Origin of the sequence: Streptomyces sp. NPDC046915, assembly GCF_040644935.1 — a bacterium.
GTDB lineage: Bacteria > Actinomycetota > Actinomycetes > Streptomycetales > Streptomycetaceae > Streptomyces.
The window spans coordinates 1-101,142 of the sequence record NZ_JBEYXB010000027.1 but is presented as its reverse complement, the minus strand read 5'-3'; the positions used below and the strand labels follow the sequence as shown (position 1 = coordinate 101,142).

Genomic DNA, 101,142 nt, shown 5'->3' with positions numbered 1-101,142 from the left:
GATACGACAAGACCGCCACCTCCTACGAAGCAGCGGTCAGTCTCGCGTCATTCCTGCTCTGGGCAAGATCCGTTTGAAGACGGACCCTAGTGCCGGGGCACTGGCCCGCAGGGCACGGAAACGGGCACAGCGGAACGCCCCGCCGGTCGTCACCGGCGGGGCGTCCTCGTGGCCGGTCGAGGGGGGCTCGGACCGGCCGTTCGGCCGAGGGGGGCTCAGGCCGACACTTGTACTGACGCTGAAAACGAACACATGGTTGTTTCCGCGACAGGAACCCGTGGTGAGCGAGCCGCTAGGAGTCGCCCGCACTGCTGTCGTGCGCCGCGAAGTCGCCCTTCACCGCGTACCGGGCGGCGCCTGCGGCGCCCGTGATGCCGTAGGCGTCGTCCCTCGCGTCCCGGCCGCCGCGCTCGTGGTTGTACTGCCCGGCGAAGACCCACTCGCCCGCGGGGACCGTGCGGCCCTCCTTGAGCACCCAGGTGTAGACCAGGAAGCCGTTCTTCTCCTCGACGGTCTGGGTGAAGTCGGTCTCCGGCAGGGACCGCCAGGCGCCCGCCGTCGACACGCCGCCCGTCTGCGCCACCTTCAACTGCACGGTCAGCGCGGTCAGCTGCTTCGACGTCTTCAGGGTGATGTTGCTCTGCGCCCAGAAGTCGTTGCTGTGCGGGTCGACCGAGCCGTCCGACCACAGCGGGCCGTCCTGCGTACCCCCGGCGGCCGGTGCCTTCGGGGTGGCCGAGGCCTTCGGGGACGTCGAGGTGGGGGACGGACCGGCCTGGCGGGAGGGGTGCGTGGCGCCGCCGGAGCCGGTCGTCGGGGCCGCCGAGTGGACCGGCGGCCGCACCGTCGCGTCCGGCGACGGCGTGGGTGTCGGCGAGACCGCGACCGTCTGCCGGCCCGGGGTGTCGTCGTTCTTCACCGCGGAAGCCACCGCGTACCCGCCGACCGCGAGGACACCGGCCACCGCGGCCGTGGCACTCACCACCCGGAACCAGCCGAACGCCGGCGGGCGCGTCGCCCGGTGGTCGGAGCGGCCCTGGGCGGCCATGCCCCGCTCGATACGGGCCAGGATGCGGGCGCGGTCCGGTTCGTGCGCCTCGGCCGCCTCGTGCAGCCGGGCGCGCAGCTCGTCGTGCACGTCCTGCTGCCTCATCGGGTCCCACCTCCGGTCTCGCCGCCGCGCGCCATCGCCGCGTGCACCTTCTGCGGAGCGCGCTCGGTGCCGAGCAACCGCTGTAGTTCGGCCATTCCCTTCGACGTCTGGCTCTTAACCGTACCCACCGACACCCCCAGGGCCAGCGCGGTGTCCTTCTCCGACAGGTCGAACGCGTGCCGCAGCACCACGCACGCCCGCTTGCGGAACGGCAGCCTGCGCAGCGCCTCCTGCACGTCCACCACGCCGGCCACGTCGGGGTTCTCGGTCTTCTCCTCGCGCGACCAGAACAGCGAGATCCGGCGGCGCTCGCGCACCGCGCTGCGGATGCGGGTACGGGCCAGGTTGGCGACGACACCCCGGGCGTAGGCCACCGGGTGGTCGGCCGCGCGCACCCGGTCCCAGCGGTGCCACAGCGCGAGCAGCGCGTCCGCGGCCAGGTCGTCGGCGGCGTCCGCCTCGCCGGTCAGGAGGTGGGCGAGACGGGAGAGTTCGGCGTAGTGCCGTTCGAAGAAGGCATGGAACTCCACGGAGGCGGCGTCGTCGACGACTGTGCCCACGGGCGACCTCTCTGTGCGTGTCATGTGAATGACATGTGTTCGTCCGGGGTGGCCGGGACGAGATCCGGAAGCGTAGCAGCGGTCAACCGCTCGGTTTGTACAGGGTCTCGAACGCCGTGTGACGGGTCGACGCCTGATTCCGTAACACGGAGAAAACCTGAAACCGGTTCAACGCGGGAACAATCCAGCCAGCATCCGCAGACCGATCATGAGGCGACAAGGAGCAACACCATGTCCGAGACGCAGAAGGCGGCCGACCGGCCGACTGCCGCGCCACCCGCTGCCCACGGTGTCGACCGGTACTTCAGAATCTCCGAACGCGGATCGACGTTCGGCCGGGAGATACGCGGCGGCCTGGCCACCTTCTTCACGATGGCCTACATCCTTGTCCTGAATCCGATCATCCTGGGCAGTGCCAAGGACAAGTTCGGCCACACGCTCGACACCGGCCAACTGGTCACCGCCACCGCCCTGGTGGCCTGTGTGATGACGATCATCATGGGCGTCGGCGGCAACCTCCCGCTCGCCATCGCCGCCGGACTCGGCCTCAACGCCGTCGTCGCGTTCCAGCTCGCCCCGCTGATGAGCTGGGCCGACGCGATGGGACTCGTCGTCCTCGAGGGCATCCTGATCTGCGTCCTGGTGCTCACCGGGCTCCGCGAGGCGATCATGAACGCCATCCCGCAGCAGCTCAAGCAGGCCATCGGTGTGGGCATCGGCCTGTTCATCGCCTTCATCGGCTTCGTCGACGCCGGGTTCGTCAGCCGCATCCCCGACGCCGCGAACACCACGGTGCCGGTACAGCTGGGCGCCGTCGGCCGGCTCACCGGCTGGCCGGTCCTGGTGTTCTGTCTCGGCGTACTGCTCACCATCGCGCTGCTCGCCCGCAAGGTGAAGGGCGCCATCCTGATCAGCATCGTCAGCATGACGGTCGTCGCGATCGTCATCGACGCCGTCGCCGACATCAAGAGCTGGGGCCTGACCACCCCGAAGATCCCCGACAAGATCGTGGCCGCCCCCGACTTCGGACTCGTCGGTCACTTCAGCCTGTTCGGCGGCTTCGCCAAGGCCGGGGTGCTCACCGCCGTGCTGCTGGTCTTCACCCTGATCCTGTCCGACTTCTTCGACGCCATGGGCACCATCGTCGGCATCAGCGCGGAGGCCGGACTCCTCGACGAGAAGGGCCAGGTGCCCGGCATCGGCCGCGTCCTGTTCATCGACGGCGCCGCCGCCGTCGCCGGCGGAATCGGCTCCGCCTCCTCCAACACCGCCTACATCGAGTCCGCGGCCGGTGTCGGCGAGGGCGCCCGCACCGGCTTCGCCAACCTGGTCACCGGCGGCCTCTTCGGCCTCGCGCTCTTCCTCACCCCGCTGCTCACCATCGTCCCGCTCCAGGCCGCCGCACCGGCCCTGATCGCGGTCGGCTTCCTGATGATGACCCACGTCAAGCACATCGACTGGGACAGGTACGAGATCGCCGTCCCGGCCTTCCTCACCATCGCCGCGATGCCGTTCACCTACTCCATCACCGACGGCATCGGCGCCGGCTTCCTGGCCTATGTCGTCATCAAGTCGGTGCTGGGCAAGGCGAAGGAGGTCAACTGGCTGCTGTGGGGGGTGTCAGCGCTGTTCCTGGTGTACTTCGCGATCGACCCGGTGGAGCAGATCCTGGGCGTGAAGTAGCGCGCCAAGGAGTGGAGCAGCGCGTCAACTCCGCAACGCGGCCCGCATTACCGCCTTGGCCACCGGCGCCGCCAGTCCGTTGCCGCTCACCTCGGAGCGGGCCGCGTCCGACTGCTCCACCATCACCGCGACGGCGACCTCCTTGCCGCTCGAGTCGGACTTGCCGAACGAGGTGAACCAGGCGTACGGCGTCTTGCTGTTGTTCTCGCCGTGCTGGGCGGTGCCGGTCTTGCCGCCCACGGTCACGCCGGAGATCTTCGCGTTCGTACCGGTGCCGTCCTCGACCACCGTCCGCATCGCCGACTGGAGCTGCTCGGCGGTCGAGGAGCTGATGATCTCCTTGCTGCCCGCGTCGTCGTCGTAGTCCTTCAGTACGTCGCCGCCGCCGTCGGTGATCCGCGAGACCATGTGCGGCGAGACCAGCTTGCCGCCGTTGGCTATCGTCGCCGACACCATGGCCATCTGAAGGGGCGTGGCGGTGACGTCGAACTGGCCGATGCCGGACAGTCCCGTCTGTGCCTCGTCCATGTCCGAGGGAAACACGCTGGCGTACGCCCGCACCGGCACGTCGAGCTGCTCGTCGTCGAAGCCGAACTTCTCGGCCATCGCCCTCACCTTGTCCTGGCCGAGGTCGACGGCCATCTTCCCGAAGACGTTGTTGCAGGAGTACTGGAGGGCGACGCGTATCGGGGCGTTCTTGCAGGGCGCGGAAGGGTTCTCGTTGGAGAGGGGCCGGGTGGTGCCCGGCAGGGTGTACGGGTCCGGGCTGGCGGTGTGCTCGTCCACGTCCTTGTACAGCCCGTCCTCCAGCGCGGCCGCCGCGACGACCAGCTTGAACGTCGAGCCCGGCGGCAGCGGCTGGCGCAGCGCACGGTTGGTCAGCGGCTTGTCCGGATCGGCGTTGAGCTTCTTCCAGGCCGTCCCCGCGGTGTTGGCGTCGGTCAGAGTGGACGGGTCGTACGACGGTGTGGACACCACCGCGAGGATCTTGCCGGTCTTCGGGTCGATCGCGACGGCGGCGCCCTTGTTGTCGCCGAGCGCGTCGTACGCCGCCTTCTGCACGTCCGGGTCGATCGTGGTGATCACGTCGCCCGGCTCGGCGCGCTTGCCGGTGACGGTGTCCATGACGGTCTTGAGCTGGTTGTCCGTGCCGTTGAGCAGGTCCTGGTAGATGCCTTCGAGCTGGGTCGGTGCGTACGCCTGTGAGGCGTAGCCCGTCACCGCCGCGTACAGCCTGCCGTCCTTGTACGTGCGCTTGTACGCGAGGTCGCCGCCCTTCGTACGCGCCGAGCCGGTGATCGACTCGCCCGCCACGATGATGTTCCCGAGCGGGTCCGCGTACGTCCCGATGACGTTGCGCCGGTTGTTCTTGTCGTCCGCGAGGGCCTTGCCGTCGTAGAACTGCACCCATGTCGCCCTGAGCAGCAGGGTGAGCACGAGCAGCAGAGTGAAGACGGACGCCCGCCTGATCGTCTTGTTCATCCCGGTCATGAGGACGAGCGGGATGCGGCAGTCGTTCCGCTCCGCCGGGTTTCTCATCGGGCTTTCATGAGAGCGAAAGCCTTCATGAGAGCAGCAGCACGACCTCCTCGATCTCCGCACCGCGGGCGTTCGCGTATCCCCGGGCCCGTGCGCTCTCCCGGAACCCGCACTTGTGCAGCACCCTGAGCGACCCGGCGTTGTCCGCCGCCGCACGCGCGTACAGCGGGCGTTCCGGCACCTCGGCGAGCAGTCCCCGCAGGGCGGCCGTGGCCAGGCCGCGCCCCCAGTACGCGCGATCGATCCAGTACGTCACCTCGCGGGAGCCCGGCTGTCCGTACACCGCCGCGCTCCCCACCACGTCCCCGTCCGCCAGGACGGTGCGCGCGGTGACGCCGGCCGAGGAGCGGATCTTCCTCCAGTGCGCGTCGAAGGCGTCGCGGTCGGCCGGGTCCTCGGGGGTGAAGGCGGCCATCCACACCGCCTCGGGGTCGTTCGTGTGCCGGTAGAACACCGGCAGATCGCTGTCGTGGACCTCGCGGAGCACGACTTCCATGGTCACAGCCTCCGGGTGGCGAGGGCCAGCCGGTCACGGGCGTCGAACAGGGCGTCCTTGATCATCTGCTCGTGGGCGGGGGTCAGCCGGGCCACCGGCACCGAGCAGCTGATCGCGTCGCGGGCGGGGGTGCGGTAGGGGATCGCCACGCCGAAGCAGCGCAGGCCCAGCGTGTTCTCCTCGCGGTCGACGGCGAAGCCCTGCTCCCGGACCTGGCGCAGCTCCTCGATGAGCTTCTCCCGGTCGGTGATCGTGTGCTCGGTCAGCGCGGGCAGCGTCTCCGGCAGCAGCTTGCGCACCTGCTCGTCGGTGTGGGTGGCCAGCAGCGCCTTGCCCAGCGAGGTCGAGTGCGCGGGCAGCCGACGGCCGACCCGGGTGAAGGGCCGCAGGTAGTGCTGCGACTGGCGGGTGGCCAGGTACACCACGTTCGTGCCGTCCAGGCGGGCCAGGTGGATGGTCTCCGTGGTGTCGTCGGAGAGCCGGTCCAGCGTCGGCCGGGCCGCCGCGACCACCTCGTCGCCGTCGATGTACGAGGTGCCGACGAGCAGCGCCCGCACCCCGATGCCGTACCGCGTACCCGTCGCGTCCGTCTCCACCCAGCCCAGCTCCACCAGCGTGCGGAGCAGCATGTAGAGGCTGGACTTGGGGTACCCGACGGCCTCCTGGACCGCCGCGAGGGAGTGCATACCGGGCCGGCCGGCGAAGTACTCGAGCAATTCCACGGTCCGCACCGCGGACTTGACCTGCGCCCCGCCGCCTGTCTCGCCTGCCGACATCGCCGTTGACCCCTTCGTTCGACGAGGACCTGAAGATATAGTCTCCAACAGCATATTCATCATCAGAGACGGTGTTCAGTATATCGAACGTCCCTGGTCGATGGCGTACATACTGCGGCACTACATGGAGGGACCCGCGGTGGCAGCAGCACCAGTCTGGAGTGTCGACCCGCGCACCGGGAAGCAGCGTGAACAGGTTGCGGTGGAGGCCACAGCCGAAGAGGTCGACGCCGTGGTGAAGGCGGCGCAGGCCGCGCGCGGCGCCCTCGCCGACCGCACGGTCCGCTCCGCGTTCCTGCGCGCCGCCGCCGACGGCCTTCAGGCGGCCAAGGACTGGCTGGTCGAGACCGCCGACGCGGAGACCGCCCTCGGCCCGGTCCGGCTGACCGGCGAACTCGCCCGCACCTGCTACCAGCTGCGGGCCTTCGCGGACATCGTCGACGAGGGCGCCTTCCTCGACGTCATCGTCAACCACCCCGACGACACCGCCACCCCGCCGATCCCGGACCTGCGCCGCTACAAGGTGCCCCTGGGCGTCGTCGCCGTCTACTCGGCGTCCAACTTCCCCTTCGCCTTCTCGGTCGCCGGCGGCGACACCGCCAGCGCGCTGGCCGCCGGCTGCCCGGTCGTCGTCAAGTCGCACCCCGACCACCCGGCCCTGTCCGAACTGGTCGCCAAGGTGCTGCGCCGGGCCGCCGCCGAGCACGGCGTCCCCGAGGGCGTGGTCGGCCTGGTCCACGGCTTCGAGGCGGGTGTCGAGCTGATCAAGCACCCGCTGGTCGCCGCCGCCGGGTTCACCGGTTCCGTCCGGGGCGGACGCGCCCTCTTCGACGCGGCGGCCGCCCGGCCGGTCCCGATCCCCTTCCACGGCGAGCTGGGCTCGCTCAACCCCGTCGTCGTCACCGAGGCCGCCGCCGCCGAGCGGGCGGATGCCATCGGCGCCGGTCTCGCCGGGTCGATGACCCTCGGCGTCGGCCAGTTCTGCGTCAAGCCGGGCCTGGTCCTGGTGCCGTCCGGCGCGGCGGGTGACGGCCTGGTCAAGTCGCTCACCGACGCCGTCAGCGACACCGACGCCGGCGTCCTCCTCGACCACCGCATGCGGGACAACTTCCTCGCCGGGGTCGCCGAGCGTGCCGAACTCCCCGACGTGGAGTCCCCGGTGACCCCCGGCGCGGGCGGCGAGCACACGGTCAGCGCGGGCTTCCTGACGGTACCGGCGAGCAAGCTGGCCGAGGAGGGCGCGTACGACCTGCTCCTGGAGGAGTGCTTCGGGCCGGTCACGGTGGTCGTCCGGTACGACGACGAGGGCGAGGCCACGGCGGTCCTGTCCCGGCTGCCCGGCAACCTCACCGCGACGGTCCACCTGTCGGAGGAGGAGGCGGCGGGCGAGGGCCGGGGCGCGGAACTCCTGGCCGAGCTGACGCCGCTGGCCGGACGCGTGCTGGTCAACGGCTGGCCGACGGGTGTGGCGGTCGCCCCCGCCCAGCACCACGGGGGCCCGTACCCGGCCACCACCTCCACCTCGACCTCCGTGGGCGGTACGGCGATCGAACGCTGGCTGCGGCCGGTCACCTACCAGAACGCCCCCGAGGCGCTGCTGCCGAAGGAACTGCGGGACGACAACCCGCTGGGGCTGCCCCGGCGGTTCAACGGCGCTCTGGAGCGGTAACAGCCGGCATGGACGTGGAACTTCCCGAACTTCCCTTCGCCCTGCGCACCTACGGCCCCGACGGCAACTGGTCCTACGAGGACGGCGTGCTCACCGGGTGGGCCGGGCCCCGGCAGGACCGGTTCGTGCCGCCCACCGGGGAGGCGTTGGAGCCCGCCTCCGACGCGCCCCGGCTGCTGGGCGCGCCCGAGGGCGACTTCCAGCTGATCGCGCGCGTCACCGTCGGGTTCGCCGCCGCCTTCGACGCGGGGGTGCTCTACGTCCACGTCGGTGAGCGGGCCTGGGCCAAGCTGTGCCTGGAGTACTCCCCGGACGTGCCCACCGTCTGCACGGTGGTCACCCGGGGACACTCCGACGACGCCAACTCCTTCACCGTGGACGGCAGTTCCGTCTGGCTGCGGATCAGCCGCACCGGCCGGGCCTTCGCCTTCCACGCCTCCCGGGACGGCGAGCGCTGGACCTTCGTCCGGCTCTTCACGCTGGGCGAGGAGAAGGAGACCGGCGCCGCGCTCATCGGCTTCATGACCCAGTCGCCGATGGGGGAGGGCTGCGTGGTGACGTACGACCACATCGAGTTCCGGGACGGCTGGCCGGACGACCTGCGGGACGGAAGCTGAGCGGTCCGGAACCGCTCTCGCCCCGGGCACGTCCTCCGCTGCATGATCGAAGCACACCGGAACACCGGCTCCCTGGTGATCAGGACCGTACTGCCCGCGGAGGCCGAGGCCGTCGCCGAGCTGCACGTCCGGGCCAGGTCGACGTACTACCCGGACGGCCTGCCGGAGGACGGCTTCGACTGGGCGGCCCGGTGGCGTGAGGCCATCGGGCGGCCCGACGGCCAGGTGCTGTGCGCGGTGCGGGACGGGCGCCTGGTGGGCATCGCCTCCTTCCGCACCCCGCAGGACACGCCCCGGACCGTCAAGCTGTTCCAGTTCCACGTCGACCCCGGCCACTGGCGTACGGGCGTCGGCGCGGCCCTGCACACCGCCTGCGTCGAGCAGTGGCAGGCCGACGGCAGGCGGAGCGCGGTCCTCGACGTGCACGTGGACAACGCCCGGGCCCAGGCCTTCTACGCCCGCCAGGGCTGGGTCCCGGACCCGGAGAACCCGCCCGCCGAGGGCGACCACCACCTGTTCCTGCGGTACGCGGTGCGGCCGGGGGAATGAAACACGCTGCTTGAACGTTCATGTACCGGGTGGAGAGAGCCTCCGCACCGGTACGAGCTGGAGAGCCGTGAACATGCGCGTCGAGATCTGGACGGACATCGCCTGTCCCTGGTGCTACGTGGGCAAGGCCCGCTTCGACAAGGCGCTCGCGGCCTTCCCGCACCGCGACCAGGTGGAGGTGGTGCACCGCTCCTTCGAGCTGGACCCGGGCCGTGCCAAGGGCGACGTCCAGTCCGTGATCACGATGCTCACCCGGAAGTACGGCATGAGCGAGGCGCAGGCCGAGGCCGGCGAGGACAACCTGGGCGCGCAGGCCGCCGCCGAGGGGCTGGACTACCGCACCCGGGGCCGGGACCACGGCAACACCTTCGACATGCACCGCCTGCTGCACTTCGCCAAGGAGCAGGGCAGGCAGGACGAGCTGATCCAGATCCTGTACCGGGCGAACTTCGCCGAGGAGCGGTCGCTGTTCACCGAGGGCGCCGAGCGGCTGGTCGCGCTGGCCGCCGAGGCCGGACTGGACGCCGACGCCGCCCGCGCGGTGCTCGCCGACCCGGGTGCGTACGCCGACGAGGTCCGCGCCGACGAGCGCGAGGCGGCACAGCTCGGCGCGAACGGCGTGCCCTTCTTCGTCCTCGACCGCAAGTACGGCGTCTCCGGCGCCCAGCCCGCCGAGGTCTTCACCCAGGCGCTCACCGAGGCGTGGGGCGAGCGGCAGCCGCTGCGGCTCATCGACTCGGGTGATGCCGAGGCATGCGGTCCGGACGGGTGCGCGGTGCCGGAGCAGGGCTGAAAGCCGCAGCTCAGGGGGTACGTATAAGCACCGCTTAGCGGAGCCACGTAAAAATCCGCAATGGACGGGGACTTCATCGGGCCGCACAGTGGACCCATGGAGACCTCCGAGACCTTCGAGAGCCTCGTCCGCGCCGAATTCGCCCCCAGGAGCACCTACCTCAACACCGCGAGCAACAGCCTGCTGCCCGCCCGCACCGTCGCCGCGCTGCACGAGGCGGCGATGATGCGGGCCGAGGGCCGGCCGCTGGGCCCGCTGTACGAGGACGTGGAGGCCTGCCGGGCCGGGTACGCCCGGCTCGCCGGCGTCCCGGCCGACCGGGTGGCGGTGGGCGCCTCCGTCGCCGCGCACTCCGGGGTGATCGCCGCCTCGCTGCCCGCGGGCGCCGAAGTCCTCACGGCCGAGGACGACTTCACCTCGGTGCTGAACCCGTTCCACGTCCGCGGCGACCTCAAGGTCCGCACGGTCCCGCTGGAGCGGATCGCCGAGTCGGTCCGCCCGGACACCGCGCTCGTCGCGGTCAGCGCCGCCCAGTCCGCCGACGGGCGGATCGCCGATCTGGCCGCCCTGCGGGAGGCGGCCCGCGCACACGGGGCGCGGACCTACGTCGACTTCTCCCAGGCGGCCGGCTGGCTGCCGATGGACGCCGACGCCTACGACTTCTCCGCCTCCGTGTCCTTCAAGTGGCTGCTCGGCCCGCACGGGGTGGCCTTCTTCGTGGTCCCGGAGGACTTCGGCGGGCTGACACCGGTGCTCGCGGGCTGGGTGGCGGGCGAGAAGCCGTGGGACAGCTGCTACGGCCCGGTCGCCGAACTCGCCCATTCCGCACGGCGGTTCGACCTCACCCACGCCCTGTTCACCTTCGCGGGACTGCGCCGCTCCCTCGACCTGATCGAGGAACTCGGCGTGGCCGCCGTCCACGAGCACGACCTGGCGCTCGCCGACCGGTTCCGGGCCGGGCTCGCGGCGCTCGGCCACGAGCCGGTGCCCGCCCCCGGCTCGGCGATCGTGTCGGTGCCCGGCCTCGGCGAACGCCAGCCGGAGCTGAGCCGCGCGGGCATCGAGGTCTCCGACCGCGCCGGCAACCTGCGCGCGGCCTTCCACCTCTTCAACACCCCGGCGGACGTGGACCGCCTGCTGAACGCCCTGTCCACCTGACACGACCGGGCCGGAGCCCCCCGTCCCACACGAGGAGGCTCCGGCCCGGTGTTCAGGGGGTCACTTCACCGGGGTGAAATCCCTCGCCCCGATGAAGTCCGGTCGCCGTACCGGTGCCGCGAACGGTTCCACCGCCGCGTTCTCCACGCTGTTGAACACGATGAAGACGTTGCTGCGCGGGAACGGCGTGATGTTGTCGCCGGAGCCGTGCATGCAGTTGCAGTCGAACCAGGTCGCCGATCCGGCCGGGCCGGTGAACAGCTTGATGCCGTACTCGCCGGCCAGCTTGGTCAGCGCCTCGTCGGACGGCGTGCCCGCGTCCTGCATCTGGAGCGACTTCTTGTAGTTGTCCTTGGGCGTGGCCCCGGCACAGCCCAGGAACGTCCGGTGCGAGCCCGGCATGATCATGAGCCCGCCGTTGGTGTCGTAGTTCTCGGTCAGCGCGATCGAGACGGACACCGTCCGCATGTTCGGCAGGCCGTCCTCGGCATGCCAGGTCTCGAAGTCCGAATGCCAATAGAAGCCGCTGGCGCCGAAGCCCGGCTTGACGTTGATCCGGGACTGGTGGACGTAGACGTCCGAGCCGAGGATCTGCCGGGCGCGGCCGACGACCCGCTCGTCCCGCACGAGGTTCGCGAACAGCTCGCTGATCCTGTGCACCTCGAAGACCGAGCGGATCTCCTGGGACTGCGGCTCCACGATCGACCGCTCGTCGGCACGGATCTCCGGGGAGTTGACCAGCCGGTCCAGCTCCCGCCGGTAGACGGTGGCCTCCTCCGCGGTGATCAGCTGGTCGACGGAGAGGAAGCCGTCACGCTCGAACGACTGGAGGTCGGTCGTCGAGACCGGACCGGGAGTACCGGGGGTGCCCCAGAGGACCGGGTCCTGACGCGGGGTCGACACCTCGGTGGCACCCCGGCTGGGGTAGAGGTCGGTGACGGTGGGCGTGGTGGTTGTGGTGGTCATGGTCTGTCACACCTCCTCGGGCTCGGTGAGCAGCGGGTAGACGCCGTTCTCGTCGTGGTCCTCCCGTCCGGTCACGGGCGGGTTGAACACGCAGAGGCAGCGGAAGTCCTCCTTGACGCGCAGCGTGTGCCGCTCGTGGCCGTCGAGGAGGTACATGGTGCCGGGAGTGATCTTGTACGTCTTCCCGGTCTCGTGGTCGGAGAGCTCGGCCTCGCCCTCGACGCAGACGACGGCCTCGATGTGGTTGGCGTACCACATCGACGTCTCCGTACCGGCGTACAGAATCGTTTCGTGCAGGGAGAAGCCGACCTTCTCCTTGGCCAGCACGATGCGCTTGCTCTCCCAGGTGCCGGACGCGGACTTCACGTGCCGGTCGGTGCCTTCGATGTCCTTGAACGAGCGGACGATCACGGTGGTGCACTTCCTCCTTGTGCTGGACCTTTGTCAGGTCGTGGTCAGGTCGTGGTCAGGCGGTCTCCCGGACGGCACGGGCGAGGACACGCAGGCCCTCGTCCAACTCGTCCGGAGTGATGGTGAGGGCCGGCAGCAGTTTGACGACCTCGCTCTCCGGGCCGGAGGTCTCGATGAGCAGCCCCAGCTCGAAGGCACGCTTCGCGACCCGCGAGGCACGGTCCTTGTCGTGGAACTCCAGGCCCCAGACCAGCCCCAGGCCGCGGTACTCCTTGACGTCGGCGAGGTTCTCCTCGGTGATGGAGATCAGCGCCTGCTCGACCTGCTCGCCGCGGGCCTGGGTCTGCTTCTCCATGGCGGACCCGTCGGTCCAGTACGCCTCCAGGGCGGCCGTGGCGGTGACGAACGCCGGGTTGTTGCCACGGAAGGTTCCGTTGTGCTCGCCGGGCTCCCAGATGTCCAGCTCGGGCCGGAACAGGCACAGCGACATCGGCAGCCCGTAGCCGCTGATGGACTTCGACACGGTGACGATGTCCGGCACGATCCCGGCCTCCTCGAAGGAGAAGAACGCACCGGTACGGCCGCAGCCCATCTGGATGTCGTCGACGATCAGCAGCATGTCCTGCCGCTCGCACAGCTCCTTGAGCGCCCGCAGCCACTCCGGCCGCGCGACATTGATGCCGCCCTCGCCCTGGACCGTCTCCACGATCACCGCGGCGGGTTTGTTGAGGCCCGAGCCCTGGTCCTCGAGCAGGCGCTCGAACCACAGGAAGTCCTGGACCTTGCCGTCGAAGTAGTTGTCGAAGGGCATCGGGGTGCCGTGCACCAGCGGGATGCCCGCGCCGGCCCGCTTGAAGGCGTTGCCGGTGACGGCGAGGGAGCCGAGAGACATGCCGTGGAAGGCGTTGGTGAAGGACACGATGGCCTCCCGGCCCTTCACCTTCCGCGCCAGCTTCAGCGCGGACTCCACGGCGTTGGTGCCGGTGGGGCCCGGGAACATCACCTTGTACGGCAGGTCACGCGGGCGCAGCACCAGGTTCTGGAAGGACTCCAGGAAGGCGCGCTTGGCGCTGGTCGACATGTCGAGACCGTGCGTGACGCCGTCCCGCTCCAGGTAGTCGATCAACGCCCGTTTCAGCACGGGGTTGTTGTGGCCGTAGTTCAGCGAGCCCGCGCCGGCGAAGAAGTCGAGGTACTGATGGCCGTCCTCGTCGAACATGCGGCTGCCCTGCGCGCGGTCGAAGACGGTGGGCCAGCCGCGGCAGTAGCTGCGCACCTCGGACTCCACGGTCTGGAAGACGCTGAGGTCGGGCTGGGTGATGGTCACGACGAATCGCTCCTCGTTGCGTGGGGGGAGGGGAGTGCGTGGGGTACTTCCGCGTTTCAGAAGGAGAGGGGGCCGATGCGGTACAGGACTTCCGGCTCGTGCGGCCCGTCGGGGAACAGTCCCGTGTCGAAGAGCACCTCGCGGGAGAGCGCGGCGCCGTGGCGGTCGGCGTACGAGGTGAACAGGCGGTCCGAGGCGGTGTTGCCCGGGGTGATCGTGGTCTCTACGCAGGTGATCCCGCGCTCGGCGCCGAGGCGTGCGGTCAGCCCGTCGAGCAGCGCGGCCGCGATCCCGCGACCCCGGTGGGCCGCGTCGACCGCCACCTGCCAGACGAGCAGGGTGTGCGGCTGCTCCGGCCGTACGTACCCGGTGAGGAAACCGACCGGTGCCCCGTCGGCGTCGCGCGCCACCGCCGAGGTGGCGGCGAAGTCGCGGCACCACAGCAGGTAGCTGTAGGAGGAGTTCAGGTCGAGGGTTTTGGAGTCCTTGGCGATACGCCAGAGCGCGGCTCCGTCCGCCACCGCCGGGTGGTCGATGAGCAGGTCTGCTTGTGCGGCAGTCATGCGGATTGAATTTACCCGTGGAAATTCAAAAATGCATGGCTGAATAGGGTTACTTGAGTGTGGGTCCTGTGTTATCGCGCAGGCGCGGGCAGGTGCGCGGCGAGAGGTAGATATGTCCGGGTTTATGCGCCCCAAAAGGTGCAAAACGGAAGGCCTGTGTAATGCGTCACAGCCATGTGGTCCGTTCGGGAAACCGCTGCGTTTACGCCACGGAAAAGCGGGCAGAAGTACCTGGGAAAGCTACCCTGAAATAAGAATTAGTAAATCGCCGTGAATTCACGCTCCGGTCACACTGCCAGTACACGCGCTACTGCCAGGTGGAGTCCACGGCCTCGCGTGCGCGCCGCGGATCCACGCTCAGTCCCCGCTCGGCCAGCGCGGCGCCCACCGCGTCCAAGGACGCCCGTACCGCGTCCGCCGTCGCGTCCGGCCCGTAGTGGTTGACCCGGATCATCTCCCCGGCCAGCGCGCCGCCGCCCGCGGCCAGCGGCAGCGCGGGGTCCCCCGCCAGCGCCCTGGCCACCAGCTCCGACGCCACCACACCGGTCGGCACCCGCAGCGTCGTCGCGACCGGTGCCGCGTCCCGCTCCTCGTACACATACGGCTCCAGGCCCCCGCCCAGAGCCGCCGCCCCGGCCCGTGTGGCCAGCGCGGCGCGCCGGTGCCGGGTCATCACGGTCTGCAGGCCGGCCGTCTCGATCCGCTCCAGACAGGCCTCCAGGGCGAGCATCTCCAGCTGGGCGGGAGCGTGCAGCAGCGTCTTCCGGCCGCCGTCGATCCAGCGCTCCTTCCAGTCGAGCAGCGACAGGTACGACCGGCGCGGCGCCCGCGGGTTCGCCGCCATCCGTGCCCAGGCCCGCTCGCTCACGGACACCGCCGACACACCCGCCGGACCGCCCATCGCCTTCTGTGCCCCGATCACGCACAGGTCCACGCCCCACGCGTCCGGCAGCACCGGCTCGGCGCCCACGGAGGCGACCGCGTCCAGATAGAAGAGGGCGCCCTGCTCCCGTACGGCCTCGCCGATCTCCGCGACCGGGTTGGTGTTGCCGGTAGCCGCCTCCGCGTGCACGAGCGAGACGAAGTCGATCTCCGGGTGCTCGGCGAAGGCCTCCCGGATCCGCTCGGCCGTGACCGCCGTGTGGAAGGGCACCGCCAGGTCGTGCACCGTGGCACCGCAGTCCCGCAGCCAGTTCCCGAAGGTCTGCCCGTACGGACCGGTGATCACGTTCAGTGCGGTCGTCCCCGGCCCCGCGGTCGCCCGGATCGCCCCCTCCAGCGGCAGCAGCGCCTCGCCCTGCGTGATCACGACGTCCTGCCGGGTGTCGAGCAGCCGGGCCACCCGGTCCTCGATCGAGGCGAACCGCGCGGCGCTCAGCGGGGGGAGATCGAGGAAGGCGTGGGTCACGGCGGTGCTCTCTTCGCTCACGGGGAACAGATGGAACAGATGAAGCAGATGAAGCAGACGGTGGAACAGATGAAGCAGGCGGTGGAACAGATGAAGCAGCTGGAATCGAGCGTAACCGGCCGCGGTCGGCTGTCTCCGACCGGTTACTTCTTAGGCCGGGCCGACCGGTGACCATCGGATTGGTTTGAGAGACCCAAACATCTCCTTATAATCGGAACCCACAGTTCCCCCACAGGAGGCTTCCCGTGACCACCCTCTCCGGGCGCCGGACCCGCGTTCTGGCCGCCATCACCGCGACCGCCGGGCTGGTGCTCGTGGCCGCCTGCACCTCCACCGGAAACGGCGGCGGCTCGAAGACCGCCGCCGGCGGAGTCAAGGTCGTCAAGGCTGGGCAGCTCACCACCTGCACCCACCTGCCGTACCCGCCCTTCCAGTCGGAGATCGGCGGCAAGGTCCAGGGCTTCGACGTCTCCCTCGTCGACCTGGTCGCCAAGGACCTCGGCGTGAAGCAGGCCATCGTCGACACGCCCTTCGAGAACTTCAAGACCGGTGCTTTCCTCAACTCCGGCCAGTGCGACCTTGCCGCGGCCGGCATGACCATCACCGCCGAGCGCAAGAAGCACGTCGACTTCTCCGACCCGTACTTCAACGCCACCCAGGCCGTCCTCGTCGACAAGAAGAGCGGCATCACCTCGCTCGCCGACGTCAAGGCCAAGGGCAAGAAGCTCGGCGCCCAGGCGCAGACCACCGGCGAGGACTACGCGAAGAAGCAGGGCTTCGACCCGGTCTCCTTCGAGTCCTCCGACGCGGTCCTCAACGGCCTGCGCACCGGCCAGGTCCAGGCCGTCGTCATCGACTACCCCGTCGTCCAGGGCTGGCTGAAGGACAAGGCCAACGCCGGCGCCTTCAAGGCGGTCGACAACATCAACACCGGTGAGCAGTACGGCTTCACGGTGAAGAAGGGCAACACCAAGCTCCTCGCCGCCATCAACAAGGCGATCGCCGGCGCCAAGGCCGACGGCACGTACAAGAAGCTGTACGAGAAGTGGATCGGCCCGTACGACGCCGCCGCGGCCTCCCCCTCCGCGTCATGAGCGATGCCACCGACGCGGCCCGCACCGGCATCCAGCCGAGGAAGAAGGGCCTGACCCGCCGCCAGAAGCGCAGAGTGTCCCGCGGCGTCCAGTACGCGGTCTTCGTCGCCGCCGTGATCGCCTTCGCGGTCACGGCCGACTGGGGACAGTTGCAGAACCAGTTCGCGCAACTCGACATCGCCCGGCAGATGTTCCCGGACATCATCACGCTGGCGCTGAAGAACACCGTCCTCTACACCGTGTCCGGCTTCGTCGTCGGCCTGATGCTCGGCATGGTCATCGCGCTGATGCGGCTGTCGTCCGTGGGCCCCTACCGCTGGCTCGCCGGCATCTACATCGAGATCTTCCGCGGCCTGCCCGCCCTGCTGATCTTCATCTTCATCGGCGTGGCCGTGCCGCTGGCCTTCCCGGGCACCGAGATCATCGGCGGCACGTACGGCAAGGTGGCCCTCGCCCTCGGCCTGGTGGCGGCCGCGTACATGGCCGAGACGATCCGCGCCGGCATCCAGGCGGTGCCCAAGGGGCAGATGGAGGCCGCCCGTTCGCTGGGCTTCTCGCCCACCCGGGCCATGGCCTCGATCATCGTCCCGCAGGCCTTCCGGATCATCCTCCCGCCGCTCACCAACGAACTCGTCCTGCTCTTCAAGGACTCCTCGCTGGTGCTGTTCCTCGGCGTCACCCTGGAGGAGCGCGAACTGTCCAAGTTCGGCCGCGACCTGGCCAGTACGACCGCCAACTCCACGCCGATCCTCGTTGCCGGCCTCTGCTACCTGCTGGTCACGATCCCGCTCGGCTTCGTCGTCCGCCGCATGGAGGCCAAGGCCCAGGAGGCCGTCAGGTGAGCACCCCCGAAGTCCTGATCCAGGACCTGCACAAGTCCTTCGGCGACAACGACGTGCTGCGCGGCATCGACCTGGAGATCCGCCAGGGCGAGGTGGTCTGTGTCATCGGCCCCTCCGGCTCCGGCAAGTCGACCCTGCTGCGCTGCGTCAACCTCCTGGAGGAACCCACCAAGGGCCGGGTCTTCGTCGGCGGCGTCGAGCTGACCGACCCCGACGTGGACATCGACGCCGCCCGCCGCGGCATCGGCATGGTCTTCCAGCAGTTCAACCTCTTCCCGCACCTCACGGTGACCGAGAACCTCACCCTCCCGCAGCGCCGGGTGCTCCGGCGGGACAAGGCGGCCGCGGCCGAGGTGGCCGCCGAGAACCTGCGGCGTGTGGGCCTCGCCGAGAAGGCGGACGCCTACCCCGCCTCGCTCTCCGGCGGCCAGCAGCAGCGCGTCGCCATCGCCCGCGCGCTGGCCATGGGCCCCGAGGTGATGCTCTTCGACGAGCCGACCTCCGCCCTCGACCCCGAGCTCGTCGGGGACGTCCTCGCGGTGATGCGCATGCTCGCCGACGAGGGCATGACCATGATCGTCGTCACCCACGAGATGACCTTCGCCCGCGAGGTCGCCGACCGGGTCGTCTTCATGGACGGCGGCGTGATCGTCGAGGACGGCACCCCGGACCAGGTCATCGGCGACCCCAGCCACGACCGCACCCGCCACTTCCTCTCCCGCCTCCTCGACCCGGCGATGGCCGAGGTGGAGGAGGAGACCTCGGACCAGGTGGGCAAGGGCGGCCAGTAGCTGACTAGGGTGCGGGGCATGAGCGAACGCGCGGTGCTGCACGTGAAGGGGCGGATCCTCGTCGGTGCGGACGAGGTCCGGGACGAGCTGTGGGTGGTCGGCGGCCGGGTCTCGTACGACCGTCCCGCCGGCGCCCGCGAGGTGACGACCGTAGCGGGCTGGGCGCTGCCCGGCCTGGTCGACGCCCACTGCCATGTCGGCCTCGGCCCGGACGGCCCGGTCGACAAGGACGTGGCCGAGAAGCAGGCGCTGACCGACCGCGAGGCCGGCACCCTGCTGATCCGCGACGCGGGCTCGCCCTCCGACACCCGCTGGACCGACGACCGCGAGGACCTCCCGAAGATCATCCGGGCCGGCCGGCACATCGCCCGCACCCGCCGCTACATACGGGGCTACGCCCACGAGATCGAACCGGACGACCTCGTCGCGTACGTCGCCCAGGAGGCCCGGCGCGGCGACGGCTGGGTCAAGCTGGTCGGCGACTGGATCGACCGCGACCTCGGCGACCTGTCCGCCTGCTGGCCGCGCGAGGCGGTCGAGGCGGCCATCGCCGAGGCCCATCGCCAGGGCGCCCGCGTGACCGCCCACTGCTTCGCCGAGTCCTCCCTGCGCGACCTGGTCGAGGCGGGCATCGACTGCGTCGAGCACGCGACCGGCCTGACGGACGACCTGATCCCCCTCTTCGCGTCCCGGGGCGTGGCGATCGTCCCCACCCTCGTCAACATCGCCACCTTCCCCCGGCTCGCCGACGGCGGCGAGTCCAAGTACCCGCGCTGGTCCGCCCATATGCGCCGCCTCCACGAGCGCCGCTACGACACCGTGCGCGGTGCCTACGACGCCGGGATCCCGGTGTACGTCGGCACGGACGCCGGTGGCTCGCTCGCCCATGGCCTGGTCGCGGGCGAGGTCGCGGAACTGGTCACCGCCGGCATCCCGCCGGTCGACGCCCTCTCCGCGACGAGCTGGGGCGCGCGCCAGTGGCTCGGCCGGCCCGGCCTGGAGGAGGGCGCACCGGCGGACCTGGTGGTGTACGAGACGGATCCGCGCGCGGACGTACGGGTACTGGCGTCACCGCGACGAGTGGTGTTGAACGGCCTGGTGGTCGAATAACCGCCGTGCAATTCGCACACACGCACGGAAAATCCACGATGGAGTGAAGTGACGCAGGATCGCTGACGGTTCACCCTCGGTGCGCGATTCTTGCCGGGTCCCGAGCAAGTCTCGTCTGGGGGTCCCCACCTTGAACGGCACCAACTTCCGCATGCCCGCACGCCGTTGGGCCACCGTCGCGACGGCCGCGGCACTCGCCGCCGGTCCTGTCACGCCGGCGGCCGCGGGCTCCGCCCGAGCGACCGCCGACCACGGCCACGCCGACGCCGTCGTGCTGCGCACCGGGCTCGACGTGTCCCTCGTGAACAAGGCCGCGAACGTCCCGCTCGCGCTCTCCCTCAACGAGGTCGGCGCACCGCACACGGCCGCGAAGACCGCCCTGACCGCCCGCCTGGACGACGTGGACGCCGGCAAGCCCTTCACCGTGCTCGGGGCGGACGTCGCCTCGGCGAAGGCCACGACGACCGCGACCCGCGCCGAAGCCACCGTCCACCTCGCCCACGCCAGGCTCCACGTCCCCGGCCTGCCCCTGCTGTCCCTGGTCGAGCTGGACACCGTCACGGCGAAGGCGACCTGCGAGTCCGGCAGGGTGCCGGTCGCCACCTCCGAGGTCCCGGGTGCGGTCACGGTCCTCGGCAAGCGGGTCACCCTCACCGCCGGCGGCCCCACGGACGTCCGCGTACCCGGGCTCGGCGAGGTCCGCCTGGACCTCTCCCGGCGCAGGACCACCTCCCGCACGGCAGCGGCCACCGCTCTCCGGCTCAAGGTCTCCGTCAACCCGCTGAAGCTGAACGTGGCCGGCGTGACCGGCACGGTGACCCTGGCCGGGGCGACCTGCGAGACCCCGGCCACCCCGGACAGGACCCCGGCCCCCGACATCAAGCCCCAGGGCACCCCGGCCGACCCCGACCTGGCGCAAACCGGCGCGAGCTCCCTGACCCCGTACCTCGCGGCAGGCTCAGCCGTGCTTCTGACAGCGGGCGGGGGAGCGGCGGCGCTGGTGCGGCGACGGAAGGGGTGAGGGCGCGGGTGCAGGCGCGGCCTTGGCGGGGTGCAGGGGCGAAGCCCCGCCGGGGGCTGGGGCGGAGCCTCAGGGGCGGTCACCTCCCAGTCGGGCGAGACGGGTGGGAGGGTGCCCCGGGGTCCAGGGGCGGAGCCCCTGGCCAGAGCCCCGGTTCACCCACAGCCCGGCTCAGGCCAGCGCAGCGTCCAGCGCCCGCAGGAACCCGTCCACCGTCCCCCGGTCCCGCACGGCGACCCGCACCCACTCCTCCCCGAGCCCGGGAAACGTGTCCCCACGCCGTACCGCGTACCCCCGCTCCCGCAACCGCCCGCGCACCACAGCCGCCCCCGGCATGCGCACCAGGACGAACGGCCCCTCCGCAGGGGACACCACCCGCACGCCCCGCCCGGCGAACGCCGACAGGCCCGCCACCAGATGGCCCCGGTCCGCCGCCACCCGATGGGCCGCGTGCGCCGCCTCCGCCAGGGCCCGGGGGGCGACGCACGCCTCCGCCGCGGCCAGCGCGGGCGTGGACACCGGCCACAGCGGCTGGGCCCGCTCCAGTTCCGCGATCGTCTCCGGCGCGGCCAGCACGTAGCCGATCCGCAGCCCGGCCAGCCCCCACGTCTTGGTCAGACTGCGCAGCACCACCAGCCCGGGTACGTCCGTCCGCCCGGCCAGCGCCTCCCGCTCACCCGGCACCGCGTCCATGAACGCCTCGTCGACCACCAGCACCCGCCCGGGACGGGCGAGGGAGGCGATCGTCGCGGCCGGGTGCAGCACGGACGTCGGATTCGTCGGGTTGCCGATCACCACCAGGTCGGCATCCTCCGGCACCGCCGCCGGATCCAGCCGGAAGCCGTCCGCCTCCCGCAGCAGCACCCGGTCCACGGTGTGCCCCGCGTCCCGCAGGGCCGCCTCCGGCTCGGTGAACTGCGGATGCACCACCACCGGCCGGCGCACCTTCAGCGCCCGCGCGAGCAGCACGAACGCCTCCGCCGCCCCCGCCGTCAGCAGCACCCGCTCCACCGGCACCCCGTGCCGCCCGGCCACCGCCGCCCGCGCGGCCCGCCCGTCCGGGTAGGCCGCGAGCGCACCGAGGGACCCGGCTATGTGCTCCCGCAGCCACGCGGGCGGGGTGTCCGCGCGGACGTTGACGGCGAGGTCGACCAGCGCGGCCCCGTCGTCCCGGACCTCGGCGTCCCCGTGGTGACGCAGATCGTGCCCGCCCGTGGCGGTGTCCTCAGTGCGCATGGCTGTGTGCGTGCCCCCCGTGATGGTGATGCCCGTGCTCGTCGTCGTCCGGGTGGAAGTGCGGCTGCTGCGGCAGCCCCACCTTGTCCTCGAAGCCGGGCAGCGCGATGCGGTACACGCACGAGTCGCAGTTCATCCGCAGGTCGCCCTTGACGGCCTCCTCGTACCGCTCCATCACCAGGTCGAGCAGCTCCGGCTCGGGCCCGATGACGTCCGCCGACAGCACCTCGGTCTCCGGGTGCGCGGCGGCCCAGCCCTCGGTCTGCCGCCGTACCCGGTCCGGCAGGATGCCGGTGAACAGGAAGTACGGGAGTACGACGATCCGCCGCGCCCCCAGCTTCGCGCACCGGTCGAGACCGCTCGGTACGTCAGGTGCCGCCAGCGACACGAACGCCGTCTCCACACCGGCGTACCCGCGGCCCTCCCACAGCAGCCGGGCGGCCTTGTGCACCTCGGCGTTGGCGTCCGGGTCGGTCGAGCCGCGCCCGACGAGCAGCACGGTCACGTCGGCCCGGTCCTCCGGCCTGCGCACCGAGGAGCCGAGCGCCTCGTCCAGCCGCCGCTCCAGCACGTTCAGCAGCGCCGGGTGCGGGCCGAGCGGACGGCCGTAGGTGTAGGAGATCCCGGGGTGGTGTTCCTTCTCGCGGGCCAGCGCCGCCGGGATGTCGCCCTTGGCGTGCCCGGCGGACACCAGCATCAGCGGAACGGCGGCGAAACGGCGTACGCCCCGCTCCACCAGCTCGGTCACCGCGTCACCCAGCGGCGGCGGGGACAGCTCGATGAAACCGCCCGCGACGGGCAGCTCGGGGTGGCGGCGGCCCAGCTCCCGGACGAAGTCGCGGAACGCCTCGGCTCCGGCGTCGTCCCGGGTGCCGTGGCCGGCGATGAGCAGGGCGGGCGGCGGGGTGGTCACGGCTTCTCCTCAGCGGGAACGGGGTGGTACAGCAGGGCGTTGAGCGCGGCGGCGGCGACCGCCGAACCGCCCTTCTCGGACACGTTGCTCACGGCGGGCAGCCCGCTCTCGCGCAACGCGGCCTTGGACTCGGCCGCGCCGACGAAACCGACGGGCAGACCGATGACGAGCACGGGATCGGCGTTCAGCGTCAGCAACTCCTCCAGGGCCGTCGGCGCGTTGCCGATCACCCAGAGGGCGCCCGGACCGACCTGCTCGTACGCGAGCCGTATCGCTCGCGCCGAGCGGGTCAGCCCCGGCCCGGCCTCGGCGTCCCTCAGGCGGCAGACGGTCTCGCGCCGGGTGATGCCGGCCCCGACCATCTCCACGTCCACGACGACCGGAGCCCCGCCGTGCAGAGCGGTGTGCGCCCTCTCCAGGTCGCCCTCGTCCATGACGAGGTCGGTGGCGTACTCCAGGTCGGCGGCGGAGTGGATGACCCGCTCCACGATGGCCCGGGTCAGCGGCGGGAAGTGCGAGGTGTCCAGGCGGGCACGCAGCCGCCGGTAGGACTCCTGCTCGATCGGATGAACCACACGGTTCACTGGGCGCCCTCCTGCTCCTGACCCGTGGCGGAGCCGCTCGTCGACGCAGTGTCCTGCCAGCGGTAGCCGCGCGGCGTCACCATGCGGCCCCCGATCTCACGGGTCGCCGTGTTGCCCACGGTGACGACCGTCATCATGTCGACCGTCGCCGGGTCCAGCGCGGCCAGCGTCGTCAGCCGGGCGGACTCGTCCGGGCGCGAGGCGTTGCGTACGACACCGACGGGCGTCGTCGGCTCCCGGTGCCCGGAGAGGATGGCGAGCGCCTTGGGCAGCTGCCAGTCGCGGCCCCGGGAACGCGGGTTGTAGAAGGTGACCACGAGGTCCGCCTCGGCCGCCGCCCGCACCCGCCGCTCGATGACCTCCCACGGCGTGTGCAGGTCGGACAGGCTGATCGACACGTGGTCGTGGCCGAGCGGCGCGCCCAGGATCGCCCCGGCCGCGAGCGCCGCCGTCACGCCGGGCACACCGACCACGTCGATGTCGTCGGAGGCCTCGGCGAGCGCCGGGGACGCCATCGCGTACACGCCCGCGTCCCCGCTGCCGATCAACGCGACCGCGTGGCCGGCGCGGGCCTCGGCGACCGCCGTGCGGGCCCGCTCCTCCTCCGCGCCGAGCCCCGACTCCAGGATCCGGGTGCCGGGCCGCAGCAGGTCGCGGATCTGGTCGACGTACTGGTCGAGCCCGACGAGCACCGACGCGCGCCGCAGCTCCGCCTCGGCGCGCGGGGTGAGCAGGTCCCGGGCGCCCGGCCCGAGCCCGACCACCGCGAGCCGCCCGCGCCCCGGCCGCCGTACGACGGCGCAGGTCGCCATCGCGGGGCTCGCCGCCGACTTGCGCTTGGGGACGAGGAGTTCGCCGCCCCGGACCAGCGCGGCGGCCTCCGCGACGGACGGCGTGCCGACGGCGGCCAGGGGCGCGTCCGACGGGTTGGGCACCTCGACGCCCGCCAGCTCCTCGGCGGAGTACGTCACCAGCGGCACGCCCAGCCGCTCGGAGGCGGCCACGATCCCCGGCTCCGCCGCCTTGGCGTCGACGGTGGCGAGCTCGGCGACGGACTTCGCGGTGAGCCCGGCGTCCCGCAGCGCGGCCTCGATCAGCCCGAGCACCTCGTCGGCCGGCGCGCCCCTGGAGGCCCCGACCCCGACGACCAGGGACGGCGGCCGCAGCAGCACCTCGCGCTCGCCCGCCTCGACGTCCCGGTCGGTCAGCCGGATGGTGTACGCCCCCTCCGGCACCGTCGGCAGCGGAGGCAGCGGCCACGCGAACTCGGCCTCCAGGGCGACGGGTTCGCCGTCCAGCAGGGCCCGCGAAACCGTCGCGACGGAGCCCTCCACCGGAAATCCGAGCGTGTCCAGGCCCGGCAGGCCGACGGAGTCCGTCGCGGTGGTCACCACCGGCTCGGCACCCAGCAACCCGCCCACCTCACGGGCGAGTTCGTTGGCCCCGCCGCCGTGCCCGCCCACCAGCGACACGGCGAACCGTCCGCCCTCGTCGACGCACACCACACCCGGGTCCGACACCTTGTCCGCCAGCAGCGGCGCCACGAGCCGCACCACGGCCCCCGTGGCCAGGAAGCACACGAGCTGCTCGCACTCCGCGAACGCGGCCCGCACGGCGTCCCCGACGGGACCCTCGTACACGCGCGTACGGTCCGGCCACGCGGCGGCGACCCGGTCGCGCGCGGATGCCCCCGCCGCGGTGGCGGAAATGAGGCCGATCACAAAGCAACTCCTCTACTACGAATGGGGGTTCTGACCCCCCACAGCAGAAAAACGGGATTGGTCGCGGCGAGCCGGGTCACATCTCCCGGCAGCGGCGCCAGCCGCGACGACTGAAGCAGCACGCCTTCGCACTCGAACCCGGCATCGGCGAGCGCGGCCCGGGCCGCCGGGACCCGGTCCAGCGCGGCCATCGCGACGACCACGGTCCGCCGGGCCCGCCGCGCGCACACACCGACGATGTCGGGCAGCTCGCGCCCCCCGCCGCCGACGAACACGGCGTCGGGATCGTCGAGCCCGGCCAGCGCCTGCGGTGCCGTGCCGTGCACCACGTGCACGTCCACGCCGTGCGCGGCGGCGTTGGCGTGGATCCGCTCCACCCCGTCCGGGGCCTTCTCCACCGCGCTGACGGCGGCACCGAGCCGCGCGCACTCCACGGCGACGGACCCGGACCCGGAGCCCACGTCCCACACCAGCTCGCCGGGGCGCGGCCCGAGCCGGGCCAGGGCCAGCGCCCGCACCTCGAACTTGGTGATCATCGAGTCGCGGTGGGCGAAGTCACCCTCGTCCAGTGCCCACCCGGGCGGAGCCACGGAGGCCGGCCCCGCGAGCGTCCGTAGGGGACCGAGCGTCCGCGACTCGTCCAGGCACAGCACGACGCTCACCGCCGTACCCCAGTCGCGTCCCGCGGCCTCGGCCGGCGTGACCCGCTCGACACGCTCGTTCGCCGAGCCCAGCGCCGACGCGACGACGAGGACCCGGCCGGGCGCGGTGCGGGTGAGCGCGGCACCCAGCTCGGCCGGTCCGGCGCCGGGCCCGGTCAGCACCGCGACCTTGGGATGCGCCCGGCACACGTGCACGGCCGTCCGCGCGGCCCGCCCGTGCGCGCTGACCACCACCGCGTCGTCCCAGGTCAGCCCCAGCCGCGCGAAAGCCGCCGCGACCGACGACACCCCCGGCCGGACATCCAGCAGCTCGGACCCGAACCGCTCGGCGAGCGCCCGCACGATCCCGAAGAACCCGGGATCGCCGGAGGCCAGCACGACCACGCGCCGGTCCTTGTCGACGTACTCCCGCATGGCGTCCAGGGCGGGTGCCAGCGGGCCGAGCACGATCCGCTCGGCGGTCTCCGGCAGCACCGCGGCGTCCAGGTGCCGCCGCCCGCCCACGACGAGCTCGGCCCCCGCCAGGGCGTCGGCGTCGACCGGCGCCCCGGTTCCCGTACCGACGACCGTGATCACGTACTCGCCCCCCGCTCGCGCAGGGCCCTGCGGGCCTCGGGGTCGGCCTTGCGGTAGCCGTGGAAGTGACCCGGGTGGTACAGGTGCGAGCGGGTGCCCTCGGCGGCCAGGGCCGGGCCGACCAGGAAGAGGGTGTGCTTCCAGAGCTTGTGCTCCTTGACGGTCTCCTCCAGCGTGCCGACCGTGCACCTGACGACCAGTTCCTCCGGCCAGGTCGCCTGGTACGCGACGACGACCGGGGTGGTGGTCGGGTAGCCGCCCTCCAGCAGCTCCCGCACCAGCTGCCCGCTGCGGGCCGCGGACAGGAAGACCGCCATGGTGGTGCCGTGCTTGGCGAACTCGCGCACCTCCTCGCCGGGCGGCATCGGCGTCTTGCCGCCGCCCAGCCGGGTGAGGACGACCGACTGCGCCACCTCGGGGATGGTCAGCTCCCGCTGCGCGAGGGCGGCCACGGCGGAGAAGGCGGAGACGCCGGGCACGACCTCCGTCCCGATCCCGAGCCGGGCACACCGGTCGAGCTGCTCCTGCGTGCCGCCCCACAGCGCCGGGTCGCCGGAGTGGATCCGGGCCACCTTCAGTCCCTCCCGGTGGGCCCGCTCGTACACGGCGACGACGTCCTCCAGCGACATGGTCGCCGAGTCCAGGATCTCCGCGCCCTCCCGCGCGTGCTCCAGGACCTCCGCCTGGACCAGGCTGGCCGCCCAGATCACCACGTCGGCCTCGGCGATCGCCCGCGCGGCACGGAACGTCAGCAGGTCGGCGGCGCCGGGGCCGGCACCGACGAAGGTCACCTTGCCGGTGGGGGCATCGGCCATGAGAATCTGTCCTCTCCTACAAGTCCTACGAGCAAAAGTCCTGTGAGTGCGGCGGCTACGGCCGTGTGTGCGTGAGCGCGGGTCGATCGGATAGCAAGAGCACATGGCGGTCTTCGTCGCGCTGGGCGCGTTCCTGATGACGCTGGCCGGGGGCTGGACGGCACAACGCGTGACCGACCGCCGCCACCTGGTCCTGGGCCTGGCCGGCGGCCTGATGCTGGGCGTGGTCGGCCTCGACCTGCTGCCGGAGGCGCTGCGCGCGGCCGGCCGCGAGGTGTTCGGCGTACCGGCGGCCCTGCTGCTGTTCGTGGCCGGCTTCCTCGTGGCCCACCTGGTGGAACGCACCCTGGCCGCACGGCAGGCCGCGCACGGCGGCGCCGAGGGACACAACCACCGCGCGCCCGAGGTGGGCCTGGCGGCCGCGTCCGCGATGGTCGGCCACAGCACCATGGACGGCGTCGCGATCGGCGCGGCCTTCCAGGTCGGCGGCGGCATGGGCACGGCGGTCGCGCTCGCCGTCATCGCCCACGACTTCGCGGACGGCTTCAACACCTTCACCATCACGAGCCTGTACGGCAACGCGCGCCGCAAGGCCGTCGCGATGCTCGTCGCCGACGCCTGCGCGCCCGTGCTGGGCGCCGCCTCGACCGCGTTCCTGAGCATCCCGGAGGCGTTCCTCGGCGGCTATCTCGGCCTGTTCGGCGGCGCGCTGCTCTACCTCGCCGCCGCCGAGATCCTCCCCGAGGCCCACCACGAGCACCCCGCCCGTTCCACCCTGCTGTGCACGGTGGCCGGAGCGGCGTTCATCTGGCTCGTGGTCGGCCTCTCCGGCTGACGAGTGCGGCGCTCTCACAGCTTCCCGCCCCGCCCGCCGTCGCGCCGCGCGGGCGCGATCAGCGTGGAGAGGTACGGCAGCGGACCGCCGTCCAGTTCGGCGGCCGGCCGTATCGACTCCTCCGCAAGACCGAGCGCCGACCCCCACACGGCGCCGTCGAGCCGCCCGGTCTCCCGCAGCGCCTCGGCCACCTCCGCGGCCTGCCTCCCGAACTTGTACGCCACGACCGTCCCGGGACCCGCGAGGGCCTCCTTGAGCACGGCCGAGCCGGCGGTGACCGGCACCAGCGTCAGCGGCTCGGTGCCCTCGGTGAGCACGGCACCCGAGCGTGCGGCGAGATCCTGCATGGCGGTGATCCCGGGCACGGTCTCCACGACGGTCCCCGGCACCAGCTCCGTGATCGTCTGCGCCAGATACGTGAATGTCGAATACACGTTCGGGTCCCCGATGGTCGCGAACGCCACGGCCCCCCGCTCCCTGAGCAACCCGGCGACCCGATCCCCGGCCGCGTCCCAGGCGCTCTCCCGCCGCGCCCGGTCGGTCCGCTCGTTGAGCGCGAACACGACCCGTACGACCTTCTCCTCCGGCACGTAGTGCAGCACGGTCGCCTCGGCCCGCCCGCGCTCGCCGCTGTCCATCACCGGTACGACGACGACGTCGGCGGCGCGAAGGGCGTTGACCCCCTTCACGGTCATCAGCTCCGGATCACCGGGCCCCACCCCGACCCCGACCAGCCTGCTGCTCATGACGTCCGGCACCTCTCCACGAACCGACGGGCCACACCGGGCTCGGACGCCCAGTGCGTGTGCAGGTAACTCGCGTGCACGCCCTGCTGTACAAAACCTTCGACGCGCCGCCGGGGGCCGCGTACACCCCAGGCGGGCGCCGCCCCCGCCTCCGGCTCGACGACCGTCCGGTGGAACTCGTGCCCCCGCATCCGCGTCCCCGCGTCGGCGAGCACACTGTCACTCACGGCGACGGCGTCCCGGTAGCCGAGCGTCAGCCGCTCGCTCATCCGGGCGGAGGCGTCGAGCACCCCGCACATGGGCTGCCCGTCGAGCTCCCGGCCCAGGTAGAGCAGCCCGGCACACTCGGCGGCGACCGGAGACCCGCCCAGTGCGAGTTCGGCGACGGCCTTGCGCAGGGGTTCGTTGGCGGACAGCTCGGTGGCGTACACCTCCGGGAATCCCCCACCGATGACCAACCCACGGGTACCGTCCGGCAGCCGCTCATCGCGAAGCGGATCGAAGGCCACAACGGCGGCCCCGGCAGCGGTGAGCAGCTCGGCATGCTCGGCATACGAGAACGTGAACGCCTCCCCACCGGCAACAGCCACCACCAGCCCGTCCGGCGTTTGAGGACGAGGCCGTTCAGGCCGATCGGGGGTCGAAGGGGCGGAGCCCCTGGAGGACGGGAAGGGCAGGGGCGGCGGGGGCGCTGTATCCATCAGCGGCTCCGCCGCGGGAGCCAAGGCCTCAGCCGCGTCCCAGGCCGCACACGACAATGCTCCCGCACTGCGCGCCAGCCCGGCCAACGCCTCCAGATCACACCCGTCGGAGACCTGCGCCGCCATCGCGGCGACGGCCTCCACCGCCGAAGCCCGCCGCTCGGCGACCGGCACCAGCCCCAGATGCCGCGACGGCGTGTCGACCTGAGCCACCCGCCGAAGCACCCCGAGCACCGGCACCCCGGCCGAGTCCAGCGCCTCCCGCAACAACTCCTCATGCCGGTCGGACGCCACCTTGTTCAGGATCACGCCCCCGACCCGCACCTCCGGATCCCACGACGCGAACCCGTGCACCAGCGCCGCCACCGACCGCGACTGCGACGACGCGTCCACGACGAGCACCACCGGCGCCCGCAGCAGCTTCGCCACATGGGCGGTGGACGCCAGTTCACCCTCCCCGGCGGCCCCGTCGTACAGCCCCATCACGCCCTCGACGACGGCGATGTCGCACCCGCGCGCCCCGTGCAGGAACAGCGGCCCGATCAGCTCGGGCCCGCACAGGTAGGCGTCGAGGTTGCGTCCCACCCGCCCGGTGGCGAGCGCGTGATACCCGGGGTCGATGTAGTCGGGCCCGACCTTGTGCGGGGACACGGCGAGCCCCCGCCCGGTCAGCGCCGCCATCAACCCCGTGGCAACGGTGGTCTTGCCGCTGCCGGAGGACGGCGCGGCGACGACCAGCCGGGGCACGGACGAGGACATCACCACTCGATGCCCCTCTGCCCCTTCTGCCCGGCGTCCATGGGGTGCTTGACCTTGGACATGTCGGTGACGAGGTCCGCGAACTCCACGAGCTTCTCGGGCGCGTTCCGCCCGGTGATCACGACATGCTGGGTCCCGGGCCGGTCGCGCAGCACCTCCACGACCTCGTCGGTGTCGACCCATCCCCAGTGCATCGGGTAGGCGAACTCGTCCAGCACGTAGAGCTTGTAGGTCTCGGCGGCCAGGTCACGCTTGACCTGCTCCCAGCCCTCGCGGGCCTTCTCCTCGTTGTCCATCTGGGCATCCCGCTGGACCCAGGACCACCCCTCGCCCATCTTGTGCCAGTCGACGGACCCGCCCTCCCCGGACGCCCCGAGCACCCGCAGCGCGTTCTCCTCGCCGACCTTCCACTTGGCCGACTTGACGAACTGGAACACCCCGATGGGCCACCCCTGGTTCCAGGCGCGCAGGGCGAGCCCGAAGGCGGCGGTCGACTTGCCCTTCCCGATGCCCGTGTGCACGACCACCAGCGGACGGTTGCGCCGCTGACGCGTGGTCAGCCCGTCGTCCGGCACCACACTCGGCTGTCCCTGAGGCATTACGCGGCCCTCCTCTGTACGTCCTTCACCAGTCCGGCGATGCTGTCCGCCCGCAGCTCGTCCAGCGTCACCGCCGTACCGCCGAGCTCACCCGCGAGCTGCCCGGCGAGCCCCAGCCGCACGGGCCCCGACTCGCAGTCGACGACCACGGAGGCGGTCCCCTCGGCCGCGAACAGCCGGGCCGCACGCCCGGCGAGCGCGACCGGCTCCGGGCCACCGGTGGCCCGCCCGTCCGTCACGACCACGACCAGCGCACGCCGCGCCGGATCCCGCAGCCGCTCCACGCGCAGCACGTCGTGTGCCTTCAGCAGCCCGGCGGCGAGCGGAGTCCGCCCGCCGGTGGGCAGCGACTCCAGCCGGGCCGCCGCCGCGTCCACGGACGACGTGGGCGGCAACGCCACCTCGGCGGCCGCCCCCCGGAACGTCACGAGCCCCACCTTGTCCCGCCGCTGGTAGGCGTCGAGCAGCAGCGACAGCACGGCGCCCTTCACGGCACTCATCCGCTGCCGGGCCGCCATCGACCCGGAGGCGTCGACGACGAACAGCACGAGGTTGCCCTCACGCCCTTCGCGTGTCGCCTGCCGCAGATCGTCCCGCCGCACGACGAGACCCGGCCCCGACCGCCCCCGGGCCCGCTGGTGCGGGGCGGCGGCCTGCACGGTCGCGGCGAGGTGCAGCTTGGTCAGCGTGCCCCGTGGGCGCCGGGCCCCGGTGGTCCGCCCGTGCTCGGTCCGCGCCCGCGAGCGCCGCCCGGCGGCACCCTCGCCGATGCCGGGGACGCTGAGGACCTTGGCGCGGAAGGGCTCGGAGGCCCGCGCCGGGGCCTGTTCGCCCGCTCCGGCGCCGGACGGCTGCGACTCCCCGCCCTCACCGGCCTCGGGGCGCGCGCCGGTGTCCCCGCCCTGCGGGTCGCCGTCGCCCTGCGGGGGCTGCCCGCCGCCACCGCCACCGGGGCCGTCGGGGTCCGGGTCCTCGTCGTCCACGTCGTCCTCGCCGGAGAACTCCTCCAGCGTCTGGTCCAGCTTGTCCTCGTCGAGGCCGGGCGCGTCGAAGGGATTGCGGCGCCGGCGGTGCGGCAGCGCCAGCAGCGCCGCCTGCCGCACGTCCTCCGCGAGCACGTCGGTCCGCCCGGCCCAGGCGGCCAGCGCGGTGGCGGTCCGCGCCATCACGATGTCGGCCCGCATGCCGTCCACCTCGAAGGCCGCGCAGGTCGCCGCGATCTGCCTGAGCGCTCCGTCGCCCAGCCGCACCGACGGCAACAGCTCCCGCGCCGCGACGATCCGCGCCCGGACGGCGGCCTCCTCGTCCGCCCAGCGGGCGGCGAAGCCGGCGGGATCGTCGTCGTACGCCAGCCGTCGCCGTACGACCTCCACCCGCTGCTCGGGTTCCCGCGAGGCCGCGACCTCCACGGTCAGCCCGAACCGGTCCAGCAACTGAGGCCGCAGCTCGCCCTCTTCGGGGTTCATGGTGCCGACCAGCAGGAACTTCGCGGCGTGCCGTACGGAGACACCCTCGCGTTCGACGTACGACGCGCCCATCGCCGCCGCGTCGAGCAGCAGGTCGACCAGGTGGTCGTGGAGGAGGTTGACCTCGTCGACGTAGAGGATCCCGCGGTGCGCGTCGGCGAGGAGCCCCGGCTCGAAGGCCTTCACGCCCTCCGCCAGCGCCCGCTCGATGTCGAGCGCCCCGACCAGCCGGTCCTCGGAGGCACCGACCGGCAGCTCGACCATCCGCGCCGGCCGGGACTCGAACGCCCCCGGCTCGTGCGGCCCGTCCGGGCAGGCGGGGTCGGGGGAGCCGGGGTCACAGGAGAAACGGCACCCGGAGACGACGTCGACCTGAGGCATCAGCGCCGAGAGCGCGCGCACCGCGGTCGACTTGGCCGTGCCCTTCTCACCGCGCACGAGCACACCGCCGACCGCCGAGGACACGGCGTTCAGCAGCAGCGCGAGCCGCAGGTCGTCCTGGCCGACGACGGCCGTGAACGGAAACGGGGTACTCACTTCTCGTCGCCCTCCAAGTCGCCTTCCAGCTCCAGGTAGGTGGCGCGCAGCCGTTCGAGGGTGTCCGCGTCCGGCTCGGCCCACAGCCCCCGGTCGGCGGCCTCCAGGAGCCGCTCGGTGATCCCGCGCAGTGCCCACGGGTTGGACTTCTTCATGAAGTCCCGGTTCTCGGCGTCGAAGACGTACTCCGCGCTGAGCTTCTCGTACATCCAGTCGTCGACCACGCCGGCGGTGGCGTCGTAGCCGAAGAGGTAGTCGACGGTCGCCGCCATCTCGAAGGCGCCCTTGTAGCCGTGCCGGCGCATGGCCGCCATCCAGCGCGGGTTGACCACGCGGGCGCGGAAGACGCGGTGGGTCTCCTCGCCGAGCGTGCGGGTCTTCACCTGGTCGGGCACGGCCGAGTCGCCGACGTACGCCTCGGGGGAGGCCCCTGTCAGGTGCCGCACCATGGCGACCATGCCGCCGTGGTACTGGAAGTAGTCGTCGGCGTCGACGAGGTCGTGCTCGCGGGTGTCGACGTTCTTCGCGGCGACGGCGATCCGCTTGAACGCCGTCTCCATGTCCCCGCGGGCCGCCCGCCCGTCGAGCCCGCGCCCGTACGCGTAGCCGCCCCACACCGCGTACACCTCGGCGAGGTCGGCGTCGGAGCGCCAGTTCCGCGCGTCGATCAGCGGCAGCAGACCCGCGCCGTAGGCCCCCGGCTTGGAGCCGAAGACACGGGCGGTCGCGCGCCGCCGGTCGCCGTGCCGGGCGGTGTCCTCGTCGGCGTGGGCGCGGACGAAGTTGCTCTCGGCGGGCTCAGCCAGCTCGGCCACCGCCCGCACCGCGTCGTCGATCAGGCCGACGACGTGCGGGAACGCGTCCCGGAAGAAGCCGGAGATGCGCACGGTGACATCGATGCGCGGCCGGCCCAGCTCCGTCAGGGGGACGACCTCGAAGCCCGTCACACGGCGCGAGGCGTCGTCCCAGACGGGCCGGCAGCCCAGCAGCGAGAGGATCTCGGCGATGTCGTCGCCCTGGGTGCGCATGGCGGACGTGCCCCAGACCGTCAGGCCGACGGACTTCGGGTACTCGCCCGTGTCCTGGAGATAGCGCGCGACCAGCGAGTCCGCCAGCGACTGGCCGACCTCCCAGCTCAGCCTGGAGGGGATGGCCTTGGGGTCGACGGAGTAGAAGTTACGGCCGGTCGGCAGGACGTTCACCAGGCCGCGGGTCGGCGAGCCGGACGGGCCCGCCGGGACGTAACCGCCGTCCAGCGCACGGAGGATGTGGCCGATCTCGTCGGTGGTCCTCGCGAGCCGCGGTACGACCTCCGTGCAGGCGAACTCCAACACGGCGACCGCGTCAGGGAGTTCCGCGCCGAGCACGTCACCCGCCAGACCGGCGGCGGCCGTCACGTCCCACGCCCGGGCTTCCATGCCCTCGGCGACCCGCCGGCACAGCTGCTCCAGCAGGTCGATCGTGTCGGCGGCCGTCCGCGCCGGACCCTCCACCAGGTCCGTCAGCTCCACCGGCACCTTCACCGGGGCGCCCGGCTCGGCCAGCAGTTCCTTCTCCACCAGCCCGAAGTGAGCCGCCAGCGAAGCCCTCAGCCCGGGCAGCGCGTTCGCCTGCCCGCCCCACACCTGCGAGGCCCGCAACACGGCGAGCACGAGGTTCACGCGCGGTTCGCCGACCGGGCCGCCGCCCAGGATGTGCAGACCGTCGCGGATCTGCACGTCCTTGATCTCGCAGAGGTAGCCGTCGATGTGCATGACGAACTCGTCGAACTCGGCGTCGTCCGGCTGCTCGGCCACGTGCAGGTCGTGGTGCAGCTCGGCCGCCTTGACCAGGGTCCAGATCTGCGCCCGCACCGCCGGTGCCTTCGCCGGGTCCAGGTCGGAGACCAGCGCGTACTCGTCGAGCAGCTGCTCCAGCTTGGCCAGGTCGCCGTAGGTGTCGGCGCGGGCCATCGGCGGCACCAGGTGGTCGACGACCGTGGCGTGCCCGCGCCGCTTGGCCTGGGTGCCCTCGCCGGGGTCGTTGACGATGAACGGGTAGATCAGCGGGAGGTCGCCGAGGACGGCGTCCGGGGCGCAGCCGCGCGACAGCCCGAGGCCCTTGCCGGGCAGCCATTCCATCGTGCCGTGCTTGCCCATGTGCACGATCGCGTCGGCGCCGAAGCCCCCCTCCGATGTCGCGGCTTCCAGCCACCGGTAGGCCGCCATGTAGTGGTGCGACGGCGGCATGTCGGGGTCGTGGTAGATCGCGATCGGGTTCTCGCCGAAGCCGCGCGGCGGCTGGATCATCACGACGACGTTCCCGAACCGGAGGGAGGCGAGGACGATGTCGTCGCCGTCGACGTAGAGGGAGCCCGGCGGCTCGCCCCACGCCTCCAGCATGGCGTCCCGCAGCTCCGGGTCGAGCTTGTCGAACCACGCCCGGTAGTCGGCCAGCGGCACGCGCGCGGGCGCGGCGGCCAGCTGCTCCTCCGTGAGCCACTCGACGTCGTGCCCGCCGGCCTCGATGAGGCGGTGGATCAGCTCGTCACCGTTGTCGGGGTATGCGCTGAGCCCGTACCCGGCGTCCCTGAGGGAGTCCATCACCCGTACCGCAGAGGCCGGGGTGTCCAGTCCCACCGCGTTGCCGACCCGGGAGTGCTTGGTCGGGTAGGCGGTGAAGACCAGCGCGATCCTCTTCTCCGCGTTGGCCTTGTGCCTCAACTGGGCGTGGCGTACGGCGATCCCGGCGACGCGCCCGGCCCGCTCGGGGTCGGCCACGTACACCGGTACATCGTCGGGGCCCTGCTCCTTGAAGGAGAACGGCACGGTGACGATCCGACCGTCGAACTCCGGGATCGCGACCTGCATCGCCGCGTCCATGGGGGAGAGGGCGGCGTCGGACTCGGCCCAGGCGGCGTGCGACGAGGTGAGGCACAGGCCCTGGAGCACGGGGATGTTCAGGTCGGCGAGCGCCCCGATGTCCCAGGACTCCTCGTCGCCGCCGGCCGACGCCTGCGAGGCGTGCGTGCCGCCCGCGGCGAGCACGGTGGCCACCAGGGCGTCCGCCCGGCCGAGGATCTCGTACAGCCCGGCGTCGGCACCGCGCAGCGAACCGCAGTAGACGGGCAGCGCGTTGGCGCCCCGCGCCTCGATCGCGTCGCACAGGGTGTCCACGAAGGCGGTGTTGCCGCTCAGTTCGTGGGCGCGGTAGAAGAGCACGCCGACGGTCGGGCGGCCGTCCTGGAACGTATGCGAGCCGTGCACGCCGTACTCCGGCATCTGCCGTGGCTCGACGAACCCCTCACCGGTCAGCAGCACGGTGTCGGACAGGAACCGGGCGAGCTCGGTCAGGTTCTCCGGGCCGCCCTCCACGAGGTACTTGAGCGCCTCGGCCACGACACCGGCGGGCACGGACGACTCGGCCATCAACTCGGCGTCGGGCACGGCCTCGCCGCCGAGCAGCACGGTCGGCACGCCCGAGGCCTTCAGGGCGGCGAGCCCGTCCTCCCAGGCGCGCTTGCCGCCGAGCAGCCGTACGACGGCGATGTCGGCGCCCGCGAGGAGCGACGGCAGCTCGGCCGCCACGTCCACCCGGGTCGGGTTGCCGATCCGGTAGGACCCGCCGGAGGCCCGCGCCGCCAGCAGATCGGTGTCGGCGGTCGACAACAACAACACTGTGCTCATGCGGGTGCTCCCGGTGGAATGAAGGGCAGTCCTTGCGGCGCGCCCGACTCGATGAGCCGCCAGAGCGCGTCCGTGTCCGCGTGCTGTTCGATCAGGTCGCCGAGCCGGTCGAGCTGCTCCTCGCGCAGCGCGGCGAAGGAGGTGTCGTCGGCGGGCACGAAGCGGCGGCCCGCGGCGGCGGCCACCTCGCGCAGGAAGGCCCGCCGGAAGCCGTCCGACTCCAGTGAGCCGTGCCAGTGCGTGCCCCAGGTCTGGCCGACCCGGCAGCCGTCCAGGAAGGGAACCCCTCCTGTCACGTCGGCGACCCCGTGATGGATCTCGTACCCCTCGACCCGCTCGCCGAGGGCCTCGCCCACCGGCCGGGTGAGGGTCTTCTCGCGGGCGAACCGCACCCGCACGGGGAGGACTCCGAGGCCTGGTACGTGGCCGCGCCGGCTCTCGACCTCGTCCTCGATGTGCTCGCCGAGGATCTGGAACCCGCCGCAGATGCCGAGCACGGGCCGCCGGTCGGCGGCCCTGCGGACGAGGGCCTCGGCCAGCCCCCGCTCCCGCAGCCACTGAAGTGCCCGGACCGTCCCCCGGGTCCCCGGGATCACCACGAGGTCGGCGTCGGCCAGTTCCTCGGGCCGGTCCACGAACCGCACGACGACGCCCGGTTCGGCCGCCAGCGCGTCCACGTCCGTGAAGTTGGACATCAGCGGGATCGCGCACACGGCGACCCGCAGCACGTCCTCGCCGACGGGCGGGGCGGTGTTCGACTCGCGGACCGTTCCGCGCAGCGAGACCCGCAGCCCGTCCTCCTCGTCGATGCCGAGCCCGTGCCGGAAGGGCAGCACGCCGTACGTCCGCCGCCCGGTGAGGCCGTGCAGCATGTCGAGGCCGGGTTCCAGCAGGGAGACGTCGCCGCGGAACTTGTTGACGAGGAACCCGGCGACGAGTTCCTGGTCCTCGGGGGAGAGCAGGGCGACGGTCCCGAAGAAGGAGGCGAAGACGCCCCCGCGGTCGATGTCGCCGACGACGAGCACGGGCAGCCGCGCGTTCCTCGCGATCCCCATGTTCACGATGTCGGTCCGCCGCAGATTGATCTCGGCGGGCGAGCCGGCCCCCTCACAGATCACCGCGTCATACGTGCCCCGCAACTCCTCCAGGCACTCCAGCACGGTCCCCAGCAATCGCTGTTGCCGCCCGCCGTGGTACCCGCGCGCGCTCAGCTCGCCCACGGGCTTGCCCAGCAGCACCACTTGACTGCTCTGTTCCCCGCCGGGCTTGAGCAGCACGGGATTCATCAGCGCGGTCGGCTCGACGCGGCACGCCTGCGCCTGCATGGCCTGCGCCCGCCCGATCTCCGCGCCCTGGCGCGTCACGAACGAGTTGAGGGACATGTTCTGCGCCTTGAAGGGCGCGACCTTGACCCCCTGCCGCACCAGCCAGCGGCAGATGCCGGCCGTGACGACGCTCTTGCCCGCGTCGGAGGTGGTGCCGGCGACGAGGAGACCCCCGCTCATTTCCCACGTCCCTTCACGACGATGCGCGCGGCGACGCCGACGCCGAGCGCGAGCAGGCCGACGCGCTTCGAGAGCCGTACGGCGCGTTCGATGTCGGGTACGGCGACGGCTCGTCCCTCCTGGTTCAGCACCGGTCGGTGTTCCACCCGCCCGCCGTACGACAGCGTCCCGCCCAGCCGCACGCCGAGCGCGCCCGCGAACGACGCCTCCACGGGACCGGCGTTGGGGCTCGGATGCCTGTCCGCGTCGGCGCGCCAGGCCCGTACGGCACCGCGGGGGTCGTCCCCGGCCGCGGCGGCCAGTACGGCGGTCAGCCGTGCCCCCGGCCAGCCCGCGAGGTCGTCGAGCCGGGCCGAGGCCCACCCGTACCGCCGGTACCTGGGCGACTTGTGCCCGACCATGGCGTCGAGGGTGTTGACGGCCCGGAAGCCCAGCAGCCCGGGAACCCCGCCCACGGCTCCCCACACCAGGGCGCCCACCACCGCGTCGGAGGTGTTCTCGGCGACGGACTCCACGACGGCACGGGCGATCCCGTCGGCGTCGAGCGTCTGCGGGTCCCTGCCGCACAGGTGCGGCAGCCGCGCCCGGGCAGCCTCGACGTCCCCGGCCTGAAGGGCACGCCCGATGCCACGGGCCTCGCGCGCGAGGGAGGTTCCGCCCACGACGGCCCAGGTGGCGGCGGCGGTCAGCGCGACGGAGGCGGCACGGGAGGGACGTACGGCCGCGGCGGCGACGGCTCCCAGCCCGACGGCACCGCCCACGCACACCGCGGTGTGCAGCGCGCCCCACCCCCGGTGGTCCCGCCACAGCACCCGCTCCACGGCACCGGCGGCCCGCCCGAACGTGGCCACCGGATGCCCGCGTCGCGGATCACCGAGCAGCTGGTCGCCGAGGAGGCCGGCGGCGGCGCCGTACGCGAAGACGCGATCGGCACGCATCGGCTCAGCCGGCCGTGGGGTCGGGCTGCGACCTGGTGCTGAACCTCGAACGGCAGGCGAGCATGGCGATATGTCCTCACTCAGGGTGTCCGCGCCCTGGTTCGACGAGACCGGCGGTGGGAGTTCCTGGCTCCCGGGGCTACCTACCCCGGTGACAGTGGCGGGACCGCGCCGGATTCACACCGGCTTCCTCCCTTGCCGCCGTACATGGCCCCGGAAGTCCACCACGGCCCCGGAAGGGCCGTCAACTTGCTGTTGACCTGCATCGGGAGAGTGTGCTGAGGCCCACATCGAGGTCCGGGCGACGGCGGGGCGGCATACGAAAAGGCTCCTCCCCGAAGCCTTCGAAATCTTCGAAGTCGTCGGGGAGGAGCCTGTGAGGCCTCGGTCAGGCCTTGTTCATGATCAGGTAGATCCCGTAGGCCACCGCTGCCGCGCATCCCGCGAAGCACACGTACGCGCCGGCGACGGCCAGCGCCGCCGAGTCGCCCTGCGCGACGGCGCGTTCGCGTCGCGACAGGCCCTGGACGCCCAGGGTGAAGAGGGCCACCAGGCCGACGGTGACCGCGAGACTGACGCCGAAGACGGAGCCGAGGGCTGCCCAGTCGATCTTCATAACAGAGCTGCTTTCTTGGTGCCCGGGTGCCCGGGATCAGACGGCGGCGGCCGGCGGGGTCGCCGGGTCGGCGGCGACGGGTGCCGCGGGGGACGGGATCGTGGCCGACAGGTCCTCGGCCACCACACCCACCGGGGGCGGGGTGACGACGGCGATCGCGGTGGTGACCACGCCGGCCGGCTCCTCGGTCTCGTTGACGTTGGTCGCGTCGACCACCTCGCGGCGGGAGAGCTTCCAGATCGCGGCGCTGGAGGCCACGAGGAAGACCGCCACCAGCGCGGTGCCCCAGTCGCCGAGGTCCGTGACCGTCTCGGCGAGCGCGCCGACCAGCGCGGCGGCCGGGAGGGTCAGCGCCCAGGCGACGAACATGCGGGTCGCCGTGGACCAGCGGACCACGCCGCCCTTGCGCCCCAGACCCGCGCCCATCACGGAGCCGGAGACGACGTGGGTGGTGGAGAGGGAGAAGCCGAGGTGGGAGGAGGCGAGGATGGCGGTCGCGGCGCTCGTCTGGGCCGCGAAGCCCTGCCGCGGCTCCAGTTCGGTCAGGCCCTTGCCCATGGTGCGGATGATGCGCCAGCCGCCGATGTAGGTGCCGAGTGCGATGGCCATGCCCGCGGAGAGGATCACCCAGGTGGGAGGGTTGGAGCCGGGGGCGATGGAACCGCCGGCGATCAGCGCGAGGGTGATGATGCCCATCGTCTTCTGCGCGTCGTTGGTGCCGTGGGCGAGGGAGACCAGACCGGCCGAGGCGATCTGGCCGGCGCGGTAGCCCCTGCGGGTGGCCTCGCCCTCGGCGTCCTTGCCGATGCCGTAGGAGAACCGGGTGGCGAGCATCGCCGCGATGCCGGCGACGACCGGTGCGGCGACCGCCGGGAGCAGCACCTTGGTGACGAGCACGTCACCGTGGACGGCACCGAAGCCCGCGGAGGCGACGGTGGCGCCGATCAGGCCGCCCATGAGGGCGTGCGAGGAACTGGAGGGCAGCCCCACCAGCCAGGTCAGCAGGTTCCAGAGGATCGCGCCGACCAGGGCGGCGAATATGACCTCGGGACGTATGCCGTTCTCGTCGACGAGACCCTTGGAGATCGTGTTGGCGACCTCCACGGACAGGAAGGCACCCACAAGGTTGAGCACGGCGGACATGGCCACCGCGACCTTGGGCTTGAGCGCGCCGGTCGAGATGGTGGTGGCCATCGCGTTGGCGGTGTCGTGGAAACCGTTCGTGAAATCGAACGCGAGTGCGGTTACGACCACAATCGCGAGGATCAGCGAGAAGCTTTCCATTTACCCAGGCATTCTTTCGAGCGTCATTGGCTGGTTGACCGTAGGCAACCTGAGTGAACGGAAGGTGAACTGAGACAGGCATCGTGATGTCGGAATCCCTGGCCGTCCTCAGTCGTCCTCAGTCGTCCTCAGTCGTCCTCGGTCACCCTCAGTCGTCCGTGGCGAACGACTTCAGCCCCGCCGGCGAGCCGTTGAAGAGGTTCTGGTCGCCCGGCAGGCTGCCGCTGTTGTCGTACTGCCAGAAGGTCCAGGAGGACCACCCGGCCGGCAGGGCGCCCGGGTCCCCGGAATGGCGGGCGAGCCACAGGGCGTGGTCGGCGAAGGCGCGGCTGCGGCCGGTGCAGTCGTTCCACCAGTGGGTGGTGGTGTAGATCACCGGGCGGCGGCCGGTCTCCCGTTTCATCTCGTCGCTGAAGTCCTGGATCCAGTCGACCATCCTCGCCTTGCTCAGGCCGTAGCACTTGTGCCCGTTGTCGTACGGGTCGTACTCGATGTCCAGTGCGGGCGGCAGGGTCCAGCCGTCGGCGGTCCAGGAGCCGCCGTGGTGCACGAAGTACGCGGCCTGGGCGGCACCCGGCGACTCGTCCGGCAGTGCGAAGTGGTACGCCCCCCGGATCAGGCCGGCCTCGCGCGAGCCGCTGTACTGCCGGCTGAAATAGGGGTTGCGGTAGTCGGTGGACTCGGTGGCCTTGATGTAGACGAACCGGGCGCCCTTGGCCTTCGCTTCCGCCCAGTCGATGTTCTTCTGGTGGGACGAGACGTCGTGGCCCCTGGGCAGGCCCGCCGCCGTGGCCCGGGTGCCGACGAGGGCCGCCGCCCCGACGGCGAGCGCCGCCGTGGTCGTCACGAGCAGGCGGGCGCGGAGACGGGACAGATCCATGATTCCCCCCGGAATGGCGACGTGCACGACAAAACGTGCAGAGAGTATTGGAAGATCATGTGATGAACGATGATCTCCGGCCAAGCATGGATAGAGGGGTATTTATGGTGCTATGCACCCTTTCGGAGGGCTCGATTCCGGCCTAGACTGCGCCGCCGTGACACCGCGTCAGCCGCCCCCTGGCAGGATCACGGCCATGGCTGAAGAGAGCAGGGGCGTGCGTGAGCAGGAGTCACGGGCCTGGGAGGCGCTGGTCGCGACGGCCCGCCGGACCGTGGCCGACGGACTCGTCGTCGGCACCTCCGGCAACGTGTCGGTGCGCGTCGGCGACACCGTGCTGGTCACGCCGTCGGGCATCCCGTACGACCGGCTGACGCGGCACGACGTGACCGGCGTCGACCTCACCGGACGGCAGGTGCTCGGCACCCTGGTGCCGACCAGCGAACTGCCCATGCACCTGGCCGTGTACCGCACCACCGACGCCGCCGTCGGCGCCGTCGTCCATACGCACGCCGTGCACGCCACGGCCGTCTCGACCCTCGTCACCGAACTCCCGACGGTCCACTACATGACCAGCGCGCTCGGCGGCCCCGTCCGCGTCGCCCCCTACGCGACCTACGGCACCGAGGAGTTGGCCGAGAACATGCTCCGCGCCCTCGCCGACCGCTCCGGCTGCCTCCTCCAGAACCACGGCACGATCACCTACGGCACCACCCTCGACCAGGCCTACGACCGCACCGCCCAGCTGGAATGGATGTGCCGCCTGTGGCTGACGGCGTCCTCGGTGCCCGGTCTGACACCGTCCCTGCTGACCCCGGAGCAGCTGGCCGAGGTGGGGGAGAAGCTGCGGGGGTACGGCCGGCGGAGGTGAGGGCGGCCGGGGATCGAAAGGGGATTGAAAAGGGCCTCCCGCTGGAACCCGCAAGGACATGTCACCCCGACACCCGCTCCCGCTGGCCGGTCGGTCGGCCCACCGGGACACTGGACCCGTGCGCACCGTCACAGCGGCGGCCTCGGCCGTCACCGCGGTCCTGGCGGCCGGCGCGGCCGGTGTGGCCGCCGGCCGGATGGCCAGCGACGCCGCGCTCAGGGCCGCCCCCGGCAGACCGCTGCCCACCGAGCCCCGGCTCACCGTGCACGCCATGGCCGAGGGCCGGCTCGCCCTCACCCGCGCCCTGGCCTCCCTGCGTCCCGGCACCTACGGCCTGGCCGGCGACGGCTCGCACGCCGTCGTCGGCCCCGTCCTCGAGGCCGCCGCGCCCTCCGCCGACACCATCGTACGCCGCCTGGAGCGCGTCACCCACGGCACGCTCGACCCCGGCGACCAGGTCTGGCTCACCCCCAACCTGTACGTCGGCAACCCGGGCGCCGCCCTCGGCCTCGACCACGCCGACATCGACGTGCCCGGCGAACTCGGCGCCCTGCCCGCCTGGTTCGTGCCCGGCGCCCGGGACACCTGGGTGATCGCGGTGCACGGCCTCGGCACCACCCGCGAACACTCCATGAACGTCATGGGGTTCCTGCACGAACTGCGGTTCTCCGTGCTCGCCCTCGCCTACCGCGGCGACCTCGGCGCGCCCCGCCCCCCGGACGGCCTGAACCACCTCGGCGAGACCGAGTGGCGCGACCTCGACGCGGCGATCCGCTACGCCGTCCGCTACGGCGCCCGGCGCGTCGTCCTCTACGGCTGGTCCACCGGCGCCGCCATGGCCCTGCGCGCCGCCGCCCGCTCCACCCTGCGCGACCATGTCTCCGGGCTCGTCCTGGACTCGCCGGTGCTCAACTGGGAGGCCACGCTGCGCGCCCTCGCCGCGGCCCGGGGCGCGCCCGACTTCCTGCTGCCGCTCGCCGTGCGAGCCGCGCAGGGCCGCGCGGGCCTGCGCGCCGACCGCCCCGCGGAGACCGCCGACCCGGCGCGGCTGAGCGTGCCCACGCTGCTGATCCACGGACCGGACGACGTGGTGGCCCCCTGGGAGTACTCCCGCCGCCTCGCGGCCGGGCGCGGCGACCGGGTCGCCCTGCACACCGTGCGGAACGCCCCGCACGGGGCGATGTGGAACGCCGACCCGAAGGAGTACGAGGAGACCGTACGGCGGTTCCTGACGCCACTGATGTGAGCGCCCGGCAGGGGTCGGATGCCCTGGTTCCAGCGGTTCCGTTCAAGGCCGTACCACTGGCCTGAACACCCCTCCCCGGCCTCCTCAGGAACATGTCCGTTGGCCCACCCTGTCGCCCGCCGTGACATTCCGTTTGGGTTTTCGGACCGTCAACCGGAAGACTGCACCCGTGACGTCCCGTATCCCGCGCGACTCCAGGCTTCGACTCGTCCGACCGCGACCCCTGGCCGCCGCCCCCCGAGCGATGAACCAGCGGCGCTCGCGCCGCCCCGCACCCCGCCCGCCGGAGGGCACTCCGGCCCCCGCCGAGCTGGCCAGAATGGCGCGATCCCGCCTGGCCGACGCGGCCCGCGTCGCCCACTGGGCCGACGCCGCACTCGGCCCCGGCAGCGACGGCGCGACCGACGACGGCAAGGCCACCCTCTCGGAGTCGACCGCCGAACGCGCCGCCGCCGATCTGGGCCTGACCGCGGCTCAGGTCCGCGCCGACTGGGACACCGCCCGCCTCGCCGGGCTCGTCGAGGTCCACGGCGACAGCGCGCGCCCCGGCTGGCGGCTGCGCGCCTGGGACCGGGACGACAGCGCCGTGCTGCGCGGCTGGGTCGCCCTCTTCGACGCCTGGTCGCTCGCCCACCCCGAGCCCGCGGACCACGAGCCCGCCGCCGTCGCCGAGGTCGTCTCGGCCATGCCCCAGGTGCTCTCCTTCCTGCAACTGTCCGCCGGGCCCGTCCCGGTCGAGCAACTCCTCGACCTGCTCCAGCAGCGCGTCACCGAACTGCGCACCGAGCGCTGCGAGATCTCCTACGCGCCCGACCCCGAGCTCGTCGCCGGCGCCGCTCCCGCCGCCCCCGCCCTCGGCACCCCGCAGGCGGAGCCCGTTCCCGACCTCGCGCCGCTGCTCGACTGGGCCCTGCACGCCCTCGCCTCCGTCGGCGCCCTCACCGACGGCGACGGCCAGGCCACGCTCACCCCGCTGGGCAGCTGGGCGGTGTGGGTCAAGCTGGAGCAGATCTGCGTGGCCGCGCAGAGCCCCGCCGGGAACATCGAGCAGGGCGCCGAGGACATGCTGCGCGGCTGCGCCCAGCTGCGCCCCAACGCGGCCCGCGCCGAATACCGCGCCTGGCTCGCCGCCCGGCCCGTCGGCAGCGCCGTCACCCAGCTCATCGACGCCGCCCGCGGCGAGGACGCCCTGCTGCGCGGCCTCGCCTTCGAGGCGCTGCGCGTCGTCGGCGCGCCCGCCGAGGCGGATGTGCACGGTGTCGTCGAGGAGTCGACACTCAGGCCGTACGCCCTGCTGTGGCTCGCCGAGCACGACGGGGCCGACCCGGAGGACGCCCACGAGGTCCTCACCCGGCAGGAGGCCACCTGGCTGTGGGTGGACACCGCCGCCGCCGTCGCCGACCACGGCGAGGCGCCGATGCTCGTACGCCACCTGGAGTCCGCGGTCCAGGCCACCGTCCCCCAGCTGCTCGACGAGGTCCGCGCGGTTGGTCATCCGCGCACCGTGCAGGTCCTGGTCGCCCTCGCCGCCGCCCACCCGGACCCGGCCCTCGCCAAAGCGGTGCGCCGGGCCGCCTTCCAGGTGCACACCGGGGGATAGGGCCGTCAGGCCCCGATCTCGGGGGCGTACGTCCCGAAACTCCAGACGTTGCCCTCGACGTCCCGGGCCATGTAGTCCCGCGAGCCGTACGGCTGGTCGGTCGGGGGCATCAGGATCTCCGCGTCATGGTCGACGGCGCGCTGGTGGTGGGCGTCGACGTCGTCCACCACGACGTACACCCCCGTCGGGCCCGCCTCCCCCATCGCCTCCGCGAAGACGCCGTCCCGGCCCTTGGAGCCGAGCATCACCCCGCCGTTGCCCTGCACCAGCTCGGCGTGCAGGACCGTGCCGTCCTCACCCTCGTACAGCGACAGTTCGGTGAAGCCGAAGGCCTCCGTGAGCTGCTTGACCGCCGCCTTCGCGTCCGCGTACAGCAGCGTCGGATAGACGCTCGGCCGCCCACCACCCGTACCGGCCATGCCCATCACTCCCTTCCCCCGCTCCGTCCTACCCGCCTTGCCGCCAGTGTGACACCCATCACCGACAACACCCCACGCCCACGGCACGCACGGCCGGTGGCGGCCCGCGTCGGCTCCTGCCCGCGCGCGGGGATGCGCGTTCCGCCCCCGACGTGCTGCACATCACGTCCCCGTCGGCGACCTGGGCCGTATCGCCCCGGGCCGGGGGTTCGAACACCCGCACGCAGAAAAAGCGCTTGCCCCGCCCCGTTAGACTTGGCCCATGGCCATTCTCCTCGCGCATTAGACGGCGGGAACGTCCTCAGCCGCCCACCCGCCACTACCTCCGCTCTGGAGTCTGTCCGTGATCTCCGCCTCCGGTATCGAGCTGCGCGCCGGTGCCCGCATCCTCCTCGAGAACGCCAACTTCCGCGTCGCCAAGGGCGACCGCATCGGCCTGGTCGGCCGCAACGGCGCCGGGAAGACCACTCTCACCAAGTGCCTCGCCGGAGAGGGCATGCCGGCCGCCGGCAACATCGCCCGCTCCGGTGAGGTCGGCTACCTGCCCCAGGACCCCCGCACCGGCGACCTCGACGTCCTCGCCCGCGACCGCATCCTCTCCGCGCGCGGCCTCGACGTACTGCTGCGCAAGATGCGCGACAACGAGCAGCGCATCGCCACCGGCCAGGGCTCCACCCGGGAGAAGGCCCTCAAGCAGTACGAGCGCCAGGAGACGGAGTTCCTCACCAAGGGCGGATACGCCGCCGAGGCCGAGGCCGCCACCATCGCCGCCGCGCTCAACCTGCCCGACCGTGTGCTCGGCCAGCCGCTGCACACCCTCTCCGGCGGTCAGCGCCGGCGTATCGAGCTGGCCCGGATCCTGTTCTCCGACGCCGACACGCTGCTGCTCGACGAGCCGACCAACCACCTCGACGCCGACTCGATCGTCTGGCTGCGGGACTACCTGAAGACCTACCGCGGCGGCTTCCTCGTGATCTCCCACGACGCCGACCTGGTCGAGACGGTCGTCAACAAGGTCTTCTACCTGGATGCGAACCGCTCCACGATCGACATCTACAACATGGGCTGGAAGCTCTACCAGCAGCAGCGCGAGGCCGACGAGAAGCGCCGCAAGCGCGAACGCGCCAACGCCGAGAAGAAGGCCGCCGCACTGCACTCGCAGGCCGACAAGATGCGCGCCAAGGCCACCAAGACCGTCGCCGCGCAGAACATGGCCCGCCGCGCGGACAAGCTGCTCTCCGGTCTGGACGCGGTCCGGCAGTCCGACAAGGTCGCCAAGCTCCGCTTCCCGGAGCCCGCGCCCTGCGGCAAGACCCCGCTGATGGCCGAGGGCCTGTCGAAGTCGTACGGCTCGCTGGAGATCTTCACCGACGTCGACCTGGCCATCGACAAGGGCTCCCGGGTCGTCATCCTCGGCCTCAACGGCGCCGGCAAGACCACCCTGCTGCGCCTTCTCGGGGGCGCCGAGCAGCCGGACACCGGCGCGGTCGTCCCCGGCCACGGCCTCAAGCTCGGCTACTACGCCCAGGAGCACGAGACCCTGGACGCCGACCGCACCGTCCTGGAGAACATGCGCTCGGCCGCCCCGGACATGGACCTCGTCGAGGTCCGCAAGGTGCTGGGCTCGTTCCTCTTCTCCGGTGACGACGTCGACAAGCCGGCCGGCGTCCTCTCCGGCGGTGAGAAGACCCGTCTCGCCCTGGCGACCCTGGTGGTGTCCTCGGCGAACGTGCTGCTCCTGGACGAGCCCACCAACAACCTCGACCCGGCCAGCCGCGAGGAGATCCTCGGCGCGCTGCGCACCTACAAGGGCGCCGTGGTCCTCGTCACCCACGACGAGGGCGCCGTCGAGGCGCTCCAGCCGGAGCGGATCATTCTGCTGCCGGACGGCGTCGAGGACCTGTGGGGCTCCGACTACGCGGATCTCGTCGCCCTTGCTTGATCGAATGAATGATCCACTGGGTATGGATCATTCGGCCGATCCGTGATCCATCATCTGTGTGAGATCTCCTCGTATCGAGGTGTGTCCTACATCGATTTCGCGGCCGATCCCTGCGTCACCGAGGGGTCGGCCGCTTCGCGTCTCTGACCTGCTGATTCACGAAAGAACCCGTTCGGCCGTACGGACGCGCACGTCTGGAATCGTCAGTTCCGCTTGTGGGGATGTGCTCCTGTCGTCAAAACCGTGTCTCACGGACCTTGCCGAATGGGTGGCCATCGAGCCCCGGAGGGGTGATCATGAGGAGACCAGAGCGCACTTCCCATGAGGAGGCACGGGTGGCCGAGACTCTGAAGAAGGGCAGCCGGGTGACCGGCGCCGCGCGCGACAAGCTCGCGGCAGACCTGAAGAAGAAGTACGACTCCGGTGCGAGCATCCGGGCGCTGGCCGAGGAGACCGGCCGCTCGTATGGCTTCGTACACCGGATGCTCAGTGAGTCGGGCGTCACGCTCCGTGGGCGTGGCGGAGCGACCAGGGGCAAAAAAGCCGCATCGTCCTGATCCGGGCGGCCCATCGGCTTCGATGGTGGCCACCCGGTCGGTCGGGTGATCGGCCGGGTGGTTACTGTGCAGTCACTTAGCTGACCGCACGCATCGGAGGCGCCCCATGGCTTCGCCCGAGAAGGACCCTGCTTCCCTGGTTCCCCTGTTCGACCAGGACGGCGTACGACTCACCGTGGACGACGCGCTCGCCATGGTGACGTTGACCAACCCGGCCAAGCGCAACGCCCAGAGCCCGGCTCTGTGGCGGGCGTTGGCCGAGGCCGGCCGGCTGCTGCCGGGCTCCGTCCGGGTGGTCGTGCTGCGCGGTGAGGGCAAGTCCTTCTCCGCCGGGCTCGACCGGCAGATGTTCACGCCCGAGGGGATCGAGGGCGAGCCGACCTTCGTCGACCTCGCGCGCCGTGACGACGCCGAGCTCGACGCGACCATCGCCGGCTACCAGGAGGCGTTCACCTGGTGGCGGCGGAACGACATCGTGTCCGTCGCCGCTGTCCAGGGGCACGCCATCGGTGCCGGCTTCCAACTGGCTCTCGCCTGCGATCTGCGCGTCGTCGCGCACGATGTGCAGTTCGCCATGCGCGAGACCAGCCTCGGGATCGTGCCCGACCTCACGGGGACGCACCCGCTGGTGGAACTGGTCGGGTACGCCAGGGCGTTGGAGATCTGCGTGACCGGACGGTCCGTGCAGGCCGAGGAGGCGGTGAGCTCGGGGCTGGCCAACCTCGCGGTGCCGGTGGAGGAACTCGACGGCACGGTCCGCGACTTCGCGGCGGCGCTGCTGGCGGCACCCCGCGACGCGGTCGTGGAGACCAAGGCCCTGCTGCGCGGGGCGGCGGCCCGTGGCTACGACGAACAGCGCGCCGCGGAACGCCAGGCCCAGGCCCGGCGGCTGCGGGACCTGGCCGGCATCGGCGAGTGAGTCGTACGGGGTCGGCCGACGGCGGTCGTCGGCATGGCCACGGTCGGGTGACTCCGCAGCGCGTCCCCGACGGCTCGGCCATGTCCGCCGTTCCTCGGTGCGCACGGCCGGTCCGGGCCGTCGAGCGTGTGCCGTGGAGCGTCAGGCTCAGGTGCGGTGGCTGAGGTGTCCGGCCGGCATCGGCGAGTGAGGCGTACGGGGTCGGCCGACGGCGGTCGTCGGCATGGCCACGGTCGGGTGACTCCGCAGCGCGTTCCCGACGGCTCGGCCATGTCCGCCGTTCCCCGGTGCGAGCGTGTGCCGTGGAGCGTCAGGCTCAGGTGCGGTGGCTGAGGTGTCCGGCCGGCATCGGCGAGTGAGCCGTAGCGGGTCAGTCGACGGCCGTCACCAGCACGGCCACCGTCGGGTGATCCCGTAGCGCGTCGCCGACGGCGGCGCGCACCCGCCGGGCCACGTCCAGGGCGCGGTACGCGGCGTCCACCGCCACTTCCACCCGGACGTGGCGGTGCGCGAGCGTGGCGTCGGCCTCGTCCTCGGCCCGCCGTTCCTCGATGCGCACCGCCCGGCCCAGGCCGCCCAGCGCGCCGGTGAGCCGGGTCACGCCGGGCACGGCGAGGGCGGCCTCGGCGGCCCGGGTCTCGTCGGCGTCCGCCGTCTCCCGGGCCGGCACCGACGGCACCGTCTCCGTGGCCGGGACGGACGGCTCCTCGTCGTCCAGCAGGCCGGTCACCCTGAGGTCCACCTCGGCGACCGCGAGCCCGAGCCCCTCCGTCGCGGCCGCCGCCAGGACCAGACGCAGACGGGACGCCGTGTCGGGCAGGGGCATGTCCGCCGCGGCCGCGAAATCGGCCGTGAGCCGGAGCGGACCCGGCGGCAGCGCACTCGGCGGCAGGGGTACGACGGGCTCCTCGGTGTCCTCCGGCCGGGCGAGCCCGAGCCGCAGCGCGCCCAGCCGCACATCCGTCACTTCCCGTGTCGCGCGCCGCAGCACCTCCGCGGCCGCCCCCTCCGCGATCCACGCGCCGTCACGCGCGCCGCCCAGCGGCAGCAGCCTGCCGAGGCCCAGTTGCTGTCGCACCGCACGCGCCCATCGCTCCGCCGTCATTGCTCCAGCCTGCCGCATCCCTGGGGCGAGACGGCGCAAGCACACTTACCGTGGTCGAAGGAGGACGACCGAAGAGGACGTACGGCCATGACCGACATGACGAATCAGGACCGGACGACGGATCCCACGGGCGCCACGGAGATGCCCGAGACACCGGGGACCCGCAGGGCACAGCCGACACGGCGCGGGGGCGGGGATCCCGCGACCAGGGGACGCACCACCATCGCCGACGGGGTCGTGGAGAAGATCGCGGCGCTGGCCGCGCGGGACGTGGTCGGGGTGCACGCGCTCGGCAGCGGACTCGCGCGGACCTTCGGCGCCGTACGCGACCGGGTGCCCGGCAGTACCAAGTCGGTGACCCGGGGAGTGAAGGCCGAGGTCGGCGAGGTACAGACCGCGCTCGACCTGGAGATCGTCGTGGACTACGGCGTGGCGATCGCCGACGTCGCCCATGCCGTGCGGGAGAACGTGATCACGGCGGTGGAGCGGATGACCGGGCTACAGGTCGTGGAGGTCAACATCGCGGTGAGCGATGTCAAGCTTCCGGAGGAAGAGGAAGAGGAGCCGGAGCCCCGGATCCAGTGACGCCCGGCGGCCCGGACAACGCACGGCTGAGGAGCTGAGGAGCACAGCATGAGCATGGCCGTGGTCGGCATGATCGCCGGGATGGCGCTGGGCTTCGCCGGGTACTTCGGCGGATTCGGTGCCTTCCTGCTGGTGGCCGCCCTGGGTGCCGTCGGGTTCGTCGCCGGCCGGTTCCTCGAGGGGGACCTGGAGCTGGGCGACTTCTTCCGCACCCGGGACGACCGGCGCGACCGGCGGCGGTGACGTCCGTGAGCGGCGGGGTCGGTGAGGTACGCGGTCCCGTGACCGTCGTCGCGCCCGGCGAGCGCGGCGCCCTGCGGATCGCCGACGGGGTCGTCGCGAAGATCGCGGCGCAGGCGGCACGCGAGGCGCTCGGCCCGCTGCCCGGACAGGCGGAACAGCCGCGCGCCACCGTCGTCGTCCACCACGACACCGTCCGCGTCCGTGTCCGCCTGGAACTCGGCTATCCGGCCGACGTGCCCGCCCACTGCCGTGCGGTGCGTCGCCGGGTCACCGAGCGGGTAACCGCATTGGCGGGAATGGAGGTGCCGGAGGTCGCCGTCCAGGTGGAACGGCTGCATCCGACGCATCCGCAGGGGACGGCACAGGGGAGGACGCGATGAGCGAACCCCGGGGAACCGAGAGCACCACCCAGCCACTGCCGGTCGTCATGGAGAAGGCGGAGCAGACGTCCCCACCGGTGGAGGCGTTCCCGCCGGTCGAGGCGCCCCCGCCGGTGGCGGACGGCGGAAGGGACGGCCGCTTCTGGTCGGCCCGACGCGTCCCGGCGGGCATCGTCGCCGTACTGCTCCTGCTCGGCGCGGGTGTCTTCCTCTACGACATCGCCGCCGTCCGCGCCCACCGGCCCGCCATGGGCTGGCGCCGCGACCTGGCCCGCCAACTCGCCGAACGACAGCTCGACGACACCTGGGTGCTGGCCGGCGCGGGCGTCGCGCTGGCCCTCGGCCTCTGGCTGCTCGTGCTCGCGGTCACGCCCGGCCTGCGGGGCCTCCTGCCGATGCGGCGCCCGCACCCCGACGTCCGCGCCGGACTCCAGCGCGCGGCGGCGGCCCTGGTGCTGCGCGACCGGGCCATGGAGATCTCGGGCGTGCGGTCGGTAAGGGCGCGGATGGGCCGCAGGAAGGCCGCCGTCCGCGCGGTCTCGCACTTCCGCGACCCGGACGACGTACGCGCCGACCTGGACACCGCCCTCACCGCGGCCGTCCAGGGCCTGGGCCTGACCCGGCCGCCCGCGCTGTCGGTGCACGTCAACCGCCCCGGACGGAAGGGGTGAACGCGGTGCTCAGAACCGTGAACCGCACGCTCGTCGGACTGATCGGGCTGCTGCTGGCCGCCCTCGGCGGCTCGGTGCTGGCCATCGGGCTGGGCGTCCGGCCGCCCTCCTGGTGGATCCACGACGGACGGCACGACGTCCTGCTCAGCGACGCCGAGCGGACCCGCTGGCGGGACGCCGGCTGGTGGTGGCCGACCGTCCTCGCCGCGCTCGCCCTCCTGGTCCTGCTGGCCCTGTGGTGGCTGGTGGCGGTACTGCGCCGCCGCCGGCTCGCCGAGGTGCTCGTCGACACCGGCGACGGCGAGGGCGCGCTGCTGCGCGGCCGGGCCCTGGAAGACGTCCTGGCCGCCGACACGGCCGGCCAGGAGGGCGTGGCCCACACCCGTCTGATGCTGACCGGCCGCCGTACGGCTCCCCGCGCGCGGGTGTGGCTGCGACTGGAGCCGGACGTGGACCCCGGCACGGTCCTGCACGACCTGACGGCCCAGGCTCTGACCCACGCCCGCGAGTCGGCGGGACTGGCGAAGCTCCCGGCGGAGGTACGCCTGCGGGAGGTCAAGCACAAGGCCGAGAGGGTGACCTGAGAGAGGGTGAGCCGAGGCCCTCAGAAACCGTGCCGCATTCCGCCGTCCACCGGCAGCATGATCCCCGTCAGATAGGACGCGGCCGGAGACAACAGGAACGCGGCCACCCGCCCGAACTCCTCGGGCGTCCCGTACCGCCGCAACGGGATCCGGGACTCGTTCGCCGCCCGAGTGGCCTCCGGGTCCGCCGACAACCCGTCCAGCTCGCGCACGCGGTCCGTGTCGATGCGCGACGGAAGCAGCCCCAGCACCCGGATCCCGCGCGGCCCCAGCTCGTCCGAGATGGACTTGGCGAACCCGGCGAGCCCCGGCCGCAGCCCGTTGGAGACGGTCAGGCCCGGAATCGGCTCGTGCACCGAGGCGGACAGCACGAACCCGATGACCCCGCCCGGCTCCAGCTCCGCGGCCGCCACGCGAGCCAGCCGTACCGCACCCAGGAACACCGACTCGAACGCGCCCCGCCACTGTTCGTCGGTGTTGTCGGTGACGAAGCCCGGTGGCGGCCCGCCGACGCTGATCAAGATGCCGTCGAAGCCGCCGAAGCGCTCGCGGGCGGTCGCGATCAGCCGCTCGGCGCCCTGCGGGTCGGCGTTGTCGACGGCGACACCGGCCGCGTTCGGGCCCAGCTCGGCCGCCGCGTCGGCGACCCGCTGCCCGTCCCGCCCGGTGATGACCACCTTCGCCCCGTCGGCGACGAGCTCGCGCGCGGCGGCGTTGCCCAGGCCGCGCGTGGCCCCGGTGACGACGTACACCCGGTCCTTCAGTCCAAGATCCATGGCCCCTATCCTGCCTCGCCGCTCCCGAACAGGGCGAGGGCGGTGTTCACCAGGCCGATGTGGCTGAACGCCTGCGGGAAGTTGCCCAGCTGGCGGTCGGCCACCGGGTCGTACTCCTCGGACAGCAGCCCCACGTCGTTGGTGACGCCCACCAGCCGTTCGAACAGCTCCCGGGCTTCCTTCGTCCGGCCCGTCAGGTGCAGGGCGTCCGCGAGCCAGAAGGAGCACGCCAGGAAGACGCCCTCCCCGCCGGGCATCCCGTCGACGGACGTCTCGTCGCTGTCGTCGGTGTCGTACCGGCGCACGAAGCCGCCCTGCCCGAGCCCGGCGCGGATGGCGTCGACCGTGCCGATCACCCGCGGGTCGTCCGGCGGCAGGAAGCCGAGGCGCGGGATGAGCAGCGCGGCAGCGTCGAGTTCACGCGAGCCGTAGTACTGCGTGAAGGTCCTCCGCTCGGGGTCGTAGCCCTTCTCGCACACCTCCCGGTGCACCTCGTCGCGCAACGCGCGCCAGCCGTCGAGGTCGCCGGCCAGCTGGGGGTTCTCCTCCAGCGTGCGCACGGCACGGTCGGCGGCCACCCACACCATCACCTTGGAGTGCACGAACTGCCGCCGTCCGCCGCGTACCTCCCACAGGCCCTCGTCCGGCTGCCGCCACGCCGAGCGCAGGAACTCCAGCAGCACGCCCTGGAGCGACCACATGTGCGGCTTGGGCGGCATGCCCGCGCGCCGGGCCAGCGACAGCGAGTCCATGACCTCGCCGTACACGTCGAGCTGTAGCTGCCGCACGGCGTCGTTGCCGATCCGCACGGGCGCCGAACCGGCGAATCCGGGCAGCCAGGGCAGCTCGAACTCGGGCAGCCGGCGCTCGCCCGCGAGGCCGTACATGATCTGGAGGTCCGCCGGGTCGCCCGCGACCGCGCGCACCAGCCAGTCGCGCCAGGCCTCCGCCTCCTTGCGGTAGCCGGCGGCCAGCAGGGCGCCCAGGGTGAGGGTGGAGTCGCGCAGCCAGCAGTAGCGGTAGTCCCAGTTGCGTACGCCGCCCAGTTCCTCGGGGAGCGAGGTGGTGGCCGCGGCGACGATGCCGCCGGTCGGCGCGTAGGTGAGGGCCTTGAGGGTGATCAGGGAGCGGACCACCGCGTCCCGGTACGGCCCCCGGTAGCGGCAGCGGGACGCCCAGCGCCGCCAGTCCGCGACGCTGTCCCGCAGGGAGACGAACGGATCGACGAGCGGGGGGCGCGGCTGGTGCGAGGGATGCCAGGTGAGTACGAACGCGACCCGCTCGCCCGCCGCCAGGGTGAACTCCGAGTACGTGCCGAAGTCCTCGCCCCAGGTGCGCACCGCCGGTTCGCTGCGCAGCCACACCGAGTCGGGCCCCGCGACGGCGACCCGGTGGCCGCCGGACCGGCGCATCCACGGCACGATCGAGCCGTAGTCGAAGCGCAGGCGCAGGGTGCTGCGGACGGTGACCTTGCCGGAGAGGCCCTCGACGACGCGTACGACGTCGGGTGCGCGGTCGCGCTGCGGCATCAGGTCCGTGACCCGGACCGATCCCTGCGGAGTGTCCCATTCGGTGTCGAGGACGAGCGTGTCGCGGCGGTAGGCGCGGCGGGTGCAGGGGCCGGCCCCCTTGGGGGCGATCCTCCAGTGACCGTGTTCCTCGTCGCCCAGGAGCCGGGTGAAGCAGGCGGCGGAGTCGAAGCGGGGCAGGCACAGCCAGTCGACGGAGCCGTCCTTGCCGACCAGTGCCGCGGTCTGCTCGTCGCCGATGAGGGCGTAGTCCTCGATGCGCGGTTGCACGGGTTTCCGGATTCCCGGTGTGCCGCGGCCACAATCAGCCGGCTGGTCCGGGAAGGTGACGTCACACCCCGGCGGTCGCGGGCTCCTCGCTCGGCTGCGCCGCCGCCTCCGCCCGGGACCGGTCCTCGCGGCGGACCAGCACGAACCAGCCGTACGGGACGCCCGCGGCGAACAGCCACCACTGGATCATGTACGCGTAGTTCAGCGGGGCGTCTTCCTTGCCGGGGTCGGAGAGCAGCTCGGGGGTGTCGCCCTTGGGCTCCGGAGCGGTCTGCTGGATGTAGCCGCCGAGCACCTGTGCGTTCAGCCGCCGGGCCTGCTCCGCGCTGTTGATCAGCATGATCTGCCGGTCCGGCAGCCCCTTGATCTCCTTGATGCCGCTGGCCGCCGTCGTCTCGTCGGCCATCAGCCGCCCGGTGACGGTGGTCCGGCCGGCGGGCGGTGCGGGGATCTTGGGGAAGGCGGTCTGCGCTCCGTTCGCCGGGATCCAGCCGCGGTTGACCAGCAGCACCTTGCCGTCCGTCAGCACGAACGGCGTCAGGACGTGGAATCCGACCTCGTCGTCGGCGTTGACACGACGCCGGACGACCACTTCCCGCGCGGTGTCGAAGGTGCCGGTCGCGGTGACCCTGCGGTACTTCTCGGTGCGGGTGACGGCGTGTCCCGGGGAGCTCAGCCGCTCCACGGGCACCGGCGCGGCCGCCAGCGCCTCGGCGACCAGATGGTTGCGGGTGCTGCGCATCTCGTACCGGTGCTTCTGCCAGATGCCCAGCCAGATCATGGTGGGGATCAGCAGCAGGGCCACCAGGGTGAGGATCACCCACTGGCGGGTCAGCAGAAAGCGGTAGCGGTGCACCCCACGACGGTACAACTCGGTCGTGGGGCGCAATCGGGCGGGTACCGGATCACACCTTGTCCACGACGCCCACCTTGCCCTCGGAGCGCGCGCAGTGGGCGCCGCAGTACCAGTGGCCCTCGACCTCGACGCCCTGGCCGATGACCTGCACCCGGCAGTGTTCGCAGATCGGCGCCATGCGGTGGATCGCGCAGGAGAAGCAGTCGAAGACGTGCACCGCCCCCTGGGCGTGCACCTCGAAGGTCATACCGTAGTCATTGCCGCATACTTCACATCTCGCCATGCGCCACAGAGTGAGCCGTCGCCGCCTCCCGGGCGAGCGGCCGCCGGGCGAGTCGCACGGCAATCACCCATCCGTACGGTCGTTCCTCCATACGGTCGTTCGTCCGTACGGTCGTTCGTCCGTACGGTCATTCCTCCGGCGCGGGCTCCACATCCGCGAGGAGCTGGCCGAACGCCGCCTCGTCCACCACCGGCGTCCCGTACTGTCGCGCCTTGGCCGCCTTCGAGGTGCCCGAGTCCGGATCGTTGGTCACCAGGAGGCTGGTCAGCCGGGACAGGCTGGTCGCGACATGCAGCCCCGCCTCGGTCGCCCGGTCCTCCAGCAGGTCACGCTCGACCGAGGTGTCCCCGGAGAACGCGACCCGCATGCCCTGCTTGAGACGTTTGCCCTCTTCGTACCGGCCCGGGTTGGGATACGGGCACGCGGGCCGCTTGCGGGCCGGACGCCAGGTACCGGGCCGGTATCCGCCGTACCCCCCGCCGCCGGCCTGGCGGCCGATCAGGGGCGCCGGCCGGTCCTGCCACTCCGTCAGTGCCCGGCACTCCAGCAGCGGCAGCCGTACCCCGCCCTCCGCGGCGGCCCGCAGACTGGGCCGGAACGCCTCCGCGAGCACGCGCGCGTCGTCCAGCGCGTGGTGCGCGCGCCGCTGCACGACGCCGAAGTGGGCCGCCAGCGACTCCAGCTTGTGGTTGGGCAGCGGCAGCCCCAGTTCCTTCGAGAGCGCGATCGTGCACAGCCGCTGCCGCACCGGGGCCTCGCGCTCCGCGCGCGCGTACTCCCGGGCGATCATCTGCCAGTCGAAGACGGCGTTGTGCGCGACCAGCACCCGGTCCGCGAGCCGGGCGGCGAACTCCTCCGCGATGTCCGCGAACAGCGGCGCGCCCTCGAGCACGTCGCTCGTCAGACCGTGGATCCACACCGGGCCCGGGTCCCGCTCCGGATTGACCAGCGTGTACCAGTGGTCCTCGACCTCACCGCGCGCGTCCAGCCGGTAGACGGCCGCGGAGATTATCCGGTCGTCCCGGGCCAGGCCCGTGGTCTCCACGTCAACGACCGCGTATCCCTGGGGATACGCGGCCGGCCACCGGGTGGGGGAGGACGCTGCGGTCGTTCGGTCATCGAGCATGGTCACTGAGGATACGGGCCACGACCGACAGTCCTCTCCCGGAGGTTCGGGTCCGTTGCCCCACATGTCCACGTGCGCGGCTATGGACACCTTCACCACACGGTGCGACCGTGCTGCCGCCCGGCGGTTGACGGCCCATGGAAGGGCGGTACGGCGTATGGCACGCGTACGGTACGGCGCACGGACCGAGGCGGAGGTCACGGCCGCGCGCACCGCGAGCGCGAAGCTCCCCGACATCTGGTCCACCGGCGTGGTGGCCCTCTGGGAGACCGATCCGGACGCGGTGGCGGCGGTGCTGCCGCCCCCGCTCAAACCGGCCGGGCGGCCCCTGGTCCGGGTCAGCATCAGCAAGGTCGACCTGCCCGGATACCCGCTCGGCGCGGGCTCGTTCGCCGTCGCCGCCGCCCACGGCGGAACCGAGGGCTGGTACCCGCTGGTGATGCCGATGACCCACGAGCGCGCCCTCACCGGCGGTCGCGAGGTCTTCGGCGAGCCCAAGAAGCTCGGCGAGGTGACCGTCGAGCGCGACGGCCCGGCGGTGCGCGCGTCGCTGGCCCGGCACGGCACCGCCTTCGTCGAGGTGCGCGGCGCCGTCAGCGGCGAGCTGCCCCTGCCCGAGCCGACCCGGAAGACCGACTTCTACTTCAAGTTCCTTCCAGCGGTGGACGGTTCCGGCTTCGACGGCGACCCGCTGCTGGTGCACTGCGTGCGCCACGAGAGGGTGAGCGAGCTGGAGGCGGTGACCGGGGACGTGGTGCTGCGCGAATCCGTCTACGACCCCGTCGCCGACCTGCCGGTCCTGCGCCTCGTCGAGATCACCCTCGGCCGGAAGACCAGCGACCAGCGTGGCCGGGTCGTCGAACGGGTCGATCCACAGGCGCTGTTGCCGTACATCCACCAGCGGTACGACGATCCGCGCCAGGTCCTGGACGCACCGCCGGAGACTCCCGAGGGGAGCCTGTGATGGAGCTGAGGGAGGGACAGGTCGCCGTCGTCACCGGCGCCGCGAGCGGCATCGGCCTCGCCATGGCCCGGCGGTTCGCGGCCGAAGGCCTGAAGGTGGTCCTCGCCGACGTCGAGGCGGCCGCCCTGGACAAGGCCGCCGACGACCTGCGCGCGGACGGCGCGGACGTGCACGCGCGCGTGGTCGACGTCGGCGTCCGCGAACAGGTCCTGGAACTGGCCGAGTCGGCGTACGAGACCTACGGCGCCGTGCACGTCCTGTGCAACAACGCCGGGGTCGGCTCGGGCGCCGAGGGCCGCATGTGGGAGCACGACCCGAACGACTGGAAGTGGGCGTTCTCCGTCAACGTGTGGGGCGTCTTCCACGGCGTCCAGGCGTTCGTGCCACGGATGATCAAGGCGGGTCAGCCCGGTCATGTCGTCAACACCTCCTCCGGCGACGGCGGCATCGCCCCCCTTCCCACCGCCTCCGTGTACGCCGTCACCAAGGCGGCCGTCGTCACGCTGACCGAGTCCCTGTACGCCCACCTGAGGGCGGAACACGCGCGCGTGGGCGCGTCGGTGCTCTTCCCCGGCCCGCACATGCTGCGCACCGGCCTGTGGGAGTCGCACCGCAACCGGCCCGAGCGGTACGCGAAGGAGAGGCCGCGCAGGACCCCCTACCGCAGCCTCGACCAGTGGGAGGCGGCGATGCGCGCGGCGGGCAAGGAGGTCGACTTCACGCCCGTCGAGGAGGTCGCCGGCCTCGTCGTCGACGGCATCCGCGCCGACCGCTTCTGGCTGCTGCCGCCGAGCGAGCACAGCGACGCGCAGATCCGGGCCAGGGCGGACTCGATGCTCCACCGGGCGAACCCGTCGTACCTCGAAAGCTTCATCCTGGATTAGGAGGCCGGCGTGACCGACCAGGACACGATGACCGATCACGAGCCCTACCTGATCATCTCCTCCGACTGCCACGCCGGGCTGCCCACCGAGGAGTACCGGCCCTACCTGGAGGCCCGGTTCCACCGGGACTTCGACGAGTTCCTCGCGGGCCAGGGCCGGCGCCGCGAGGAGATGACCCGGCTCGGCATCCGCAACGAGGCGTTCGCGGACAAGTGGTTCCAGGACAACGAGGAGGGCCTGCGTGGCGGCTGGGACACCGCTCAGCGGCTGAAGGAGCTCGACGGCGACGGGGTGGCCGCCGAGGTGGTCTTCCCGGACGCCGACGCCGTGGACAGCCGTACGGCCGCTCCCTTCGGCGTGGGCCTCGGCCTGTCCGGCGACCAGGACCCCGAACTGGGCATGGCGGGCGCGCGGGCGCACAACCGCTGGCTGGCCGACTTCGTCTCCGAGCACCCCGAACGGCACTGCGGAGTGGCCCTGCTGCCCGTCACGGCCCCGGCCGAGCGGGTGGTCGCCGAGGTGCGCCGCGCCAAGGAGTCCGGGCTCGGCGCCCTGATGATCCCGTCCATGTGGGTCGACAAGGAGCCGTACCACGACCGCCGTTACGACCCGGTGTGGGCGGCGGCCGCCGAGTGCGGGATGCCGCTGCTGACGCACTCCGGAGCGGCTCCGCGGCACGAGTACGGCGACCACCTCGGGATCTACGTCTCCGAGGTCACCTGGTGGCCCGCCCGGCCGCTGTGGTTCCTGCTGTGGTCCGGAGTCTTCGAACGCCATCCCGGCCTGCGGTTCGGGGTGGCGGAGTCGGGCTGCTGGTGGCTGCCGAACCTGCTGTGGTTCATGGACCGCCTCTACCTGGGCGCGCACGGCGGCAAGAAGCTCTCGCCCTTCCAGGAACTCAAGCGCCCGCCGCACGAGTACCTCGACCGGCAGGTGTTCGTCTGCGCCACCAACACCAAGCGCCGCGAGCTGGCCCAGCGCTACGAGATCGGCGTGGACAACATCCTGTGGGGCAGCGACTTCCCGCACCCCGAGGGCACCTGGCCCGACACGCGCGCGTGGCTGCGCCGCACCTTCCACGACATCCCGGTGACCGAGACCCGCCGCATGCTGGGGCTCGCGGCGGCCGAGGCCTTCGGCTTCGACGTGGCTCGGCTGGCCCCGCTCGCCCGGCGCATCGGCCCCACCCCCGCCGACCTCGGGCAGCCGGACGACCAGGCGGCCGTCGAGGCGTCCTGGGCGCGCTCGCGCGAGGTGGGCCGCCACTGGCTGACCGGCCACGACTTCCCGGCCCTGGGGGTGACCCCGTGAGCTCCCCGGACCCGGACCTCGGCGAGGACCGCTGCACCGTCATCTCCGCCGACTGCCACGCCGGCGCCGACCTCCTCGACTACCGGCCCTACCTGGAACGGCGGTACCACGAGGACTTCGACGCCTGGGCGGCCACGTACGTCAACCCGTACGAGGACCTGCTCGCCGACTCCGCCGACCGGAACTGGAACTCCGAGCTCCGGCTGGCCGAGCTGGAGGCGGACGGGATCGTCGCGGAGGTCGTCTTCCCGAACACCATCCCGCCGTTCTTCCCGTCCGGCTCCCTGAGCGCGCCCACGCCGACCGCCGAGGAGTTCGAGTGCCGGTGGGCGGGCCTGCGCGCCCACAACCGCTGGCTGGCGGACTTCTGCGCGGCCGCGCCGGGCCGTCGCGCGGGCGTCTGCCAGATCCTCCTGAACGACGTCGAGGAGGCCGTGCGGGAGATCCGGTGGGCGGCCGGCGCGGGCCTGAGGGGAGGGGTGCTGCTGCCGGGCACACCACCGGGCTCGGGGCTGCCCGAGCTGTACTCGTCGGCGTACGACCCGATCTGGGCCGTCTGCGCGGAACTCGGCGTGCCCGTCAACCACCACGCGGGCTCGGCCTCCCCGCCGCTCGGCGACGAACCGGCCGCCCGCGCGGTCTTCATGGTCGAGACGACCTGGTTCTCCCACCGCGCGCTGTGGCACCTCGTCTTCGGCGGCGCCTTCCGCCGTCACCCGGACCTGAGGCTGGTCCTGACCGAGCAGGGCTCGGGCTGGATCCCCGGAGTGCTCGACATGCTGGACTACTACCACGGCCGCCTGGTCGCCGCCGCGACGAAGGCGGCCACGGCGGAGGCCAAGTTCGGCGCGGGGCTGGCCGCCGGCATGGGCGGGGCCCCTTCGCGGGTCTGGCGCGACAACTGCTTCGTCGGCGCCAGCTTCATGCGCCCGCACGAGGTGCCGCTGCGCGACCGCATCGGCGTCGACAAGATCATGTGGGGCAGCGACTACCCCCACGACGAGGGCACCCATCCCTACTCCCGGGAAGCCCTGCGCTTCGCCTACGCGGGCGTCCCCCGGGACGAGCTCACGGCCATGCTCGGGGGCAACGCCGCCCGTGTGTACGGCTTCGACCTCGACTTCCTGGACCCGATCGCGGCGAAGGTCGGCCCGACGGTCGCGGAGCTCGCCGAGCCGCTCCTCGAACCGCCCGCGGACGCGACGAGCCCCGTGTTCGCGCGGGGAGCGTCGGTACGGGTGTGGTGACGGCCGGGGTGGAATCCTCCTGGTGTGACGGAACCGACCCATGACGAGGCGCACGCCGGCGCGCTGGGCTCGCGCCTGAACTGGCTGCGGGCCGCCGTCCTCGGCGCGAACGACGGCATCGTGTCCACCGCCGGCCTCGTCGTCGGTGTGGCCGGTGCCACGGACTCCCGTGCCGCCCTGCTCACCGCGGGCCTGGCCGGGCTGCTGGCCGGGTCGATGTCGATGGCGGCGGGCGAGTACGTGTCGGTGTCGACCCAGCGCGACTCGGAGATGGCCGCCCTGGCCCTGGAGAAGCAGGAGCTGAGGGAGCAGCCCGCCGCCGAACTGGAGGAGCTGACCGAGCTCCTGCAAGAGCGCGGGCTGTCCCGGGAGGTGGCGCGGGAGGCGGCGGAGCAGCTCACCGCGCGGGACGCGCTGAAGGCCCACGCGCGCGTGGAGCTGGGCATCGACCCGGACGAACTGACCAATCCGTGGCACGCGGCCTGGGCGAGCTTCCTGGCCTTCACCGTGGGCGCCCTGCTGCCGCTGCTGGCGATCGTCCTCCCGCCGGCCGGCCTGCGCCTGCCGGTGACCGTGGCGTCCGTGCTCGCCGCCCTCGTCCTCACCGGCTTCAGCAGCGCCCGCCTGGGCGCCGCGGCTCCGGGCCGGGCGGTGCTGCGGAACGTCGTGGGCGGGGCGCTGGCCATGGGGGTGACGTACGTGGCGGGGACCCTGCTGGGCGTGGCGGGGGTGTGAGGGCGCACGGGGGCGACGGCGTACCGTGAGCTGCATCCACCCCTCGTCTTCGCAGGAAGAAGGACCCTCGTCATGCGCGCCACCACCATCCACGCCCCGTACGACATGCGCGTGGAGGACGTGCCCGAGCCCGTGGTGCGGCTGCCCACCGACGCCGTCGTACGGGTGCTGCGCGCCTGCATCTGCGGCAGCGACCTGTGGGCGTACCGCGGCGAGGCGGCCCGGCAGCCGGGACAGCGCATCGGGCACGAGTTCCTCGGCCTCGTCGAGAAGACCGGCTCCGAGGTGAGCACCGTACGGCGCGGTGACCTGGTGGTCGCGCCCTTCATGTGGTCCGACGGCGTCTGCGACTTCTGCCGCGAGGGCCTGACCACCTCGTGCGAGCACGGCGGCTTCTGGGGCTCGGTCGGTTACGACGGCGGCCAGGGCGAGGCCGTCCGGGTGCCCTTCGCCGACGGCACCCTGGTCCAGCTGCCCAAGGAGGCGGCCTCCGACGACCACCTGCTGTCCGCCCTGCTGACCCTGTCCGACGTCATGGGCACCGGCCACCACGCGGCCCTCGGCGCGGGCGCCCGCCCGGGTGCCACGGTCGCCGTCGTCGGGGACGGCGCGGTCGGTCTGTGCGCCGTGCTGGCCGCCAAGCGGCTCGGCGCGGAGCGGATCATCGCCCTCGGGCGGCACCAGGTGCGTACGGACATCGCGCGCCGTTTCGGCGCCACCGACGTCGTCGCGGAGCGCGGGGACGCGGCCGTCGAGGCGGTCCGCGAGCTCACCCGGGGGCAGGGCGCGCACGCCGTCGTCGAGGCGGTCGGCACCGAGCAGTCCATGCGGACCGCCGTCGGCGTCGCCCGCGACGGCGGCGCCATCGGCTTCGTGGGCGTGCCCCACGGCAGCGGCACCGGCCTCGACCTCGGCGTCATGTTCGACCGGAACCTCGCGCTGCGCGGCGGTGTCGCACCGGTCCGCGCCTACATCCCCGACCTGCTGCCCGACGTCCTGGACGGCACGATCGACCCGTCGCCCGTCTTCGACATGACGGTCGGCATCGAGGGCGTCCCCGACGGCTACAAGGCGATGGACGAGCGCACCGCCCTCAAGGTGCTGGTCACGAACGGCTGACCCGCGGCGTCACGCCCAGCGGGCCGCGTCCGTCCCCCAGGGCACCGGCGGCCGCGCCCAGTCTGCCGGGCCGCCCGCGAAGGACACGGGCGGGCGCGCGTACCGCAGCCGCCCCAGCCGGCTGTCCGTCTCGGCGAGCCAGGCGTCCGGCCCGTCGTAGGGCAGGTCACCGCCCGCTTCCGGCGCCGCCTCGTCCGTCAGCCAGCGCGCGGTCCGGGCGAGCGCGAGGCGGACGACGCGGCCACCGCCGTCGTACGACTGCTCGGTCAGCGCCCGCAGTACGGCGGCGGCCAGCAGATAGCCGGTGCCGTGGTCCAGCGCCTGCGCGGGCAGCGCACCGGGCCGGCCGGCCGAGCCCTCGACGGCCGCGATGCCGGTGGCGACCTGCACCAGGCTGTCGAAGCCGCGCCGCCCGCTCCACGGCCCGTACCCGCCCCAGGCCGACACCTGCGCCACGACCAGCCCGGGTTGCCGCTCGGCCAGCGCCTCGGGGGAGAGGCCGAACCGGTCCAGCGCGCCCGGCCGGTACCCGGTGACCACCACGTCCGCGGCGGCCAGCAGTTCCTCGAAGGCCTGCCGGTCCGTGGCCAGGTCCAGCGTCGCCGACCGCTTGCCGAAGCCCGTGTCGGCGTGCTGGTCGGACAGCTCCGGCAGGTGCGGCGGGTCCACGCGCAGCACCTGAGCGCCCAGCAGGGCGAGCGTGCGGGTGGCGACCGGGCCCGCGAGGACCCGGGTCAGGTCCAGGACGCGCAGGCCGGCGGCGGGCAGCAGGGAAGAGGAGTCCCGTGCGGGCGGCAGTACGCGCGCGCGTGCCGGGCCGAGCCGTCCGCGCTCGACGAGCGGGCGTGCGGCCACGGCGGCGGCCTGCTCGTGCGCGGCCCACTCCTCGGGCGTACGGAGCGCGATCGCGAGGCCCCCCGCCCGGTACACCGTCTCCTCGACCTCGCGCGCGGGCCGCTCGGCGAGCCGCTCGGCCACGGCCTCCACGGACGCGTCCTCCGGCAGCCCCAGCGCATCCAGCAGCCGCGTCCGGTGGTGGGGATAGTTGGCGTGCGTGCGCACCCATCCGTCGGCCGTACGCCAGAACCGCGACAGCGGCGCGAAGGCGACCGGCGCCCGCCCGTCGACAGTCAGCAGCCGCTCACTGTGGAAGGCCGCCGCCACCGCCCCGTCGTCGACCCGCACCGCCGGCACCTCGGCGAGCCCGCCCCGCCGCGCCCCCAACTCGGCGGCGGCCAGCGCGCAGGCCCCCACGCAGGAGCGGGCCAGCTCCCGTACGGGAAGGCGCGCCCGGAGCGCGCCTTCCCTGACCACGGTGCCGACCCGCGCCACGAGGGCGGGGTCGCCGCCCAGGGCGGACCAGGCGAAATTGATTCCAGTCATGACTGCACTATGCAGTATTGACTCAATCAATGTATGGCCCGAGCCGCCTCACTTCGTCACGGCCGCCAGCGCGTCCGCCGTGCCCCAGCCGTAGAAGCCGTTGTGGTTCTTCGAGCCCTCGCACACCGCGTCGATCTTGCCGTCGCCGTTGATGTCGTACGGGTCGGTGCACGGTGTGGCGTCGGCCTCGGCGTACAGCAGGGCCCTCACCAGGGCCGCGGAGGCGTGCGGGTGGGTTGACTTGATCAATGCGGCCACACCGGCGACGTGCGGGGTCGCCATCGACGTGCCGGCCATGTAGCCCCACTTGCCGCCGGGCAGCGGGCCGAGGATGAGGCCGCTGGTGGCCGGGGGCTCCGGCTTCTGGTAGGCCGTCGAGTCGCCGCCGGGGGCGGCTATGTCGATCACGCCCAGGCCGTAGTTGGAGAAGGACGACTTGATGCCCTTGGCGCCGGTCGCCGCGACCGTCACGACCCCTGGCAGCTGGGTGGGGATGTCGTAGCACTTGTGCGGGTCGATCACCCGGTCCGACGCGGTGGAGTCGTTCGGTGAGACCGGGTCGGTGATCGAGTCGGACGCCAGGTCGTAGCTCTCGTTGCCCGCCGCCGCGACATTGACCGTGCCCTTGCGCTCCGCGTACCGGGTGGCCCGGGTGATGGCGTCCACCAGCGCCTTCTGGTCCGGATCGGTGGTGCAGTTGAAGTACCACGGGTCGGTGTAATAGCTGTTGTTGGTCACGTCGACGCCGTGCTCGGCCGCCCACACGAAGCCGCAGACCACGGCTTCGGTGTAGAAGTAGCCGCTCGGGTTCCCGACCTTGATGCCCGCGACCCGCACGCCCGGCGCCACGCCCGTGATGCCGACGCCGTTCTTCGCGCCCGCGATCTCACCGGCCACGTGCGTGCCGTGCGGGCTCTCGCTCGCGCTGGGCCGCCAGGCCCCGTCGGTGGTGTCCGGCTTGCCCGAGACGCAGTTGGCGGAGGCGGCACGGTCGAAGTTGGGCGCGATGTCGGGGTGGGTGTCGTCGACACCGGTGTCGACGACGGCGACGGTGACCTTCCGGCTGCCGAGGGTCTTCTCGTGCGCCTTGTCCGCCTTGATGGCCGGCAGGTCCCACTGGAGGGGCTCCAGCGGGTCCTGTCCGTCGGCCGCCCGCGCGTTCGCGACCTGCGCGTCGCTCAGCACCTTCGGTGTCCCGACGTCGGTGGTCGACTGGGCGGGCAGCGGCGCGGTGCGGGTGGCGCCGGCGGAGTCGACGCCGCGCACCTTGCGTATGGCCGCGGCGAAGCCGGGGTTCGAGGAGTGGACGACGATCACGCCTATCCGGTCGTAGGCGATCACGACCGAGCCGCCGGCCTCGTCGATGGCCTTCTCCACGCGCGCGGAAGCGGCGTGCCCGGGGCGGACGTTGACGACGTAGCTGAGCGAGGTCGCGTCCGCCGCGGCGGTGGCGGCCGGTGCTGCGGCCGGGGCCGCCGTCGCCGAGGCGTTCGGCAGGAAGGCGAGGGCCGTCGCCATCGCCGTCCCGAGCGGAAGGGCGAGGGCGCGACGGTGGCGCTGGTGGGACGCAGTCATGGGTGTTGTCTCTCCCGTTCGTCGATGCCGGGGCTACTTGACCGCGCGCAGCGCGTTGACGATGCCGAACCCGTAGAAGCCGTTGACGCGCTTGCCGCCCACGCAGGTCGCGTCCACGACACCGTCGCCGTCCCCGTCGTACGGGTCGCTCGGGCAGCCGGGGTTGTCCGCCTCGGCCTTGAGCAGCGCCTGGAGCTGCGCCGGGGTGGCGTGCGGGTGGGCGGACTTCAGCAGCGCGGCCACGGCGGCCACGTGCGGGGAGGCCATCGAGGTGCCCTGGAGGAAGCCGTACTGGCCGTTGGGCAGGGTCGACAGGATGCGGCCGTTCTTGGACGGCGTGTCCGGGATCTGGAACTTGTCGCCGCCGGGGGCCGCCACGTCGACGATGCCCTTGCCGTAGCTGGAGTAGTACGACTTGGCGCCCTTCACGCCGGTCGCGCTCACCGTGACCACGCCGGGCAGCTGGGTCGGCACGTCGAAGCACTCGTGCGGGTCGACCGTCCGGGTCGTGGGGGTCGAGTCGTCCGGGCTGGAAGCGTCGACCAGGGCGTCCGAGTCGAGGTCGTCGTTGGAGTTGCCCGCGGCGGCCACATTGAGCGTGCCCTTGCGCTGGGCGTACAGCTGGGCCCTGTTGACCGCGTCGACGATGGCACGTTGATCGGGGTCGTCCATGCAGTTGTACTCCCACGGATCGACGTAGTAGCTGTTGTTCGTGACCTCGATGCCGTGATCGGCGGCGAACACGAAGGCGCAGACCACGCTTTCGGGGAAGAACAGCGAGTTCGCGTCCGGCTGGGCCACGGTGATGCTCGCGACCTTCACACCCGGGGCCACCCCCGCCACGCCTGTGCCGTTGCGGGCCGCGGCTATCTCACCCGCGACATGCGTGCCGTGGTAGTGGTCGGCGTCCACCGGCCGCCAGGCGCCGTACGTCGTGTCCGCCTTGCCGCTCACACAGTTCGCGGACTGGGCGGCGGAGAAGTTCGGGGCGATGTCCGGATGGGTGTCGTCGACGCCGGTGTCGATGACACCGACGGTCACCCGCCTGCTGCCCGGGTCGATCCGCGCGGCCTTGTCGGCGCCGATCGCCCGCAGGTCCCACTGGTCGGCCTCCAGGGGCTCCTCGCCCGCCGCCGCGCTCTTCGCGAGCTTCGCCTCCTGGGCCTTCGACAGGACCTGCACCGCGCCCTCGTCCGTCGTCCCCGCCGCGCTGAGCGGCGCGGTCCGCGAGGCACCCGCCGACTGCACTCCGCGCACCGCGCGGATCCGCTTGCCGAAGTCCGGGTTCGCGGAGTGGACGACGATCACGCCGATCCTGTCGTACGTCACCACGACGGAACCGCCGGCCGCCTCGATGGCCTTCCGCACCGACGCGATGGTGTGGTGATCGGTCCTCGTGTTGACGAGGTACGCGAGGTTCGGGCCGTCCGCCGCGCGCGTCGCCTTCGCCGTCAGGTGGGCCGCCGACGCCGTCGACGGGAGGAAGCCGAGCGACGCGGTCAGCGACAGCACGACGGGCACGGCGAGGGCGAGCCGGCGTCTGGAGCGCAGATGAGACATGGGATCTCCACATCATCCGAGGTCATCCGAAAACGAAACCGGCCCGAGACACAGATGCTCCTCGGGCAGGTACATGACTAGTTGTGCAGGGCGAAGCTATCCCGGCCTCTCGCCGGCCAGCAATGACCACGGCAGACGACTTCCGAAAGAACTCATAGGACTTGAACCGGTCCTCGCGTGGCGCCGTGGACCTTCGACGGGGAGCCCGAGCAGGATCGAGCCCCCCGTCGCAGACCGCCCGCAACACGAGGAGACTCCGTGGCCACCGAGACACCGCCCCCCTCGAAGACCCAGCCCCGACTCCCCTCCACCGAGGAGTTCGCCGCGGTGCAGGAGAGCGCGGAGTTCGGGGAACTGCGCCGCTCCTACCGTTCCTTCGCCTTTCCGCTGACCGTCGCCTTCATCGCCTGGTACGTGCTGTACGTCCTGCTCTCCATCTACGCGGGCGACTTCATGGGCACCAAGGTGGCCGGCAACGTCAACGTCGCCCTCGTGCTGGGCCTCGCCCAGTTCCTCACCACGTTCCTGATCGCCTGGTGGTACGCGCGGCGCGCCGCCGCTCACCTCGACCCCAAGGCGGAGGCCATCAAGTCCCGGATGGAGGGCGGCGCATGAGCATCGCGCAGCAGAGCGTGCTGGCGGCCGGCGAGGCGAGTGAGCACCGGCCCCTGATCATCACCCTGTTCGCGGTGTTCGTCGCCGCGACCCTCGTCATCACCGTCTGGGCCGGCCGCCAGACCAAGGACGCCGCCGACTTCTACGCCGGCGGACGGCAGTTCACCGGCTTCCAGAACGGCCTCGCCGTCTCCGGCGACTACATGTCCGCCGCGTCCTTCCTCGGCATCGCGGGCGCCATCGCCCTCTTCGGCTACGACGGCTTCCTGTACTCCATCGGCTTCCTGGTCGCCTGGCTGGTCGCCCTGCTCCTGGTCGCCGAGCCGCTGCGCAACTCCGGCCGCTACACCATGGGCGACGTGCTGGCGTACCGCATGCGCCAGCGCCCCGTCCGCACGGCGGCCGGTACGTCCACGATCGTCGTGTCGATCTTCTACCTGCTGGCCCAGATGGCCGGCGCCGGCGTCCTCGTCTCGCTGCTGCTCGGCATCACCAGCGACGGCGGCAAGATCGGCATCGTGGCGCTGGTCGGTGTCCTGATGATCGTCTACGTGACCATCGGCGGCATGAAGGGCACGACGTGGGTCCAGATGGTCAAGGCCGTGCTGCTGATCGCGGGCGCCGTGCTGCTGACCTTCCTGGTCCTGCTGAAGTTCCACTTCAACATCTCCGATCTGCTGGGCAAGGCCGCCGACAACAGCGGCAAGGGCTCCGCCTTCCTCGAGCCCGGCCTCAAGTACGGCGCCACGGGCACCACCAAGCTGGACTTCATCTCCCTGGGCATCGCCCTCGTCCTCGGCACGGCGGGCCTGCCGCACATCCTGATCCGCTTCTACACGGTTCCCACCGCCAAGGCCGCCCGTAAGTCGGTCATCTGGGCGATCGGCCTGATCGGCGCCTTCTACCTGATGACCCTCGCCCTCGGCTTCGGCGCCGCCGCGCTGATCAAACCGGACGAGATCGTCGCCTCCAACAAGGCCGGCAACACGGCGGCACCCCTGCTGGCCCTCCACCTCGGCGGGGTGGACTCCAACTGGGGCGCCATCCTGCTCGCCACCATCTCCGCGGTCGCCTTCGCCACGATCCTCGCGGTCGTCGCGGGCCTGACCCTGGCCTCGTCCTCCTCCTTCGCCCACGACATCTACGCCAACGTCATCAAGAAGGGCCGGGCCACCGAGAAACAGGAGATCAACGCGGCCCGGTACGCCACCGTCGGTATCGGGGCCGTCTCGATCCTGCTGGGTGCCCTCGCCCGCGACCTGAACGTGGCCGGCCTGGTCGCCCTGGCCTTCGCGGTCGCCGCCTCCGCCAACCTGCCGACCATCCTCTACAGCCTGTTCTGGAAGCGGTTCACCACCTCCGGCGCCCTGTGGTCGATCTACGGCGGCCTGGTCACCGCGGTCGGCCTGGTGCTGTTCTCCCCGGTGGTCTCCGGCAAGGAGACGTCGGTGTTCCCCGACGTCGACTTCCACTGGTTCCCGCTGGAGAACCCGGGCATCATCTCGATCCCGGTCGGCTTCCTGCTGGGCGTCGTCGGCACCCTGCTGTCGAAGGAGACGCCCGACGCCGGCAAGTACGCGGAGCTGGAGGTGCGGGCCCTGACCGGGACCGGGGCGCACTGAGCTTGGTACGAGCGGCCGCGTCGTGGGGACCGTAGGACCCTATGACGCGGCCGTGTCCCATGTGGTGGGATCGGTTCTGTGTCGCTGTCAGTGGTGTCGCGTAGGCTCGCAAGTGACGGCAGACGAGTGATGATCGTCGTGATCCACGACTGGGGAGGGGGCACACGTGCTCATCGACACATTCGGCCGGGTGGCCACCGACCTGAGGGTCTCGCTGACCGACCGCTGCAATCTGCGCTGTACGTACTGCATGCCCGAGGAGGGCCTGAAGTGGCTGGGCAAGCCCGACCTGCTCACGGACGACGAGATCGTCCGCCTGATCGACATCGCGGTCACCTCCCTCGGCATCACCGAGGTCCGCTTCACCGGCGGTGAGCCCCTGCTGCGCCCCGGTCTCGTCGGCCTCGTCGAGCGCGTCGCGGCCCTGGAGCCCCGCCCTCAGACGTCCCTCACCACCAATGGCATCGGCCTGGGGCGCACCGCGACCGCCCTGAAGGCGGCCGGCCTGGACCGGGTCAACGTCTCCCTCGACACCCTCCGCCCGGACGTGTTCAAGAGGCTCACCCGCCGCGACCGCCACAAGGACGTCATCGAGGGTCTCCGGGCCGCCCGCGAGGCCGAACTGACGCCGGTGAAGGTCAACACGGTCCTGATGCCCGGCCTGAACGAGGACGAGGCCCCGGACCTCCTCGCCTGGGCCGTGGAGCACGACTACGAACTGCGCTTCATCGAGCAGATGCCCCTGGACGCCCAGCACGGCTGGAAGCGCGAGGGCATGGTCACCGCGGGAGACATCCTGACCTCGCTGCGCACCCGCTTCGAGCTGACCCCCGAGGGTGAGGGGGAACGCGGCTCGGCGCCGGCCGAACGCTGGCTCGTCGACGGCGGCCCGCACCGTGTCGGCGTCATCGCCTCCGTCACCCGCCCGTTCTGCGCGGCCTGCGACCGTACCCGCCTCACCGCCGACGGCCAGATACGCACCTGCCTCTTCGCCACCGAGGAGACGGACCTCCGCGCCGCCCTGCGCTCCGGCGCCCCCGACGAGGAGATCGCCCGCATCTGGCGCCAGGCCATGTGGGGCAAGAAGGCAGGCGCCGGCCTGGACGACCCGTCCTTCGTCCAGCCGGACCGGCCGATGTCGGCGATCGGCGGATGACCGGTCAGGTCTGATCCGTCAGGTCTGGTCCGTCAGGTCTGGTCCGTCAGGCCTGACCGGCCGACTCCCACTCGGTGAGCAGGACGACGTCCTTCAGGAAGCCGCGTACCCCGAGGAACTGCGACAGGTGCTCGCGGTGCTCCTCGCACGCCAGCCACGTCTTGCGCCGGTCCGGGGTGTGGATCTTCGGGTTGTTCCACGCCAGCACCCACACGGCGTCGGCGCGGCAGCCCTTGGCGGAGCAGATGGGAGTCTCGTCAGTCACTGTTTCGTTCTCACACACGGCAGACAAAAGGCGACGCCGAGCAGCCACGGGGGGAGCTGCCCGGCGTCGGTCCGTCGCTCCGACGGGGGATGCGGAGCGCGTACGAAGTATGTCACGGGTAACCGTTCGCCCGGCACTGGAACAGCATGATTGATCTGAGCTTTTCTTGAGCTTGGCGCGGAGCCTACGTCCGCCCGCCGGCCATCGATGATGGTCACACGGGGTCCGGCCGCTCCCCCTGCACTCCCGCCGCGGGCTCCGCCGGCGCGCCCTCCGGTGCGGGTTCCGTCTGCGTGTCGTCCGCCGGAGGAGCGATCATCGGCTTCACCGGTGTGGTCACGAAGGTCGACGGCAGCCCCGGCGCCCGCTCGCGGCCCGCGTTGGCGACCACCACGGCGATATAGGGCAGGGCGGCTCCGAGCACCAACGCCACGATCGCCACGTACCGTTCGACGTTCCAGAGGGTGGCGGCCAGGATCACCGCGATCGTGCGGATCGACATGGAGATGACGTACCGGCGCTGTCTGCCGCGCACGTCCTCCGCCAGGCCCGTCCGGGCTCCGGTGATCCGGAACACCTGGACGTCGCCGCCGCCATGCTGCTTCCGCATCACATTCCACCATCCGCCCGCATCGGCCTCTCCCCGCCTTCCACGGTACGCCGCGGCTGCGTCGCCTTCGAGACCGGGGCACCCCCCTGCCTGGGCGAACGCGGTCCGCCGGGACGCGTAGGACGGTACATCGCCCGGCCGTACCCGACATGCGTCGTACGGCGGACCCGCCGAGACTGGGCGTAGTGCTCACGTCGAGCCGTACGAGGAGGCAGTCATGGGCTGGTTGTGGGCGATCATCGTCGGATTCGTGCTGGGGCTGATCGCCAAGGCGGTCATCCCGGGCAAGCAGCACAGCCCGCTCTGGCTGACCACCATCTTCGGCATCCTCGGCGCCGTCGCGGGCAACGCGATCGCCCGCGCGTTCGGCGTCGCGGCGACCCCGGGCATCGACTGGACCCGGCACCTCTTCCAGCTGATCGCCGCGATCATCATCGTGGCCGTCGGCGACATGGCGTACATGGCGCTGTGGGGGACCCGGAAGAAGCAGCAGCACGTCTGACCGCGGGTACGCCGGAGGGCGGCTCCCCGCGGGGAGCCGCCCTCCGGTGAGGCTCACGCGCCGGTGACCTCGACCGCCGCCAGGTTCTTCTTCCCGCGCCGCAGCACCAGCCAGCGCCCGTGCAGCAGGTCCTCCTTCGCCGGAACGGCGTCCTCCGCGGTGACCTTGACGTTGTTCACGTAGGCCCCGCCCTCCTTCACCGTGCGCCGCGCGGCCGACTTGCTGGCCACCAGACCGACCTCGGCGAACAGGTCGACCACCGGGCCGAGCTCGGCGACCCGGACGTGCGGCACCTCGGACAGGGCCGCCGTCAGCGTCCGGTCGTCGAGCTCGGACAGCTCGCCCTGGCCGAAGAGCGCCTTGGACGCGGCGATCACGGCGGCCGTCTGGTCGGCGCCGTGCACCAGCGTCGTCAGCTCCTCGGCCAGCGCGCGCTGCGCGGCCCGGGCCTGCGGACGCTCCTCGGTCTGCTTCTCCAGCTCCTCCAGCTCCTCGCGGGACTGGAAGGACAGGATCCGCATGTACGTAGAAATGTCCCGGTCGTCCACGTTCAGCCAGAACTGGTAGAACGCGTACGGCGTCGTCATCTCCGGGTCGAGCCAGACCGCGCCGCCCTCGGTCTTGCCGAACTTGGTGCCGTCCGCCTTGGTCATCAGCGGCGTCGCCAGCGCGTGCACACTGGCGTGCGGCTCCAGCCGGTGGATCAGGTCCAGGCCGGCCGTGAGGTTGCCCCACTGGTCGCTGCCGCCCTGCTGGAGCGTGCAGCCGTACCGCCGGAACAGCTGGAGGAAGTCCATGCCCTGGAGGATCTGGTAGCTGAACTCCGTGTAGCTGATGCCCTGGTCGGACTCCAGACGGCGGGCCACGGAGTCCTTCGTCAGCATCTTGTTGACGCGGAAGTGCTTGCCGATGTCCCTCAGGAACTCGATCGCGGACAGGCCCGCGGTCCAGTCGAGGTTGTTGACCATGACGGCCGCGTTCTCCCCCTCGAAGGAGAGGAACGGCTCGATCTGGTGGCGCAGCTTGTCCACCCAGCCGGCGACCGTCTCCGGGTCGTTCAGCGTGCGCTCCGCCGTCGGGCGCGGGTCGCCGATCAGCCCCGTGGCGCCGCCGACCAGCGCCAGCGGCCGGTGACCGGCCTGCTGGAGCCGGCGCACGGTGAGCACCTGCACCAGGTGCCCCACGTGCAGGGACGGCGCGGTCGGGTCGAAACCGCAATAGAACGTGACGGGACCGTCCGCGAGCGCCTTGCGCAAAGCGTCCTCGTCAGTGGACAGGGCGAACAGCCCCCGCCACTTCAGCTCGTCGACGATGTCCGTCACGGTTCTCGTATCTCCTTGAGTGGGTGCGTAATCAGGTACGAGGTTATACGCCCTGGCTGACAGAGCTCATATTGAAGTCGGGCACCCGCAGCGCGGGCATCGCGGCCCTGGTGAACCAGTCGCTCCATTCCCTCGGCAGCGTCTTCTCCGTGCGCCCGGCCTCCGTGGCCCGCCCGAGCAGGTTCACCGGCGACTCGTTGAACCGGAAGTTGTTCACCTCGCCGGTCACCTCGCCGTTCTCCACGAGGTAGACGCCGTCCCGGGTCAGCCCGGTCAGCAGCAGCGTCGCCGGATCGACCTCGCGGATGTACCACAGGCAGGTCAGCAGCAGCCCGCGCTCGGTGGCGGCCACCATCTCCTCCAGGGAGCGGTCCTCGCCGCCGTCCAGGATGAGGTTGCCGAGCGCCGGGGCCACCGGCAGCCCGGTCAGGCCGGCGCTGTGCCGGGTGGTCGTCAGGTGCTTGAGCCGGCCGTCGCCGACCCACTCGGTGCCGCGGACCGGGAGCCCGTTGTCGAACACCGACTGGTCGTCCCCGGAGGAGTGCGCGATCACGAACGGCGGGCACTCCAGACCCGGCTCGTTCGGGTCGCTGCGCAGCGTCAGCGGCAGCTCGGTCAGCTGGTCGCCGACGCGCGTGCCGCCGCCCGGCCTGGAGAACACCGTCCGGCCCTCGGCCGCGTCCCGCCCGGACGCCGACCACAGCTGGTAGATCAGCAGGTCGGCCACCGCGGTCGGCGGCAGCAGCGTCTCGTAGCGGCCCGCGGGCAGCTCGATCCGCCGCTCGGCCCAGCCGAGCCGTACGGCCAGCTCGGCGTCCATCGCCCCCGGATCGACGTCCTTGAAGTCCCGCGTGGAGCGCCCCGCCCACGCCGAGCGCGTACGGTCCGGGGACTTGGCGTTGACCTCCAGCGTGCCGTTGGGCTGGTCGTGCCGCAGGCGCAGGCCCGTGGACGTCCCCAGGTAGGTCGACACCAGCTCGTGGTTGGCGAAGCCGTACAGCTCCCGGCCGCCCGCACGCGCGCGTGCGAACGCCTCGCCGAGCGCCGGGGCGAAGTCCGCGAACACGGCGGAGGAGGTCTCGGCGGGCGCGTCCGTGAAGTCCGGGGACTCCGGCACGCCCGTGACCAGCGGCTGCGCGTCCTCGGCGGGCCCGGCTCCGCGTGCGGCGGCCTCGGCGGCCCGGACTAGGGGCTCCAGCTCCTCGGCGGTCACCGCGGACCGCGACACCACACCGGAGGCCGTGCCCTCCTGGCCGTCCACGGTCGCGATCACCGTGAGCGCACGGCCGCGCGTGACACCGTTCGTGGTCAGCGCGTTGCCCGCCCAGCGCAGGTTGGCCGTCGAGTGCTCGTCGGCGATCACGACACAGCCGTCGGCCCGGGACAGCTCGAGAGCGCGCTCGACGACCTCGTGCGGCTTGTTGGTACGGGCGCTCATCGACCGGCCTCCTGCGTGGTGTTGAGACTGTGCTTGCCCGGGAGGTGACCCCCGGACCCCCAGCCGACCGTCATGCTGGCGCTCATCGACCGGCCTCCTGCGTGGTGTTGAGACTGTGCTTGCCCGGGAGGTGACGCCCGGACCCCCAGCCGACCGTCATGCTGGCGCTCATCGACCGGCCTCCTGCGTGGTGTTGAGGATGTTGACGCCCTTGAAGAGGGCGGAGGGGCAGCCGTGCGACACGGCGGCCACCTGTCCCGGCTGGGCCTTGCCGCAGTTGAAGGCGCCGCCGAGGACGTACGTCTGCGGGCCGCCGACGGCCGTCATGGAGCCCCAGAAGTCGGTGGTCGTCGCCTGGTAGGCGACGTCCCGCAGCTGACCGGTGATCCGTCCGTTCTCGATCTTGAAGAAGCGCTGCCCGGTGAACTGGAAGTTGTAGCGCTGCATGTCGATGGACCAGGACCGGTCGCCGACGACATAGACGCCTCGCTCGACGCCCCCGATCAGGTCCTCCGTGGACATCCCCGCCGGATCCGGCTGGAGCGACACATTGGCCATGCGCTGCACCGGCACGTGCCCGGGGGAGTCGGCGTACGCGCACCCGTTGGACCGCTCGAACCCGGTCAGCTTCGCGATCCGCCGGTCCAGCTGGTAGCCGACCAGCGTGCCGTCCTTCACCAGGTCCCAGGACTGCGCCTGGACACCCTCGTCGTCGTACCCGATGGTCGCCAGCCCGTGCTCGGCGGTGCGGTCGCCGGTGACGTTCATCAGCTCCGAGCCGTACTTCAGCTTGCCCAGCTGGTCGAAGGTGGCGAAGGAGGTGCCCGCGTAGGCGGCCTCGTAGCCGAGCGCCCGGTCCAGCTCGGTGGCGTGCCCGATCGACTCGTGGATGGTCAGCCACAGATTGGACGGGTCCACGACCAGGTCGTACAGCCCCGGCTCGACGCTCGGCGCACGCATCTTCTCGGCCAGCAGCTCCGGGATCCGCTCCAGCTCGGTGTCCCAGTCCCAGCCGGTGCCGGTGAGGTACTCCCAGCCGCGCCCGACCGGCGGCGCAATGGTCCGCATGGAGTCGAACTCGCCGCTGGACTCGTCCACCGACACGGCGGTCAGCTGCGGATGCAGCCGCACCCGCTGCTGCGTCGTGACGGTCCCCGCGGTGTCCGCATAGAACTTGTTCTCGTGCACGGTGAGCAGCGAGGCGTCGACGTGGTCGACCCCGTCCGCCGCCAGCAGCCGCGCGCTCCAGTCCGCCAGCAGCGCCGACTTCTCCTCGTCGGGCACGGTGAACGGATCGATCTCGTACGACGAGATCCACGTCCTCTCGGCGTGCACCGGCTCGCCGGCCAGCTCCACGCGCTCCTCCGACCCGGCCGCCCTGATCACCTGCGCGGAGAGCTTCGCCATCGCCACGGCCTGCGAGGCGACCTTGGCCGCGGCGTCGAGGCTCAGGTCCACCCCGGACGCGAAGCCCCACGTCCCGCCGTGCACGACCCGGACCGCGTACCCGAGGTCGGTGGTGTCCGACGAGCCGGCGGGCTTGGCGTCCCTGAGCCGCCAGGACGCGCTGCGCACCCGCTCGAACCGGAAGTCCGCGTGCTCGGCCCCCAGCGCCCGCGCGCGTGCGAGCGCGGCGTCGGCCAGGGCCCTTAGGGGAAGTGCCGTGAAGGCTTCGTCGATGGAATGAGGCACGGAGGTCTCCCTGCTGTCGTGGCCTGTCGGGTCCGATCATGTCGCGCGACCCGCCCCGCGGACCACAGGTTTCGGCTCTGCCCGGCTACTTTCTGTAGGGTCCCGACAGTCACTCGCGCGAGCCACTGTCGGTGCCCGCTTGCCTCCGCGCGCGGCCGGACCGATAGGTTTTCGAGGGAAGCCGCCTGTCATCCAGGTGTTCGGGCGGTGTGTCAGACCGCTATCGAAAGGGTGATCCGATGAGCCGCTCGGTTCTCGTCACCGGAGGCAACCGGGGCATCGGCCTCGCCATCGCCCGCGCTTTCGCCGACGCCGGCGACAAGGTCGCGATCACGTACCGTTCGGGTGAGCCGCCGGCCGCCCTGACGGACTTGGGCTGCCTGGCCGTCAAGTGCGACATCACCGACCCCGAGCAGGTGGAGCAGGCCTACAAGGAGATCGAGGAGCAGCACGGCCCGGTCGAGGTCCTGATCGCCAACGCGGGCGTCACCAAGGACCAGCTCCTGATGCGCATGACCGAGGAGGACTTCACCTCGGTCATCGACACCAACCTCACCGGCACCTTCCGCGTCGTCAAGCGCGCCAACCGCGCCATGCTGCGCGCCAAGAAGGGCCGTGTCGTCCTGATCTCGTCCGTGGTCGGCCTGCTCGGCTCGGCGGGACAGGCCAACTACGCCGCGTCCAAGGCGGCCCTGGTCGGCTTCGCGCGCTCCCTCGCCCGTGAGCTGGGCTCGCGCAACATCACTTTCAACGTCGTCGCCCCCGGCTTCGTCGACACCGACATGACCAAGGCGCTCACCGACGAGCAGCGCACGAACATCGTGTCGCAGGTGCCGCTCGGTCGTTATGCGCAGCCGGAGGAGATCGCCGCGACGGTGCGGTTCCTCGCCTCGGACGACGCCTCGTACATCACTGGAGCCGTCATTCCCGTTGACGGCGGACTGGGAATGGGTCACTGATCACCATGAGCGGAATTCTCGAGGGCAAGCGCGTCCTGATCACCGGTGTGCTGATGGAGTCCTCCATCGCCTTCCACACCGCCAAGCTGGCCCAGGAGCAGGGCGCCGAGATCATCCTCACCGCCTTCCCGCGGCCCACGCTGACCGAGCGCATCGCCAAGAAGCTGCCCAAGCCCACCAAGGTCATCGAGCTCGACGTCACCAACGACGAGCACCTCGCGCGTCTGGCCGACGTCGTCGGCGAGGAGCTCGGCGGCCTCGACGGCGTCGTGCACTCCATCGGCTTCGCTCCCCAGGACGCGCTCGGCGGCAACTTCCTCAACACGCCGTTCGAGTCCGTGGCCACCGCCATGCACGTCTCGGCGTACTCCCTGAAGTCGCTGACCATGGCCTGCCTGCCGCTGATGCAGAACGGCGGCTCCGTCGTCGGCCTCACCTTCGACGCCAAGTTCGCCTGGCCGCAGTACGACTGGATGGGCCCGGCCAAGGCCGCCCTGGAGGCCACCAGCCGCTACATCGCCCGCGACCTGGGCAAGCAGAACATCCGCTGCAACCTCGTCTCGGCCGGCCCCATCGGCTCCATGGCCGCCAAGTCGATCCCGGGCTTCGGGGAGCTGGCGTCCGTGTGGGACAACCGCGCGCCCCTGGAGTGGGACCTCAAGGACCCGGAGCCGGCCGGCCGCGGCGTGGTCGCCCTGCTGAGCGACTGGTTCCCGAAGACCACCGGCGAGATCATCCACGTGGACGGCGGCCTGCACGCCATCGGCGCCTGACCGCTGCCGCTGGGGCTTGACCGTACGGAGGCCCGCACCCCCGCCGGGGTGCGGGCCTCCGGCGTGTCACCCGTTCGGCCCACCAGCCGGGCGCCGTGGTGCCGGGCGGCGCACTCTGGAGTGCGCGTCCACCTCGCGAATGCCCTCCCCAGCACGGCCGAGGAGGTCTTCTTGTGCGCCTGTCCCGCAGTCTGACCTCGGTGACCGTAGCAGTGGCCCTCGTGCTCTCCCTGCCGTACGAGGCGATGCCGCACGCGCGCGTGAAGAACGGCAGGCAGCCGTTCCCGCAGTTGTTCGGGGCGGAGTGCCGTACGACCGTCAGCGGCTCCCAGGTGGTGGCCTACTGCCACAACCCGTACGTCGACGTCGACCGCGTGCGTCTGCACATCGAGTGCGCCCGCTGGTGGGACATCGACACCGACGGCGATCCCGTCGACACCGACCCCGCGATGACCGTCCGGCTGGCGGGACGGTGCTGGAAGGAGGTCCGCTCGGTCTGGATCAGCCACCAGAAGGTGAGCTGAACCGCCCCGGACGGCACAGGAAGGGATAGCTCGCGGCCTCCGTGGCGGCCGCCTGCGCGTCCCCCGCGCGGATGGCGTCCACGAGCCGGGTGTGGTCCATGTGCGACTCGGGTGTGAGCTGCGCGCCGACGTCCGCGCGCAGCCAGTCCCGCAGCACCTCGCCCAGGTCCGCGTACATCGCCGTCATGACGTCGTTGTGGGACGCGGACACCACGGCCAGGTGGAAGGTCGCGTCCGCCGTCACGAAGGCCTCCGCGTCACCCGACTCCCAGGCCTCCTCGCGCCGCACCAGGAGCGCGTCGAGCTGCTTGAGGTCCTTCTCGGTGCGCCGCTCGGCGGCCAGTCGCGCCGCCGAGGACTCCAGGGTGGAGCGCAGCTCGGCGATGTGCCGCGGGTCGGCGTCGGCGAAGCGGCGGTGCATCACGCCCGCCAGCTCACTGGTGGCCACGACGTAGGTGCCCGAGCCCTGCCGGATGTCCAGCAGGCCGTTGTGCGCCAGGGCGCGGACGGCCTCGCGGACCGTGTTGCGGGCGACCCCGAGCTGCTCGACCAGCACGGGCTCCGTGGGGATGCGCGAGCCGACCGGCCACTCGCCCGAGGTGATCTGATTGCGCAGCTCGGCGATGACCTGCTCGGACAGCGCCGAACGACGGGGGTGGCTCAGTGGCATGGCACACCTTCGCACAGGGGGGCGGGCAGCGGGCGACACCGGGATGGACAACAAATCATCCCATGATTCTATGATGGTCCGCATGGCACGCGAGGAAACACGTACGACATCCCGCACAACCCGCAACCCGACGGCCGCCGGCGGATCCGGTTCGGCCGCACCCCTCACGCGCGCGTGGGCGACGCGTCTGGTCGTCGTCGGCATCGTGCTGTCCGCGGTGAACCTCCGCCCCGCCATCACCAGTCTCGGCGCCCTCCTGGAGGAGGTCCGCGACGACCTCGGCATGAGCGGCAGCGTGGCCGGACTCCTCACCTCCGTCCCCCCGCTGTGCTTCGCCGTCTTCGGCGTCACCGCCCCGCGCCTCGCCCGCCGCTTCGGCCCACCCGCCGTGGTGTGCGCCGGCATGGTCGCCATCGCCGCGGGCCTGCTGATACGGCCGTACGCCGGGAGTACCGGCGGATTCCTGGCCGCCAGCGCACTCGCCCTCATGGGCATAGCGGTCAGCAACGTCCTGATGCCGGTCATCGTCAAGCGCTGGTTCCCCGACCGCGTGGGCTCCATGACCGGCCTGTACTCGATGGCACTCGCCGCCGGAACCTCGGCCGCCGCCGCGGCGACCGTGCCCCTGACCGGCATGCTCGGCGGCTGGCAGTCCGGGCTCGCCGCGTGGGCGGCCCTCGCCGCCGTCGCGGTGCTGCCCTGGCTGCCACTGGTACGGGACCGGGGGCAGGCGCCCGCCGAGCGGGAGCCCGCGCGGCAGGCCGGCCAGGAGCGGCAGGAACCGGCGCTGCGCATCACCCGGAGCCGTACGGCCTGGGCGCTGGCGGTCTTCTTCGGGCTCCAGGCCACCGCCGCCTACATCACGATGGGCTGGATGGCGCAGATCTTCCGGGACGCGGGCGTCGCCGCGGGCACGGCCGGCCTGCTGCTCGCCGTCACCATGGTGATGGGCGTGCCGCTGGCCTTCGTCATCCCGCGTCTGGCCGCCCGGCTGCCTCACCAGGGCCCGATCGTGCTGGCGCTCGGCGCCTGCGGCCTCGCCGGATACGCCGGCCTGTACTTCGCACCGGCCGGCGGCGCCTGGGCCTGGGCCCTGCTGCTCGGCATCTCCAACTGCGCCTTCCCGCTGGCGCTGACGATGGTCGGCATGCGGGCCGGGACCGGCGCGGGCGTCGCCCAGCTGTCCGCCTTCGCCCAGAGCACCGGCTACCTGATCTCCATCCCCGGGCCGCTCCTGGTCGGCGTGCTCTACCAGAACAGCGGCGGCTGGGGCCTGCCGCTCGCGCTCATGGCCGGCCTCATGCTGCCGCAGATGGCCGTGGGCTTCCTGGCGGGCCGGGACCGGACGGTGGAGGACGAGGCGGCACGCTGATCCGCCACTCGGGGGACGGGGTGTCACCCCGGCGGACCCGCCGCGGTCCGGTGGTGCGAGACTGGCCCCATGCCAGTGCTCGACCCGAACCCCCAGAACGGCCAGAAGAAGATGCTGATCGTCTTCGGCTCGTTCTTCGCCATCTTCGTGCTCATCGCCATCATCGCGACCATCGCGTCCCCCTGATCCCGCCCGTCGGCCGCCATGGTGGGGCTAGCCCCACCATCCCCTAGGGGGTCAGGGTCAGGGTCAAGTGGGTGGGTCACCGGATGGGCCGGCGGGCGCGGATTCCGTAGTTTCGAGATGTGGCCGCGACAGGCGGACCACCGACCACTCGAAGACCCGCGGAGGCGAGCATGTCGGCCCGTACGCACACCCGGCCCCACCCGGCGACCATGGGCGGCGTCGACATCCGGCTGCCCTGGTGGGCCCTCGCCCTGCCCGCGATCGCCTTCGTCTCCCTGCTGATACTGATACTCAACCCGTCGGACGCCCAGGCGGCCACCGGCGACCCGGCCCTCACCCACCTCGTCGAACGGGCGCAGCAGCTGATCGCCCGCTAGGGCCTGCCCGACAGGCGGTGGGACACCTTCCGCCCGTAAATCCGCATGTCAACTCCCTGCGCCCCATGGCCTGTTTCATGCGAAGCTGGGTGTCATGAGCGTCGCAGAACCCCGCAGGATTGTCCTCTTCCGGCATGCGAAAGCCGACTGGCCACAAGTGAACGACCATGAGCGGCCGCTCGCCGAGCGGGGCCGCATGGACGCCGCAGTCGCCGGCCGCAAGCTGGCCGACACCGGCCTCCACCTCGATCTGGCCCTGTGCTCAACCGCCGTCCGGACCCGCGAGACCTGGAAGCTCGCCGTCCACGAGTTCCCGGAGCGGCCGAAAACCATCTATGAGGAGCGGGTCTACGAGGCCTCGCCCGGTGAGCTGATCGCCGTGCTCAACGAAGTCGACGACGACACGCAGAGCGCGATCATGATCGGCCACAACCCGGGCATCCACGGACTCGCCGACATCCTGGCCGCCGCCGACGAGAACGACGCCCGCGAACGGATGAACCGCCGCGGCTTCCCCGCCGCCGCCTTCGCCGTTCTGACCTTCACCGGCTCCTGGAAGAGCCTGGAACCGGGCACGGCCACACTCATCGACTACTGGGCTCCCTCCGAGTGACACCCCGCCCATGAGCGACGGCACACGGGAGAGGGCCCGGCACCGGGACGGTGCCGGGCCCTCCCGCGTACGCGGCACGCCCAGGGCGGCTCGGGACGGCTCAGCCCTCGTCGTGCGTGTCCGCCGCCTCGACCTCTTCGCGGGTGACGCCCAGCAGATACAGGACCGTGTCCAGGAAGGGCACGTTCACCGCGGTGTGCGCGGCCTCACGGACGACCGGCTTGGCGTTGAAGGCCACGCCCAGTCCCGCCGCGTTCAGCATGTCCAGGTCGTTGGCGCCGTCGCCGATCGCCACCGTCTGGGACAGCGGGACACCGGCCTCGGCGGCGAACCGGCGCAGCAGCCGGGCCTTGCCCGCCCGGTCCACGATCTCGCCGGTGACCCGGCCCGTCAGCCTGCCGTCGACGATCTCCAGCGTGTTGGCCTGGGCGAAGTCCAGCCCGAGCCGCTCCTTCAGATCGTCGGTGACCTGCGTGAAGCCACCCGAGACGACACCGACTTGGTAGCCGAGCCGCTTCAGCGTCCGGATCAGGGTGCGGGCCCCCGGAGTCAGCCGCACCTCGGCCCGCACCTTCTGCACCACCGAGGCGTCCAGGCCCTGAAGCAGGGCCACGCGCGCGTGCAGCGACTGCTCGAAGTCCAGCTCCCCGCGCATCGCGGCCGCCGTCACCTCGGCGACCTTGTCCTCGCAGCCGGCGTGCGCGGCGAAGAGCTCGATCACCTCGTCCTGGATCAGCGTGGAGTCCACGTCCATCACCACCAGGCGCTGCGCCCGCCGGTGCAGCCCCGCCGCGACGACCGCGACGTCCACGCCGAGCGCCGCCGCGTCGGTGACCAGGGCGGTGCGCAGCGGCTCGGTCTCCGTACCGGACACCGCGAACTCCACCGCCGTCACCGGATACTTGGCGAGCCGGAAGATACGGTCGATGTTGCCGCCGGTCTTGGCGATCCGGGCCGCGATCGCGGCGGTCGACTCGGCGGTGAGGGGGTGCCCGAGGACGGTCACCAGGGAGCGCCCGAGGCCACGCGGACGGTTGTCGCCGCGACCGGAGATGATCTCCGCCTGCATCTTCATCGACTCGGCCCAGCTGTGCACGGTGGCCCGCAGATCGCCCTCCAGACCGGGGGGCGGCTGCGTCACGAGCGCGCACAGCACCAGGCGGCCACGCGTGACGACCTGCTCGATGTCGACCACGTCGACATAGAAGGCGGCAAGGGTGTCGAAGAGGCCGGCCGTGATGCCCGGCCTGTCCTTGCCGAAGATCTTGACGAGGAGGGTGGGGTCCTCAGAGGTCTGTGAGGCGGAGGTCTGCGAAGCGCTCATGGTGTATCCACCGTATCCGGCACCCAGTGCCTTCCGCCCACGCGGTCCGCCCAGCGGACAGGGAACAGTGGGTGTCGCTCCGGTTGCCGGATCCCGACCGGCGGGCCACAACCGGCTCCTCCAGCGTACGGCTCACCCAGCCCGCGGCCCGCGCGAGTACGCAGCTCAGGGGCCTCACGGCCGCCCTTTCCGCTTCCCCCGCGGAGGCAGCGGAGGCGGTGGGGAAGACGGCGGGGGCGGAGGCGGAGGCGGGCCGACCGGCCGGGCGATGGTGGGGGAGCCGTATACATCGCCTACATCGCCGGACGCCGACTCCTCTCCAGGACCGTATGCACCCTTCGCGTCCTCCGGTTCCCGCAACCCCTCCGGGATCCGCAGATACGGGTTGGTATCCGGGTTCGGCGGACGGTACGGCGTGCCGGGGGCGTAGGGCCCCGACGACCCGGCCCGGCCCGGAGAGCCGGAAGGCCGCGCGTGCCCGACGAGCCCGGGACCGGCACCAGCATCAGCACCGGAACCGGCACCAGTACCGGCCCCCGCACCCCCACCCGCGGCGTCACCCAGTGCCAGCACCGCCGCCCCCCGCCCCGCCGCCCCGAACGCCAGGGCCAGCAGGGCCCCCGCGGCCCCCGCCGCCGCGCCCCACGCGGCCCCGAGCAGCAGGGCCATGCCCAGATGGCCGTGCAGCTGGACCCCGGCGCCGAACGCGTCGAACCCCAGCACGGACAGCGAGGCGTCCACGGAGACGTCGGCCAGCCAGGCCAGCAGCGGCAGTGTCAGCGCGGTGGCGACGCCCAGCCGCAGCGCACACCGCCCCACGAGACCGACCGCACCGGACCCGGCCTCCGCAGGCGTCCGCACCGCCGTCAGCACTCCCGCCAGCAGCAGCATCAGGGCCGCCGCGACCGCCAGCAGCCACACCCGTCCGTCCAGGTCGGCGAGGCGCCCCAGGGTCACCGACTGGCCGGAACCCGGGCCGAGGAGCTTGTCCAGCGGGTCGGGCAGCAGCCCCACCAGCGCGCCCGTCGCCCTGCCGTCCCACGGCACGAACAGACCGATCGGCACGCCGAGCCACACGCCGTTCGGCGCGCCGAGGAGCGCCGCGCCCGCGATCCGCGCCGGATGGTCGTCGCCGATCGCCGCGTACGCGGCCGCCGCGAGGCCCGCCCCGACGGCCACGAGGAGCACGGTGACGAGCGCCGACACCGCGGGCCGTACCACCCGGTGCACCGCCTCCCAGCCGCTCGGCAGCGGGGTGCGGCGCGAGGCGAGCAGCGCGATCAGCAGGGTTCCGGCGCACCAGCCGAGGCCGCCGAGCACCGTGGGCGCGGTGTCCACGGTGAAGCCGACCGCCGCCTTGGCGTGGATCAGGTCGCCGATCCGGTCGGGCAGCAGCCCGCCGATGTCCCCCAGGTCGCCGAGACCGGGGATGCTCACCCCACCGCCGCCTCCGCCTCCGCCGCCCGCACCCGGCAGCTGGTCGAGCCCGAGCGAGCCGCCGTCGATGGTGATGACGTCGTGCCCCGCCCAGGCCAGCCCGCCGAGCATCGCCACGAACAGCGCCAGCACCGCGCCCGCGCGCGCGAGGAGTTCGGCGGGGGCGATCACAACTCCGGCCGTGCGCAGGGACCGTAGGAAGAACCACGACAGCAGCAGGGCACCGACCAGGCTCACCCCGAGTGGCGTGATCTCTATGGCGGTGTGCGCCTGAGCGCCCTTCAGGCCGAACGCCGACACATCGCCGGACGGAGAGACCGAACCACCGGCCCCCAGGGCCACGACAGCCGCGGTCATCGGGCCCAGCGAGCCCGCCGTGTCCGCCCGCAGGAGGTGCAGCCCGAGCGCGGCCGTACCCGCCATCCCTATCAACGCCCAGCTGACGGCGGCGATCGCCGACAGCAGGATGTCGCCCCACGGCAGCCTCGTGCCGTGTCGCGCGGTCTCGACTCCCGTGGCAGAGCTCATGGCAGACCCCCCGATCCGCGGCGCGGCCGGCGGCCGCTGTGTCCCCCTCGCGGTGGATTACCACTCTCCGGGCCGGTTTCAACCCCGTCAACGGGATGAGTTGAAGCGCTCTCCGGCGCTCTTCGCAAGGCCCGACTTTCGGTCAGAGGGTGGAGCCTGAAATAGTTCCCCACGATGTTCGACATCCCTAGACTCCCTGTGTTGGGGGTAATTCGGGGGACAACTCAGTGGGGCATGGAGTGCCGGAACTCGTACTGGAATCAAACGGACGGACCTGGACGCTCGATGCGTCCCGGACCTATACCCTCGGACGCGATCCGCAGGGGGACATCGTGTTCGACGACGCCAGGGTCTCCTGGCGTCACGCCACGGTCAGCTTCAACGGCCGCAGTTGGGTGATCGAGGATCACGGCAGCACCAACGGCACGTTCGTGCAGGGCCAGCGGATCCCGCAGCAGACGGAGATCGGCCCGGGCTCGGCGGTGCACCTCGGCAACGCGACCGACGGACCGCGCCTGAACCTCTCCGGCGCCGCGGCGGCGGTCGCGCAGCCGCAGCAGCAGCCGTACGCGGCCCAGGGCGCGGGCCCCGGCTGGGCCCAGCAGGCCCCGCCGCAGCAGACGCCCCAGCCGCAGCCCGCGCAGGCCGGCTGGCAGCAGTCGCAGCAGGCCCCGCCGGCTCCGCAGCAGATTCCGCAGCAGCAGAGCGGTGGTGGCGCGGGGGCACCGCCGGTCTACGGCGACCGCAGCCCGACCACGTTCCACCAGTTCTCCCTGGGCCGTGTGATGCGCATCGGCCGTGCGCTGGAGAACGAGCTGGTCGTCTCCGACCTCCAGGTCTCGCGTCACCACGCGGAGTTCCACGCCACGCCCGACGGCCGCTTCGAGATCCGCGACCTGGGCTCGCACAACGGCACGTACGTCAACGGCCAGCCGATCGCCAAGGGCGGCTCGGCGGTGCTCGGCCCGAACGACATCGTCGGCGTCGGCCACTCCACCTTCCGCATCGTCGGCGACCGCCTCGAGGAGTTCGTCGACACCGGTGAGGTCTCCTTCTCGGCCCGCCACCTGACCGTGACGGTCGACGGCGGCAAGCAGATCCTGAAGGACGTCTCCTTCGGCGTCCCGGAGAAGTCCCTGATCGCGGTCATCGGCCCGTCCGGCTCCGGCAAGTCCACCCTCCTGAAGGCGCTCACCGGCTACCGGCCCGCCAACCAGGGCGAGGTCCTGTACGACAACCGGAACCTGTACAAGCAGTTCGCCGAGCTGCGCCAGCGCATCGGTCTGGTCCCGCAGGACGACATCCTGCACAAGGAGCTGACCGTCAAGAAGGCCCTCAAGTATGCGGCCAAGCTGCGCTTCCCGGCCGACACCACGGCCGCCGAGCGCGACGCCCGCATCGAGGAGGTGCTGCGCGAGCTCAAGCTGGACATCCACAAGGACAAGAAGATCACCTCCCTCTCCGGTGGCCAGCGCAAGCGCGTCTCGGTGGCCCTGGAGCTGCTCACCAAGCCGTCCCTGATCTTCTTGGACGAGCCGACCTCCGGCCTCGACCCGGGCATGGACCGCGACGTCATGCAGTTGCTGCGCGGCCTCGCGGACGACGGCCGTACGGTCCTCGTCGTCACCCACTCGGTGGCCGAGCTGGCGCTGTGCGACAAGCTGCTGGTGATGGCGCCGGGCGGCGCGGTCGCCTACTTCGGCCCGCCCGAGGAGGCGCTGAACTTCTTCGGCTACGACACCTGGGCCGATGTCTTCTCCGCCTTCGAGAACTACCGCGACTACGACTGGGCGGGCCGCTGGAAGGGCTCGCAGCACTACCAGATGTACGCCGCGGACATCGACGCCGTCGCCCCGCAGTCCGTACCCATGCCTCCGCCACAGGCGATGAAGCCGCCCAAGCCGCAGGCCTGGGGCTCTCAGCTGGTGACCCTGATCCGGCGGTACGTGGCGGTCATCGCCTCGGACAAGGGCTTCCTGGCGCTCTCGGTGATCCTGCCCGCGGTGCTCGGCGCGGTCAGCCTGCTCATCGACTCGGACAAGGGTCTGCTGGTCAACGCGGTGAACCCGAGGACGCACGTGCCCGTCCCGAACGGCACGGCGACCACGGTCCTGCTGATCCTCGCCGTGGGCGCCTGCTTCGCGGGTGCGGCGAACTCCGTGCGTGAGCTGATCAAGGAACGGGTCATCTACGAGCGGGAGCGGGCGACCGGCCTGTCCCGGTCGGCGTACCTGATGTCCAAGGTGGTCGTGCTGGGCGCGGTCACCGTGCTTCAGGGACTGATGGTCGGCCTGATCGGCTTCTCCAGCCGGGAGATCCCCGACCAGGGCCTCGTCCTGGGCGGCTCCACGCTGTTCGAGCTGTGCCTGCCGATCATGGCGCTCGGCTTCACCTCGATGATGTTCGGCCTGGTCATCTCCTCGCTGGTGAAGACCGCCGAGAAGACCATGCCGCTGCTGGTCATGTTCGCGATCATCCAGGTCGTGTTCACCGGCTGCCTGTTCACGCTGCACGGCACGCTCGGCGTCAACGAGTTCTCGTACCTGATGCCGTCCCGCTGGGCGGTGGCCGCCGCCGGCACCACGCTGGACTTCAACAACATCGCCCCGAACGCCGACGACCCGACCAACACGGACCCGCTGTGGGACCACCAGGCCTCCGCCTGGGGCATGGACATGTTCGCCCTGATCGCCCTGGGTGTGCTCTGCGGCTTCCTGGTGGCGCGCTTCCTGCGCCGCCACGAGCCCGAGGTCATGCGCAAGTAACCGGGCCCGGCCCGTACGACGACGAAGGGCGGCACCCCGCAACGGGGTGCCGCCCTTTTCGTCCACTGCGATCTGAAGAGGTCCGCGCCGACCTCAGTACGCGCTGTTGACGTTGTCCATCGAGCCGTACTTGTCGGCCGCGTAGTTGCAGGCGGCGGTGATGTTGGCGACCGGGTCGTAGATGTTCCACGAGGTGCCGGCCACGTGGTACGCGGCGAAGGTCGGCGGGATGACCTGGAGCAGGCCCTTCGACGGGATGCCGTTGACGGCGTTGACGTCCCAGTCGTTGATGGCGCGGGGGTTGCCGGAGGACTCCCGGATGATGTTGCGGTGCAGGCCGCTGTAGCTGCCCGGGATGCCCTTGGACTTCATGATGTCCAGGGACTGCCGGATCCAGCCGTCCAGGTTGTTGGCGTAGCTCTTCGCGGCGACCGGCTTGACGGCGGGGCGCGCGGCGGACCGGCCGGCGGCCGCCTGCACGGCGTGTGCCTCGGCGGCGCGCTGCTGAGCGGCCTTCTTGACGGCGGCAGCGGCGGCGGTCTTCTTCGCCGCGGCGGTGGCTGCCTTCTTCGCCGCCGTGTCCAGCGCGGCCTGCTTCTTCGCCGTGATGGCCTCGACCTTCACGGTCTGGGTGGCGAGCTGGTCGGTGACAGCGCCCTTGACGTCCTGGATCCGCTCGGAGCTGTAGGCGACGTGGGGCGCGGACGCCGGGGCGCCCGTCGTGATCGTCTTCGCGCTGCTCGGAACCGCCGAGAAGGCGATGGCGGCGGCACCGAGGGTGGAGACGCCGGCGATGGCGATCTTGCGGTGCTTGGTCAGGGCCGGACTGAGACGACGGATCTGGAAGTTCTGGGGCATGTCTTAGGACCTCTTCGAATTGCGCGGAGGTCGCTCTGGGCTGGCGGGGATTCGGTTCCGTTTCCCGCACGAACGCCGCGGGCGGAACCCACGGCGCTGAGCGACGGAGGCAATTCTTAGCGGCCGCAAAACGGACAGGCAAAGGTGTGACGTACGACCCTGCATAGTGGATCGGGGAGGGGCAAAACGGGACAGACTGGAACGTCTGCCCCGTTCACGGACGGACCCTTTATCTCCTATGTCCGTTCGTACGTGATGTGCGCCCTATGTGCGGGCTCACATCGGCCTCATGGCTTCTTCACCAACCGTTGCGCAAGCAATGCTCTGCGTGAGGGCTCTCCGCCGGGAGAATGAGGTGCACGTCGCCGAACTCGTGCCACAGGTAGCGGCCCCCCAACGCCTCCTCGTAACCGCGGTCGATCGCCGCCCGCCCCGCCACCGCCTCCAGCATCAGCAGATGCGAGGCCTCCGGTTCGTGCAGCCCGGTCAGCAGCCCCTCGACGACCCGCACCCCGCGCTCGGGCGTGACCACCAGATCGCTCCACCCCCGCGCCGCCCGCACCACCCCGTCCGGACCGGCCGCCGACTCCACGGCCCGCACCGCCGTCGTCCCGACCGCGATGACCCGCCCCTCGCCGCCCCGGACGGCGTTGATCAGCCGCGCCGACGCCTCCGGCACCACGAACCGCTCCGGATACGGCGGCTCGTGCGCCTCCGCCGACGCCACCCCCGTGTGCAGCGTGATCGGCGCGAACCGCACCCCCCGGCTCACCAGCTCCGTCACCAGCCGCGCAGTGAAGGGCCGCGCGGCACTCGGCATCTCCGCGCTGCCCGCCCCGTCGTCCGACGGCAGCGCGAACACCGTCTGGTACGCGGACAGCGGCTGGTCCCGCTCCGTGTAGGAGTAGCGGATGGGCCGCCCGTGCTCCCGCAGCACCCGAAGGACCTCCGCACCGTCCGGCCGCGCCCACCACAGCCGCTCACCGCGCCCGCTCAGCGGCTCCTCGAACACCAGCCGCGCCCCGCCCGCCAACCTCACCTCTGTGCCCGCGGGCCCGCCCGCACGTGCGCGTGTAGTACCCGCCCCGTCCGGACTCCGCAGCTCGACCGCCCACCGCCCGTCGTCCCCGCGCGTGGAGAAGTGCACCACCACGCGCGCGTGCCCGATCCGCCCGTCCACCGCGGCGGCCAGCGTGGGCGAGGTGTTCACCACCAGCAGGTCCCCGGCCCGCAGCAGCCGCGGCAGCTCGGCGAACACGTGGTGCGTCACCTCGGTGCCGCGCGAGACCAGCAGCCGTACGGCATCCCGGTCGAGGCCGGGCCCCCGCTGCTCGGCCGGCACCCGCGCCGACAGCTCCTTCGGAACCCGCACCGCGGTGGTCATCGCCCCTCCACCAGAGCCGGCGCCGCATACCGCCCGCTCGCCGGCCGCTCGTCCAGCAGCCGCAGGAACGCCGGTACGACACTGGCGGGCGCCGGCCGCGGATCGTCGTCGCCCGGTACGGCCGCCGCGTACAGATCCGTCGCCATGTCCCCGGGATCGACCGCCCACACCCGCAGCCCGGGCTCCTCCACGCCGAGCACCGCCACCAGCTGGTCCAGAGCCGCCTTCGACGCCCCGTAGCCGCCCCACGTCTCGTACGCCTCCGCGGCCGCGTCCGAGCTGACCGCGATCACCGTGCCCGCCGCCGACTCCCGCAGCAGCGGCAGCGCCTCCTGGACCAGGCCCAGCGCGGCGACCACGTTCACCTCCAGGGCGCGCCGCAGCCCCTCCAGCGGCAGCCGCTCCAGCCGCGGCAGCGGCTCGGCGCCCAGCGCGCTCGCGTTGCTCACCAGCAGGTCGACACCGCCCAGCTCGACCGCCGCACCCACCAGCTCGGCCCGGTGCCCGGCGTCCACGACGTCCCCCGCCAGCGTCTCCACCCGTGTGCCGTGCCCGGCCACCGCCTCGGCCACCGCGCCGAGCGCCTCGGCACCCCGGGCGTCCAGCACCAGATCCCAGCCCCGCGCGGCCAGCGCCTCGGCGAGCGCCCGCCCCAGACCCTTCGAGGCCCCCGTGATGATCCCTACCGGCATGACAACCGTCCCCTCGTTCTCGGCCGCCTCCATCGGCGGTGGCCTCAACGTAGGAACGGCACGGTCCCGGCCGCCTCGGACGCGGGCCCCAACCCGGCGGGTCCCTTCGCCCTACGCCACCGGTCCGGGACCCGCGGCCTAGGCCGCGGGCCTACGCCGCCCGCCCTAGGCCCACCGGCCCGGCGGATGCCGCCCTCGGTCCCATCCGCGCTGTCACACCCCGCCGGTACCGTGAGGACATGAGTCAAGGCCCCAGGTCCGGCCTCGCCGCGGTGAGCTCCGCGCTGCTGGCCATGAGCAGGCATCTAGAGGTGCGGGACGTCCTCAAGACGATCGTCGCCTCGGCCCGCGAGCTGCTCGACGCGCAGTACGCCGCCCTGGGCGTCCCGGACGACCACGGCGGCTTCGCCCAGTTCGTCGTCGACGGCGTCAGCGAGGCCCAGTGGAAGGCCATCGGCCCGCTCCCGCGCCGGCACGGCATCCTCGCCGCGATGCTGGACGAGGCCCGCCCCGAACGCCTCGCCGACGTGCGCAAGGACCCGCGCTTCGAGGGCTGGCCGTCCGCGCACCCCGAGATGTCCGACTTCCTGGGCCTGCCGATCAAGGACGGCGACGAGGTCATCGGCGCGCTGTTCCTGGCGAACAAGAACTGCCCCAAGCCCGAGGGCAGCTGCGGCTTCACCCAAGAGGACGAGCAACTGCTCGCCATCCTCGCCCAGCACGCCGCGATCGCCCTCACCAACGCCCGCCTCTACGAACGCAGCCGCGAACTGACCATCGCCGAGGAACGCTCCCGCCTCGCGCACGAGCTGCACGACGCGGTCAGCCAGAAGCTGTTCTCCCTGCGCCTGACCGCCCAGGCGGCGGCCGCACTCGTCGACCGCGACCCGGGCCGCGCCAAGGGCGAGCTGCACCAGGTGGCGGCGCTCGCCGCCGAGGCCGCCGACGAACTGCGCGCCGCCGTCGTGGAGTTGCGGCCCGCGGCCCTCGACGAGGACGGCCTGGTCGCCACCCTGCGCACCCAGACACAGGTCCTCGACCGCGCCCACAGCGCCCGCGTGACGTTCGCCGCCCGCAGTTTCCGCGCCCTGCCCGCCGCCCAGGAGGAGGCCATGCTGCGCGTCGCCCAGGAAGCCCTGCACAACGCCCTGCGGCACTCCGGGGCCGAGCACGTCGACGTGACCGTGGACCGGCGCGGCGGCGGAGCCGTCCTGCGCGTCACCGACGACGGTCACGGCTTCGACCCGCAAACCGTCCGCCGCGCGGGCCGCCACCTCGGCCTGGTCTCCATGCGGGACCGGGCGAGCGGCGTCGGCGGCAGACTCACCGTGGAATCGGCGCCCGGCAAGGGCACCGCGATCGAGATGGAGGTTCCCGGTGGCTGACGCGATCAGGGTGCTGCTCGTCGACGACCACCAGGTCGTCCGCCGGGGCCTGCGCACCTTCCTGGAGGTCCAGGACGACATCGAGGTGGTGGGCGAGGCGGCCGACGGCGCCGAGGGAGTCGACCGCGCCGAGGAACTGCGGCCCGACATCGTCCTGATGGACGTGAAGATGCCGGGCATGGACGGCGTCGACGCGCTGCGCAGGCTCCGCGAACTCGCCAACCCCGCGCGCGTGCTGATCGTCACCAGCTTCACCGAACAGCGCACGGTGGTGCCGGCCCTGCGCGCGGGTGCCGCCGGATACGTGTACAAGGACGTCGACCCCGACGCGCTCGCCGGCGCCATCCGCTCCGTCCACGCCGGCCACATCCTCCTCCAGCCGGAGGTCGCCGACGTCCTGCTGTCCCAGGAGGCCAACTCCGGCCAGGGCAGGGGAGGCTCGCTCACCGAACGGGAGCGCGAGGTGCTCGGCCTCATAGCCGACGGCCGCTCCAACCGGGAGATCGCCCGCGCCCTGGTCCTCTCCGAGAAGACCGTCAAGACGCACGTTTCGAACATCCTGATGAAACTCGACCTGGCGGACCGCACGCAGGCGGCGTTGTGGGCGGTACGTCATGGTGTGACGGGCTGAGATTCATACCATCGCGGGAATGTCACTCCGGCGGCGCATCCTCCGGCGATCTCCGGCGTTCTCCAGTGCGTGCTGCGGCGACTGCCACGGTGCTCACCAAGGAGGGGTTGAAGAAGTGAAGAACCTGAAGAAGGCAGCGGCCGTGACGATGGTGGCCGGTGGTCTGATCGCCGCCGGTGCCGGCATGGCCTCCGCCACCACCGGCGGCGCCTGGGCGGGCGGCGAGGCCAAGGGTTCGCCGGGCGTCGTCTCCGGCAACGTCATCCAGGCCCCGGTGCACGTCCCGGTGAACGCGGTGGGCAACAGCGTGAACGTCATCGGCGCGCTGAACCCGGCCTTCGGCAACCTGGGCGTCAACCACTGACCCCGGCCGACCCAGACCCAGGCCTCCCGAGTGCACCGGGGGGCCTGTCAGGGTTGGTGATTACAGCCCGTCCGGCGTTTGAGGACGAGGCCGTCCAGGCCGATACGGGGGTCTGGGGGCAGAGCCCCCCAGCAACGGACGCGCACCCCCACGCACCCGCACCCGAGCGGTCACCGAACCCCCCGCTCCCGCTCCTCCACAACGGAGTTGTACGCCGCGACCTGCGCGCGCCGAGCCGTCCGCTCAACAGGCCGCAGCGCCTCCCCCCGCGCCGCCATCTCAGCGGAGCTCACCGCACCCCCGTGCCCGTTGTCATAAGCGAGGGACACCAGCAACCCCACCCGCTGCGCCAGCTCCAGCACCCGCACCGCCCGCGGCGGATACCCCGGCGCCAACACCTCCCGCCCCCGCTCGGCGCGAGCCCGGTACGCGTCGATCGCCGCCTCCGCCACCGGGCCCGACCCGGCGACGTCCAGCCGCGACAGCAGCTCGGTCGCGTCCCGCAGGGCCTCCGCCAGCTCCCGCTCGGCCTCACCCAGCGACGGCACATCGGCCGGCGGAGCCTCCCGCACGGGAAGCACGTGCCAGACCACCTCGACATGCACATCACCGGCCGGCCCGGCCTCGTACACCTCCGGCACCAGCCCGAGAGCGGCGCCGTGCCCGATCACCGCCTCCTCCGACTCCAGAGCCCGCGCATTGAACTCCGGCGGCCCGCTCAGCCCCAGCGGATGCCCGGGCCGAGGCAGCGCGACCCGCAGCCCGGTCGCCCCCAGCGCCCGCAGCCGCCCCAGCGCGAGCGTGAGACCGACCGGCGCCGACTCGCCCGGCAACCCCTCCACCCGGTGGACGGCGTCCTCCCCGACGATGGCGAGCACGGCGTCATCAGGTGAGACAAATCCAGCCAAAAGGGCATTTCCCCAAGCGGCGAGTCGTCCTGCACGTGGTTCCGAGAGCATGCCCCCACCCTAAGGACCGGACCGATGGATTGGAGCGCCGCACTCGTGGCGTAGATTTCATGTGGGCTGCGCCCACCGGCGCGGCGGACCGAGCCACAGGCGTACGCGACAGCCGAGACCGGCCACACTGCAAGGGGAGACAACGCGCTCATGAGCGATGTTCTGGAGCTTCAGGACGTATCCGTGGTCCGCGAGGGCCGGGCTCTGGTGGACCAGGTCTCCTGGTCGGTCAAGGAGGGCGAGCGCTGGGTCATCCTCGGCCCCAACGGCGCCGGCAAGACCACTCTCCTGAACGTCGCCTCCAGCTACCTCTTCCCCAGCAAGGGCACCGCCACCATCCTCGGCGAGAGCCTCGGCAAGCCCGGCACCGACGTCTTCGAGCTGCGCCCCCGCATCGGCATGGCCGGCATCGCCATGGCCGAGAAGCTCCCCAAGCGCCAGACAGTCCTCCAGACCGTGCTGACCGCCGCGTACGGCATGACGGCCGGCTGGCAGGAGGAGTACGACGAGATCGACGAGCAGCGCGCCCGCGCCTTCCTCGACCGCCTCGGCATGAGCGACTACCTCGAGCGCCGCTTCGGCAGCCTCTCCGAGGGCGAACGCAAGCGCACCCTCATCGCCCGCGCCCTGATGACCGACCCCGAACTGCTGCTCCTCGACGAGCCCGCCGCCGGTCTCGACCTCGGCGGCCGCGAGGACCTGGTCCGCCGCCTCGGCCGCCTCGCCCGCGACCCCATCGCCCCCTCGATGATCATGGTGACCCACCATGTCGAGGAAATCGCCCCCGGCTTCACCCACGTCCTCATGATCCGCCAGGGCAAGGTCCTCGCCGCGGGCCCGCTGGAGCTCGAACTCAGCTCCCGCAACCTCTCCCTCTGCTTCGGCCTCCCGCTCGTCGTCGAGCAGGTCGGCGACCGCTGGACCGCCCAGGGGCTGCCCCTGTCCTGACTTCGTGCGCCCTGTGCGCGGCAGACCGGCGGCCCTACCATGACCATGTGAACGACATCGACGCATGGGTGTGGTGGCTCGTCGGCGCGGCAGCGCTCGGAATCCCGCTCGTGGTCACGGCGATGCCCGAGTTCGGCATGCTCGCCGTGGGCGCCGTCGCGGCCGCGATCGCCGCCGGCGTCGGCCTCGGAGTCGTGGTCCAGGTCCTCGCCTTCGTCATCGTCTCGATCGCTCTCATCGCCGTCGTACGGCCCATCGCCGCCCGGCACGGCAGACAGCTCCCCCGACTCGTCACGGGCATCGACGCGTTGAAGGGGAAGCAAGCCGTCGTCCTGGAGCGCGTCGACGGCTCCGGCGGACGCATCAAGCTCGCCGGAGAGGTGTGGTCCGCACGCTCCCTCCACTCCGAACGCGCCTACGACGTGGGCCAGGAGGTGGACGTCGTGGACATCGAAGGAGCCACCGCGATCGTCATCTGACCTCGCAGGACTCAACTGGACCGAACACCACACGAGTTACGCGACGGTCTGTCAGACTCGACCAGCAAGATCTTCAACAGCCGTAAGATCTTCCGAGGCGCCGAGGCGGAGAAGGGTACGGGGAACACGATGGAACCGGTCATCATCGTCCTGATCATTCTGGTGGTGTTGGTCTTCATCGCCCTGATCAAGACCATCCAGGTCATCCCACAGGCCAGCGCCGCCATCGTCGAGCGCTTCGGCCGCTACACGCGGACACTGAACGCGGGCCTCAACATCGTCGTCCCGTTCATCGACACCATCCGCAACCGCATCGACCTGCGTGAACAGGTCGTGCCCTTCCCGCCGCAGCCGGTGATCACCCAGGACAACCTGGTCGTGAACATCGACACCGTCATCTACTACCAGGTGACCGACGCCCGCGCGGCCACCTACGAGGTCGCCAGCTACATCCAGGCCATCGAACAGCTCACCGTCACCACACTCCGCAACATCATCGGCGGCATGGACCTCGAAAGGACCCTGACCTCCCGCGAGGAGATCAACGCGGCCCTGCGCGGCGTCCTCGACGAGGCCACCGGCAAGTGGGGCATCCGCGTCAACCGCGTCGAGCTCAAGGCCATCGAACCGCCCACCTCCATCCAGGACTCGATGGAGAAGCAGATGCGCGCCGACCGTGACAAGCGCGCCGCGATCCTCACCGCCGAAGGTACGCGCCAGGCCGCCATCCTCACCGCGGAGGGCGAGAAGCAGTCCCAGATCCTGCGCGCCGAGGGTGAGGCCAAGGCCGCCGCCCTGCGCGCCGAGGGCGAGGCACAGGCCGTCCGCACGGTCTTCGAGGCGATCCACGCCGGAGACCCGGACCAGAAGCTCCTCTCCTACCAGTACCTCCAGATGCTCCCGAAGATCGCCGAGGGCGACGCCAACAAGCTCTGGATCGTCCCCAGCGAAATCGGCGACGCCCTCAAGGGCCTGTCCGGCGCGATGGGCAACTTCGGCCCGCTGGCGGGCGGTTCCGGCGGCGGCTCCGGCAACGTCCCGGACCAGCGCCGCGAGAAGCCGTCGATCGACTGACCTGTGGCACACGTGAGTGGGGCCCGCCTTCTCCACGAAGGCGGGCCCCACTCACGTACCACCGCGACGGTCTAGGCCGCCGCCGCGCTCTGCGCCAGCCAATCGGGCAGCGCACCCAAGTCCTCCTGGCCCAGAGCCAGGAGCATCGCATCGGCCGGCGTCGGCTCGAACGGCAGCCGCAGCAGCGTCATACCCGCCTCGTCCGGCGTCCGGTTGGCCTTGCGGTGATTGTCCTCCGCGCACGCGGCGACCGTGTTCAGCCACGTGTCCTGCCCACCCTGCGCCCGCGGCACCACGTGGTCCACGGTCGTCGCCCGCCGGCCGCAGTACGCGCACCGGTGCCGGTCCCGTATCAGCACACCCCGCCTCGACCACGGAGCTTGTCTTCGGAACGGCACGCGTACGTACCTGCACAATCGGATCACCCGGGGCGCGGGTATGTCCACATCGGCGCCCCGCATGCGCAGTTCGGGGTGGGCCTGCTCGACGACGGCCTTGGCCTGGAGAACCAGCACGACGGCTCGGTTCAAGGTCACCGTCGACAACGGCTCGAAGCTAGCGTTCAGCACCAGCGTGTCACGCATCCAGCCCACCTCCCATGTGCACCGGCCCACCCCCCGGCGGGCTTGGATCAACTCTGGACGGGCGCGCCGAGATGGACAACGCAATAAAAAATGCCCGCCTCTGATCACTTCCAAGACCAGAGGCGGGCAAACGTTCCATGAACGCTGGGCTCAATCAGCCTTTTCCGGGGTTCTCGTACTCACCGATGAGCTGAGCACGCCCGATCGCGTGGAACCGCAGGTTGAAACCGACCACGGCGGGCGAAGCGTCGGAATCCGGACCGAGTTTCTCCTGGTCCACCGCGTACACCGTGAAGACGTACCGGTGCGGTCCGTCCCCGGGCGGGGGCGCGGCACCGCCGAAGTCCTTCGTCCCGTAGTCGTTCCGCGCGTGCACGGCACCCTCGGGCAGCCCCTCGAACTTGCCGCCGCCCGCACCCGCCGGCAACTCGGTCACCGAGGCCGGAATGTCGAACACGACCCAGTGCCAGAACCCGCTGCCCGTAGGGGCGTCGGGGTCGTAGCAGGTCACGGCGAAACTCTTGGTCCCGGACGGGAAGCCCTCCCACCGCAGCTGCGGAGAGGTGTTGCCGGCCGCGTGCACCTGAGCGTCCTTGAGCGTCGCGCCGTCCTGGACGTCCTCGCTCGTCACCGTGAACGACGGCACGGGCGGGTGGAAGTCATGGGGGAGCGGCCGCCTCTTGAGCTCGGTCACCTCGGTACCTCCTGAACGGTTCTGAAGTCAGTGACTCCGAGCCTAGATCCCTAGAACCAGTTGCGCTTGCTGCCGACCTCGGACAGCCACTGGTTGAGGTAGGCCGCCCAGTCGGTCCCCTGGTAGTCGTGCAGCCCCACCTGGAAGGACCGGTAGGTGTCGCTGCCCTCGCTGAACAACCCCGGCTTCTTGTCCATCTCCAGCACCACGTCCATGGCGTGCTCGTCGGCCACGAAGCTCAGCTCGACCTGGTTCAGGCCGCGGTACTGCGTCGGCGGGTGGAACTCGACCTCCTGGTAGAACGGCAGCCGCTGGCGCGTGCCCCGGATGTGGCCGCGCTCCATGTCCGCGTTCTTGAAGCGGAAGCCCAGCTGGATGAAGGCGTCCAGGATCGCCTTCTGCGCCGGCAGCGGGTGCACGTTGATCGGGTCGAGGTCACCCGAGTCCACCGCACGCGCGATCTCCAGCTCGGTCCGTACTCCGATGTGCATCCCGCGCAGCGACTGACCGTCGATCATCGTGATCGGCGTCTCCCACGGGATCTCCAGCCCGAACGGCACCGCGTGCACGGCCCCGGCCTGGAGCTCGAAGGCCCCGCCGAGCCGGAGCTTGGTGAACTCGATGTTCTGCTTGTACTCCTCGTCGCCGCTCTCCACCTCGACCTGCGCCTGCAGACCGACGGACAGACCCTCGATGTTCTGGTTCACGGACCCGCCCTGGATCCGCACCTCACCCTGGACGACACCACCGGGCACCACGTTGACCTCGGCCAGCTCCGTCTCGACCGAAGCCCCGCCGGCCCCGAGGCTCGCGAGCAGCTTCTTGAACGCCATGACTCTCCCTTTACGAACGGATCCTTGATCCCTAGAAACGCGATCGACGCGCGACCGGTTCCGCGCCCACACCCTGGCAAGCCGACAGAACCTTGACCAGCCCTTGGGATCCACCCGTCTGGACTACGCTCGTACGCCATGATCGCGCCCTCGGACCGTACGCCCCTGCCCAGGAAGTTCTTCGACCGGCCCGTCCTCGAGGTCGCGCCCGACCTACTGGGCCGCGTCCTCGTCCGTACGACGCCGGAGGGCCCGATCGCGGTGCGCCTTACGGAGGTCGAGGCATACGACGGTATGAACGACCCCGGCTCCCACGCCTATCGCGGCCGCACGGCCCGCAACGACGTGATGTTCGGTCCCCCCGGACATGTGTACGTCTACTTCACGTACGGCATGTGGTTCTGCATGAACCTGGTGTGCGGCCCCGAGGGCATCGCGAGCGCGGTCCTGCTGCGCGGCGGCGAGATCATCGAGGGCAAGGGGCTTGCCCGCAAGCGTCGACTCTCGGCCCGTAACGACAGGGAACTGGCCAAAGGCCCGGCCCGCCTCGCCACGGCCCTGGGCGTGGACCGCGCCCTCGACGGTACGGACGCCTGCGCCACGGGGGAGACGCCCCTGCGGATCCTGACCGGGACCCCTGTCCCCTCCGACCAGGTACGCAACGGCCCGCGCACCGGAGTCGCCGGCGACGGAGGGAACGGGGACATCCACCCCTGGCGCTTCTGGATCGCCGACGACCCGACCGTCAGCCCTTATCGGGCCCACGTGCCACGGCGCCGCTGAAGTTGACTCGCGTGGGCAGGGTGCGTAACGTAGCCCGAGCCGCTGAACCGGGTACGGCAATCGCCAGCAGCCGGAGCGGCCAACCCACTACCTACGATTCCCCTCTGCCGGGGACGTTTTCGGCGTGCCCGCACGCCCGAATTCGAACCCGCGGAACTCGATTATGAGTTCGCGAGGGAATCGGCTAACGTAGTGAATGTCGAAAGGCCGACGAGCGAAAGCGAGAAGGCCTAAGGCAAATCCCGCCGACTGGGAATCAGACGCCGAAAGGATCTGATAGAGTCGGAAACGCAAGACCGAAGGGAAGCGCCCGGAGGAAAGCCAGGAGAGAGTCTCTCGGGTGAGTACAAAGGAAGCGACCGTTCCTTGAGAACTCAACAGCGTGCCAAAAATCAACGCCAGATATGTTGATACCCCGTC

At 71.8% G+C, this 101,142-nt stretch carries 100 protein-coding genes and 1 riboswitch; of the genes, 49 read left to right on the top strand and 51 right to left on the bottom strand.

Annotated features, from left to right (window positions below; translation table 11 throughout):
• Positions 1–292: 292 nt before the first annotated feature.
• Both ABZ915_RS42450 and ABZ915_RS42445 read right to left on the bottom strand, forming a co-directional pair.
• Positions 293–1,153 (bottom strand): hypothetical protein, encoded by an 861-nt coding sequence (locus tag ABZ915_RS42450; protein WP_361814740.1) that lies wholly within the window; start codon positions 1,151–1,153, stop codon positions 293–295.
• Positions 1,150–1,713, bottom strand: coding sequence for a SigE family RNA polymerase sigma factor (locus tag ABZ915_RS42445; RefSeq protein ID WP_361814737.1), 564 nt, complete (start codon positions 1,711–1,713; stop codon positions 1,150–1,152). Before ABZ915_RS42445 ends, ABZ915_RS42450 begins: the two co-directional genes overlap by 4 nt.
• A gap of 231 nt (positions 1,714–1,944) precedes the next feature.
• Between ABZ915_RS42445 and ABZ915_RS42440 the strand changes: the two genes are divergently transcribed.
• Positions 1,945–3,396: an NCS2 family permease gene (locus ABZ915_RS42440; protein ID WP_361814734.1), complete on the top strand. Its 1,452-nt coding sequence runs from the start codon at positions 1,945–1,947 to the stop codon at positions 3,394–3,396.
• 24 nt (positions 3,397–3,420) lie between these two features.
• Here the strand turns inward: ABZ915_RS42440 and ABZ915_RS42435 are convergent, their stop codons facing one another.
• The 3 genes from ABZ915_RS42435 to ABZ915_RS42425 form a co-directional block, all read right to left on the bottom strand.
• A complete protein-coding gene (locus ABZ915_RS42435; protein WP_361814752.1) occupies positions 3,421–4,878 on the bottom strand; it encodes a penicillin-binding transpeptidase domain-containing protein in 1,458 nt (485 codons plus the stop codon).
• 82 nt (positions 4,879–4,960) lie between these two features.
• Positions 4,961–5,431: a GNAT family N-acetyltransferase gene (locus ABZ915_RS42430; RefSeq protein ID WP_361814731.1), complete on the bottom strand. Its 471-nt coding sequence runs from the start codon at positions 5,429–5,431 to the stop codon at positions 4,961–4,963.
• Positions 5,432–5,433: 2 nt separating this feature from the next.
• On the bottom strand, positions 5,434–6,207 hold the full coding sequence (locus ABZ915_RS42425; protein ID WP_361814728.1) for an IclR family transcriptional regulator: 774 nt from the start codon (positions 6,205–6,207) through the stop codon (positions 5,434–5,436).
• Positions 6,208–6,346: 139 nt separating this feature from the next.
• Here ABZ915_RS42425 and ABZ915_RS42420 point away from each other — a divergent pair, with 139 nt between their 5' ends.
• From ABZ915_RS42420 to ABZ915_RS42400, 5 genes are all read left to right on the top strand, one after another.
• Positions 6,347–7,876 carry an aldehyde dehydrogenase (NADP(+)) gene (locus tag ABZ915_RS42420; protein WP_361814725.1) on the top strand — a complete coding sequence of 510 codons (1,530 nt, stop codon included), beginning with the start codon at positions 6,347–6,349 and terminating at the stop codon, positions 7,874–7,876.
• A gap of 8 nt (positions 7,877–7,884) precedes the next feature.
• On the top strand, positions 7,885–8,493 hold the full coding sequence (locus ABZ915_RS42415) for a DUF1349 domain-containing protein (RefSeq protein WP_361814723.1): 609 nt from the start codon (positions 7,885–7,887) through the stop codon (positions 8,491–8,493).
• Positions 8,494–8,535: 42 nt separating this feature from the next.
• Entirely contained in the window at positions 8,536–9,042 is a 507-nt protein-coding gene (locus tag ABZ915_RS42410) for a GNAT family N-acetyltransferase (RefSeq protein ID WP_361814720.1), read from the top strand.
• Between the two features lie 73 nt (positions 9,043–9,115).
• The gene (locus tag ABZ915_RS42405) at positions 9,116–9,835 is read left to right on the top strand and encodes a DsbA family oxidoreductase (protein WP_361814717.1); all 720 of its coding nucleotides are present in this window, start codon (positions 9,116–9,118) and stop codon (positions 9,833–9,835) included.
• Between the two features lie 96 nt (positions 9,836–9,931).
• A complete protein-coding gene (locus ABZ915_RS42400; protein ID WP_361814714.1) occupies positions 9,932–10,993 on the top strand; it encodes an aminotransferase class V-fold PLP-dependent enzyme in 1,062 nt (353 codons plus the stop codon).
• A gap of 60 nt (positions 10,994–11,053) precedes the next feature.
• On the opposite strand, the gene thpD is transcribed toward ABZ915_RS42400, so the two are convergent.
• The 5 genes from thpD to ABZ915_RS42375 form a co-directional block, all read right to left on the bottom strand.
• The gene (gene thpD, locus ABZ915_RS42395; RefSeq protein WP_361814712.1) at positions 11,054–11,959 is read right to left on the bottom strand and encodes an ectoine hydroxylase; all 906 of its coding nucleotides are present in this window, start codon (positions 11,957–11,959) and stop codon (positions 11,054–11,056) included.
• Between the two features lie 6 nt (positions 11,960–11,965).
• Complete coding sequence (locus tag ABZ915_RS42390) at positions 11,966–12,370, bottom strand: ectoine synthase (RefSeq protein ID WP_361814709.1); 405 nt, start codon at positions 12,368–12,370, stop codon at positions 11,966–11,968.
• Positions 12,371–12,425: 55 nt separating this feature from the next.
• The gene (gene ectB / locus ABZ915_RS42385) at positions 12,426–13,697 is read right to left on the bottom strand and encodes a diaminobutyrate--2-oxoglutarate transaminase (protein WP_361814707.1); all 1,272 of its coding nucleotides are present in this window, start codon (positions 13,695–13,697) and stop codon (positions 12,426–12,428) included.
• A 56-nt stretch (positions 13,698–13,753) separates the two neighbouring features.
• Entirely contained in the window at positions 13,754–14,260 is a 507-nt protein-coding gene (ectA, locus tag ABZ915_RS42380; RefSeq protein WP_361814704.1) for a diaminobutyrate acetyltransferase, read from the bottom strand.
• A gap of 307 nt (positions 14,261–14,567) precedes the next feature.
• On the bottom strand, positions 14,568–15,668 hold the full coding sequence (locus tag ABZ915_RS42375; RefSeq protein WP_361814749.1) for an aminotransferase class V-fold PLP-dependent enzyme: 1,101 nt from the start codon (positions 15,666–15,668) through the stop codon (positions 14,568–14,570).
• Positions 15,669–15,698: 30 nt separating this feature from the next.
• On the opposite strand from ABZ915_RS42375, the gene ABZ915_RS42370 reads away from it, so the two are divergent.
• The 6 genes from ABZ915_RS42370 (at position 15,699) to ABZ915_RS42345 (ending at position 20,526) form a co-directional block, all read left to right on the top strand.
• Entirely contained in the window at positions 15,699–15,839 is a 141-nt protein-coding gene (locus tag ABZ915_RS42370; protein ID WP_361814701.1) for a hypothetical protein, read from the top strand.
• Between the two features lie 74 nt (positions 15,840–15,913).
• Entirely contained in the window at positions 15,914–16,762 is an 849-nt protein-coding gene (locus tag ABZ915_RS42365; protein ID WP_361814698.1) for a transporter substrate-binding domain-containing protein, read from the top strand.
• Positions 16,759–17,604 carry an amino acid ABC transporter permease gene (locus ABZ915_RS42360; RefSeq protein ID WP_361814695.1) on the top strand — a complete coding sequence of 282 codons (846 nt, stop codon included), beginning with the start codon at positions 16,759–16,761 and terminating at the stop codon, positions 17,602–17,604. The genes ABZ915_RS42365 and ABZ915_RS42360 overlap by 4 nt, the downstream gene beginning before the upstream one ends.
• Positions 17,601–18,395 carry an amino acid ABC transporter ATP-binding protein gene (locus tag ABZ915_RS42355; RefSeq protein ID WP_361814692.1) on the top strand — a complete coding sequence of 265 codons (795 nt, stop codon included), beginning with the start codon at positions 17,601–17,603 and terminating at the stop codon, positions 18,393–18,395. The genes ABZ915_RS42360 and ABZ915_RS42355 overlap by 4 nt, the downstream gene beginning before the upstream one ends.
• An 18-nt stretch (positions 18,396–18,413) precedes the next feature.
• Positions 18,414–19,505 carry an amidohydrolase family protein gene (locus ABZ915_RS42350; protein WP_361814689.1) on the top strand — a complete coding sequence of 364 codons (1,092 nt, stop codon included), beginning with the start codon at positions 18,414–18,416 and terminating at the stop codon, positions 19,503–19,505.
• Between the two features lie 130 nt (positions 19,506–19,635).
• Positions 19,636–20,526 carry an SCO1860 family LAETG-anchored protein gene (locus ABZ915_RS42345; RefSeq protein ID WP_361814686.1) on the top strand — a complete coding sequence of 297 codons (891 nt, stop codon included), beginning with the start codon at positions 19,636–19,638 and terminating at the stop codon, positions 20,524–20,526.
• A 171-nt stretch (positions 20,527–20,697) separates the two neighbouring features.
• Here ABZ915_RS42345 and cobC read toward each other — a convergent pair whose 3' ends face one another.
• The 6 genes from cobC to cobM are packed head-to-tail and all read right to left on the bottom strand — an operon-like array spanning position 20,698 to position 27,033.
• Entirely contained in the window at positions 20,698–21,762 is a 1,065-nt protein-coding gene (cobC, locus tag ABZ915_RS42340) for an Rv2231c family pyridoxal phosphate-dependent protein CobC (RefSeq protein ID WP_361814683.1), read from the bottom strand.
• Positions 21,752–22,675 (bottom strand): sirohydrochlorin chelatase, encoded by a 924-nt coding sequence (locus ABZ915_RS42335; RefSeq protein ID WP_361814680.1) that lies wholly within the window; start codon positions 22,673–22,675, stop codon positions 21,752–21,754. The genes cobC and ABZ915_RS42335 overlap by 11 nt, the downstream gene beginning before the upstream one ends.
• Positions 22,672–23,259 carry a precorrin-8X methylmutase gene (locus tag ABZ915_RS42330; RefSeq protein WP_361814677.1) on the bottom strand — a complete coding sequence of 196 codons (588 nt, stop codon included), beginning with the start codon at positions 23,257–23,259 and terminating at the stop codon, positions 22,672–22,674. Before ABZ915_RS42330 ends, ABZ915_RS42335 begins: the two co-directional genes overlap by 4 nt.
• A complete protein-coding gene (cobJ, locus tag ABZ915_RS42325; protein ID WP_361814675.1) occupies positions 23,256–24,980 on the bottom strand; it encodes a precorrin-3B C(17)-methyltransferase in 1,725 nt (574 codons plus the stop codon). The genes ABZ915_RS42330 and cobJ overlap by 4 nt, the downstream gene beginning before the upstream one ends.
• Positions 24,977–26,218 (bottom strand): precorrin-6y C5,15-methyltransferase (decarboxylating) subunit CbiE, encoded by a 1,242-nt coding sequence (gene cbiE / locus ABZ915_RS42320; protein WP_361814672.1) that lies wholly within the window; start codon positions 26,216–26,218, stop codon positions 24,977–24,979. The genes cobJ and cbiE overlap by 4 nt, the downstream gene beginning before the upstream one ends.
• Positions 26,215–27,033, bottom strand: a complete 819-nt coding sequence (gene cobM, locus ABZ915_RS42315) for a precorrin-4 C(11)-methyltransferase (RefSeq protein ID WP_361814670.1) — start codon at positions 27,031–27,033, stop codon at positions 26,215–26,217. The genes cbiE and cobM overlap by 4 nt, the downstream gene beginning before the upstream one ends.
• Positions 27,034–27,136: 103 nt before the next feature.
• On the opposite strand from cobM, the gene ABZ915_RS42310 reads away from it, so the two are divergent.
• Positions 27,137–27,868, top strand: coding sequence for a ZIP family metal transporter (locus ABZ915_RS42310; protein WP_361814667.1), 732 nt, complete (start codon positions 27,137–27,139; stop codon positions 27,866–27,868).
• 14 nt (positions 27,869–27,882) lie between these two features.
• Here ABZ915_RS42310 and cobI read toward each other — a convergent pair whose 3' ends face one another.
• The 10 genes from cobI to ABZ915_RS42260 all read right to left on the bottom strand — a co-directional run bounded on the left by cobI (position 27,883) and on the right by ABZ915_RS42260 (position 41,564).
• The gene (gene cobI, locus ABZ915_RS42305) at positions 27,883–28,614 is read right to left on the bottom strand and encodes a precorrin-2 C(20)-methyltransferase (protein WP_361814664.1); all 732 of its coding nucleotides are present in this window, start codon (positions 28,612–28,614) and stop codon (positions 27,883–27,885) included.
• Entirely contained in the window at positions 28,611–30,074 is a 1,464-nt protein-coding gene (locus tag ABZ915_RS42300) for a cobyrinate a,c-diamide synthase (RefSeq protein ID WP_361814661.1), read from the bottom strand. Before ABZ915_RS42300 ends, cobI begins: the two co-directional genes overlap by 4 nt.
• Positions 30,074–30,673, bottom strand: coding sequence for a cob(I)yrinic acid a,c-diamide adenosyltransferase (gene cobO / locus ABZ915_RS42295; protein ID WP_361814658.1), 600 nt, complete (start codon positions 30,671–30,673; stop codon positions 30,074–30,076). The genes ABZ915_RS42300 and cobO overlap by 1 nt, the downstream gene beginning before the upstream one ends.
• On the bottom strand, positions 30,673–32,676 hold the full coding sequence (locus ABZ915_RS42290; protein WP_361814655.1) for a putative cobaltochelatase: 2,004 nt from the start codon (positions 32,674–32,676) through the stop codon (positions 30,673–30,675). The genes cobO and ABZ915_RS42290 overlap by 1 nt, the downstream gene beginning before the upstream one ends.
• Positions 32,673–36,341, bottom strand: a complete 3,669-nt coding sequence (cobN, locus tag ABZ915_RS42285) for a cobaltochelatase subunit CobN (protein ID WP_361814652.1) — start codon at positions 36,339–36,341, stop codon at positions 32,673–32,675. Before cobN ends, ABZ915_RS42290 begins: the two co-directional genes overlap by 4 nt.
• The gene (locus ABZ915_RS42280) at positions 36,338–37,846 is read right to left on the bottom strand and encodes a cobyric acid synthase (RefSeq protein ID WP_361814649.1); all 1,509 of its coding nucleotides are present in this window, start codon (positions 37,844–37,846) and stop codon (positions 36,338–36,340) included. Before ABZ915_RS42280 ends, cobN begins: the two co-directional genes overlap by 4 nt.
• The gene (locus ABZ915_RS42275) at positions 37,843–38,784 is read right to left on the bottom strand and encodes a cobalamin biosynthesis protein (RefSeq protein ID WP_361814646.1); all 942 of its coding nucleotides are present in this window, start codon (positions 38,782–38,784) and stop codon (positions 37,843–37,845) included. The genes ABZ915_RS42280 and ABZ915_RS42275 overlap by 4 nt, the downstream gene beginning before the upstream one ends.
• 100 nt (positions 38,785–38,884) lie before the next feature.
• A riboswitch (cobalamin riboswitch) is annotated at positions 38,885–39,025 on the bottom strand.
• 147 nt (positions 39,026–39,172) lie between these two features.
• Positions 39,173–39,400, bottom strand: coding sequence for a hypothetical protein (locus ABZ915_RS42270; RefSeq protein WP_361814644.1), 228 nt, complete (start codon positions 39,398–39,400; stop codon positions 39,173–39,175).
• A gap of 36 nt (positions 39,401–39,436) precedes the next feature.
• Complete coding sequence (locus ABZ915_RS42265) at positions 39,437–40,684, bottom strand: inorganic phosphate transporter (RefSeq protein ID WP_361814641.1); 1,248 nt, start codon at positions 40,682–40,684, stop codon at positions 39,437–39,439.
• A gap of 148 nt (positions 40,685–40,832) precedes the next feature.
• Positions 40,833–41,564 carry a lysozyme gene (locus ABZ915_RS42260; protein WP_361814638.1) on the bottom strand — a complete coding sequence of 244 codons (732 nt, stop codon included), beginning with the start codon at positions 41,562–41,564 and terminating at the stop codon, positions 40,833–40,835.
• A 196-nt stretch (positions 41,565–41,760) separates the two neighbouring features.
• Between ABZ915_RS42260 and ABZ915_RS42255 the strand changes: the two genes are divergently transcribed.
• The 3 genes from ABZ915_RS42255 to ABZ915_RS42245 all read left to right on the top strand — a co-directional run bounded on the left by ABZ915_RS42255 (position 41,761) and on the right by ABZ915_RS42245 (position 45,281).
• Positions 41,761–42,435 (top strand): class II aldolase/adducin family protein, encoded by a 675-nt coding sequence (locus ABZ915_RS42255; RefSeq protein ID WP_361814635.1) that lies wholly within the window; start codon positions 41,761–41,763, stop codon positions 42,433–42,435.
• Between the two features lie 118 nt (positions 42,436–42,553).
• Positions 42,554–43,681, top strand: a complete 1,128-nt coding sequence (locus ABZ915_RS42250; RefSeq protein ID WP_361814632.1) for an alpha/beta fold hydrolase — start codon at positions 42,554–42,556, stop codon at positions 43,679–43,681.
• 244 nt (positions 43,682–43,925) lie between these two features.
• Positions 43,926–45,281 (top strand): hypothetical protein, encoded by a 1,356-nt coding sequence (locus ABZ915_RS42245; RefSeq protein WP_361814746.1) that lies wholly within the window; start codon positions 43,926–43,928, stop codon positions 45,279–45,281.
• Between the two features lie 5 nt (positions 45,282–45,286).
• Here ABZ915_RS42245 and ABZ915_RS42240 read toward each other — a convergent pair whose 3' ends face one another.
• Entirely contained in the window at positions 45,287–45,700 is a 414-nt protein-coding gene (locus ABZ915_RS42240) for a VOC family protein (RefSeq protein WP_361814629.1), read from the bottom strand.
• Positions 45,701–46,043: 343 nt separating this feature from the next.
• Here ABZ915_RS42240 and ABZ915_RS42235 point away from each other — a divergent pair, with 343 nt between their 5' ends.
• The 3 genes from ABZ915_RS42235 to ABZ915_RS42225 all read left to right on the top strand — a co-directional run bounded on the left by ABZ915_RS42235 (position 46,044) and on the right by ABZ915_RS42225 (position 49,118).
• On the top strand, positions 46,044–47,642 hold the full coding sequence (locus ABZ915_RS42235) for an ABC-F family ATP-binding cassette domain-containing protein (RefSeq protein WP_361814626.1): 1,599 nt from the start codon (positions 46,044–46,046) through the stop codon (positions 47,640–47,642).
• 335 nt (positions 47,643–47,977) lie between these two features.
• On the top strand, positions 47,978–48,199 hold the full coding sequence (locus ABZ915_RS42230) for a helix-turn-helix domain-containing protein (protein ID WP_004002281.1): 222 nt from the start codon (positions 47,978–47,980) through the stop codon (positions 48,197–48,199).
• A 106-nt stretch (positions 48,200–48,305) separates the two neighbouring features.
• Positions 48,306–49,118 (top strand): enoyl-CoA hydratase/isomerase family protein, encoded by an 813-nt coding sequence (locus ABZ915_RS42225; protein WP_361814623.1) that lies wholly within the window; start codon positions 48,306–48,308, stop codon positions 49,116–49,118.
• Positions 49,119–49,488: 370 nt separating this feature from the next.
• Here ABZ915_RS42225 and ABZ915_RS42220 read toward each other — a convergent pair whose 3' ends face one another.
• Entirely contained in the window at positions 49,489–50,223 is a 735-nt protein-coding gene (locus tag ABZ915_RS42220) for a nucleopolyhedrovirus P10 family protein (protein ID WP_361814621.1), read from the bottom strand.
• 87 nt (positions 50,224–50,310) lie between these two features.
• Here ABZ915_RS42220 and ABZ915_RS42215 point away from each other — a divergent pair, with 87 nt between their 5' ends.
• Genes ABZ915_RS42215 through amaP form a run of 5 tightly spaced genes read left to right on the top strand, consistent with a single transcriptional unit; the run spans position 50,311 to position 52,686 of the window.
• The gene (locus ABZ915_RS42215; RefSeq protein ID WP_361814618.1) at positions 50,311–50,808 is read left to right on the top strand and encodes an Asp23/Gls24 family envelope stress response protein; all 498 of its coding nucleotides are present in this window, start codon (positions 50,311–50,313) and stop codon (positions 50,806–50,808) included.
• A 48-nt stretch (positions 50,809–50,856) separates the two neighbouring features.
• Positions 50,857–51,051, top strand: a complete 195-nt coding sequence (locus ABZ915_RS42210; RefSeq protein WP_361814615.1) for a hypothetical protein — start codon at positions 50,857–50,859, stop codon at positions 51,049–51,051.
• Positions 51,048–51,431 carry an Asp23/Gls24 family envelope stress response protein gene (locus ABZ915_RS42205; RefSeq protein ID WP_361814613.1) on the top strand — a complete coding sequence of 128 codons (384 nt, stop codon included), beginning with the start codon at positions 51,048–51,050 and terminating at the stop codon, positions 51,429–51,431. The genes ABZ915_RS42210 and ABZ915_RS42205 overlap by 4 nt, the downstream gene beginning before the upstream one ends.
• Entirely contained in the window at positions 51,428–52,102 is a 675-nt protein-coding gene (locus ABZ915_RS42200; RefSeq protein ID WP_361814610.1) for a DUF6286 domain-containing protein, read from the top strand. The genes ABZ915_RS42205 and ABZ915_RS42200 overlap by 4 nt, the downstream gene beginning before the upstream one ends.
• A complete protein-coding gene (gene amaP / locus ABZ915_RS42195) occupies positions 52,099–52,686 on the top strand; it encodes an alkaline shock response membrane anchor protein AmaP (RefSeq protein ID WP_361814608.1) in 588 nt (195 codons plus the stop codon). The genes ABZ915_RS42200 and amaP overlap by 4 nt, the downstream gene beginning before the upstream one ends.
• Positions 52,687–52,706: 20 nt before the next feature.
• On the opposite strand, the gene ABZ915_RS42190 is transcribed toward amaP, so the two are convergent.
• The 5 genes from ABZ915_RS42190 to ABZ915_RS42170 form a co-directional block, all read right to left on the bottom strand.
• Positions 52,707–53,462, bottom strand: coding sequence for an SDR family oxidoreductase (locus ABZ915_RS42190; RefSeq protein WP_361814605.1), 756 nt, complete (start codon positions 53,460–53,462; stop codon positions 52,707–52,709).
• A gap of 5 nt (positions 53,463–53,467) precedes the next feature.
• Positions 53,468–55,261 carry a glycoside hydrolase family 15 protein gene (locus ABZ915_RS42185; protein WP_361814603.1) on the bottom strand — a complete coding sequence of 598 codons (1,794 nt, stop codon included), beginning with the start codon at positions 55,259–55,261 and terminating at the stop codon, positions 53,468–53,470.
• A 61-nt stretch (positions 55,262–55,322) separates the two neighbouring features.
• Entirely contained in the window at positions 55,323–56,117 is a 795-nt protein-coding gene (locus ABZ915_RS42180) for an SURF1 family protein (protein WP_361814600.1), read from the bottom strand.
• Positions 56,118–56,166: 49 nt separating this feature from the next.
• On the bottom strand, positions 56,167–56,400 hold the full coding sequence (locus ABZ915_RS42175) for a hypothetical protein (protein WP_361814597.1): 234 nt from the start codon (positions 56,398–56,400) through the stop codon (positions 56,167–56,169).
• A gap of 127 nt (positions 56,401–56,527) precedes the next feature.
• A complete protein-coding gene (locus tag ABZ915_RS42170; RefSeq protein WP_361814594.1) occupies positions 56,528–57,526 on the bottom strand; it encodes a DEDDh family exonuclease in 999 nt (332 codons plus the stop codon).
• A gap of 157 nt (positions 57,527–57,683) precedes the next feature.
• On the opposite strand from ABZ915_RS42170, the gene ABZ915_RS42165 reads away from it, so the two are divergent.
• The 6 genes from ABZ915_RS42165 to ABZ915_RS42140 all read left to right on the top strand — a co-directional run bounded on the left by ABZ915_RS42165 (position 57,684) and on the right by ABZ915_RS42140 (position 63,786).
• Positions 57,684–58,490 (top strand): acetoacetate decarboxylase family protein, encoded by an 807-nt coding sequence (locus ABZ915_RS42165; RefSeq protein ID WP_361814591.1) that lies wholly within the window; start codon positions 57,684–57,686, stop codon positions 58,488–58,490.
• Positions 58,490–59,374 carry an SDR family NAD(P)-dependent oxidoreductase gene (locus ABZ915_RS42160; RefSeq protein ID WP_361814588.1) on the top strand — a complete coding sequence of 295 codons (885 nt, stop codon included), beginning with the start codon at positions 58,490–58,492 and terminating at the stop codon, positions 59,372–59,374. Before ABZ915_RS42165 ends, ABZ915_RS42160 begins: the two co-directional genes overlap by 1 nt.
• Before the next feature lie 27 nt (positions 59,375–59,401).
• Positions 59,402–60,685, top strand: a complete 1,284-nt coding sequence (locus ABZ915_RS42155; RefSeq protein ID WP_361814743.1) for an amidohydrolase family protein — start codon at positions 59,402–59,404, stop codon at positions 60,683–60,685.
• Entirely contained in the window at positions 60,682–61,932 is a 1,251-nt protein-coding gene (locus ABZ915_RS42150; protein WP_361814585.1) for an amidohydrolase family protein, read from the top strand. The genes ABZ915_RS42155 and ABZ915_RS42150 overlap by 4 nt, the downstream gene beginning before the upstream one ends.
• A 24-nt stretch (positions 61,933–61,956) precedes the next feature.
• A complete protein-coding gene (locus ABZ915_RS42145) occupies positions 61,957–62,667 on the top strand; it encodes a VIT family protein (RefSeq protein ID WP_361814583.1) in 711 nt (236 codons plus the stop codon).
• Between the two features lie 72 nt (positions 62,668–62,739).
• Complete coding sequence (locus ABZ915_RS42140; RefSeq protein WP_361814580.1) at positions 62,740–63,786, top strand: zinc-dependent alcohol dehydrogenase family protein; 1,047 nt, start codon at positions 62,740–62,742, stop codon at positions 63,784–63,786.
• Between the two features lie 9 nt (positions 63,787–63,795).
• On the opposite strand, the gene ABZ915_RS42135 is transcribed toward ABZ915_RS42140, so the two are convergent.
• Genes ABZ915_RS42135 through ABZ915_RS42125 form a run of 3 tightly spaced genes read right to left on the bottom strand, consistent with a single transcriptional unit; the run spans position 63,796 to position 68,304 of the window.
• Entirely contained in the window at positions 63,796–65,169 is a 1,374-nt protein-coding gene (locus ABZ915_RS42135) for a CoA transferase (RefSeq protein ID WP_361814577.1), read from the bottom strand.
• 48 nt (positions 65,170–65,217) lie between these two features.
• On the bottom strand, positions 65,218–66,744 hold the full coding sequence (locus tag ABZ915_RS42130; RefSeq protein ID WP_361814574.1) for a S8 family serine peptidase: 1,527 nt from the start codon (positions 66,742–66,744) through the stop codon (positions 65,218–65,220).
• A 33-nt stretch (positions 66,745–66,777) separates the two neighbouring features.
• Positions 66,778–68,304 (bottom strand): S8 family serine peptidase, encoded by a 1,527-nt coding sequence (locus ABZ915_RS42125; protein ID WP_361814571.1) that lies wholly within the window; start codon positions 68,302–68,304, stop codon positions 66,778–66,780.
• 258 nt (positions 68,305–68,562) lie between these two features.
• Here ABZ915_RS42125 and ABZ915_RS42120 point away from each other — a divergent pair, with 258 nt between their 5' ends.
• The 3 genes from ABZ915_RS42120 to moaA all read left to right on the top strand — a co-directional run bounded on the left by ABZ915_RS42120 (position 68,563) and on the right by moaA (position 71,697).
• Complete coding sequence (locus ABZ915_RS42120; protein ID WP_361814569.1) at positions 68,563–68,919, top strand: DUF485 domain-containing protein; 357 nt, start codon at positions 68,563–68,565, stop codon at positions 68,917–68,919.
• Entirely contained in the window at positions 68,916–70,541 is a 1,626-nt protein-coding gene (locus ABZ915_RS42115; protein WP_361814566.1) for a cation acetate symporter, read from the top strand. Before ABZ915_RS42120 ends, ABZ915_RS42115 begins: the two co-directional genes overlap by 4 nt.
• A gap of 166 nt (positions 70,542–70,707) precedes the next feature.
• The gene (moaA, locus tag ABZ915_RS42110) at positions 70,708–71,697 is read left to right on the top strand and encodes a GTP 3',8-cyclase MoaA (protein WP_361814563.1); all 990 of its coding nucleotides are present in this window, start codon (positions 70,708–70,710) and stop codon (positions 71,695–71,697) included.
• A 46-nt stretch (positions 71,698–71,743) separates the two neighbouring features.
• Here the strand turns inward: moaA and ABZ915_RS42105 are convergent, their stop codons facing one another.
• Together ABZ915_RS42105 and ABZ915_RS42100 are read right to left on the bottom strand one after the other, a co-directional pair.
• A complete protein-coding gene (locus tag ABZ915_RS42105; protein ID WP_361814560.1) occupies positions 71,744–71,962 on the bottom strand; it encodes a hypothetical protein in 219 nt (72 codons plus the stop codon).
• 214 nt (positions 71,963–72,176) lie between these two features.
• Positions 72,177–72,572: a DUF3099 domain-containing protein gene (locus ABZ915_RS42100; protein ID WP_361814557.1), complete on the bottom strand. Its 396-nt coding sequence runs from the start codon at positions 72,570–72,572 to the stop codon at positions 72,177–72,179.
• Positions 72,573–72,789: 217 nt separating this feature from the next.
• Here ABZ915_RS42100 and ABZ915_RS42095 point away from each other — a divergent pair, with 217 nt between their 5' ends.
• Complete coding sequence (locus ABZ915_RS42095) at positions 72,790–73,074, top strand: GlsB/YeaQ/YmgE family stress response membrane protein (RefSeq protein WP_361814554.1); 285 nt, start codon at positions 72,790–72,792, stop codon at positions 73,072–73,074.
• A gap of 53 nt (positions 73,075–73,127) precedes the next feature.
• Here ABZ915_RS42095 and tyrS read toward each other — a convergent pair whose 3' ends face one another.
• The 3 genes from tyrS to ABZ915_RS42080 all read right to left on the bottom strand — a co-directional run bounded on the left by tyrS (position 73,128) and on the right by ABZ915_RS42080 (position 77,526).
• Positions 73,128–74,396 carry a tyrosine--tRNA ligase gene (tyrS, locus tag ABZ915_RS42090; protein ID WP_361814551.1) on the bottom strand — a complete coding sequence of 423 codons (1,269 nt, stop codon included), beginning with the start codon at positions 74,394–74,396 and terminating at the stop codon, positions 73,128–73,130.
• A gap of 43 nt (positions 74,397–74,439) precedes the next feature.
• Positions 74,440–75,834 carry a metallopeptidase TldD-related protein gene (locus ABZ915_RS42085; RefSeq protein WP_361814548.1) on the bottom strand — a complete coding sequence of 465 codons (1,395 nt, stop codon included), beginning with the start codon at positions 75,832–75,834 and terminating at the stop codon, positions 74,440–74,442.
• 168 nt (positions 75,835–76,002) lie between these two features.
• Entirely contained in the window at positions 76,003–77,526 is a 1,524-nt protein-coding gene (locus ABZ915_RS42080; protein ID WP_361814545.1) for a TldD/PmbA family protein, read from the bottom strand.
• Between the two features lie 239 nt (positions 77,527–77,765).
• Between ABZ915_RS42080 and fabG the strand changes: the two genes are divergently transcribed.
• From fabG to ABZ915_RS42065, 3 genes are all read left to right on the top strand, one after another.
• A complete protein-coding gene (gene fabG / locus ABZ915_RS42075) occupies positions 77,766–78,485 on the top strand; it encodes a 3-oxoacyl-[acyl-carrier-protein] reductase (RefSeq protein ID WP_361814542.1) in 720 nt (239 codons plus the stop codon).
• A 5-nt stretch (positions 78,486–78,490) separates the two neighbouring features.
• Complete coding sequence (gene fabI, locus ABZ915_RS42070; RefSeq protein ID WP_361814539.1) at positions 78,491–79,258, top strand: enoyl-ACP reductase FabI; 768 nt, start codon at positions 78,491–78,493, stop codon at positions 79,256–79,258.
• A gap of 173 nt (positions 79,259–79,431) precedes the next feature.
• Positions 79,432–79,782: a hypothetical protein gene (locus ABZ915_RS42065; RefSeq protein WP_361814537.1), complete on the top strand. Its 351-nt coding sequence runs from the start codon at positions 79,432–79,434 to the stop codon at positions 79,780–79,782.
• Here ABZ915_RS42065 and ABZ915_RS42060 read toward each other — a convergent pair.
• The gene (locus ABZ915_RS42060; RefSeq protein ID WP_361814534.1) at positions 79,760–80,452 is read right to left on the bottom strand and encodes a FadR/GntR family transcriptional regulator; all 693 of its coding nucleotides are present in this window, start codon (positions 80,450–80,452) and stop codon (positions 79,760–79,762) included. The two genes, ABZ915_RS42065 and ABZ915_RS42060, sit on opposite strands and share 23 nt — an antisense overlap.
• Before the next feature lie 70 nt (positions 80,453–80,522).
• Here ABZ915_RS42060 and ABZ915_RS42055 point away from each other — a divergent pair, with 70 nt between their 5' ends.
• The 4 genes from ABZ915_RS42055 to ABZ915_RS42040 all read left to right on the top strand — a co-directional run bounded on the left by ABZ915_RS42055 (position 80,523) and on the right by ABZ915_RS42040 (position 83,000).
• Positions 80,523–81,824 carry a CynX/NimT family MFS transporter gene (locus ABZ915_RS42055; protein WP_361814531.1) on the top strand — a complete coding sequence of 434 codons (1,302 nt, stop codon included), beginning with the start codon at positions 80,523–80,525 and terminating at the stop codon, positions 81,822–81,824.
• 69 nt (positions 81,825–81,893) lie between these two features.
• Positions 81,894–82,010: an SGM_5486 family transporter-associated protein gene (locus ABZ915_RS42050; protein WP_355934705.1), complete on the top strand. Its 117-nt coding sequence runs from the start codon at positions 81,894–81,896 to the stop codon at positions 82,008–82,010.
• A gap of 170 nt (positions 82,011–82,180) precedes the next feature.
• A complete protein-coding gene (locus ABZ915_RS42045) occupies positions 82,181–82,387 on the top strand; it encodes a hypothetical protein (RefSeq protein WP_361814529.1) in 207 nt (68 codons plus the stop codon).
• A gap of 94 nt (positions 82,388–82,481) precedes the next feature.
• Positions 82,482–83,000, top strand: a complete 519-nt coding sequence (locus ABZ915_RS42040; RefSeq protein ID WP_361814526.1) for a histidine phosphatase family protein — start codon at positions 82,482–82,484, stop codon at positions 82,998–83,000.
• Positions 83,001–83,100: 100 nt separating this feature from the next.
• On the opposite strand, the gene serB is transcribed toward ABZ915_RS42040, so the two are convergent.
• Positions 83,101–84,324 (bottom strand): phosphoserine phosphatase SerB, encoded by a 1,224-nt coding sequence (gene serB / locus ABZ915_RS42035; RefSeq protein ID WP_361814523.1) that lies wholly within the window; start codon positions 84,322–84,324, stop codon positions 83,101–83,103.
• A gap of 174 nt (positions 84,325–84,498) precedes the next feature.
• A complete protein-coding gene (locus tag ABZ915_RS42030; RefSeq protein WP_361814520.1) occupies positions 84,499–86,289 on the bottom strand; it encodes a streptophobe family protein in 1,791 nt (596 codons plus the stop codon).
• Between the two features lie 239 nt (positions 86,290–86,528).
• On the opposite strand from ABZ915_RS42030, the gene ABZ915_RS42025 reads away from it, so the two are divergent.
• On the top strand, positions 86,529–89,054 hold the full coding sequence (locus ABZ915_RS42025) for an FHA domain-containing protein (protein ID WP_361814517.1): 2,526 nt from the start codon (positions 86,529–86,531) through the stop codon (positions 89,052–89,054).
• Positions 89,055–89,147: 93 nt separating this feature from the next.
• On the opposite strand, the gene ABZ915_RS42020 is transcribed toward ABZ915_RS42025, so the two are convergent.
• From ABZ915_RS42020 to ABZ915_RS42010, 3 genes are all read right to left on the bottom strand, one after another.
• Complete coding sequence (locus ABZ915_RS42020; protein WP_361814514.1) at positions 89,148–89,912, bottom strand: transglycosylase SLT domain-containing protein; 765 nt, start codon at positions 89,910–89,912, stop codon at positions 89,148–89,150.
• A 298-nt stretch (positions 89,913–90,210) separates the two neighbouring features.
• Positions 90,211–91,296, bottom strand: coding sequence for an S-adenosylmethionine:tRNA ribosyltransferase-isomerase (locus ABZ915_RS42015; RefSeq protein ID WP_361814511.1), 1,086 nt, complete (start codon positions 91,294–91,296; stop codon positions 90,211–90,213).
• Positions 91,293–91,988, bottom strand: coding sequence for an SDR family NAD(P)-dependent oxidoreductase (locus tag ABZ915_RS42010; protein ID WP_361814508.1), 696 nt, complete (start codon positions 91,986–91,988; stop codon positions 91,293–91,295). The genes ABZ915_RS42015 and ABZ915_RS42010 overlap by 4 nt, the downstream gene beginning before the upstream one ends.
• A 239-nt stretch (positions 91,989–92,227) precedes the next feature.
• Between ABZ915_RS42010 and ABZ915_RS42005 the strand changes: the two genes are divergently transcribed.
• The 3 genes from ABZ915_RS42005 (at position 92,228) to chpE (ending at position 94,368) form a co-directional block, all read left to right on the top strand.
• Entirely contained in the window at positions 92,228–93,373 is a 1,146-nt protein-coding gene (locus ABZ915_RS42005; RefSeq protein WP_361814505.1) for a GAF domain-containing sensor histidine kinase, read from the top strand.
• Positions 93,366–94,004 carry a response regulator transcription factor gene (locus ABZ915_RS42000; protein ID WP_361814502.1) on the top strand — a complete coding sequence of 213 codons (639 nt, stop codon included), beginning with the start codon at positions 93,366–93,368 and terminating at the stop codon, positions 94,002–94,004. The genes ABZ915_RS42005 and ABZ915_RS42000 overlap by 8 nt, the downstream gene beginning before the upstream one ends.
• Before the next feature lie 115 nt (positions 94,005–94,119).
• Positions 94,120–94,368 carry a chaplin ChpE gene (gene chpE / locus ABZ915_RS41995; RefSeq protein WP_361814499.1) on the top strand — a complete coding sequence of 83 codons (249 nt, stop codon included), beginning with the start codon at positions 94,120–94,122 and terminating at the stop codon, positions 94,366–94,368.
• A 170-nt stretch (positions 94,369–94,538) separates the two neighbouring features.
• Here the strand turns inward: chpE and ABZ915_RS41990 are convergent, their stop codons facing one another.
• Positions 94,539–95,327: a hypothetical protein gene (locus tag ABZ915_RS41990; protein WP_361814496.1), complete on the bottom strand. Its 789-nt coding sequence runs from the start codon at positions 95,325–95,327 to the stop codon at positions 94,539–94,541.
• A gap of 150 nt (positions 95,328–95,477) precedes the next feature.
• Here ABZ915_RS41990 and ABZ915_RS41985 point away from each other — a divergent pair, with 150 nt between their 5' ends.
• The 3 genes from ABZ915_RS41985 (at position 95,478) to ABZ915_RS41975 (ending at position 97,828) form a co-directional block, all read left to right on the top strand.
• Complete coding sequence (locus ABZ915_RS41985) at positions 95,478–96,275, top strand: ABC transporter ATP-binding protein (protein ID WP_361814493.1); 798 nt, start codon at positions 95,478–95,480, stop codon at positions 96,273–96,275.
• A gap of 47 nt (positions 96,276–96,322) precedes the next feature.
• A complete protein-coding gene (locus ABZ915_RS41980) occupies positions 96,323–96,754 on the top strand; it encodes an NfeD family protein (protein ID WP_361814490.1) in 432 nt (143 codons plus the stop codon).
• Between the two features lie 129 nt (positions 96,755–96,883).
• On the top strand, positions 96,884–97,828 hold the full coding sequence (locus ABZ915_RS41975) for an SPFH domain-containing protein (protein ID WP_361814487.1): 945 nt from the start codon (positions 96,884–96,886) through the stop codon (positions 97,826–97,828).
• 71 nt (positions 97,829–97,899) lie between these two features.
• Here the strand turns inward: ABZ915_RS41975 and ABZ915_RS41970 are convergent, their stop codons facing one another.
• The 3 genes from ABZ915_RS41970 to ABZ915_RS41960 all read right to left on the bottom strand — a co-directional run bounded on the left by ABZ915_RS41970 (position 97,900) and on the right by ABZ915_RS41960 (position 99,939).
• On the bottom strand, positions 97,900–98,412 hold the full coding sequence (locus tag ABZ915_RS41970; RefSeq protein WP_361814484.1) for an HNH endonuclease: 513 nt from the start codon (positions 98,410–98,412) through the stop codon (positions 97,900–97,902).
• A 154-nt stretch (positions 98,413–98,566) separates the two neighbouring features.
• Positions 98,567–99,106 carry a YbhB/YbcL family Raf kinase inhibitor-like protein gene (locus tag ABZ915_RS41965; RefSeq protein WP_361814481.1) on the bottom strand — a complete coding sequence of 180 codons (540 nt, stop codon included), beginning with the start codon at positions 99,104–99,106 and terminating at the stop codon, positions 98,567–98,569.
• A gap of 50 nt (positions 99,107–99,156) precedes the next feature.
• On the bottom strand, positions 99,157–99,939 hold the full coding sequence (locus tag ABZ915_RS41960) for a sporulation protein (RefSeq protein WP_361814478.1): 783 nt from the start codon (positions 99,937–99,939) through the stop codon (positions 99,157–99,159).
• 138 nt (positions 99,940–100,077) lie between these two features.
• Between ABZ915_RS41960 and ABZ915_RS41955 the strand changes: the two genes are divergently transcribed.
• Positions 100,078–100,722 (top strand): DNA-3-methyladenine glycosylase, encoded by a 645-nt coding sequence (locus tag ABZ915_RS41955; protein ID WP_361814475.1) that lies wholly within the window; start codon positions 100,078–100,080, stop codon positions 100,720–100,722.
• Positions 100,723–101,142: the final 420 nt, after the last annotated feature.

Bases quoted from the DNA above. Each gene is read 5' to 3' on its own strand.
- ABZ915_RS42450 (WP_361814740.1), bottom strand. From the start codon at position 1,153: ATGAGGCAGCAGGACGTGCACGACGAGCTGCGCGCCCGGCTGCACGAG.
- ABZ915_RS42440 (WP_361814734.1), top strand. From the start codon at position 1,945: ATGTCCGAGACGCAGAAGGCGGCCGACCGGCCGACTGCCGCGCCACCC.
- ABZ915_RS42435 (WP_361814752.1), bottom strand. From the start codon at position 4,878: ATGAACAAGACGATCAGGCGGGCGTCCGTCTTCACTCTGCTGCTCGTG.
- ABZ915_RS42430 (WP_361814731.1), bottom strand. From the start codon at position 5,431: ATGGAAGTCGTGCTCCGCGAGGTCCACGACAGCGATCTGCCGGTGTTC.
- ABZ915_RS42425 (WP_361814728.1), bottom strand. From the start codon at position 6,207: ATGTCGGCAGGCGAGACAGGCGGCGGGGCGCAGGTCAAGTCCGCGGTG.
- ABZ915_RS42415 (WP_361814723.1), top strand. From the start codon at position 7,885: ATGGACGTGGAACTTCCCGAACTTCCCTTCGCCCTGCGCACCTACGGC.
- ABZ915_RS42410 (WP_361814720.1), top strand. From the start codon at position 8,536: ATGATCGAAGCACACCGGAACACCGGCTCCCTGGTGATCAGGACCGTA.
- ABZ915_RS42405 (WP_361814717.1), top strand. From the start codon at position 9,116: ATGCGCGTCGAGATCTGGACGGACATCGCCTGTCCCTGGTGCTACGTG.
- ABZ915_RS42400 (WP_361814714.1), top strand. From the start codon at position 9,932: ATGGAGACCTCCGAGACCTTCGAGAGCCTCGTCCGCGCCGAATTCGCC.
- thpD (WP_361814712.1), bottom strand. From the start codon at position 11,959: ATGACCACCACAACCACCACGCCCACCGTCACCGACCTCTACCCCAGC.
- ectA (WP_361814704.1), bottom strand. From the start codon at position 14,260: ATGACTGCCGCACAAGCAGACCTGCTCATCGACCACCCGGCGGTGGCG.
- ABZ915_RS42370 (WP_361814701.1), top strand. From the start codon at position 15,699: ATGGAACAGATGAAGCAGATGAAGCAGACGGTGGAACAGATGAAGCAG.
- ABZ915_RS42360 (WP_361814695.1), top strand. From the start codon at position 16,759: ATGAGCGATGCCACCGACGCGGCCCGCACCGGCATCCAGCCGAGGAAG.
- ABZ915_RS42350 (WP_361814689.1), top strand. From the start codon at position 18,414: ATGAGCGAACGCGCGGTGCTGCACGTGAAGGGGCGGATCCTCGTCGGT.
- cobC (WP_361814683.1), bottom strand. From the start codon at position 21,762: ATGCGCACTGAGGACACCGCCACGGGCGGGCACGATCTGCGTCACCAC.
- cobM (WP_361814670.1), bottom strand. From the start codon at position 27,033: ATGGCCGATGCCCCCACCGGCAAGGTGACCTTCGTCGGTGCCGGCCCC.
- ABZ915_RS42310 (WP_361814667.1), top strand. From the start codon at position 27,137: ATGGCGGTCTTCGTCGCGCTGGGCGCGTTCCTGATGACGCTGGCCGGG.
- cobI (WP_361814664.1), bottom strand. From the start codon at position 28,614: ATGAGCAGCAGGCTGGTCGGGGTCGGGGTGGGGCCCGGTGATCCGGAG.
- ABZ915_RS42300 (WP_361814661.1), bottom strand. From the start codon at position 30,074: ATGTCCTCGTCCGTGCCCCGGCTGGTCGTCGCCGCGCCGTCCTCCGGC.
- cobO (WP_361814658.1), bottom strand. From the start codon at position 30,673: ATGCCTCAGGGACAGCCGAGTGTGGTGCCGGACGACGGGCTGACCACG.
- cobN (WP_361814652.1), bottom strand. From the start codon at position 36,341: ATGAGCACAGTGTTGTTGTTGTCGACCGCCGACACCGATCTGCTGGCG.
- ABZ915_RS42280 (WP_361814649.1), bottom strand. From the start codon at position 37,846: ATGAGCGGGGGTCTCCTCGTCGCCGGCACCACCTCCGACGCGGGCAAG.
- ABZ915_RS42275 (WP_361814646.1), bottom strand. From the start codon at position 38,784: ATGCGTGCCGATCGCGTCTTCGCGTACGGCGCCGCCGCCGGCCTCCTC.
- ABZ915_RS42270 (WP_361814644.1), bottom strand. From the start codon at position 39,400: ATGAAGATCGACTGGGCAGCCCTCGGCTCCGTCTTCGGCGTCAGTCTC.
- ABZ915_RS42265 (WP_361814641.1), bottom strand. From the start codon at position 40,684: ATGGAAAGCTTCTCGCTGATCCTCGCGATTGTGGTCGTAACCGCACTC.
- ABZ915_RS42260 (WP_361814638.1), bottom strand. From the start codon at position 41,564: ATGGATCTGTCCCGTCTCCGCGCCCGCCTGCTCGTGACGACCACGGCG.
- ABZ915_RS42255 (WP_361814635.1), top strand. From the start codon at position 41,761: ATGGCTGAAGAGAGCAGGGGCGTGCGTGAGCAGGAGTCACGGGCCTGG.
- ABZ915_RS42245 (WP_361814746.1), top strand. From the start codon at position 43,926: ATGAACCAGCGGCGCTCGCGCCGCCCCGCACCCCGCCCGCCGGAGGGC.
- ABZ915_RS42240 (WP_361814629.1), bottom strand. From the start codon at position 45,700: ATGGCCGGTACGGGTGGTGGGCGGCCGAGCGTCTATCCGACGCTGCTG.
- ABZ915_RS42225 (WP_361814623.1), top strand. From the start codon at position 48,306: ATGGCTTCGCCCGAGAAGGACCCTGCTTCCCTGGTTCCCCTGTTCGAC.
- ABZ915_RS42220 (WP_361814621.1), bottom strand. From the start codon at position 50,223: ATGACGGCGGAGCGATGGGCGCGTGCGGTGCGACAGCAACTGGGCCTC.
- ABZ915_RS42215 (WP_361814618.1), top strand. From the start codon at position 50,311: ATGACCGACATGACGAATCAGGACCGGACGACGGATCCCACGGGCGCC.
- ABZ915_RS42210 (WP_361814615.1), top strand. From the start codon at position 50,857: ATGAGCATGGCCGTGGTCGGCATGATCGCCGGGATGGCGCTGGGCTTC.
- ABZ915_RS42200 (WP_361814610.1), top strand. From the start codon at position 51,428: ATGAGCGAACCCCGGGGAACCGAGAGCACCACCCAGCCACTGCCGGTC.
- ABZ915_RS42190 (WP_361814605.1), bottom strand. From the start codon at position 53,462: ATGGATCTTGGACTGAAGGACCGGGTGTACGTCGTCACCGGGGCCACG.
- ABZ915_RS42175 (WP_361814597.1), bottom strand. From the start codon at position 56,400: ATGGCGAGATGTGAAGTATGCGGCAATGACTACGGTATGACCTTCGAG.
- ABZ915_RS42170 (WP_361814594.1), bottom strand. From the start codon at position 57,526: ATGCTCGATGACCGAACGACCGCAGCGTCCTCCCCCACCCGGTGGCCG.
- ABZ915_RS42165 (WP_361814591.1), top strand. From the start codon at position 57,684: ATGGCACGCGTACGGTACGGCGCACGGACCGAGGCGGAGGTCACGGCC.
- ABZ915_RS42160 (WP_361814588.1), top strand. From the start codon at position 58,490: ATGGAGCTGAGGGAGGGACAGGTCGCCGTCGTCACCGGCGCCGCGAGC.
- ABZ915_RS42155 (WP_361814743.1), top strand. From the start codon at position 59,402: ATGACCGATCACGAGCCCTACCTGATCATCTCCTCCGACTGCCACGCC.
- ABZ915_RS42140 (WP_361814580.1), top strand. From the start codon at position 62,740: ATGCGCGCCACCACCATCCACGCCCCGTACGACATGCGCGTGGAGGAC.
- ABZ915_RS42135 (WP_361814577.1), bottom strand. From the start codon at position 65,169: ATGACTGGAATCAATTTCGCCTGGTCCGCCCTGGGCGGCGACCCCGCC.
- ABZ915_RS42130 (WP_361814574.1), bottom strand. From the start codon at position 66,744: ATGACTGCGTCCCACCAGCGCCACCGTCGCGCCCTCGCCCTTCCGCTC.
- ABZ915_RS42125 (WP_361814571.1), bottom strand. From the start codon at position 68,304: ATGTCTCATCTGCGCTCCAGACGCCGGCTCGCCCTCGCCGTGCCCGTC.
- ABZ915_RS42115 (WP_361814566.1), top strand. From the start codon at position 68,916: ATGAGCATCGCGCAGCAGAGCGTGCTGGCGGCCGGCGAGGCGAGTGAG.
- ABZ915_RS42100 (WP_361814557.1), bottom strand. From the start codon at position 72,572: ATGCGGAAGCAGCATGGCGGCGGCGACGTCCAGGTGTTCCGGATCACC.
- ABZ915_RS42095 (WP_361814554.1), top strand. From the start codon at position 72,790: ATGGGCTGGTTGTGGGCGATCATCGTCGGATTCGTGCTGGGGCTGATC.
- ABZ915_RS42085 (WP_361814548.1), bottom strand. From the start codon at position 75,834: ATGAGCGCCCGTACCAACAAGCCGCACGAGGTCGTCGAGCGCGCTCTC.
- fabG (WP_361814542.1), top strand. From the start codon at position 77,766: ATGAGCCGCTCGGTTCTCGTCACCGGAGGCAACCGGGGCATCGGCCTC.
- fabI (WP_361814539.1), top strand. From the start codon at position 78,491: ATGAGCGGAATTCTCGAGGGCAAGCGCGTCCTGATCACCGGTGTGCTG.
- ABZ915_RS42060 (WP_361814534.1), bottom strand. From the start codon at position 80,452: ATGCCACTGAGCCACCCCCGTCGTTCGGCGCTGTCCGAGCAGGTCATC.
- ABZ915_RS42055 (WP_361814531.1), top strand. From the start codon at position 80,523: ATGATGGTCCGCATGGCACGCGAGGAAACACGTACGACATCCCGCACA.
- ABZ915_RS42050 (WP_355934705.1), top strand. From the start codon at position 81,894: ATGCCAGTGCTCGACCCGAACCCCCAGAACGGCCAGAAGAAGATGCTG.
- ABZ915_RS42045 (WP_361814529.1), top strand. From the start codon at position 82,181: ATGTCGGCCCGTACGCACACCCGGCCCCACCCGGCGACCATGGGCGGC.
- ABZ915_RS42040 (WP_361814526.1), top strand. From the start codon at position 82,482: ATGAGCGTCGCAGAACCCCGCAGGATTGTCCTCTTCCGGCATGCGAAA.
- serB (WP_361814523.1), bottom strand. From the start codon at position 84,324: ATGAGCGCTTCGCAGACCTCCGCCTCACAGACCTCTGAGGACCCCACC.
- ABZ915_RS42030 (WP_361814520.1), bottom strand. From the start codon at position 86,289: ATGAGCTCTGCCACGGGAGTCGAGACCGCGCGACACGGCACGAGGCTG.
- ABZ915_RS42020 (WP_361814514.1), bottom strand. From the start codon at position 89,912: ATGCCCCAGAACTTCCAGATCCGTCGTCTCAGTCCGGCCCTGACCAAG.
- ABZ915_RS42015 (WP_361814511.1), bottom strand. From the start codon at position 91,296: ATGACCACCGCGGTGCGGGTTCCGAAGGAGCTGTCGGCGCGGGTGCCG.
- ABZ915_RS42010 (WP_361814508.1), bottom strand. From the start codon at position 91,988: ATGCCGGTAGGGATCATCACGGGGGCCTCGAAGGGTCTGGGGCGGGCG.
- ABZ915_RS42005 (WP_361814505.1), top strand. From the start codon at position 92,228: ATGAGTCAAGGCCCCAGGTCCGGCCTCGCCGCGGTGAGCTCCGCGCTG.
- ABZ915_RS41990 (WP_361814496.1), bottom strand. From the start codon at position 95,327: ATGCTCTCGGAACCACGTGCAGGACGACTCGCCGCTTGGGGAAATGCC.
- ABZ915_RS41985 (WP_361814493.1), top strand. From the start codon at position 95,478: ATGAGCGATGTTCTGGAGCTTCAGGACGTATCCGTGGTCCGCGAGGGC.
- ABZ915_RS41975 (WP_361814487.1), top strand. From the start codon at position 96,884: ATGGAACCGGTCATCATCGTCCTGATCATTCTGGTGGTGTTGGTCTTC.
- ABZ915_RS41970 (WP_361814484.1), bottom strand. From the start codon at position 98,412: ATGCGTGACACGCTGGTGCTGAACGCTAGCTTCGAGCCGTTGTCGACG.
- ABZ915_RS41960 (WP_361814478.1), bottom strand. From the start codon at position 99,939: ATGGCGTTCAAGAAGCTGCTCGCGAGCCTCGGGGCCGGCGGGGCTTCG.
- ABZ915_RS41955 (WP_361814475.1), top strand. From the start codon at position 100,078: ATGATCGCGCCCTCGGACCGTACGCCCCTGCCCAGGAAGTTCTTCGAC.